Here is a 115,343-nt window from a genome sequence, read left to right as displayed (position 1 = left end):
AGTTCATCGGCGGGTTCATCGGCGAGTTCATCGAGGAGTTCACCGGAAGTCCTCCTCGCGGTACTCAGCGGCCGACCCCGCGGCCGTGGCCTCGCGCAGCGCGATCCGGCGGATCTTGCCGGAGACGGTCTTGGGCAGGTCCGCGAACTCCAGTCGGCGGATGCGCTTGTACGGGGCGAGGACCCCGCGCGAGTGCTCGAACAGCACCTTCGCGGTGTCGGGTCCCGGCTCCCAGCCCTCCGCGAGCACGACGTACGCCTTCGGCACGGCGAGCCGCAGTTCGTCCGGCGCGGGCACCACCGCGGCCTCGGCCACCGCCTCGTGCTCCAGCAGGGCGCTCTCCAGCTCGAACGGGGAGATCTTGTAGTCGGAGGCCTTGAAGACGTCGTCGGAGCGGCCGACGTAGGTGATGTAGCCGTCCGCGTCCCGGGCGCCGATGTCTCCGGTGCGGTAGTAGCCGCCGGCCATCGCCTCCGCCGTACGGTCCGGGTCGCCGTGGTAACCGGTCATCAGGCCCACCGGACGGTTGGACAGGTCGAGCGCGATCTCGCCCTCGGCGACGCCCGGCGCACCCGACACCGGGTCGAGGAGTTCGACCCGGTAACCCGGACTCGGCCGTCCCATGGAGCCGGTCTTCAGCGGCTGGCCGGGGCTGTTGGAGACCTGGACGGCGGTCTCCGTCTGTCCGAAGCCGTCCCGGATGGTGACGCCCCAGGCCCGCCGGACCTGTTCGATCACCTCGGGATTCAAAGGCTCCCCCGCGGCCAGCGCCTCGCGGGGCGGGGTCCGCAGCTGGGTCAGGTCGGCCTGGATCAGCATCCGCCACACCGTCGGCGGAGCGCAGAACGTCGTCACCCCCGCCCGGTCCATCTCGGCCATCAGCCGCGCCGGGTCGAAGCGCGTGTAGTTGTGGATGAAGACGGTCGCCTCGGCGTTCCAGGGGGCGAAGAGGTTGGACCAGGCGTGCTTGGCCCAGCCGGGCGAGGAGATGTTGAGGTGCACGTCACCGGGCTGGAGACCGATCCAGTACATCGTCGCCAGGTGCCCGATCGGGTACGACGTGTGGGTGTGCTCGACCAGCTTGGGATGCGCGGTCGTACCGGAGGTGAAGTAGAGCATCAGCGGGTCGTCGGCCAGGGTCGGTTCGTCCGCCGTGAACTCGGCGGAGGCCGCGTACGCGTCCTCGTACGTCCGCCAGCCCTCGACCGCGCCGCCGACCGTGATCCGCGTGTAGTCCCCGGGCACCTCGTCGAACTTGTCGGCGTCCCCGGAGCGCACGATCACCTGCCGGACCCGGCCGCGTGCGACGCGGTCGCGCAGGTCGGCGGGGCCGAGCAGCGGGGTGGCGGGGATGACGACGGCGCGCAGTTTCATCGCGGCGAGGGCCGTCTCCCACAGCTCGGTCTGGTTGCCGAGCATGACGAGGATGCGGTCCTCGGCGCCGACGCCCTGGGCGCGCAGCCAGTTGGCGACCCGGTTCGAGCGCGCGGACATCTCGGCGAAGGAGAAGGCGGCCTCGGAGCCGTCCTCCTCCACGATGCGCAGGGCCGTGCCGTCGTTCCCGGCCGCGATGACGTCGAACCAGTCGAGCGCCCAGTTGAAGTGCTCGGGCCGGGGCCAGGAGAAACCCTCGTAGGCCGTGGCATAGTCCTCGCGATGCGCCAACAGGAAATCCCGGGCACCGCGGAACGACTCACTCGCCGTCGTCATCTGTCCTCCTCGTAACCGGACCATTGCCGGGCGGCTCTCTGACATCGTGTAATCCGTGATGTGGGTCTCACTACCCCCGTACGGGGGTGTGTGCAGCGGAACAGCCGCAATGAAGGGGCAAGCGGGTGGCGACGGACGCGGCGGGGACGGTGGAGATTCAGGCGGCGCTGGTACGGCTCCGGCGCGGCACGGGCCTGCCGGTCGCCTTCTGCGGCCTGGTGGAGAGCGGCCGGCAGCAGATGCGCATCAGCGAACTGAGCGGCACGCTGACCCCGTCCCTGCGCGCCCTCGCGGTGACCTCGGGCAACGGTCTCGGCGGCAGGGCGGTCGCCCTCGCCCGCCCGTGCGCCGTCCTCGACTACTCCGCCTCCCGCCAGATCAGCCACGAGTACGACGCCCCGGTCGCCACCGAGGGCCTCCGCTCGATCCTCGCGGTCCCGGTCGTCGTACGCCGCCGCGTGCGCGGTGTCCTCTACGGCGCGCTGCGCACCGCCCAGCCGTTGGGCGACCGGATGCTGAGCGCGGCGATGGAGGCCGCCCGGGACGTCGAACAGGCGCTGGTGGTACGGGAGGAGGTGCGGGACCTGCTGAACGCGGCGCGCCCGGCACCGGCCCCCGACCCGGCGGCGAGCGCGGTGTGGGAGCAGGTGCGGGAGGCGCACGCGGCGCTGCGGGCGCTGGCCCCGCGCATCCCTGACCCGGCACTGCGGGCCGAACTCCTGGACGTCTGCGGCCTGTTGACCGCCGAGGCGGACCCCGGTGACGCGGGGCTCGCGCCCCGGGAGCTGGACGTGCTGGCCTGTGTCGCGGCGGGTGCGACGAACGCGGTGACGGCGGAGCGGCTCGGGCTGCGGCCGGAGACGGTGAAGGGGTATCTGCGCTCGGCGATGCGGAAGCTCGGCGCGCACACCCGCGGGGAGGCCGTGGTGGCCGCGCGGCGGGCGGGGGTGCTGCCGTGACGGCAGCCCTCGTGGCGACCAGCTATTCATTCATCGGAGCTTTGAATTTCTCGATGCTGCACAGTTTGTTATTTCCCTCACGACCCCGTCCATCCGAATTTCAAGGACTGATTGCCTAATATTGGCCCGGACACGACACACGAGGGGAGCGGTGACCGTGCGACGGGACTTCAAGGAGCCTGCCAGAACCCGCCCCGACCTGGTCATCGGCCGGGAGGAGATGTTCTCCGCCGCCCGGGACCAGCTCGCAGGCGGCGGGAGTGTGCTGCTCCACGGCCCCGCCGGAATAGGAAAATCGACCGTCCTGCGGGCGTTGGCCGCGGAATACGGCGACACCGCGCGGACCGTGTTGCGCTGCTCGGCCACCGAGTCGGAATCCCATCTGCCCTTCCTCGCCCTCGCCGACCTCCTCGGTCTGGTCCTCGACGAGGTGTCCGAGCGGCTGCCCGGCGCCCAGCGCACCGCGCTGGAATCCGCGCTCACCGGCCGCGGCGAGTCCTCCCTCCAGCGCGACGGACTCGCCCTGCGCCTCGCCGTCCTGTCCGCGCTGCGCGCCCTCGCCGCCGACGGCCCCGTCCTCGTCGTGGCGGACGATCTGCAGTGGCTGGACCCGGCCAGCGCGGAACTCCTCGGCTTCGCCGCCCGGCGCCTGGGCGACACCCAGGTGCAGATGGTCTTCGCGGTGCGCACGGAGGGCCAGGAGTACGACCGGTATCTGAGCGCCTCCCCGCCGGACACCCTCGCGTTCCGGCTCAGCCCGCTCTCCCGGGCACAGGTGTCGGCGCTGCTCGACGACCGCGGCTACACCGGGCTGCCCCGCTCCACGGTCCGCGAGATCCACCGCACCAGCGGCGGCAACCCGCTGTTCGCGCTCGAACTGGGCCGCGCCCTGGCCGAGAACCCGACCCCGCCGAGACCGGGCGAGCCGCTGCCCGTGCCCACGTCACTACGCGCGTTGGTGCTGAGCCGGCTCGACATGCTGCCCGCCGAGGCGCGCCGCACCCTGCTGGTCGCGAGCGCCGGCGCCCGTCCGACCGTGGCCCTGCTCCAGACGGCGGGCCGGGAGAACGCGGAGGCCGAGACCGCCCAGGCCGCCGAACTCGGCCTGCTGGCAACGGAACCCGAGGGCCCCGCCGTACGGTTCGCGCATCCGCTGATCTCGGCCGCGCTGTACGCGGAGGCCCCCGCGCAGGAACGGCGGGCCGCGCACGCGGCGCTGTCGACGGCCGCCTCCGACCCCATCGAGCGTGCCCGGCACCTGGCCCTGGCGACCACCGGTACCGATCCGGAGGTCGCCACCCGGCTCGCCGAGGCCGCCACTCTGGCCCGCGACCGCGGGGCGCCCTCGGTGGCCGCCTCGCTGGGACTGCTGGCCGCCCGGCACACCCCGGGCGACAGCGTGCCGGGTTCCGACGAGCGGCGGTTGCAGGCCTCCGAGGACGCGATCACCGCCGGCGAGCTGGACCTCGCCCGGGACATCGCGCGGGAGGTGCTGACCCGGACCTCGGTGCCCGCCGAGCGGGTGCGGGCCTGGATCATCGTGATCGACACGGCCGGCCACTCCATGGCCGATGTCGACGCCGTCTTCCCGCAGGCCCTCGCCGACGCGGGCGACGACCCCCGGCTGCTCGCCCTGGTCCGCTACCAACTGGCCTGGCGCGCCCTGCTCGTGGAGGGCGACTTCGCCGAGGCCCGCGCGGAGACCGCTCGCTCGGCGGAGCTGGCCGCGCTCGCCGGTGACCGGCGCACCGAACTCCTCGCGCTCTCCTTCCAGGCGCAGACCGAGACCCTGATGGGCCATCCGGACGCGCCGCACACCATCAAGCGCGCGCTGAAGGAGCCTCAGGACCCGAGGGTGGCGTGCCATCACAACGGCGCCGGTTCGGCCCGGTTCCGCTGGCTGGTGATGAGCGATCAGCTGCCCGAGGCCCGTGCCACCATCACCGCGCTGCTGCGCGAGGTGCGGCGGCGCGGGTCGGTGGAGAGCGAGGTGCACTTCCTGCGCGGCTTCGCCGAGACCGAACTGCGCTCCGGGCACTGCGGTCGCGCCCTCGACCTGGCCCGGGAGGGGCTGCGGCTGGCCCGGGACTCCGGGATCGGCCAGACGGCGTCCGCGATGCTCACCGCGCTCGCCGAGGCCTCCGGCGGTGACGTCGAGGAGGCACTCGCGCTGGCCCGGGAGGCGGTCGAGCACGCCGAGGAGGACGGCGACCAGATGTATCTGTCCCGTGCCCTCGGCGCCCTGGGGTACGCCCAGTTGGTCGCCGGGGACGCGCACGGCACCGTCCGCTCGCTGCGGCGCGTCCGGGAACTGGAGCAGGCCCTCGGGGTGACCGACCCGGCACGCGGACGCTGGCACGGCGACCTCGCCGAGGCCCTCGTACGCGTCGGTGAGACCGCCGAGGCCCAGGACGTCATCGACGTGACCCGCGAACGCGCCCTGCGCCTCGGCCGCGAGAGCGTCCTCGCCGTACTCGACCGCGCCGAAGCACTGGTGCGGGCGGCGCGCGGCGAACACGACGAGGCCGTGGCGCAGCTGACGTCCGTTCAGGACCGGCTCGCCAAGCTGGGCTACGGCCTGGAGGAGGCCCGCGCCGCCTTCGCGCTGGCGTCGCTGCGCACGGGGCAGCCCGGCCCCACGTCGTACGACGAGGCGACCCGGTTGTTCCGCCGCTGCCGGGCGCTGCCCTGGCTGCGCCAGGTGGACGAGGCCGCCGTGGTCCGGCCGCCGGAGCCCGCGCCCGCGGCCCCGCCCGCGCCGGCCCTGGACGGGCTCGACGGGCTGGCCTCGATGGAGCGTCAGGTCGCCGCGCTCGTCATGGAGGGCGCCACCAACCGGGAGATCGCCGCCCGGCTGTTCATCAGCGTCAAGACGGTGGAGGCGACCCTGACCCGCGTCTACCGCAAGCTGGGCATCCGCTCGCGGGTGGATATCGTCCGACTGGCGGCGGGGCGCCGTCCGAACTGAGGACCCTACGGGTTAACTGTGCGGCGACCGAGGGTTTTCCCTGCCCAACTCCCCTAGGGGGTTCCCTCATTGGGAGCAGGGTGTGCCGGGTTCTAGCTTATGGGTGTGCCGCTCGCCCGGGCATACGGGGGTCGGTCCCGCGACCCCCGTTGCACACCCCCACACCCGCGCGACCCCCCACCGGCAACCCAATGAGGAGACTCATGTTCGGGCTCAACCGCGCAAAGAGAACGACCGCAGTCGTCGCAGCAGCAGCCGCTGCCGCAGCGACCGCACTGCTCAGCGCCCCCACCGCTGTGGCAGCCCCCCAGCCCATCGTCGGCGGTTCCACGACCACGACGACGTCGTACCCGTTCGTCATGCAGATCACGGACGCCTCGCAGAACCAGTTCTGCGGCGGCACGCTCGTCTCCGCGACCAAGGTGGTCACCGCCGCCCACTGTATGGTCGGCGAGACCACCAGCAGCGTGCGTGTGGTCGGCGGCCGTACGTACCTCAACGGTACGAACGGCACCGTCAGCAAGGTCAGCAAGATCTGGATCAACCCCAGCTACACGGACGCCACCAACGGCGACGACGTGGCCGTCCTCACGCTGTCGACGTCGATGCCGTACACGACGGCGTCGTACGTCTCCTCCTCGCAGACCAGCGTGTACGCGGCCGGCACCACCGCCCGCATCCTCGGCTGGGGCACCACCTCGGAGAACGGCAGCTCCTCCAACCAGCTGCGGACGGCGACCGTCCCGATCGTGTCCGACAGCAGCTGCAAGAGCTCCTACGGTTCGGACTTCATCGCGTCCGACATGGTTTGCGCCGGATACACATCCGGCGGCGTAGACACCTGCCAGGGCGACAGCGGCGGTCCCCTGCTCATCGGGGGCGTCCTGGCAGGGATCACTTCTTGGGGCGAGGGCTGTGCCGAGGCGGGTTACCCGGGTGTCTACACCCGGCTGACCACGTTCTCCAGCCTGGTGACCACGCAGGTCAACTCGTAACCCGGAAGAACTCCTGAGCACCCCTCAGGGAAATACCAGGGTGCGTTGCGGGCTTCCACGAGCAGCGCGCAACGCACCCTATCCATATGTCCGGTGGACCTTTCGCGGCCTGCTACTTGTCGGCGGTGAGCTTTCCCGCCGCTCCCCAGCTGTCGGCCGGCACCTCGTGGATCCACACCTGCACGCTCTCGGCGGGGATCCGGTACGCGTCGACGAACGCGTCGGTGATCCGCTTGACGAGGTCCCGCTTCAGCTCGACGTCACGCGGACCCTGCTGGACGGTCACGATGGGCATGCTGAACTCCCTTGAACGGCTTGTCCTTCTCGGTGAGTCCAGTCCATCGCGTCAGCCGTGCCCGACCAAGAAGCAGCCCGCGACCGCAGCGATCAGTTCTCGTGATCGCCGCAGGCCAGCAGCAGCGTGTCCAGGTGCGGAGGCTGCTGCGTGGCATGCACGGCAAGCCCCGTCGACAGCGTGAGGCCGGGCGCCGCGAACGGCACGAAGGCCACGCGCGGGCTGTGCAGCACACGCGCGTGGGAGGCGTAGACGACCGTCCACAGCGGGCGCGTGCCGATGCTGGCGAGGGTGTCCTGGAGGGCCCGCTCACCGGTCCGGGCAGCGGCTCGAAGCCTGCCTGGTGACAGGCGCCGGCGACGAGATCGACCAGCGCCGGGTTGTTCCGGCGCTCGGTGAGCGCGAGCGGCAGCGCGGCCAGTTCCTCGACGCGGATCTCCGGCCGCCCGGCCAGCGGATGCGCGGCGGGCAGCGCCGCCACCAGCGGATCGGCCCACAACGGCAGCACCCGTACGCCCGGCACCGGCTCGACCGTGCGGACGAACGCCGCGTCCAGCTGCCCGCCGGCGACCCGGGCGAGCCGCTCGCCGACGGGCAGCGAGAACAGCTCGACGGGAACGTCCGGTGCCCGCGCGGCGAACGCGCCGAGGACCCGGTCCAGATGCGCGCCGAGCCCGGTACTCGTCCCGATCCGCAGCCCCGGCGGCGGGGCGACGGCGGCACGGGCCCGCTCGGCGGCGGCCAGCGCCGCCCGCGCCTCGGGGAGTAGCCGCTCCCCCGCCCCCGTGAGCCGCACCCGCCGGGGCGACCGGTCGAACAGCTCGGCGCCCAACTCCCGCTCCAGCCGCTGGATCTGCTGACTGACCGCCGACTGCACGATGTGCAGCTCTTCGGCGACCGCGACGAAATAGGTGAGCTGCCGCAGTTCCATGGGCCCGACTCTAGAGGGGACTCCTTGACGCCTGTTTCAATGAGCGCCGGATGGGAGTGATGGCCATGGTGTCCACGGACCGTTTCCTCGCCTTCGCGGCGATGTCGCTGCTGGTGATCGTGATCCCGGGACCGAGTGTCCTGTTCGTCATCGGCCGCGCGCTCGCCCACGGCCGCCGCACGGCGGTGGCGACGGCGCTCGGCAACGTCTTCGGCTCGTACGTCCTGGTGACGGCGGTGGCGTTCGGCATCGGCGCGCTGGTGGAGCGGTCGGTCACGATCTACCTGACGGTGAAACTGGCGGGCGCGGCGTACTTGATCTACCTGGGCGTCCAGGCGTTCCGCCACCGCAAGGACCTGAAGGCCTCGGCGATGCGGACGGCCGCCCCGACGGAACCGCGCGGCGACCTCCGCACGATCCTGGACGGTGCCCTCGTCGGCGTCACCAACCCCAAGGGCGTGGTGTTCTTCGCCGCCGTACTCCCCCAGTTCGTGAACCACTCGGCGGGCAGTGTCCCGCTCCAGATGCTCCTGCTGGGCCTGATACCCATCTCCATCGGCCTGGTCACGGACACCCTGTGGGGCCTGACCGCCTCGGCCGCCCGCACCTGGTTCGCCCGCGACGACCGCCGCCTGTCGTTGATCGGCGGCGCGGGCGGCTGCACGATGATCGGCCTGGGCGTGACGGTCGCGGTGACGGGCCGCGCGGACTGACCGGGTCTACGGCAGCACGGCGCCGAACCGGATGTCGTACGACGTCCCCTTGTGCATGGTGTCGAGCATCCGCGCCCCCTCGGCGCTCACCTCGTCCCGCTGGTCCTTGGTCAGCTTGCCGAAGGGTTCGATGACGAGGACCTGGCCATGCCCGTGGCTGTCCAGCTTCCAGACCCCGGCGAGGAACCCGTCGACGAGGAATGTCCGGTGGGCGACATTTCCCTGCCAGGCACGACCCCAGTACGCGGCCGGTACGACCCGGGTGCGGTCGGCGTGCGAGAGGAGCAGGTTGTCGAACTCGGGCAGGAAGCGCGGCGGGGCCGGGGTGTCGGCGGCGGGCCGGGGCGCGTCCGGGAGGTCGAAGAGTTCGACGCCGTTCGGGTCGGAGAAGGTGACGAGCCGCGAACGCAGTCGCTCGAAGGCCTCGCGCAGCCGGGTCAGGCCCGCCCAGGTCTGCATGTCCTTGACGGAGGCCGGACCGAAGGCGGCGAGATAGCGCAGGACGGTCTCGTCCGGGTCGGGCGCGGGTTCGGCGGGCCGACCCAGCCAGTGCTCGGCGGTGGTGAGCGCGACCTGCCCACTCCTTCCCCACAGCCCGCGCGGGGTGACCTGGACGAGGGGCAGTTTGCACCGGGCGGCGATCGCGAGGGCCTGCGGATCGGCGTCCGGCCACTCCACGAGCAGCGCCTCACGCAACTCCTTCATGGTGCGCGGCTCCGCCTCGACGAGGTGACGGGCGAGCGCGGCGAGGCGATCGAGATCAACCCCCACGAGCCCCTTGCGGAAGTTGCCGAGTTCACGATCGCGGGCGGCCTGCACCAACGGGCGCAGGGTGAGGCAGTCGGCGGCGGTGTGGGTGTGGATCGTGGACCGCATGGTGACGATGCGGACGACGGCGCGCTCGGCCATCAGCCCGGAGAGTTCCTCGGGCGTGAAGCCGTCGAGACGGGCGGCGAGGGCGTAGTACGGCGGTTTGACGTTCTGGGCCTGGAGACCGAGGAGATGCTCGACACCGGCGCGGGCGGAGAGGGGCGAGCGGCGCAGGAGGAGCTGCCGGGCGAGGGTGGCGCGGTTGAGGGCGCGGGTGTCGAGTACGGGGGCGTGGGAGGGGCCCGCCTTGGTCGTCATGCTCCGCACGCTAACGCCGATTGCGGACAGGTCCCGTCCGCAACTCTCACCGAATCCGGGACCTGCCGCACACCCCTAGTCTGTTTGCCCCGTATATCCTGCTCATGCTCTGTGATCACGTAGGCGCAGACACAGATGCATACCTAGATGCATACCTGGATGCAGACACAGATACAGGCTCGATCGAGAGGCACCGTGATGCCCCAGCGACGCGCCCGCCCCACCTCGAAGAACGGCAGTACCGGCAGGACGTCCGGCTGGCGCCGCACACCGGCGCCGCCCCCGGCACCCGCGCCGAAGCCTCCGGCGTCCGCCGCCGACACACCGCCCTCCGAACCGTCCGACACGGGCAGCGTCGTCCAGGCCGCCCTGTACCGGGACGGCGTGCGGGTCTCGGCGCCGGACACCCTGGCCGACACCTTCCGCGAACTGCGCGAACAGCCTTCGGGCATGGCCTGGATCGGCCTCGCCCGCCCCACGGAGAGCGAACTCCTCTCCCTGGCAGCGGAGTTCGACCTCCACCCGCTGGCGGTCGAGGACGCGATGGAGGCACACCAGCGCCCGAAACTGGAGCGCTACGGCGACACCCTCTTCGTGGTCCTCAGCGCCGCCCGCTACTTGGACACGACGGAGGAGGTCGACTTCGGCGAACTGCACGTCTTCGTCGGCCCGGACTTCGTGATCACGGTCCGCCACGGCGCGGCCCCCGACCTGTCGGCGGTCCGCCAACGCATGGAGGAATCACCGGAGTTGCTGAAGCTGGGCCCCGAGGCGGTGCTGTACGCCATCCTCGACGCGGTCGTCGACGGCTACGCGCCCGTGGTCACCGGCGTCCAGATCGACATCGACGAGATCGAGACGGAGGTCTTCCGCGGCGACCCGGAGGTCTCCCGCCGGATCTACGAACTCTCCCGGGAAATGGTCGAGTTCCAGCGCGCCACCCGTCCCCTGGTGGGCATGCTGCACAGCCTGATGGCCGGCTTCGCCAAGTACGGCACGGACGAGGAACTCCAGCGCTACCTCCGCGACGTAGCCGACCACGTCACCCACACCAGCGAACGAGTCGACGGCTTCCGCCAGGCCCTCACGGACATCCTCACGGTGAACGCGACCCTGGTCACCCAGCAACAGAACGCGGAGATGCGGGCGTTGGCGGAGGCGGGGTTCGAGCAGAACGAGGAGATCAAGAAGATCTCGTCGTGGGCGGCGATTCTGTTCGCGCCGACGCTGGTCGGCACGATCTACGGGATGAACTTCGATCGGATGCCGGAGTTGCACTGGGTGCTCGGGTATCCGTTCGCCATTGTCCTGATGGCGGTTGTCTGCACCAGTTTGTACATCATCTTCAAGCGGAAAGACTGGCTCTGAGTAATCGCCCGAGGAGGCGCTTCTGCGCGGCAGTGCGGCCCAGATCGCAGGCTCCGACGATGCCTTCGAGGTCGCTGGGGAGAATCTGGGGAGAATGAGCCGCGTTCCGATTCCTGCGATCGCGGGTGTTGACCTGCGGAAGCCTCACCGCTGAGGCGCAGGCGCGAAGCACTGACCAGCACGGAGAGTAGCGAACTTCCCTCATGGAACGCCGAAACGGGTGGGCACAGCAGATCGCTGTGCCCACCCGTTTCGTGGGTCGTGTGGAGCGGACGGCTACGCGGCCAATACAGGCTGGCCGAGCAGAGCGTCGATGGCGCCGCGCCCCTTGCCGCCGGCCTCCGGCATGAAGTGGGCGTAGTAGTCCAAGGTGATCGTCGGGCTCGAATGACCGAGCCAACGGGCCAGGGTCACAACGGACTCGCCCGCTTCGAGGATGACCGAGGCGTACGTGTGCCGGAGCACGTGGAAGCCGTCCTTGCGAGACGCCTTCCACCGCTCGCCCTTCTTCCGCATGGGGATGACGCCGGCGGCTGCCAGAGCCGGCTTCCACACCTCGACGTTGAAGATGTTCGCGCGCAGGGCGTTGCCGTACGTCGTCGTGATGACGAGCGGGAAGTTCTTCGTCTCCCGTTCGGGCTCCGGGCCTCCCCACGGCAGCTCCACCTCGACCGCCGGGTACTCCATGAAGTACTGGGCCAGGGCCGCCGCGACCGACGGAGGCATGTCGACAACGCGGGTCTTGCCGCCCTTCGGCAAGGTGAAGTACAGCCGCCCGCCGAGGAGTTGAACCTGCCGACGGATGCGGAGAACTCCGCGGGCGAAGTCGACGTCTTCTGGCGACAAGCCGAAGACCTCGCCCTGCCGCAGCCCACAGCCCAGCGCGAGCACGACGGCGATGCGGTACCGAGCGTTGATCGCCTCCCGTACGCGCTGCTGCGCGGTCTCCAGCGGCCAGGCTTCCCTCTGGTCCTCCGGCGCCTTGGGCCACCGCACGGACTTGGCCCGCATCGGATTGCGCACCAGGCGCTTGTCGTCGATGGCGGTCTCGAAGATGTTCGAGAGCGTGCCAAGGATCTGCCGGGCGTATCGCGGTGAGAGCTCGCCCTCCAGCGTGGCGATGTATCCGCGCAGTACCGCCGGACTGATGTCCCGCAGGGCGACGGTGCCCAACTGAGGCTGAACGTGGAGGCGGACTCGTTCGTCGATGCGCTTGACCGTGCCGGGCGCACCGCGAACTCCCGTCTGCCAGAAGCGTGTTACGTAGTCGTCCAGCGTGATGGAGCCGTCGCGGGGATCGACGAACTCGCCGCGTTCGCTGTCGGTGCCGGCCCTGCGCAGCCACGCCTTGGCGTCTTCGAGCACGTCGAACGACTTGTCCCGTACGCCGGGGATACCGGCGACCCGGTACCGGGAGCCCTTGCCGTAGCGGGCGGTGCGTTCCCGCTTGCCGGTGTCGGGGTCTTTCTTCTTCTTGATCCAACGGTCTTCTATGTAGCCGGCCAAATACTTCCCTCAATGGCAGGTTGCGTTCGGTGGGAGTCGGCCGGGGATCAGGCGCCCGTGGCGTAGTCCGAGCGTCTCTGCGGTGCCGCGTCCAATGGGCTCAGGGTCGTATTGGAACGCGAGTCGGCCTGCTCCTGTTCGCGGATCCAGGCGTCGAGCGCTTCTATCCGATACATGACGCGACCACGCGGTCCCATCCGGAAACTGGGCGGGCCGTTTCGGCGATGCCGCCAGACATAGAGGGTGTGCGGGGACAGGCCGATGTATTCGGCGGCGTCTTTCACGCTCAGGAATGCCTGGCGCGTTGCAGGGGTGGCGTCCGGCACTGGAATGGCGCTCGGGTTCGGAGCAGAAGGCGGACGTGCGAGCATAGTTGGCCTCCGTGGGCGTGGCGCGAGGGTGGGTGTGGTCTGCCGGGCGGCGTGACATTGGAAAGGGGCGCTCTCCGCCGAGCGCGATCGGCGAACACCATCAATGGTGTGGAGGATCCCCGGTTTCGGTAACCGGGGATCCCGTGCTACATGCCCCAGCGAGTACGAGCCGTATGACCCTGGGCAAGCACTCGCCGGCGGCCCCAGGACTGTGAATCCGGCTCCGGAGGCAGGTCAGACGAGGCTGGGGATCCGAGAAGCACTGGAGGTGCGACGCGCAGCGCCTCGGCGAGAGCCACAAGGTCGTCGATGTCGCACCGCCGCTGAACGCGTTCGATGCGAGACAACATGGTGTTGGACATCGGGTGGCCAAGTGCAGTGACGCGGCGGACGAGTTGACGCTGCGACAAGCCGCGTTCGGTGCGGATGATTTCGATGGCGCGGGCCGTCCGCATTCCTGCGGGACCGATTTCCAATGAGCGTGCGGGCATGGCTCCAGTTGTAGCGTCCATTCGCCGGTTTGGTTAACCGGCGATCGTGGTCTATGTTCCCCCCCCGCCCACATAGGGAGCGGTTCCCCGCGCTGACACGACCCGAGAGCCGTCGCGCCGATCGCCGCTCAGCAACTGCTGCGACATGGGGTGTTGTGTTGTAGCTTGCCCGTCGGCGGCACGTCAACGGCTTCCCGATGTGATGCCTCTGGCTCGGAAACCGGCACAACTATTTGGTCAACGGCCGATCGTGCCCTACCGTTTTGCCACCGCCCCCTACCGCCTGCTTTTGCGGCTGCCTTTCTGCCGTAAGAGATTGCGCGGGATGGGGCTGGACTTGTGCGACCTGGGTGTGGCTATGTTGACGACACCCCCGGAAAGCGCGAGCGGCCATCAGCGCGCCCCGTGCCGCCGACAGGCCAACTCCCCCACCCCGTACGCCCGTACCGCCGATCGACGGTGAGCCGTGGGCTCCTGCCCACCTGCAACCGAGTGAGGACCCGCCCCTCTTGGCACGAATCCGCACCATCAAGCCCGAAGCCTTCGTCTCCGAATCCCTGGCCGCCGTCTCGCTGACCGCCGAGCGCACCTTCTTCGGTCTGCTCACCCAGGCCGACGACCAGGGCCGCCACCGCGACCACGCCGCGATCATCGCGGGACAGCTGTGGGTCCTGCGCCCCGAGCACACCCCGTCCGCCGTCGAGACGGATCTCGCCCAGCTCTCCGACGCCGGTCTGATCTGCCGCTACACGGGCCCGGACGACAAGCGGTACCTCCACGTCGTCACATGGCACCAGCATCAGAAGATCAACCGGCCGAGCCTGAGCCGTCTGCCCGACTGCCCTCGCCACAACAGCCCGTCCGGCACCCGACCGATCGCCGCCGCACCAGTGGCGGAGGCGAGCGTCACGGAGCCCGCACCGTCGCCTCACGCAACCCTCCGTGACACCTCCCGCGAAGCGCGCGAGCCTGCACCGCACTCAGCCCCTGATAGCGAAGCCGCAGGTCAGACGGATTTCACGGAGCCCTCCGTGAACGATTCGGGAGCCCTCCCTGCATCGGCGGTGACGCCTCACCGTCCGGATCTAGGACCTTGGATCTAGGAAGTACCCCTTCGGGGGCCGCAAGCGCCCCCGCGCCCGACACCGTCTCGGCCAAGGATCTCCTTGGCGAGTATGTGGCCGGGTGCAACCATCGCCCGCCGAGAGTCTTCCTGAGCCAGCTCGGCGAACAGGTGCGCAAGCTGCTCGAAGAGGACATCGCCCCGGCCCACCTCCGGGCCGCTCTGGCGCGCCATCGAGCCAAGGGCCTGTCCCCGAGGCTCCTGCCGAGTCTCGTCCACGAGGTCATGAACGCCACGCCTGCGCCCGCCACCCACAGGGCATGGACGAACCCCACCGACATCGACGCCGCCTACGGAGGTGACCTCTGACCGCCACCCTCACCCGCGAGCCCCACCGGGTCGGCCCGATCGTCGACCGGCTCAACGGCATCCTCGCCACTCGCGGCATCGACCCAGCGGTCACAGCCCAGGAACCACCGGCCGAGCCGATCACCGCCCTTGAGCTTGCGGACGCCCGCATCCCCGCCCGTTACCGCCGCGCCCTGGCCGACCACCCGCAGATCACCGCCTGGGCCGAGCGGATCGCGCGTGCCGGACGCCCTGGTCCCGGCGGACCGGGTATCGCCGAGGGACCGTCGCTGCTGATCGCCGGCCCCACCGGAACCGGCAAGACCCATCAGGGATACGGCGCCGTCCGCGCTCTCCTCTCGCGAGGGGTGCGCCTGCGCTGGGAAGCCACCACCAGCGCCGACCTGCACGCACGGCTCCGCCCTCGCGCCGGCCACGACGGCGAACGGGAACTCCAGACGCTGGCCCGCTGCCCGCTGCTGCTCCTGGACGACCTCGGCGCGGCCAAAACCAGCGAGTGGACCGAGGAGTTGACCTACCGGCTCATCAACCACCGGTACGAGCACATGCTCCCCACCCTCATCACCACCAACCTCCCCACCGCCGAGCTCCGCACAGCGCTCGGCGACCGCGTCGCCTCCCGCCTCGCCGAGATGACGGAACGCGTCATCCTCACCGGGCCCGACCGACGCCGTACCGCGCCCGCCGCCTGACGGCAGCCGCGTGTCTCCCTCCTCGTCCTCACCTCACCCCGCCCACTCAAGAAGCCTGCCCTCGATCGCGTGGGCCATTGGAGAGCCTCTGCATGACCCCTGGCACCACCGCACTCATCAGCGCCAACGGCACCGGCATACCCGCCTGGCCGCACTGGATCCCTGCGCCTGTGGCCGTCGCGGTCCTGGTTGCCGTCGCCCTGTCCGTCACATGGTTCCTACGGCAGCGCCTACAGAAGCGGGACTCCGAGCAGCGCCGTAGCACCGCCGCGGTCCGGGTCGCCGCCATCGCCGCGATCGGCTGCACCGCCTACAGCGCGGACACCAGCTGGCGGTTCGCCGCCGACTATCTCGACATGGGCAGCAGCATCGAACGGGCGGCGATGTTCGCCGCCGCCGAACTCGCCCTGTTCTCCACCGCCCTGCTCGCCCGGGCAAACCTCAACGGCCCGAAGCAAGCACCCGGTATGCCCGGCACCCTCACCTGGGTGATCACCGGCGTGCAGATCGTGCCCGCCTACGCCGAGTCCGGGCTGGTCGGCGGAACCGTGCGGGCCTTCGTCGGCCCCGTCCTAGCGGCCCTACTGTGGCACCTGGCCATGGGCATCGAACTGCGCCACCGCACCCCTGACGCCGACTCCCGCAGCCTGGCCGCAGTCCTCGCCCGACAGGCACGCGAACGACTGCTGGCCCGCCTCGGGATCACCGACCAGGACGCCAACTTTGCTCGGATCATCCGCGACCGCGCCCTCGACCAAGCTGTCACCTTGATCCTCCGGGCAGGGACCATGACACCCGACAAGCGCACCAAGTGGCGAGGCCGGCGCCTCACCCGCTGCCTGCACCAAGCCCTGGAACAGGCCGACGTCGACCGCGACGAGCGCCAGGACGAGCTGCTGCTCCGCAAGCTCGCAACCCGCCAACAAGCCGTCAGCCTGGCATCCGTCCCACTGCCCGCCCGTTGGCCCGGCCCGCCCGTGGGCTCGACGGGCGGTTCAGCAACCGCCCGCCCGCGCGCCGCGGCAACGAGGCGGGCAAAGAACGCGAGCCGCCCGCCCGAGAGCGACCCGGGCGATGACGCCACCGACCCGGTCGCCCGCCCCGAGTCCGAAACCCGCCCGCGCCAGTCCGCCCGCACCACGACAAGCACGGAGTCGCTTCCGGGCAAAAAGTCACCGGATGCCGATCCGGGCAAGATCGCGCGGGCGAAGCTGGACCCGTCGAACCCAAGGCCACGCGCGACCCTCGACGTCCTCACCGAATACGCCCATCGCATGCTCGGCGAGACCGGACGTCTCTCCCGCGACCTGCTGGAAGACACCGTGCGCAAGGACGGCTACAGCGTCGCCAGCGACACGGCCGGAGAGGTCGTCCGGACCGTCAAGGCCGAGCTGAAGGCCGCGCGCGCCGACCATTCCCACTGAAACCGCTCCGACCACAGCACCCAAGGAAGACCGCTCAATGCCCGACTCGAACCACGAACTCCCCACCAGCCAAAGGGAGATGACCACCTCAGCTCCATCGGGAGCAAGTTGGGGCGGAAGCGTAGCTTCCGCCAACCCCGTCCCCAAGGGGGACGGGGAGGACCTGCACCGGGGGGCGCAGGTCCATCAGGCTTGGACCGAGGGCGGATCGAAGCCGGGACAGGAGGAGAAGCCGACCGAGCGCCACAGCCGCCGCGAGCACGCCGACCGTGTCCGTCAGCGTCCGCGTCAGCCGCACGCCACGAAGCGCCTGCACCAGCCCAACACCCGTTTCGACGAAGAAGAGTTCGCGCTGATAACGTCCGCCGCCGCCGCCCGGTGCAACCTGTCCGTCGCCCGGTTCCTCGCCCGCGCCGCGCTCGCCGCAGCCCGTGACCTCGACCGCACGAGCGCCGAGATCGCCGGTGAACGCGAAGTGATCACCGCGCTGTTCGACAGCCGCCGCAAGCTCAGCTGGGCCGGCAGCAACCTCAACCAGGCCGTGCAGGCCCTCAACTCCGGTGCGCAAGGACCCCAGTTGGAAGCAACCATCGACGCGGTCCACCGCGCGGCCGAGAGCGTCCGCGACGCCTCCGCCCGCCTGATCGACAAGCGTGCCGCGTGATCCCCAGCGTCAACAACACCGGATCGAAGACCTTCGGTCTCCTCAAATACCTCTACGACACCGGCAAGTACGAGGACCACACCGACCCCCGTCTCGTCGCTCCTTCGACGGCATGTCCCCCGACCCCGGCCGCCACCCAAACGCCACCCTCAAAGACCTCCAGCAACTCCTGGACCAGCCCGTGATGGCCCTGCCGAAGCCCGCCCGCCCGGCCAAGCACGTCTGGCACACCTCCATCCGCGCGACAGCGGACGACCGGATCCTGTCCGACGAGGAATGGGGTGAGATCGCCCGGCGGATCGTGGCCGTCACCGGCATCGACCCCGGCAACGGGCAGCCAGGCTGCCGCTGGGCCGCCGTACGCCACGCCGACGACCACATCCACATCGTCGCCACCCTGGTGTGCGAGGACGGCTCCCGCCCCGACGACTATCGCTCCGGCAAACGCGCCCAGGCCGAGTGCCACCTCATAGAGAAGGAACTCGGCCTCCACCAGGTGAATGCGGGTGACGGCACCGCCGCCCAGCGGCCCACCAGCGCCGAACGCCACAAGGCCGAGCGCCAGGGCCGGGCGCGCACCGCGCGCGAAGAACTGCGCGAGACCGTACGGCGGGCGGTGGCCGGCGCGACAAGTGAGGAGGAGTTCTTCGACCGGCTGACCGCCGCCGGCCTCCTGATTCACAAACGGTTCGCCCCCTCCGGGGACCTGCTCGGCTACAAGGTCGCGCTGCCCGACGACCGCAACAAGGACGGCGAACCCGTCTTCTACCCCGGCGCGCGCCTCACACCCGACCTGTCCCTGCCCCGGATTAGGGAGCGTTGGTCCGCCGACCACCACGCCCAGGGCGTCGTACCCGCCGGTCCGGCGGAGCGTACGGCGCCGGGCGGACCGTCTGCGGCGCGTCGGTGTACGGCCGCAGCGGCGTGGCAGGCCGTGCTCGTCATCGAGTACGGCGACGACGCGGTCGCCTCCGCCGGCAAGGTCCTGGACGCCCTGGCCAAGACGTCCGCCGCCCACACCAGGGCCCAACTGCGCGACGCCGCAGTCGCGTTCGAGCGCACCACCCGCTCCCACGTCCGGGCCGAGCGCGGGCACAACCGGGCACTACGGCAAGCCGCCCGCGACCTCGTCCACGGCGGCCCCGCCCTCGGCCGGGGCGAGGACGGCGCCACGACCGCGATGGCGATCGACATGCTGCTCTTCGTCATCACCGCCGCGGCCCACTGGCACGCGAAAAAGGGCCACGCCCAACAGGCCGCCGCCCGCCGGGCCGCTGAACATCTGCGCAGCGCCTACCAGTTGGCCGCCGCCCAGCCGCTCGGCGCCCTCTACCAACGCGGCCGGTACCTCGGGCGCCCCCTCCTCCAGCGGCAGTCGGCGCTCCTGCGCGAGGCACTGCCGGAGCTGGCGGAGCAGATCCTCGCCGAGCCCGGCTGGTACGCGCTCGCCGCCACCCTCACCGACGCCGAAACCGTCGGCCACGATCCCGCCACTCTCCTGGCCCCGACGCCTCCGCACGGCGGGAACTGGGCACGGCCGAGTCCGTCAGCAACGTCCTGGTCTGGCGCCTGCGCCGGGCCGCCGCAACGGTGCCGTGTGGCTGCGCGCTTCCCGACTGGCTCTGTTCCACCTCGTGCGATTGCGCACGCAGGGTGACTATTGATCTTGGCGTGATTGTGGTTGAGGTCGCCCGAAAATCGCCCAGCTGACTGGCCGTCATCACGCAAGCATCCGAAGATGCCCGAGATGGCAGCTCTTGATCCTTTTTGACGTCTCGACCTGTCGATGCAATGACCACGAGAACCACCCAGACCTGTCCAGGTTCTTCACATTTGGCAGCATCTACCTTCATCTCTTGGGCAAGTTATGGAGTTCGACAGGCAAGTCTCTTGCCGCCCCCTTACCCGAACGCAACACCAGACGAGTCGCCACACAGAGGGTGAAAGCCTCATTAGGTAGCTCGCTCCGAGCCGTCCAATTGGACACTCCATGACGCACACTTGACCCGTTCTTGACTTTTATCGGCCACTGCGGGTTCGACACAAAAGCTCCTTCCGGAAGATCAACTCCCCTGTTGATCTCGAACCAGGAAGGAGTTGATCATGCGTCACAGACCCGTGCCCCAGGATGGATCACGTGCCAGACGTGCACGTCAGTCGCTTCGACTGCGGTACATGGCTGTCGGCCTAGTGATGGCAATGGCTGCGGAGACTGCGCTGATCGTGGGAGGCGGCAGTATGGCGGTCGCCGCGGGGGCGGCCACCGCAGCTTCCGACTCCGCGACCACGGTCGCGGCATCTGCGAAGGCCGAAACTTCTGCGGAAGCACAGGACGAGGCGTCTGCCGTGCTGATGGCCCGATTGCAAAACCGGAACATCGAGGTGCTGTCGGACCGGACGACGGATTCGACGACGTACGCGTTGCCCAGTGGGGAGCTGCGGACGGAGGCATACGCCGGTCCGGTCCGGGTGAAGCAGGACGGCGACTGGAAGGACATCGATACCTCGCTGTCCGACACGGGCTCTGACCTCACGCCGGCCGTGGCAGCGGCTGACGTCGCTGTCTCCGACGGCGGGGACACGCAGTTGGCGTCAGTGGCAAAGGGTAAGGAGTCCTTCGGACTGGGCTGGGAGGACAAACTTCCCGCCCCGACCGTCAAGGACAGCACCGCTTCCTACGACTTGGGCAGTGGCCAGACCCTGTCCGTCACCGCACTCGCGCAAGGCTTCTCGGAGAACCTGAAACTCACTCAGCAGCCGGACAGCGATTCCGTGTCATACCGGATCCCGTTGGATCTGGACGGGCTGAAACTGTCGCAGGCCGACTCCGGGCACCTGCTGCTGAAGAACAACGCCGGCGATCTGGTCGCAGAGGCGCCGGCGCCGGCGATGTGGGACGCCTCCAAGGACCCGGCCTCCGGCGAGTCTGCCCATCAGGAGCGGGTCGCGACGAAGATCGAGACCTCTGACGACGGTTCGCAGACCCTGGTGCTCACCCCGGACGCCGACTTCCTGGCGACGGCCACGTATCCGGTGACGGTGGATCCCACCACCACCCTGGCGGTGACCACCGACACCTGGATACAGACCCCGGACTACCCCGACTCGCAGGTCTCCTCGCAGGAGCTGAAGTCGGGCACCTACGACTCCGGCACGGATCTGGCGCGCTCGTTCCTGAAGTTCGACGTGTCGAAGTTCGTCGGCAAGCACATCACCGACACCAACTTCGCCCTGTACAACTACTACTCCTCGACCTGTTCGACCACCGGTTCCGGCACCACGGTGCGCCGGATCACCTCCACCTGGTCGTCTTCGACGCTGACCTGGGCGACCCGGCCCTCTTCGTCCGGCACCGGTGCCGTCGTCAACCTCGTGCCGCACGGCTACAACTCGAGCTGTCCGGCTGCCTGGTCCAACTGGGACATCGACACCATCGTGCAAGCCTGGGCCGACGGCAGCCCCAACTACGGCCTCATGGTCTACGGCACCAGCGAGACCGACTCCCTCACCTGGCGGCGCTGGCGCTCGGCAAACTACACGACCTCCGGGTACGCGCCGAAGCTGACGGTCACCTACAATTCGTACCCGTCCGCGCCGAGTTCGACGGCGATATCGCCGTCGCAGCTCAATGCCTACAACGGCAAGCGGTACGTCACCTCGCTCACGCCGACGCTGTCGGCGAACGTGTCGGACCCGGACGGCTCCAGCACCAAGGCGCAGTTCGAGGTCACGGCGGACCCGGCGTACGCCGACACCACGTACACGTACACCGCCACGTCGGCCTCGGTCGCCTCCGGCGCGACCGCGAAACTCGCGATCCCGTCGGCCTCCGCCTTCCCGGCCGGTGTGCACCTGCGGTACCGGGTGCGGGCCTACGACGGTACGGACTACGGCAGTTGGACCGGCTACACCACGTTCGTGATGAACACGGGCAAGCCGAACGCACCGACGGTCTCCTGTGACACGTACGAGCAGAGCGGCTGGACGGCAAAGGCCGACGCCGCGGTGTCCTGCACCCTCGACACGGACTCGAGCGACGGGGCCGGCTACTACTGGGGCCTGGACGACGGCAGTGTGCCCAACCGCAAGCTGGATACGACCAACGGAACCGGTGGAGACGCTCTCGCTGTCTCCATCGATCCGGACGAGGGCTGGCACACGCTGTACGTCAAGACCGTCGACTCCGGAGGAAACCTTTCTTCAAGTGCCACGGCGTACTCCTTCGGTGTCGGCGAGGACGGCGCCGCAATCACCGCGCCCAAGGATGGTGTGACCACCGCCCGTCGTGTCCCGCTGGAGGCGAGGGGACTGACGACCTACTCCAGTATCCAGTGGTACTACCGTCTCGGCGACGGCGACGACTGGACGCTCATCCCGGCTTCCGATGTCGTCACGGCTTCGGGCGGGAACGCGGTCACGTGGCCTGCCGCCATGAGCGGCGGTGTGGCGACCAAGCTCGTGTGGAACGTCGCGAACACTCTCGGAGCCGACACTGATCTGCAGATCCGCGCACTCGTCTCGGACGGCACCACCAACGCGTACACGGCGAGCCGGAGCATCGGGCTGGACCGGGCCGGCGGCTACGGCCCCACCCGGGACATCGGCCCGGGTTCGGTCAATCTGCTGACCGGCAGCTACAGCATCGTCGAGACCGACGCCGATCTCTTCGACATGCAGGTCCTCCGCCGAGCGGTGTCCCGTACCTCAGAGCGCGAGGTCGAGGACGACGCGGCCACCGTGTCGGCATTCGGTCCCGGCTGGACAGCCGGTACCGGAGCAGACATACAGGCGGCCGGCTTCAGAACCATCACCAAGAGCTCGGACTCGGCCGTCACACTGACCGGTCTCGACCAGGAGACCAACGTCTCCTTCACTCTCAGCAACGGCAAGTGGACGTCCACGGACGCCGACTGGCTGACTCTGACTGGCACCACCAGTGGCACGTCCTTCACCCTTGCCGACGGCTCCGGAATCGTCTCGACGTTCCAGCTCTCCAGCACCGCAGGCACCTGGAAGCTCGACACTGTGGCGGACACCAGCACGGACGACACCATCACCGTCTCGCAAGCCGTCTTCTCCGGTGACGACGTGCTGGCCCGCCCGAAGTACTCCGTCACCGCGGCGAACGGGACCGATCCGGCGGACTGTGTCACGGACCTGACCAAGGTCGGCTGCCGTGCGCTGGAGTACGTGTACGCGGACTCCACCACCGCCACCACGAGTTCGCTCGGTGGCTACACGGGTCGTGTCAGCGAAGTCCGGCTGTGGGCCGCCGATCCCGGCGCGAGCAAGACGACGTCGACGGCCGTGGCCGCGTACACCTACGACAGCTCCGGATACCTGCGCCAGGCATGGGACCCCCGGGTCAGCACAGCTCTGAAGACCACCTACACCTACGACAGCACCGACCGAATCGCCACTTACACCGAACCGGGCCGGCGGGCCTGGACCTTCACCTATGGGTCGGTCGGATCCAGCGCCACTGCGGGCGCCGGCATGCTGCTGACCGCCACCCGAGCCGGCGCCACGTTGGACGACCCCGACACCACGACCACGATCGTCTACGACGTGCCGCTCAGCGGTGACACGGCTCCCCACCAGATGACTGGTACGAACGTGGCGGCCTGGGGGCAGGACATCGCTCCCACGGACGCCACGGCGGTATTCACTTCCGGCACGGTGTCGAGCAATCTGGCATCCGACCTCGCACAGGACGCCTACACCGCCGCCTCCGTCTCCTACTCGGATGCCTACGGCCATGCCGTGAACGAGGCGACTCCCGGCGGGCACATCAGCACGGAGGAGTACAACGGCGACGGCAACGCCACCTACGAACTCACCGCAGCCAACCGGGAACTGGCCCTCGGCACAGCGAAGAACTCGGATGACGCACTCGCACGCCTCGGCCTGCAGGACGAAAGCGACACAGCCCTGCGCGCCCAGCTGCTCGCCACCGTCCACACCTACGACACCGACTCGAACGCCCCTCTCACCGAGACCGGGCCCCTGCACATGGTCACTCTCCAGTCGGCCCTGACCGCCGACGCGAGTGCAGCGTCCCTGAGCGCGGGCGATGTCCGGGCCGCGCGCCAACGCATCACCTACACCTACGACGAATCCCGACCCTCAGGAGCTGAAGCCAGCGGTCTGGTCACCACCAAGACCGAAGGCGCACTGATCGACGGCTACGGCACCCTGGCCGACAGCGTCGTCGTGACGTACTCCTACGACTGGGACACCGGCAACCTTCTGAAGGAGACCACGAACCCCTCCGGACTCGCCCTCGCCACGGGCCACACCTACACGTCCGACGGCGAAGTCAGCTCGACCACACGTCCCGGCTCCGACGCGGCAGGCACAACCGTCACCACCACCGCACGGTGGACCGGCAGCGGCTCGGGAACCTGCGCCGGACACCCGGAATGGGCCGGCCTGACGTGCACGGAGACCACGGCCCCCGCCTCCGACAGCAGCGCGTCGACCGTCACGACGTACACCTACGACCGCTGGGGCAGCCAGGCCAAAGTCACGGTGGCTGCCGGCGGCAAGACGCGTACCACCAGCCACACCTACGACGACGCCGGACGCCTGACCAAGACGACGGTCACCGCGGACACAGGCACGGCCCTGCCCGACGAGACCATCACCTACGACACGACCACCGGCCTCAAGAAGACCCTCACGTCCAACGGAGGCACCGCTGCCTACGGCTACGACGCACGAGGGCGGCTGACCAGCTACAACGACGGAAACGGCAACAGCACGACGACGTCCTACGACAGCCAGGACCGCGTCACGAAGACCGCCGACTCCACCGGCGCCACGACCACGTTCGTCTACAGCGCCGACAGCAAAGGCGATCGCGTGGTCACCGAGACGGACTCCGTGGCCGGAAAGTTCACCCTCACCTACGGCGCCTCGGACCGGCTGGAGAGCGAAACCCTGCCCGGCGGCAGCACCCTGGCCATCGAGTACGACGAGACCGGGGCTCCGATCGAGCGGCTCTACAGCGCCTCGGGCGGCACCGTCGAACTGTCGGACAACATCGCGTACACCATCGCCGGCGCCTACGCGACCGACAGCCAGACGGCAGGCACCACCACCAACACCGCCTACACCTACGACGCCGCCAACCGCCTGACCAAGGCGAAGAGCACGGACGGCGACACAGTGTGCAAGAGCCGCGCCTACACCCTCGACAAGGCGGGCGAGAGGACCGCCCTCACCACAAGCGCGGACTGCTCCAGCACGACCACGACCAACTACACCTACAACGCGCAGAACCGCATCAGCAACAGCGGCTACACCTACGACGCTTTCGGCAACGCCACCGCCACGGCGGACGGATCCGCGTACACCTACTACACCGACGGCACGCCGCTGCAGGTCGTCAACGGAACCGACCGGGAGACCTGGAACCTGGACGCGGAACAGCGTCTGAGCACGGCGACGGTGGCCACGAACACCAGCGGTGCCTGGGCCACGTCCTCCACCCTGACCAGTCACTACAACGGGCTCCGCACCACGCCCAGTTGGAACACAGACGGCACCAGCACAACCCGGTACGTCACCGACCCGGACGGGAACCTCCTCGCGCTGACCGACACCGGCAGCACCGCCAAACTCCAACTGAGCGACGTCCAGGGCAATATCGCCGTGGAACTCAACGTCGGCACCGGCGCGGCCGAGATCCACGCGTACGACGAGTTCGGCAACACGGACAGCACCAACCGATTCGGCTGGCGGGGCATCACGGAGTCAGCCGACCGGCGTCTCAATGGAATCGTTCTCCTATACGGCCGCATATACCTGCCCACCCTGGGCCGGTATATGAGCCAGCAGTCCACCGACAACACCAATTCCGAGGAGCAGGGCACCACCTCCACGGATTCCTTCACCCTGCCCTTCGGAACGGAGTACTGATGACTCGGCTGAGACGACTGAGACGGCGCCTCACCGTGGTGCTGCCGATGCTGGCAGCCATGCTTCTGATCTCCACACAGTCAGCCCATGCTGATACGGACATCCAGTACCTCTGGGCGTGGACGAAGAAGACAAACGTGGTCACGCACGAATGGGACTATGTCAACACCACCGGGGAGAGCGTCAAGTTGACCATCACGAAGGAGCACATCACCACGGTGGAGGGAGCAATCGACGCGACTGGCGGGGCAACCGGCAATCTGGCCACCAAGTTCTTCGGCGCTCTGGGGATCGAGGTCGGGCTCACACTGCACGGCAGTGGGTCGAAGACGGTTACCCACTCGATCGTGAAGGAGGTCACCATCCCCAAGGCGGATGGCAAGTACATCTACTACAACGGGACACGGAAGGCCAGCGGACGGTATGAGCGCTGGGCGTGTGGTTCCCACAGTTGCGCGCGGATGGGCTACAAGAGTGGCCACAGTTGGAACAGCGACTCCGCCGGGAGTATCAGCTGCAAGAAGCCGGCCCAGGACGGGCTGTCGGCGTTGGTGAAGAAGAGGTACTGCTAATGACACGGCCTGGCCGAGAAACAGGAAAGAAAGCCAGCCGGATCGCGGCCGGATTGCGGCCGGCAGCCGTGCTGGCCGCAACGGTCCTGATGGCGACAGCGTGTTCCTCGTCCTCGCAGGACAAGGATGCGAAAGCGACGGCGTCCCCCAAGTCAACCGCGATTTCGGTGGCGGAGTGGATTTGCAAGAACGACCAATTCCACTGGGGAAAAATCAGCACCCAAGGGAAACTGGTCGCCGTGTCGCAGTTGGTTCGCGTCAAAAAAGGTGAGCAGGCTGCGAACGTCACGTTCCACGCGATTCCAGTACGCAAGGTGACAGCCAGCGTCGAGGCCAGCGGGAAGGTGTCCGAGGCATCGGTGTTCGCCTCCCTGGAACGGCACATGAATCTCGGAGGGAAGTCGGTTGCACAGAACGGGGAGTCGGTACCGCTGCCCGGCGCCGCGGGCCTCGGAACTGTGGACATGACTGGAAAGACCGGCGACTACCTCTCGGTCATAGGCGTGCAGGTGGTTGAGGCGAGCTTCGTCCAGGGGTGTGTCGGCGACAAGAAGACTCCGGTCTACGGCACCGTCACCACGTGGTACGGGAAGACCCAGGGCATGATCAAGTGCGGCCGGAACACGGGAACCTACCCGGGTTTCCGGGAAGCACATGACCTGGTGTGCGGGCAGGAACCCCAGACCTGACCGTGCTTTGTGGTCCAGTTAACTACCCAGGTCCCGCCGCCATCCAGGCGGCGGGACCTCTCCCGGTCAGAAATCCCGTGTCCCGACTCGATGCACCGGTGCATTACCAACCCGGCGGCGACAAACTCCGCCAACCTCGCATGCCGCTTCGGGCGGCTGCGCGGGTGCCGGCGATGCTCGGCCACCAGGCCGCTCGATCTCCTCCGGGGCGTGGCCCTCGCCGAACAGAGCGCTCTGGCGACCGGTGGCCGCCGTCAGCTCCTCCGGGCGCAGCACCAGCCGGACGGTGCCCTCCTCTCCGCCGGCGTCGAGCAGGCCGGCGTCGGTCCACACGTGCAGGACGCCGCGCACCCGCTCGGCCACCGCCAGCGAGGACAGCCGTCCTTCGTGCCGGAAGGTCCTCGACAGGCTTCGGCCGTCGGCCAGTTCCACGACGGCCTCCAGCCGGGTGCGCACCACTCCAGCGGCGGCCAGGCGCTCGTGGAGTTGCTCGGCCGACGCCTTCGCGGCGAACACCACCGGTTCAAGAAGGTGCGCGGCTGGCTCGAAGACGTACGACACGGTGTGCTCACCGGCATCGGTTCGTACGGAGAGAGGACGCTCGTACTGCCTGCGGGCGGTGCGGTGGGCGGCGATGCCCTCGGCGCCGAACCGGGCCAGCACCTTGCGCTCGGGGAGCGCCGCGAGCGCGCCGACCGTGCGGACGCCCAGCCGCTCCAGCAGATCCGCCAGTCGGGGGACGCCCAGAACGCCCAACGGATAGGGGGCCAGCCGGGCCGCGTCGCCCCACGCGCAGGACCGACCGCTCCCTGCGTCCAGCACCAGGCCCAGTCGTGGGAGCATCGGTTGCGGAAGTATCCGCGGGTAGCGAAGCGACCGTGCCGTCGGGGCCAGGCAGCCACAGGTCCGCTTAGCGCGGTACCGCGGACGCGCCGCGCCCGACGGCCGCCACCCGTACCCGCCGACCGCGCAGCAGGCCGTGGCCCTCGCGGCTCCCCTCCCATGCTGCGGGTACCACGTTCATCCGGACCTCGGCGCCCTCCCACGCCCCGGCCTCCAGCAGCACCGATCCGCTGCCCCGCAGCACGGCAGCCAGCCGGCGGGCGATCTGGCCAGGCACCGTACCGAGGGACGACCGGGACCACCTCGGCCAGGGTGGCGACCACCTGCGCCCATTGGCGTCCGGGCTCATCGACCCGGAGGACATCGAGCGCCTCAGGCAGATGAAGATCCCCCGGCCATGAGTCGGTGGTGGAGATCCCCCGGCGCATGGTGCAGTTCTTCCTGGAGGTGAAGAAGGTTGACGAGGACCCCGACGTTTGAGGAACTGTTCCGTGACTGCCAGCGGACGGCCGTCCATCTGGAGATGCGCGACGCCTACATGAAGTCGGACCCGGCCTGAATCGACTGGAAGGCCGGCATCGCACTCGACCCGGCCGAGCGCTGGGGCGACTGGCACGCCATCGTCACGGACGCGACCTCGCGAACCGTCAAGGTCCGCCGGGCCCGCATCGTCTCGACTCCCGTCAGCGAGTACATCCGCTTCGAGTACGACGTGACGGGCGGCCTCAACATCGCAGCCGGCGAGAACGTCCGCTGGCTCTCCCGGCGACACGCCACGGACCTCGCGCTCCCGGGCAACGACTTCTGGCTCTTCGACTCCAACCTCGTCCTCGTCAACCACTTCGACGGCGAAGGCGAAAACATGCAGGTGGAACTCACCGACGATCCTGCGGTCGCCAAGCTCTGCGAGTCGGCCTTCGAAGCCGTATGCGCGCGGGCAACACCCCACGCAGAGTTCCAGTTGGCCTGACAGCACCAACAACGCCTGCAGCGCCGCCGATCACGTCCGTGCCGACGGCTTAGGGGCCAAGAGGTCCAACGCCTCCTCCCATTGGAAGCGGTCGGCGCCACCGCCCGCTTTCGGCTTGTGTGGTTCGTACGATCCGACCAGCACTCCCATCCCCCGCAGCCGTGCCAGGCTCTGCTGGTACGCGGGGTGGGCGGCCTGTGCCGCGTTCAGGTACGGCAGTACGGCGGTGGGGATACCCATGCCGTATGCCTCGCACAGGATGCCCAGGGCAAGGGTGTCGGAGATGCCTGCGGCCCATTTGTTGACCGTGTTGAAGGTGGCCGGCGCGACGACGATCGCGTCCGCAGGCGGCAGGGGGCGGGCTTCGCCGGGCGTGCGCCAGGCGGAGCGGATCGGATAGCCGGTCTGGGTCTCGATCGCCTCGGTGTCGAGGAAGCCCAAGCCCTGTGGGGTGGCGACGACACCGACGTCCCAATGCCGTTCCTGCGCTGCGGTGATCAGCTTGCCGACATCGCCGGCGATACCGCATGCGCACACGACGATGTACAGGAAGGGCTTCTTGTCCGGGGCGTTCGGCTCGCTCACGCGGGGACTCCCAGTTGTCGGCTGAAGTGGTGCAGTTCGGGCAGCGTACGACGGCGGTCGCGGGCGGCCATGTCGGCGACCAGGTCGCGCACGGCGGGGCGGCGGACGTCCTGGGCGGCGCAGGTCTCGGCGATCCGCAGTGCCTGGTAGCCGTCGGAGAGGCGGCCCTGCTGGCTGTAGGCGCGGGCCGTTTCCACCCACAGGGCCGCTCGGCGTTCGGGGACGGGGATGTGCCGGCGCATGAGGGGCCGGGCCGCTTGCAGGGCGAGGCCCGCGTCGCCGAAGGCCACCAGGGAGCTGAGCTCGTGGAGGGCGACGTTGGTGGGGCTGAAGTTGGCCCAGGCGTCGGGACGGTCAAGGGAGACGTACCGGGCCACTTCTTTGGCCTCGGCGAGAAACTCCTCGGTTGCCGCGCGGTCGCCTCCGCCGCTGGCCGCGGTCACCCCGCGCAGCAACAGCAGCCCGACTGCGGCAAGGTATTTCGGGGAGCGACGGTCGTAGGAGCCGACGAGTTGGTCGGCCGTGTGCCGGACGAGGGTGACGGCCTGGGCAGTGTGCTTCTCGCGGGCCAGGACGTGGGCCTGCACGCGGACACTGGAGGCGAGGACCACCGGGTCGCCGGAGCGTTCGGCCTCGGCCATCGCGCGGCCGACCGCCAGCCAGGCGTTGCCCTGGTCGTGCTGTTTGAGCAGCAGGCTGGTCGAAGTCTGGTACGCGGTGGCCAGAAGCGCGGACAACGTGTCGCTGTCCGTCGCGGCACTGGAGGCGAGCCGCAGGTTGGCGATCAACCCGGGCAGAGTGCGTTCGAGTTCCGTGTAGTCGCACGTGTAGAAGAGCCTGCGGGCCGCGCCGACCTGCTCACGGAGGACTGCCGTGGCCAAGGGGGCGCCGGTGCTCGCCGGGTACAGGCCCGGCAGGAGCGCTTGTACGAGGTCGTCGTGGGCGGCGGCCGAAGTGGCCGGGGTCGCGAGTGCGGCGATGCTCGCGGCAAGGAAAGTACGGCGGTGCATGTCTTCGGTTTCGGGGTCGGCGGTAGAGGGATCAGGGGCCGCAGCAAGACCCAACTGCTGGGGCGGAATCTTGAGTTCCTGAGCAACAGCGCGCAGGACGCGGATGTCCTCCGTGCCTCGTCCGCTCTCCAGGCGGCTCACCTTGGACTGGTGGTAGCCCAGCACGGCGGCGACGTCCTTCTGCGAGCGCCGCTGTAACACCCGTGCCTGACGGATCACTTCGCCGATCCGTCTCGCTTCGCCATGTCCTTCGGGCATCTGCCACGGCCCCTTCCGCCGTCGCCGATCCTGCCTGCCCAACCGAGCGTAGATCAGGCGCACTTCACCGTCATGCAGCTCCTGCATAACCGATGCAGCGCCGGCACCTGGGCTAACCACCCACCGCCACGGGCTGGTTGCGTGATGTGGCCGCACCTACCCCGGGAGGCCGCTCATGGCAGCGCACCAGCTCACCCTGTCCGTACCCACCACACCAACTGCGGTCACCGACGCCCGGCACCAGGCGATGAACGCGATAACAGGCTGGGAGGCGGAGCTGGACGACGAGCTGATGCACACCGTCGAGCTGCTGATCAGCGAGCTGGTCACCAACGCGGTCCGCCACGCCGGTCCCGGCCAGATCTCGATGACCGTGCGGCTCGTAGAAGCCGTCCTACGCGTCGAGGTCAGCGACTCCAGCCCCGCACTGCCCCAGCTCACTTTCCCGGACGAGTGCAGCGAGAACGGCCGGGGTCTGTTCCTCGTCGCAGCTCTGGCCGACCGGTACGGCGCCGAGCCGACGCCCACGGGCAAACGGTGCTGGGCCGAGATCGACCTGTCCACCGGCTCGAACCAGAAAGACGCCATCTCCCTTCCCCTACAGAGGAGTTGACCGTGACAACCACCGCCTCCACCCCGACCCGGGCCGCAGAGGTGATCGCTGTACGCCCCGGACCTCCGCTCGCCGGCACCGTCACCGTCGACGGCTCCAAGAACGCCGCCCTGCCGTTGCTGGCCGCCGCGGCAGCGCTCGGTCGCCCGGTGCGGCTGACCAACGTCCCGGCCAACACAGACGTGCAGATCATGCTCGCGCTGCTGCAGCAGGCGGGTTGGCACGTGGCGCAGCCTGTAGGGGAGCCGACCTCTACGGTGATCCTGCCGACCGAGAGCCGACGCACGCACGCCGAGCTTCCCCAAGCCGCCCACATCCGTGCCTCCTACTACCTGGTACCCGCCCTACTCGCCCGCCACGGGGAGGCCCGGCTGCCGTGGCCGGGAGGCTGTCGAATCGGCGCACGTGGGATGGACCTGCACTTCACGGTGTACGAGGCGTTCGGCGACTGCACAGCAGTCGACGACTCCGGCTACCGTGTCGAAGCCGTCACACCGCGCACCGGCACCGTCTCACTGGTGTTGCCGTTCCGCTCGCGCGGGGCGACCGTGGCCGCCGTACTCCGGGCAGTCACGACCAGCCGCCCGTTACGGCTGGGCGAGCCCAACCTCTCCCCGGAGGTCCTGTGCGTGCTCGACGCCCTGGAGACGGTGGGCTGGGAGACCCGGACGAGCGAGCGCCTCCTCACCCTCACGCCACCATCCTCGGGCCTGATCGACGGCATCGCCTGGGAAGTTCCCGGCGACAAGATCGAGGCAGGCACACTGGCGTGCGCGATCGCGGCAACCCGCGGTACAGCCCGCATCCAGGGCGTGCACGGCAGGGACGTAAACCCGCTCATCGCTGCCCTCCGACGGCTGGGCATCCCTGCCGGCGCCGATGCCGGCGTTCTCTCCGTCCGTGCCCGAGACGCGCGACCGACGAGTCGTGGTCTCCAGGCCATCGCGTCCCTCAGCCCCGGCGGGCTGGACGCCGACTTCGAACCACCCCTGATGGCACTCGCCCTCAGCCTTCCCGGCACCCACCTGTTCGCCGACGCCATAAACCCCGGCCGCCACAGCAACCTGCTACCCCAACTGGCCCGCCTCGGAGCCGACTTCGAGGAGCTCTCCCCCACCGAGTGCCGCCTGGCCGGACCCCAACAGCTCACTGGGACAGGCGTGGAGGCCACCGACATCCGTACCGGCTCCGCTCTCATGGTCGCCGGCCTCACCGCCCAAGGCGTCACCACCGTCGGCGGCCTCGACCAGCTCCGCCGCGGTCACGCTGACCTTCCCGGCAAGCTGCGCGCCCTCGGTGCCGACATCTGCGAGGTCACCCCATGACCCGTCATCGCACCGTACGACAGATCGTGGCCACCACGGACGTGCACTCCTCCTTCGACAACACCGCCCCCTTCCTGACTCACCTCCACGCCCTCCGCCCCACGTCACTCATCGTGGACTGCGGGGACTTCTTCGAGGGCAGTGGCTACTACCGCCTCGCCCACGGCACCGTCGAACGCGACATCCTGCTCAAGCTCTACGACGTACTCGCACCCGGAAACCACGGCTGGCCCCACCACTTCGAACCCGACCTGCACCGACTCACCGTCTGCGCCAACGCCGTCGACGCCACCGGCCAAGGGCTCTTCCGCCGCCTGCACACCACCCGCATCGCAGGGCGACGGGTCGCGATCACAGCCGTGATCGGGCAGCAGGCGTTCAACGCCATCCCTGCCGAGCATCGAGCCGACCACCGCGTGACCGACCCCGTCCAAGCCCTGCGCGAGGTAATGCTCACCCACCACCACGAAGTCGACGACTGGATCCTGCTCAGCCACTCCGGCTTCGACGAGGACCTCAAGCTGGCAGCCGCCTGCCCCTTCCTCGACGTGATCTTCGCCGGGCACTGCCACAGCGCCCAGTACGGCCCGGTCCGCGTCGGCGACACCCTCATCGTCAAGGGCCGCGAACTCGCCGACGGGTACGCCATCGCCACACCTGTCGGACAAGGCTGGGGCGCCGGCACCACTCGCTTCCCGGACCGGGCAGCGGCCCGTGTCCCGGCCGAACTGGCGCCGCTGGAAGCAAAAATCGGCGGACTCAGGCAGCAACTGACCGCCGTCCTCGGCCCCGTGACCAAGGCATATCGGCACCGGACTCCCGATCGCCACGACCTGCTCGTCGACCTCGCAGCACGCCTGCGCACAGGACTCGGCATCGACGCGGTCATCCTCAACGAAACGGTGCTGCGTCCCTTCCCGCTCGGCAACACCCTCACCCTGGGCGACCTGCTCGCTATCGAGCCCTTCGACAACCAACTGGTCCACGCGAACATCCCGGCGGACTTCCGCAAGAACCTTGATGGCCTGCTGGCCCATCTCACCGAACAGGCCGGCCCGCTCGTCACCGCGCCGGATCCCCTGCCGGACGGCATCACCAGCGTATTGACCACCGACTACCTCGTCGGCACCTGCCTCGCCGGCCGCGCCCACGCCGCAGGGCTGCTGCTCAGCCAAGCCGTCAAGCACGTCCTCACCGCGCCGGCCCAGGGAGGCACTCGATGATTCTCACGGGCCCCGAGATCACCGCCGCCGCCCAGGACGGCCGCCTTCGCATCACCCCCTTCGCCCCCGACCAGGTCAACCCGAACAGCTACAACGTCCGCCTCGGCCCCACTCTGCTCACCTACACCGCCGACGTCCTGGACGCCCATCAGCCCAACCCCACCCGTGAGTTCACGATCGGCCCGGACGGATACGTCCTCCAGCCCGGCGAGTTGTACCTGGGTCACACCCTCGAAGAGGTCGGCTCCGACACTCTCCGCTGCTGTTCGGCCGTTCCTCGGTCGGACGACTCGGCCTGTTCGTCGAGATCACCGCCCCCATCGGAGACATCGGCTTCCACGGCCAGTGGACCCTGATGCTCACACCGATCCGCCCCCTGCGCGTCTACGCGGGCATGAGGATCGGACAGATCATGTTCTTCGCCTCCGTCGGCCCGATCGCCCTGTACAGCGGCAAATACCAGGCGGCAGACGGTCCGCAGCCCTCCCGCTACTGGCGCGACGTGACAAAACTTCGGGCGGTGGCCTCGTGATCCTTACCGGACCCGGCATCGCCGCCGCCCGAGCCTCGGGCGAGATCACCATCGAGCCGTACGACCCAGCCCGCCTCTCCCCCAACGCCTACGACTGGCGCCTCGGCGACACCCTGCGCATCTGCGACGCCAACCTGGACGCGGCGACCCCCACCCCGTACTCCGAGACCACAATCCCCACGTCCGGGCTGGTACTTCAACCCGGAGTGCTCTACCTCGGCGTCACCCACGAACGAACCGGATCAGAGACGTACGCCCAGTTCCTCAACGGCGACCGCACCATCGGCGCGCTCGGCATCTGGGTCCACGTCTCCGCCCCACTCGGTCACCAAGGCCACGCCATCCACTGGACCTTGGAGATCCGCGCCGCCAGACCCGTCCGGGTCCATCCCCGGATGACCTTCGGCAAGCTCGTCTTCCTCCACTGCCTCGGCACACCGGCCAGCTACCAACTACACGGCCTCAAATACACCGCGACCGCAGGCATCGACATCTCCCGCCTCTACGAAGAACTCGCCGGAGGTACGACATGAGCCCGCTGATCGCGACCGCCCTCGACCTGCCCTTCGGCAGCGCCGGCGGAAGTGTCGAGCTCTTCCTCGACCTCTATACCGGCGAGCACCCTCTCCTCCCTGCCCGCGCTTTCATGCTCGCCCCGCAGCCTCGTCCACCACGTCTGCCTGCGGGACTGGAGTTGCTGGACGTGCCGGGCAAGTGCCTGTCCGGGCCACCGTTCGCCCTGTACGTCAACGCACTGCGCAGGGCTTTGTCCCAGCTCATCGACCCGGCGGACATCGATGTGCTCCACCTCCAGCACCTCACCTTCGGTGGCACACCGGCCCTGATCCGCGCGCTGCCCACCCGCCCACGCATCGCACTCGTCCACGGCACCGATCTGCTCTTCGCCGAAGCCCGCAACGACCAACTCCGAATCCTGCGAGAGAGCACCCGCGCCGCCGACGCCATCGTCGTCCCCACCGGCGCCATGGCCGACCGACTGCTGAAGCTCGTACCGACCACCAATCGCCGGAAGATCACGAACATCCCGTGGGGCATCCCCGACCACCTGCTCACCGACCCGCCACCACGTCCCGGGAGGCGTCCAGCCGGACATTTACGCTTGCTCTACGCCGGACGCCTCACCTCCGAGAAGGGCATGGAGACCCTCCTGCGCGCATTGCCCGCGATCGAGGCAGTCGAACTGAGCATCGCCGCACCGCCCCACCAGTTCCGCACCTTGACCCCGCTCCTGCGTCTGCTCAAGGTCCACGTCCGATATCTCGGCTGGCTGAACCGCCCGCAACTGTGGAACACCTTCGCCGACCACGACGCCCTCGTCATGCCGTCGACCACGCTCGAAGCCATGGGGCTCGTCGCCCTCGAAGCTCAAGCCTGCGGACTGCCGGTCATCTACCAGCCCGTCCCCGGACTGAGCGACGTCCTTGCCGCGAGTGGCCACAGCACCGACTTCACCAACCCGGCGGTCCTTGCTCATGACCTCACCCGGCTCCGCACCACACCTGGCCTGCTCCCGGCACTCCAGGCCGCAGGCCACGCTAACGCGGCCCGCTTTCCCCTCACCGCTACCGCAGCCGCCCTCACCGACCTGGGCAAACAGCTCATCTGACTTGCCCGCGCCGCAGTCAGATCCGTACCAGCGCCTCACTACGCTGACCCACGGGACATCACACGGCCCACGATCGATCGGGAGACCATGGCGCTCGACCTCGACACTGACCGCATCCACCAGCTCCTCCATGACGGGGTCCGCGACAGGGTCTACCCCGGTGCTGTCTGGGCGATGGGCAACAGCCTCGGGATCCTGGCCAGCGGCACCGCAGGCGTCCTGGATCCCGATCAGCCGGACGAACCGATGCGGCACGACACGGTCTTCGACGTCGCCAGCCTCACCAAGATCCTCGCTGTGTGGTCGACCATCGGCTGTCTCGTCGAGGACGGAAAGCTCCAACTCGACACACCGCTGGGCGACTTCTGGTCCGAGGTGAGTGGACGCCCTCTGGGGCAAGTGACCGCACGTCACCTGCTCACGCACACGGCCGGCGCCCCCCTCCGGGCCAACCTCAAGAACCTCTACGGCACCGATCCCCAGGACGTCCGCGACGGCGTCCTGCGCGAAGCCCTGCACCGGCCGCCCGGCGAGGCCGTGGAGTACACCGACCGCGCCGCCCTCATCCTGGGCTATCTCGCCGAACACCTCTCCGGCCAGAGCCTTGACGCACTCGCAGCCGACCGCGTGTGGCAACCCCTTGGCATGACACAGACCCGCTTCGGTCCGTTGCCGGCTGGTGTCGCTGCCCGCTGTGCACCAACCGAACTCGACGACAACACGAAGACCCATCTCAAGGGATCTGCACACGACTTCTCCGCGCGCTTGCTGGGCGGAGTGTGCGGTATCGCGGGCACGTTCTCCGTCCTCGACGACCTTGCCGCATTCTTGCGCTACCTCTTGGCCCCGGCCCGAGTGAGCCAGTCACCCGGATTCGGCCCGGACTGGGTCAAAGAATCCCTGCAGCTCCACACAGGTGAACTCACCCCGCCCCGTGGCCTGTTCTGGCACCCGGCCCTGGGCACCACACCCAAGACCGACGATGTATGGGTCCACTACGGCTTCACGGGCACGGGCATGTGGATCTCCCCAGGTAAGGACCGTTGGGCGGCTCTACTCACCAACAAGCTCTACTTCACCCGTGACCGCGAGCCACTCACACAGGTACGCAACGCCTTCCGCTCACACGCCTTCACCTGAGCCGGGCCTGTTAATGGAGCTCCTTCGGCGAGTTGAGCAAGCACTACTACGGGCAACCCATCGCCAACGCCACGACCATGAAGGTGATCGGGGCCTACGGCAAGGGCACTGCGGCACGACCTCCGCGTGACATCGACATGTTGTTCGTGATGCCGGCCGAGGGCACCGCCTGCTCCACGGACGTGATCAGCGACGGCTTCACGCACCGCTGTAGCAACAACTGCAACAGGGTGTAGCCCCTCGGCTGTCCCAGATCGCGGATGGGCCGGGTGGCACTGACGAACCATCTTTCTTCACCGGCGTGGCACGTCCGATCGATCTCCTAAATGACAGACCGTGAGCGAGCGAAGCAAGCGCCGGACAGAACGGTCACAACGTATCGGGACCAGAGAGCGTCTGAATAGCTGAACCACTGGTGGCCACTGGGGCCGCCCAGTCGTATCTCGGAAGTCGTGTAGGGATCTCCGGCTCGGGGAAGACACCGGCCAACGGAGACAACGCATAGGGGGATGCACATGCCAGGGGCGACGCCAACGGCGTCACCGGCATGCCGAACCCGGTGACCAACCGCCCCACCTGGGCTGAGTCGAGCGACCTCCCAACAGCACGGACGACCACCGCTCGACCAGCGCCAGGCTCCTCGGCACGACCCTGGCGGGTTCGTCGCGGACCTCGCCATCGCGCCTCCGGAAGGCCCTCATCCCGTGCTGCCCGACCTCTCAGCGGTTCCATCCTGGGCCGCCGCCTGCCTCGTCGCCCTGACCACCGTCACCACCACGCTCGTCACGCTGGCGCGCACCCTCGTCCGCGCCCTCCCCCAGACCGCCCCGGCGCGGCTGGAGTGGTGGCGTGAGCTGCTCCGCTACCGCCTCACGGTTCGCGAACTCAAGGAAGCCCGCCGAGCGAACCGACGCCGCACCCACAACACCCGGATATCCAACGGTGATACGGACAGTGTCCGTGCAGGGGACGGCCAGCGCGAGAGCGCCGACCCGTGAGGGAAGGTGCGGCGGGCCTCAGTTGGCGACTGGGATGTCCGTTCGACGGACGCCCTGGTCGTCTTCAACCCCGGCCGGCAGGGTCAGCCACCGAACCGCACCCGCGGCACCTCCGGCACGTCCACCTCGTATGGGACCGTCCACGGGTCGAAACCCTCTCGACGGCAGGAGAGGACCAGGCGCATCGGCAGATTGAGCCACTTGTCGCGCCATCGTTCCTCCCGGTCGTCGCCCTCCCACCAGAACGGTGAGCGCGTGCGCTCCAACGCGAACGGCCGCCCCCTGCCCACGGCGAGAGCGAACGGGACGACCGTATGCCCGTTCCGGTCCGCGCCGTCGGAGCCAGGCACGAACCGCAGCGGCCCCCACACCTGGGCGGCCACCTGCTCCTCGGTCGGTCCCCCAGCGAGTCGGGGCGTGTAGTCCATGTCATCGCTCTGCGCGACCTCGACTCGGATCTCGTCGAGATGGCAGAGCGGAAGCGGGCCGACGAGCCGCACGCTGAGCGTCGCCCGGTCGCCCTCGCCCATCTCGATCCGCACGCTGAACTGCGGCAGCAGGTCAGCGTGCCAACGGTCCCGTTCGATGCGCGCGACCGCGTCCGCGGTGGCGTTCGCACGGCGCGCCGCCAGCCACGCTCCCCCGGTAGCGATCGCGCTGAAGACGGCCGTTGACCCGGCGATGATGGAAGCCCAGGGTGTTCCCATGAGGCGGGAGCGTAGCGGGAGTTGCCGAAACCGGATGCCGTGACTTCGGCAAGCGCATCGTTTGACGAGCTCAGGAATGCTTCGTCGGGCGGAGCGGTCGGCCACTCGCCAGTAGTGCTTTAGATGGCCTCACGGAGGAGATCCGCGTGGCGGGCGTACTCCTCGATCACGTGCACAAGGACGAACCGCACATCGGTGTCACCGAATTCCGGTTCGGAACGATGCACTCGAAGTCGACAGTCACCCTGGCAAACACCTGACGAGACTCCGCCCAACTCGGGACAGTCCGGAGCCTCCGCCGATCCCGGATCGCTGCATCCGGCAGTTGTTCTAGGCCATCGGCCCGGCCAACGTGGAACACAAACGTGCGGCAAAGGCATCCTGGTAACAACCTCCTGATTCGGCCGGGCGAGTGAGGCGTCGCGAGCGACCATGGAAGGCTGGAGTTCCTCGACGGCGCCAATCTGGTCCACCCGTTCAAGGAGCACTGGAACCTTGACGTCATGCCCGGACCGGTACCGCCGAAGCGGCACCCGCGTTAGGCGTCGTGGCTGTCGATAGAGACATCGGCGCGGGTCAAGTACGGACATAGAGCTCGTGCCGTTCACTACCTGACCTCGAACAATCGATGACCCCACATCGCAGTACGCGTGGTCATATCCGCCTCTTTTGGTCCCGCGCGATGTCAGACTCCTCGGTGGGGAAAGGGGTATGCCATGGGGTTCGGGTTCCGAGTCGGGGTTCCTGGGATGAGCGTGCGCGTTTCGACACGTGGGGTACGTACCTCCATCGGCCCGCGGGCGGCGAGGCTCAGCGTGGGCACAGGCGGGGCCCGGATGTCGTCGGGGCTCGGGCCCTTCTACGCCTCAAGTTCCCTGAGCGGAAACCGACGGCGAACGACCACGCGGCGATCTTCACGTCCTCGAACCGTCGTGCCTTCCGCTGCCCAACTCCACCGAGCCCGCCGCCAGGCGGAACGAGCACGGCAGGACGCCGAGCGAAATGCGGCCATCGCTCAACTACGTGCGCTGCGGGAGCAGATGACCAGCGTCCATTTGCAGTCGTTCCCCGCGGCTCACGCACCAGCGATCCCTGAGGTACCTCAGCTGGGTCTGCCCTGGGCGCTGGCCGAGGCCCAGACGTTCCATCTACAGGGGGTGGGGCGGCTGGCCCGCGCCGAGCGGGCCGCGGCCAAGCAGCGCGCCCAACAGGATGCGCCCACGTATCTGGCCGCAGAGTCGGCACGTCTGGCGGCGGTATGCGGCCAACTGGCCGGCGAGGCCCAGCAGTGGTGGCAGGCCCTGGTCGCCAACGACGAGGAAACGGTCTGCGAGGCGGTGAACGCGGCCTTTTCCGACAACCCGGCCGCGGGCTGCGCCGTCGGCGTGGACGGTTCGGTGCTGTCGGTGGTGATGCGTCAGCAGGACCTCGACTCCCTGCCCACCCAGACAGCCGGTCTGACGCCCGGCGGGCGCCCGACCCTCAAGAACCTCACCAAGCGCGACCGGTTGCTGTGGTGGCTCACGGCCATGGGCTCCAACATCGTCGCCACGCTCAAGGAGGGCTTCGCCACCGCGCCCGGCATCACGGCCATCGACCTCGCCGTCCTGACTCGCCTCCCGGATACGCAGCGCCTCGGATTCGTGGCGTACGGCCGCTGGACGCGCCAGGCGATCGAATCCACGCCCTGGCGGAACGCCGAGGACGCCCTGCGCTTCCTGGACATCGGCCAAGACGTCGCCTGCTCGGTCACGACCACCGCGTCGGGCAACCTGTCCAGCGCGATCAAGCCGCTGGACACCACTCGTCTGACCGGTCTCCAGGAACTGCTGGACCATGCCCAGGACGAACCCGACGCGGGCGAGCCCTCGCTCGCCGACCTCGACATCAGCCTCGGCGCCAACTCCCGCCCCGACGGCGGGAACCCGGTCGTCGACCCGTATCGGATCAGGTCCTTCGCCGAGTGGAGGCAGGAGACGTGTTCAGCACCGCCTCCGATGCCGTCCGCACCGCCGGCTGTCCCGACCGCGCTGATCCCCGGCCAGACCCTCGCGCTGCCCGAAGAAGCCTGGGACGGACTCCACATCGCCTTCGGATTCGCGGGGGCGGATGCCGATCTCACTCTCTTCCTCACCAGGGACGACGGCCGTGTCGCCGGCGACGAGGACTTCGTCTTCTACAACCAGCCATCCGCCGCCGACTGCGCCGCGCGCCTGCTCGGCAAGGGGCCCGAGGGACCACACACCGTCGAACGCGCCACCGTCCACCTGTCGGCTCTGCCCGAATCGGTCCGGCGCGTGGCGATCGCCGTCAACATGGACGTCGACACAGGACTCACCTGCGGCTCCCTCACCTACGCCGCCTTGCACATGACCTGCACGACAGGAGCGACCTGGACCTTCCAGCCGCCCTCCGACCCAAACATCCGGGCCATGGTCGTCGCCGAGCTGTACCGCCACACCGTCGACGGCCGCCCCGCCTGGAAACTACGCGCCGTCGGCCAGGGCTGGGCAGACGGCCTCAACGGCCTCGCCCGCGCCCACGGAGTCGACGTCGACTGACCATCAGGGTCCAGAGTTACACCTCGGGCGCCTCAGTCCGCCTAGCGGACGCGACCGATGACAGACCACAGCTCGCGAACGTGAGAGTGACGTGACCGGTAGTCCGGTATCTCCAAAACCAGCGGCCAGGGCAGGCGCCTTCTAACCTCGATCTTTCGTGACGGTCTGCCGACGGAGTCGGCAGACCGTTTCGCGTTCCGTGGCTGCTTGAGGGCGGGCCGGCGGCCCGACCGTCGTGTCGGGTGGGCTCCGGGTTCCACTGCTCCGGAGACGGATGGTCCTGCTTGTAGGGACGGGAAAGCTACTGGTCAGACTGGGTTGGGCAGTTGGTCGAGCCGTTCGAGGGCGTCGGTGACGATATGGGTCCAGGGCCAGTGGCGGGCGAGGCGGAGGATCCGGCGGCGGCCGGTGGTGACGAGCTGGCCGGCCGGGCTGAACAGGCGGAGTCGCAGGCGGCGGGGTTCCCAGAGCCGGGTCTTGCCGTTCAGTGCAAGCATCGGCATCCAGGCCAGCAGGTCGAGTGCGATCTGCACGATCTCCAGCCAGACCCTGTTCTGCGCGGTGTCGTGCAGGGGCAGGTTCCGCAGGCCGGTCGCACGGGCGGCCCGGATGCGGTCCTCGGCCCGTGCCCGCAGGCGGTGGCGGAGTTCGAGCCCGGCGATGGGCCGGCCGGTGGTGTTGGTGGCGAAACAGGTGATCCGCATGCCGTCGGCGTCCGTGATCCTCAACTGGGCACCGGGGTGCGGTCGTTCCTTCCGGACGATCAGCCGCATGCCCTTCGGCCAGCCGTCGAGCATGTTGCCGGTGAGTTCGGCGACCCAGGCCCCGTCACGGATCTCTCCGTCGGGCTCGACGGCCGGGGTCCATGCCGCAGGCGGCACCTTGAGAACGGCCTGGTGGATTGCGTCGGTGATGGTCATGCCGACCGAATACGACAGCCACCGGCCGCGTTTGGTGAGCCAGGCCACGAACTCGTGAGTGCCGCCCGCGGAGTCGGTGCGGATCAGGGTCCGGCGCCCACGTCGATAGGACTTGGGCAGCTGGGCCAGGGCCAGTTGGGTGGTGGTGATGTGATCGGCGGCGGTGTTGCTGCCCGCGTTCCCGGGCCTGAGCAGAGCGGCAACCGGCTCGCCGGACCCGCCCGTGCCGTGGTCGACGAAGGCCATCAGCGGGTGGTGGCCGAAGGTCTTCTTCCAGGTCGCAGCCGTGTCTTCCTTGTCGGAGTGCGCGATCACCAGGACGCCGTCCAGGTCCACGGTCACAGAACCGGTCGCATCCGGCGCCGTCTGCCCGGCCACCTTCCACACATGCTGACGCACTTGGGACCGGGCACTGCGGATCGCGTTCAAGGCGCGTTGGCCGCCCGCTGCGAGCGTGTCGATCAGCCGGGAGACCGTCGGGTCCGAGGCTACCGGCCCGAACACGGCCGGCTCGGCCCGCAGCATGCCGACATCGGCCAGGCAGTCGCCGCCCAGGGCGACCGCGAGCGCCACATCCAGCAGGATCTTGCCGGGATCGTGCACCGCCCGCAGCTTGCGCCAGGGTGCCAGAGCCCCCGATATCGCAGTATCCAGGCCCGTCTTGCGGACCGTCTCCACCAGCAGCACGGCCCCGGCCTGCGAGACCACTCCACGACCACTGCCCTCAACGCCGACACGCGGGTACGACCCGATACGCTTCTTCACCTGAGAAGTGCTTCTTTCCACGGCACGATCTGGACCCTCGACAAGTCCTATCGTTCCAGGTCAGGAGCACTTCTCGCGTTTCTGATCAAGCCTCGGACAGACCACCTTGTGTAGGGTCGGGGGCTGGCGCGGTGGCGTAGTACGTACGCTCCGTTTCCAGCCCCCGCCGCATCGAACCGTGCGTGCGGTTCTCCCGCACACGGCTCACCGACGCCGTTCACCACCGGCATTCGGCCTGCCCCGCCAGTCCCGGAAGGGTCTGGGTGCAACAACGGTTCCGTGCAGGGCGATCAGTCCCAGGGAGTCTTGGGCGGCGAAGGCAACCACCGCCCAGCCGAACTTCCTGGTGCGCCGGTGCTTCTTGGCGAGGAACCCGCCGATCCGCATCCGCGCGTACGAGCCGATCTGGTCAAAGACATGGGCCGAGTTCCCGAACCGGAAATACGCGGCCCATCCGTGCAGGAACGCGTTCACGTCCTCCACGATCACCTTGACCGGCCGCAACAGCCTGCGTCGGTCCGTGAGTTCACGGATCCGGTCGCGGGCGTGCTGCATCGCCCTTGTCGAGGGCCAGCGGGCGAGGAAGGCAACCGGACGCCGATTGCCGCGCGGCCGGGACTCCACCCACCGATGGTGGAAACCGAGGAAGTCGAACCCCTCGCCGTCCACCCGCAGGTGCACAATCCTGGTCTTGGCCGCCTTCGGCTCCAGGCCGAGTTCGGCCAGCAGGCCCTTCAGCCGCTCCAGAGCGGCTTCGGCCTGCGCGCGGCTGGCGCACATCACCACCACATCGTCGGCATAACGCACCAGCACCCCGTGATCCCGTGTCGTCCACGCCCGGTCCAGCCGGTGCAGATAGACATTGGCCAGCAGCGGGGAGATCACGCCCCCAACGCAATGGGCAACTTCTGCTTCGAGGTGACGCTCGGCTACCGGCGCTTGGAACTCCTCCCTCGCGCGGAGGGTAAGGAGCGTCGCAATGGGTAGTAGGTTTGTGACATGGTGCGTGGTGATCGTGTCGATAGCGTCGAGTACGCCCGGCGGGTCAACGCCGCCGCGGATCTGGTCGGGGCGGGTGTGCCCGTGGCCGCAGCCGCCCGCACGTTGGCGAGCAGGTACGGGGTGTCGGTGCGTCAGGCACGCCGGTATCTGGAGCAGGCCATGGCTGCTGGACGGGTCGAAGTCCCCGAGTCGAGCGTGGTGTTCACCGTCAAGCTGCCCGGCTCGCTGGCCGGGCAGATCCGTGCTTGTGCTCACGCGAGTGACCGGGCCATCTCCGCGGTGGTGGCCCAGGCCCTGGCCGAGTTCCTGGAGCGGGGTACCCCGGAGGGCCGGCCTCGCAGGTGAGCGGCCGGCTGGTGGAGACGGAGGCGGTCTTCGACCGTCATGCGGCGGCGGACTTGTCCGCGGCCTACGCGGTGTTGGTGCCGCAGCGCCGGGCCCGGGTGCGGGCCGGCCCCGATCAGGCAGGAGGAGCCGGTGACCAGCGCGGCGATCTACGCCCGGGTGTCGTCCGCCCGGCAGAAGAAGGACCAGACGATCGGCTCGCAGACCGCGGCCCTGCGGGCACACGCCGCCGGACAGCGGCTTGAGCTGCCCGAGGAGTGGGTGTTCGAGGACGAGGGGCACTCCGGGGCGACGTTGGTGCGGCCCGCGCTGGAGCGGCTGCGGGACCTGGTCGCCCAGGTCGGCGTGGATGTGGTGCTGTGTTACGCACCCGACCGCCTGGCCCGCAAGTTCGCCTACCAGGCCCTGCTGATCGAGGAGTTCGCTCGGGCGGGCACCCGGGTGGAGTTCGTACGGGGCCCGCGCGGCGACACTCCCGAGGACCAGCTGATGGTCCAGTTCCAGGGCATGTTCGCCGAGTACGAGAAGGCCCAGCTGATGGAACGCTACCGGCGGGGGAAGACCTACCGGGCACGCTCGGGGTCCATCAACGTGCTGGGCGGCGCCCCGTTCGGCTACCGATACCTGCGCAAGACCCCTGATTGCGGGGCCACTTACGAGATCGTCGAGTCCGAGGCGGCGCTGGTGGTGGAGCTGTTCCGCCGCTACACCGACGACGGAGCCTCCATCGCGGACCTGACCCGCTGGCTCACCAGCAGCAGCACCCCCACCCGCACCGGGAAGACCCGCTGGGACCGCAGCGTGGTCTGGGGCATGCTCCGCAACCCCGTCTACCAAGGTCAGGCCGCCTTCGGCAAGACCCGGACCGTCCACGAGTCCCCGGGGCTGAACCGCCGAGCGAGGCTGGAGGGCCGCACCACCCCACGCGCCGTCAAGTACGAGGACCGGCCCCGCGAGGAGTGGATCACCATCCCCGTCCCCGCGCTCGTCAGCCCGGCCACCTTCGAACGGGCCGCCCAGCGGCTCGCCGACAACAAGCGCTTCGCCTCGCGCAACAGCAAGGTCCCCTCCCTGCTCCAGGGACTGTCGGCCTGCGTGAACTGCGGATACGGCTACTACCGCACCTCGACCACCACCTCCTCAGGCAAGAAGATCTACTACTACCGGTGCCTGGGCTCCGACGACTACCGCTACGAGGGAGGCCGGGTCTGCACCAACAAGCCCGTCCGCGCCGACTACCTCGACACCGTCGTCTGGGACCACATCATCGGCCTGATCGCCGACCCGCACCTGATCCGGTCCGAGATCGACAAGCGGCTCGACCGCGCCCGCACTTCCGACCCCGCCACCCGCCAGCGCAGCCGTCTCGAACTGGCCCTGGCCAAGGCCACGGCAGCGATCACCCGCATGATCGAAGCGTTCCAGGAACAGCTGGTCACCATTGATGAACTGCGGGCCCGGATGCCCGGCCTGCGGGCCCGGGAAGGCAACCTGCGCGGCCAACTCGACGCGCTGGACGCCCAGCTCGCCGACCGTGATGCCTACCTCAAGCTCGCCGACGACCTCGAAGGCTTCCTCGCCCAGCTCCGTGACAACGCCCAGACAGCCGAGATCCCCGAGCGCCAGCGCGTCCTGCGGCTCCTCGTCAAGGACGTCCTCGTCGGCCCCGAGAAGATCACCATCCGGCACCGCATCCCCGTCCGTGAGCATGCCGCCGACGACGAGCATCAAGATCGAGACGCTACGGAGGGTGACTCATGCCCGAGTTACCTATTGCGTTGGGGGCGTGATGACCCCGCCCTGGGGAGTGCCGGACACCGGCCGACGGACCTGCCCGTCCTCCATGACCCCGGCCGGCAACATCGCGCGCAGGAGCTTGAGGACCGACCGATCGCAGACGCGTTCCTCGACCGCCTGCATCAACTTCTCATGACCAATCGCCTCAAAGCAGTTGGCGATATCCGTCTCCACCACCCAACGCCTGCCCCGCCACGCCTCATCCACGAGGACCTGGAGGGCATCGTGTGCTCCGCGCTTCGGCCGGAACCCGAACGAGCACGAAAGCATGTCGGCCTCGAAGACCGGCTCGAGCACGATCTTCAACGCGGCCTGCACGATCCGGTCGCGAACCGAAGGAATCGACAACGGCCTCTGCTCCGCCACGCCGGGCTTCGGAATGAACACCCGGCGCGCGGGCAACGGCCGCCAGCGGCCTTCCCGCAGTTCCGCGGCCAGCTCACCAAGGAGACGGTCAACGCCGTACTCCTCAACTTCAGCCAGAGTGGTGGCGTCAATGCCCGGCGCGCCGCTATTACGACGCACCGTCACCCACGCGCGCCTCAGGACGTCCCTGCGGTGGACCTTGTCCCCCAGCGCGTGGAACCGCCGTCCGGGACCGGCCTTGGCCGCCCGGTAGAGCGCATGCTGCAAGGCTCGGACCGGATCCAGCTTCAGGGATCCCGACGTGGTGGAACCAGCCGAAACGGCACTCACCAAGTCCCTCCAGACAACCTGCACATCGACGAAGCAGCGGCCCTTCCCTGGCCGGCGGTTGTGTTGTCCGCCGGCTCGTCGCGGTACTACGGCCGCCTCCGACGCCCACCCGGCCCGCGCCCACTTCCCGGGGATCACCCGGTTATAGGACGCGCAGCTTCCGGCAGCACCTGTCCGCAGGCCGCCGGGCCGGGGAGGGCCTCCCCAGTTCCCGCTGTCACCGTCGCAACGTTCCATGCCCCATACGCCGGAGAGTCCCTCACGGCTGCATCTCCAGGATCTTCGCCGCTTCCATGGCCTTCGCCCTGATTTCGGGGGCTCGGCACTCCCTGTCCCCGCCCCGAGAGGCGGGCCTCTAACGACGCCGCAGGCTTCGCGTGATGCTACGGACCGCTGCTTTGCTCCCCCTTACAGGGCTTTCGACACTGGGCTTCGACGCCGGGCGTTTCCCCCCGACGCCGCCAGTCTGCTACCGGGCCTCCTGGCAGCTACCCGGACCGGACTTCCACCGGCAGGCGACAACGAGCTTACGACTCAAGATCCGCTACATCACGAAGACCTCCGAGTCTGCTGGGCGCGCGAAATGCCGAGGCTAGGGGCAGTCCGCGACCTCAACGCCAGCGCTGGGAAGTCGAAAAACGGGCCACCCGCGACCGCAGCACTTCCCGCTAGCCCTCAGTGACTCATAACAGCGGGATCTTCCGACGAGGAAGGCGAACGGTAGATCGCCCCAGCTCAGCGTCCGATTGTGCGGCATCTCTGCAGGTCAGCGCCACCGAGTAGACGACTTCAAGACCAACTGGTGCCCGTGTCTTCGCGTGGCGCGAGAAGCCCTCGAAGACGTTCCAAGGCGCGATCATCGGGACGGGCGTCCTCCAAGGCCGTGAGCAAAGCCCGCCGGGCTGCCGGACCGCCCCCGCCATAGAGGTACCGGGCGATCTCCCGTAGGTGGTCGCGTGCCACGTTGAGGTCCGCGATGGGGAGCAGACCGACCGAACCCATACGGCGACGCATGTCTTGCAGGATCCCCTCGCGGAAACCATGGCTGCCCATGTCCTGTAGGGCTTCCAACGCCTCGGTCAGTTCTAGCTCCGCCTCGACGAGGGCGGGATCGGACGTCACAACGTCCCCGGCAAGGATGCCGACGACCTCATCGAGATTGGCCGGCGTCCACGTCGCGGCAAGGCACTGGGCGCGAGCCGCAATCAGTGCGGATCGAAGATTCAAACGGGTGGGGAAATCGGCTGCCAGGATCTTAAGTTGGGCGACCGCCTCCGGAGTACCCCGCCGACTCAACGTCGCGGGCAGTGACTCGCGCCAGTCCAGAGCCTCCATCTCAGGAGTCATCGTGTACACACCGAGCGGACGGCTGCTCCCTTCCTGGGAGAAGACTGTGCTGAGCCACCGGTACAGCGTGCTCAGTCCTGCTTCGTCCGCGCAGACCTCGACATGCCCGCGCTCAGAGCGCCCGGCGCATTTCAGCGCGAGGGCTCGGCTGAAACGATCGGATGCATCGATCAGCCACTTCAGTCTTGGCCATGCCTCGAAACCATCGGCCTCCAGGAGCAACACGGCGGCAAGCGCGGGAAGATCGAGGTCCATGTCGACGCCGCTCTGCTCCACGGCTGACAGGGCCGACTCGGCAACCAACCGTGCGAGGGCGTTGTCCACGGTGAGTAGGCGGGTGAGGAGGCTGGACCATGTCTGGACCAACGCCGATCGACCGTTCTCCTTCTCAAACGCCTCCGCCGAAACGGACCACGCATCCGCAGCAGGGGCCGAGCCGAAGTCGGGAATCAATGCCGCGGAGAGCGCAGCCAAAGAGTTCTCCCACATTTCGGTGACGACCGAGGACCAGTTCGCCTCCACACACTCCAGCACTAGCGGCTGACAGCCTTCGTTCAGTTGCGCTCTCGCAGCCACAGCTATCGAACGAGTAATTCCCTGCGCGTCGTTGACCAGCGCTCGCTGCAGCAGCAGACCCCACATTGTGGACGCGGTCAAATGCCGGGGGTCGGCGATCGCGCCGGACCAAGCGCTCCAGCGATCGGCCTCGAGGTCGTCCAACCGGCCCTCGCGGTCGAGCAGAAGCAGCGCAAGCACACCAGCCCAGGCACGCATGTCCTGCTTGCCCAGACCGAGCCACTCATCGGCATGATCGTGCTCACGGCGCAGGAACTCCAGAGCGCAATCGGGGAGCTGGGCGAGTTCATCCGCCGTGAATACGGAATACCCGGGCCAGTCGCTGATTTCGCCGTCGAAGCGGTACTTCCCTTTGCCCGTATTCGGATCGAACTGCATGTTCCAGAGCAGTAACCAGAAACTGTCAGTGTCGTGCTGGCGGACCCGGTCCAGACGCTTCCGCTGCTCCGCGATTAGCTTGGCCTTGTCGGGCCAGGGCTCCGGAGAGGCGGCCCGGTGGTTCATGCGCCATGCCTTGGCCAGATCGCTGTCGATCTCGATCGGCTCGTAGAACCAGCTCAGGTACGGCCAAGCCGGGTTGTCCTGGTTCTCATAGGCGAGTTCGAAGTTCTCTCCGCTCTGCGGAGAGAACAGGACCCCCGTAAGCCGGGCGTACGCGTCCGCGAGTCCAGGAATCTCGGCGAAGTCGGCCGCACTCTTCAACGCCCAGGGAAAGTCACCTGCGTCGAGCAGCATTTGACGATCACCGTGAGGGTCGTGCTCCTCTCCGAACCCCCTGCGGCGGGGCTCCCATTCACGCACGACGAGCCACGCGAAATAGTTCATGGCCTGTCCCTCGCTCAGGCCGTGGACGAGCAATGCGTGGGAAAGCGCGCGTCGCAGCTTCCGAACCGCGATCGGCTCCAGCCCGTCCGATGTCACCGGGTTGAGAGCGTGTGGAAACTCCACCTTCTCGTGACTCAGCATGTGTTCGGTGATGATCCGGGCCAGGTAAGGAAGCATCGACTCGGCGTCGGGAACGCTCAGCGCCCGGTCGACTGTGTCCGATACGAGCCTGCCCTCCGCGAACCCATTCATCTGGCTGCGGGTCCCGGCTGCGTCCTCCTGCACAACCCGCGCCAACCAGGTCACGAGTCGGTGCACTTCCGCCTCGGGACAAACTGCAGGCAGGGCCGCGACGAAGTGCTCGTACGTCCCGTACCGGTCGCCGCTCGGTGGCTCGATCAGCGTGTCGAGCATTGCCGCCGTATCGAGGTATCGAGGCCAGAGCAGGGTCAACAGAACGCCTCTGAGGCCAAGGCCCGGGTCCATCCCGCTTCCCGGTTCGAGCGCTGTCAGCACTTCGTTCAAGGCTGGTGCGGTCAAGGTCTCGTCACATACGAAGGCGGCCTTGGCGGCGTGCGCGCGATTGCTGGCAGGCCACCGAGGGTCTGCCGCCACCTTCAGCAGCAGCGGTGCCAGGTCCGGTGAGGGACACTGCTCCGCGAGCCTCAGCGCCACCTCGACCTTCGCCCGGGTCTCCCAGTCCTCGAAATCCGCAGGATCCAGCGTGAGCACCGGAGCGAGCTGACGGCCCAGACCAGGGTGTCCGAGCACCCAGCGGGTCAGCTGCCACCGGGCCTCACCGAATTCGACATCGGCGGCCCTCTCCAGCAAGCGACGGACGATCAGTTCCCTGATGCTGTCGGCATCGACAAGTCCGCTGTGCATCGTCAGGCTCTCCGGGTCCGCCGAGGCGAGCCACTGAGTGCGGTCGGGAGCCAGAGCAACCAGCCAAGCGGCTGTTTCCCGGAGCGACACGGGGATGCCCGCCGTTTCCTGGTCCGGCGCTCCGACCAGGAACAGACGGCGAAGTGCGGCGTCGGGGACGGAGCGGGAGATGAGGTGCTGAGCGGCGAGGAAGGCAGCGAGCGACGAATGCCTGAAAGCGGATCTATGGTTTCCGCTCGCCGTGAATAGCCCCGTGGAAAGCACTTCTTCGACGACGGTCGCAGTCACTTCGAAAGGCTGACAGCCCGAGGTCCGTTCGGTGCCTCCGGCGAGGGTTCCGACGTCCAGGTCGGTCGTGCTCGGTCGCCCTGTTCTCAGATTCCCCCGCCACAGGGTGCGTCGGCCTGACAACACGAGTCTTGCGGCGATGCGGCCCGCGACTTCCAGACGCTGCTGCCATGTCGTTGCCTGCACAGGCATGGGGAGACGGTAGAGGTCGTACTCCTGGGACAGCAGCCGGACGCTGTCCTCGAACAGCTCCTTGGTGCTGCCCTTGAGGCTGCCGCTGACCCGGTACTCGCGCACAATGAGTTCCAAAGTCAGAGGCACACTCGCAAGGGCTCCGGCACGCCGGGCGACAAGCTCGGAGATCAGTTGCTCCCCGTGGACGCCGGCGCTGTCGACCAGCGCCATCGCGTCGGCTTGCGATAGCGGAGCGAGGTCAACCAGAGAGCACTTACGGAAGGCGTCGTTCAGGACACGAGTCAGATCAGGTGGGTAGTCACCCGTACGACAGGCGACCAGCAGTTTCAGTTTCCCGACGTCCTTGTTCCTCAGGCCCAGCTTGAGGTAGGTAGGCAGATTGCGGCAGATCTCGCTCTCATCGGCCTGGTCGATCACCACCGTCACACTTCCAGTGCTTGGCGATGGGTTCTGCCCCACGGTCACGCTCGGCAGCCGGGCGAGGTGCTGGCCCAGGACCATGTCCCAGGTGGCCGCTGTCAGGTCCGGGCCATCGACCCACACACAACAGTCCGCGCCTTCAACAAGAGTCGGGGCGTCCCACATCGGCAGCCCCTGCACCAGAGACCTGAACACCGTGCTCTTTCCTGCACCGGGCTCGCCCAGCAGTACCGTCGCTCCTTCACGCGACACGTCGCTCGGGACGACGAGCGCCCCTGGCACGGCATCGGTCCCAGGGGGTGCCACCATGTGCTCGCCGCTCAGGAATCCATCGCTATCGAGCGGAAACAGGTCCCCGTCGAGGGAGGTGTCAGCTCGTACGCGGCACAGGCGCGGGACTTGTACCGTGAAAACCTCGTTCGTCATGGCACCAACCGGCCCAACCGCTCCAGGGCCGCGTCGTCGGGACGGGCGAACTCAAGAGCGGTGTATACAGCCATGTGCGCGGCCAAAGGATCCCGGTAGTCGTTCATCCGTCGGACGATCTCGCGCACATGATCACGGGCCATGGGTAGTTCCGCGGCCATGAACGCATGCGGCAGGCCGAGTACTTGCCCCATGTCGGAGAGAAGGGCCTGCCGAAAATCAGCCTTGGACATGTCTCCGAAGGCCATCAGAGCGTTCACCCACTCGGTGTCCGTGGATGATGGCTTGTCCGTATCAGTCGCGGGTCCAATGGCCCGGCTCGAACGTGAATCGGCACGTCCATCGGTGTCCGGCAGCAGTTCACAAATCAGGGCCGCCGCCGCGGCGGCGGCATGTGCAGACGCACGGTGCTGTGAACCGGACGCGTCGTCACTTCTCTTGTCCGGGTCAGCGTGGTCGCTGATGCCACGGAGCGTGAGGATCTGGAGTCCCTCGGACAGAGCCGCAGCTCGGGCGACACCAGCCGATTCCATCTCGATGGCCAAGGAGTCCTCGTAGTTGGACATGATCTGGGTACGCAAGGGTGTATCCGAGGAGTTCAAAACCACCTCGCCGGCGATGACGGGTTCGAAGTGGACACGCGGGCCGGCTCCCTTCCAGGTCTCACGCACATCGTCAGGAACCCACGTGTGCCAGGTCTCCGTGCAAAGCGCCGTACCGGCCGCCTGTTCCAGTCTGTGCGACACGGCGCCCGGCGCCGGGCGCGCGCGGAAACCTCCGGGCGCTTCTTTCCCCGGGTGGAGATGGTGGACCTTCGTCGGCACGATTACGTCTCCGAGCGCGACTGACGGTTTCAGACCGCCCGCGACGCCGACGAAGAGCAATGCCTGCGGATTCAGCCACTGGCGGACCCGCTCGCTGAGGGCAGCGGCGCCCAGGTTGCCAGCACCGATTCGGGCGACGGCGATGGTTCCGCTTGCCCCCGGTAAAGTCCCCGCCACACAACGAGTGCCCTCCGGATGAACCAGCGTCGATCGGTCGTGGAGCAACGCCAACACCGCCTGGAACTCGACCGGCAGAGCAGTCAGGATCACTACGTCTGCGCTCGGACCCATGTCCCCCACCTCGGCCACGGTGAACAGTTCTCGGCAACACTAGCTTGGCCTGGGCATGTGGCACTGCTCAGACGGATGGCAGCGACGCGGCCGGTGGGCTCGGAATTTAATTCTCGGGACGAGGCGTCAAGAGGCACGGAATCCCGAGGGCTGAGGGCGCGACCGTGTGACCTGCCGAGGCGGGTACCGCCTGCGCAGGGCCTGGCGCGCAGCTCGGCATGTAATTCCTACCAACGTGGGGCTTCGGCAACCTGGACGAACGGCTCCGCGACGAGGCATGACCCCAAGGCATGCCCACACCGGCGGTGATAAGAGGGCGCCCAGAAAACCCCGTGTTCACGTCGCCCCGGAAACACGCCGGATGGTTTCAGCAAGTCCTCGCACGTACTGCCGCCGCAGGGCTCACCGCCTTCGCTGACGCCTCACCACTCCGTACCTCACCATACCGCCAGAGAAGCCCTCGCTTCTCCGCTGTATCCCCCACGCAGCCATCGGCAGCGCCCAGGACGCTGCGTACACAATGCACGGCTTCCCGTCGTCGGCAGCGACCACGCCTTCCGCCTCGGCGGAACATGCGCAGATGCATTCTCCAGCGTCCAGACCGGCCTCTCCACCCACCTGAGTCGCAGCCGCCTGGAGCGATACCACCGCGCCGTCCACGATCTGCGCATCGCCGCGGTCTCCGGACACCTGGGAATAGGTTTGGAACGGCCCGTCTCGATACATCAGGGTGGCTCGGTCAGACCTCCGTCCATCCACCTGCTGCCTTGACCACTCTTCGTGACCATGGAAAGTCATTGAGTGGGCCTTCCCACCATGCCTCATCGCCCCTAGCAGAGACGGCTTCTGGGGAGAATCTGGGGAGTGCAGACGGCTCTGGGGAGCCCGTGGGGAGAATCGACTGCGTAATCGGGCATGCATCTGAAAGATTCAGAAAGACGGATCAGCCCAGGGCAGAGACCGATTCAGCAGCATCACCACAGGTCAGCGCCCCCAGGTAGACAACTTCAAGAAGATTTCCTCTTGGGCGGCGATTTTGTTCGCGCCGACGCTGGTGGGGACGATCTACGGGATGAACTTCGATCGGATGCCGGAGTTGCACTGGGTGCTCGGGTATCCCTTCGCGATCATCCTGATGGCGGTCGTATGCACCAGTCTGTACGTGATCTTCAAGCGGAAGGACTGGCTCTGAGCAATCGCCTCGGGAGACGCTCCCGTGAGCGGACGCAGCCATCAGGACACCCCGGACCTCGACGACCTGGCTCCCGCGTCCCCGCAGGTCTCTCCGCGATCGATGTGCGACGCGGAACCGAACCACCCCGGGGACCTGCCCTTCCGACTCCTGGACTTTCGCACGGCGGCCCTCGATCGGGCCGCGGCAGAGACCAACGGGGGGACCGATCCGCTGGAAGACGCGGCGACCCTCTGGGACGGGGACAACTGGGTCACCGGCACCAGCGACTTCACTTCTTGACCTGTGATGGGCTCACGTTGGCGTACCGTCCGGCATCCCACCGGTCAGGCGTTCCGCAAGGTCGGATAATCTCGCCACGGACTTCCCCCACGTCGGGTTCCACCAGTGCGACACCCCACCACACACAGGAGCCGTCGTGGCACCGAGCACCTCTCGCATACGTCGACCGAGAGCCACCGCCCTGGCGCTCACCGCCGCGGTCACCGCCGTCACCTCTCTGGTCTCCGCGGTCCCCGCGACCGCCACCGGATACCCGACGGCGGCCGGTCCCTGGAGCGCCGTCACCGCGCTGACCGGCGCCGACGGGCAGCAGACCCTGATCGACGTCGAGACCGCCGGCGACGGCACCACGTTCGCACTGTGGCGCGACCGGGCCGCCGACGGCACGCACTGGAACTACGACGTCGCCGTCAAGTCCGCCGGAAGCGGCACCTTTGGCGCCGTCCACACCCTGGCCACCGGCCGCGAGAGCACCTCCCCCGCGGTCCTGACCGTGACGCCCACCGGGCGGGCCGTCGTGGCCTGGGTGGAGGGCAGGGACGCCGACGCCGACCTTGCCGCCGTCGCCGCCATCTGGACCCCGGCGGAGGGCGGTTGGTCGGATCCGGTCCCGATCGCCTCGTACCCGGGCGGCACCTACCTCGGCCTGCCCCGGATCGCCTCGGCGGCCGACGGCACCCTCACCGCCGTATGGGACCAGGGCGAGTTCGACGACTACAAGGTCATGACGGCAGGCCTCGCCCCGGGCGCCACCGCCTGGTCGACGGCGCAGCCGCTCGCGTCGGTCACCACCGGTTCCGTCTACGACCTCGCGCTCGCGGTCGCCCCCGACGGCTCGGCCACCGCGGTGTGGGACGTCTACGACCAGGCCGCCGACGGCATCCAGCACACCGTCCTCACCGCCACCCGTGCCACGGCGGACGGCAGTTGGAGCGACGGGGCCGTGCTGCCCGGCGTGGGCCACACGGACGGTGTCGTACAGGTGACGTCGGACGCCAAGGGCGCCACCACCGTGCTGTGGCGCGGCGCCAACGCCGCCGGGACGAGCACCGACCTGAACGCGGTGACCCGGACCTCGCCCTCCGCAAGTTGGGGCGCTGTGCAGACCGTGGTCGCGGGCTTCAACTACAGCGACGGCAGCGACCCGTTGACCGCGCCCAACGGCGACCTCACCTATGTGTGGGCGGGATGGAGCAGCGCCGACGGCGAGCCGGTCGTAAGGGCCGTCACCCGTTCCGCGAGCACCGGCGCCTGGTCCGCCCCGAAGACGCTGTCCACCGGGTACGTCACCTTCGACGTGGACGCCTCCATCGGCGCCGACGGCACCGTGCAGGTCGTCTGGCCGCAGGTGCCGAGCATCGACAACGGCGACGACCACTACCTGGAGTGGGCGGTCCGCGCCGACGGCACCTGGAGCAGGGCGACCGCCCTCAACGGCGCGCCCGTCCCCGATGTCTCCAGCACGGAGGCGCTGTACGGCGAGGTCGCCGCCGGTCCCGACGGCCGGGCCACCGTCCTGTCGCGCGAAGCGGTGGGCAGCGGCGACTTCACGAGCCAGGTCTCGGCCCGGTGGCAGACCCTGCTGGCCAAGCCGGTGATCACCTCGAAGGCCACGCTGAGCGGGACCGTCCGTACCGGCTCCCAGGTGACCTGCAACGCCGCCTGGACCGGCACCGGCGCCAAGGTCGCCTGGTCCTGGCTGCGCGACGGCGCGGTCGTCTCCGGTGCCACCGGCAGGACCCGCACCCCGACCGCCTCCGACTACAAGCACAAGGTGTCCTGCCGGGCCACGGTCACCAACAGCGCCGGTTCGACGCCCTCCACCTCCGCCGCCGCCACGGTCGCGGTCGGCTCCGCCCTCAAAGCCACCAAGGCGCCCGCGGTCACCGGCACGGCAAAGACCGGCCACAGGCTCACCGCCGCCCACGGCACCTGGTCGCCGACGGCCACCACGTACACGTACGTCTGGAAGCGCGACGGCAAGACCCTCCGTGGAGCCACCAAGTCGACGTACGTGCTGGTGAAGGCCGACAAGGGGCACAGGATCACGGCGACGGTGACGGCCAAGCGGTACGGCTGGACGAACGGTTCGGCGACGACGTCCGCGGTCGTCGTGCGCTGAGGCCGAGGGCCGGGGCCGCGGGACGGGAGGCATCCGGGCCGTCGGGATGCGGCGGGCGGGGCGTTGTCAGTGGTGGGTGGCAGCATCGGGCGTATGACGGATTCCACGGCATTCGACTGGCGGTCCTTCCTGCTCGGGTGGAGCGGGGAGTGGGCGGACTCCTTACTGGACGGCGAGACGCGGGGCGAGGGTGACGAGGCCGCGCGGCGGGCGCGCTGGCTGGGGTTCCCTCCCGCCTCCGAGGAGCGGATCGCCGTCATGGAGGAGCGTCTCGGCCGGCGGATGCCCCCGTCGTACCGCGAGTTCCTCCAGGTCAGCGACGGGTGGCGGCACGCGGGCGGGTTCGTGTGGCTGCTGGCGGGGACCGAGGACGCGCGCTGGCACGACAACGAGTCGGGGCTCGCGGACATGTTCGAGGAGTACCTGGACGAGGACGCCTCGCCCGAGGAGCGACGGGAGGCGGACCTCTGGCGGCGCGGGCTGCAGCTCGACGTCGAGTCCGACGTCGTCCACGTCCTCATGGATCCCGAGGACGTGGACGAGGACGGCGAGTGGGCCGTGTACACCTGGGCGAGCTGGCGGGCCGAGTCGCCCGAACGGCACGCGAACTTCCGTGAGTTCATGCGCGACATGCACCGCGAGTTCCACAGTGTGCGGGCGCGCCGGAGCGACGGGGAGCCGGTGTTCGCCAACGACACGACGCGAAGGCTGGACGCCCTGGTGGAGGAGGCCCGGCTGGAGGCGCTGCGCGGCGGCTGGGAGCGGGCCGCGAAGGGGCTGGACGAGGCCAAGGGGTACGGCAGAGCGCGGGCCGCCGGGCTGGGTGACCAGATACGGCGACTGCTCGGACAGACCTACATGGTGTACTTCGACGGCCTGGTGACGGACCCGCGGTACGCACCCGAACTGCTGCCACCGCTGGTCGCCGAGCACGCGGCGCACTCGTACCGGGACGACTCCACCGTGTCGTTCCCTCTGCGGGGCGCCGACGACGACCTGATGTCGCTGGCCTACGCGACGCTGGATCAGGTGCGGAACGGCACGTACCGGTACACGGCGGCCGGACCGTTCGGGGAAGCGGTCGAGCGGGCGCGGGAGTCGGCGCGGTGGGGAGACACCGACGGGGCATGGCGGACGCTGCTGGATGCCCTGCCCCTGTGGGAACCGCTGGGACCGGACCACTTGGCGCCGCTGGGGTGGGTGGCCGACCCGCTGCTCGGGCCGCTGCTGACCCCGGAGCGTGGCCGTGAGCTGCTGTCCACTCCGAGAGGCGGTCAGGCCGGCGAGGCACCGAGGCCGACGGCCGGTCTCGACCCGGGCGACCTCGCCTGGCTCGCGGAGCCGGACCGGGGCAACCACCGCACGTCCTACCGGTTCGTCCTGGTGGAAGGCGCGGAGCCCGAGGAGCTGCCCGCACGTCTCGGGGACGGGAACGCGGACAGCTCCGTGCTGAGCGAACCGATGACCTTCTGGGAGGCGCGCCACGGATCGCCGCACAGCACAAGGGAGTTCTCGTCCTACGACGACAGGGCTCTCATGGCGGTCGGCCGGGCCGGCACCGGCTGGAGCTTCGCCTTCGACGGCGATCCCGCCGGGTTCAACAGGCAGCGCTTCGTCTCCCCGGCCTCGGCCACCGGCGTGGGCACCCGCGCGGTGGTGGTGTGGAGCGGGCTGCGGGCACGGCACGGGGACCCGTTCTTCCACCTCTCGGTGGCGCGGGACGGTGTCGAGCAGTACGCGTTCACGTACGCGGACGGAGAGGTCCGGCAGAGCGGGGAGATACCAGGGGCGCTGCCCCCGAGCCGGTTCTTCGGTGACCTGGAGGACGGGGCCGAGGTGGAACGGTCGCTGCTGGAAGCGGTGGCCGGGGAGTTCGGTGCGTCTCTGCCGCGTCATGCCCTGGTGCACGGACGGCTGCACACTTTCACCACCCGCTCCTGGACCCGGCCGCCGAAGCACGGCGAGACGTACATGGTGGTGCGGATACAGCCGGGAGGACATCCCGGAGCCGCGCGCCCGGCGGACGGCTCCCCCGGAGGCGACACGGTCAAGCATCCGTAATGATTTTCATTTGACTCTACCGGTCTTCTAGTAGTGACAATCGTTTCCATCTACGGTCGAGGGTGTTCCGCTCCACCGGGCCCCGCCCTGTGTGCGAATCCCCTCAGCCCGTCAAGGAGACCCCGTCGTGCGCACTGCCGGCATTCCGATATCCCGCCCCGCCCGCCTGATCGCCGGCGCCCTGACCGCCGTAGCCGCACTCGCCGCCACCAGCGGCTGCTCCACCGCCTCCTCGGACAACACCGCCGACGCCGCCGACGCCGGATCGACGACGGCGGGCAGGACCATCAAGGTCGTGGCGGCGGAGAACTTCTGGGGCAGCATCGCCGCGCAGCTCGGCGGAGCTCACGCGCAGGTCAAGAGCATCATCAACAACCCCAACGCCGATCCGCACGACTACGAGCCGACCGCAGCCGACGGCCGGCTGGTGGCGGGCGCCCAGTACACGATCGTCAACGGAGTCGGCTACGACGCCTGGGCGGACAAGCTGCTGTCCGCCAACCCCGAGAGCGGGCGTACCGATCTGAAGGTCGGCGACCTGGTCGGCGTCAAGCCGGGCGGCAACCCGCACCGCTGGTACTCTCCGGACAACGTCCACCAGGTCATCGAGAAGATCACCGCCGACTACAAGAAGCTGGACCCGGCGGACGCCGCGTACTTCGACGCCCGGAAGGCGACCTTCGAGACCAGGACCCTCGCGCCGTACACCAAGCTGATCGGCGTCATCAAGGCCAAGTACGCGAACACCCCGATCGGTGCCTCGGAGTCCATCGTGACCCCGCTCGCCGAGGGGCTGGGCCTGAAGATGCTCACGCCCGAGTCGTTCCTGGACGCCATCAGCGAGGGCACCGACCCGACGGCCAAGGACAAGCAGACGATCGACCGGCAGATCGGCCAGAAGCTGATCAAGGTCTACGTCTACAACAGCCAGAACGCCACCCCGGACGTACAGGCCCAGGTCAAGGCGGCCAAGGCCGAGGGCATCCCGGTCGCGACCGTGACCGAGACCCTCACCCCGGCCGGGGCCTCCTTCCAGGCGTGGCAGGTACGGCAGTTGGAGGGCATCGAGAAGGTCCTGGGGCAGGCGACGGCCAGGTGAGCACCGTGAATCCGGCCACCCGGCCCGGCGACACGGCCGCCCGGCACCGAGTCTCCGCACAGCCCAGCGCGTCACAGCAACCGCGCTCCCCCGTCGTGTCGTTGCGCGGTGCCGGCGTGCGCGTGGGTGGCCGCACCCTGTGGTCCGGTGTCGAACTCGACGTCGGTGCCGGGGAGTTCGTGGCCGTCCTCGGCCCGAACGGGGTCGGCAAGTCGACCCTGGTCAAGATGCTGCTCGGCATCCTGCCGCCGGCCGCCGGCGAGGTCGTCGTGCTGGGCGAGGCGCCCGGCAGGGCCGGTCACCGCATCGGCTATCTGCCGCAGCGCCGCAGCTTCGACGCCAGCCTGCGCATCCGCGGCACCGACATCGTGCGGCTCGGCCTGGACGGCGACCGCTGGGGCGTACCGCTGCCGGTGCCGGCCCGGTTCAGTGCCCGGCGCCGGGCCGCCCGGGACCGTATCGCCGAGGTCGTCGAACTGGTCGGGGCGAGCGCGTACGCGCACCGGCCGATCGGCGAGTGCTCGGGCGGTGAGCAGCAGCGGCTGCTGATCGCGCAGGCGCTGGTCCGCGACCCCGAACTACTGCTGCTGGACGAGCCGTTGGACAGTCTCGACCTGTCGCATCAGGGTGCGGTCGCCGCGCTGATCGGGCGGATCTGCCGGGAGGCCGGCGTCAGCGTCGTCATGGTCGCGCACGACGTCAACCCGATCCTGCCGTGGCTGGACCGGGTGGTGTACATCGCCGAGGGCGGTGCGGTCGCGGGCCGCCCGGAGGAGGTGATCACCACCGAGACGCTGTCGCGGCTCTACGGCGTACCGGTGGAGGTGCTGCGGACCAGTGACGGGCGGCTGGTGGTGGTCGGCCAGCCCGAGGCGCCCGCCGTCCACGCCGACCGGCACGCCGAGGGGGGCAGGCCGTGAACTGGGCGGACGCGAGCGCCGGTTGGTCGTGGAATCCGGTGACCGACCTGCGGCAGATCTGGGCGTTCGCCTTCATGGTCAACGCCTTCCGGGCCGGCACGGTCGTGGCCGTACTGGCCGCCGTGATGGGCTGGTTCATGGTGCTGCGGCGGCAGAGCTTCGCCGGGCACACCCTCGCGGTGGTCAGCTTTCCCGGCGCGGCCTGCGCGACGCTGCTGGGCATCGGCGCCGGGTTCGGCTACTTCGCGTTCTGCGTCGGCGGCGCCCTGGTGATCGCCGCGATCCCGCGTGCCGGGCCGGGCGGCAGCGGTCAGGAGTCGGCGCTGACCGGCACGGTCCAGGCGTTCCTGCTGGCCTGCGGATTCCTGTTCGTCGCCCTGTACAAAGGGTTTCTCGGCGGGGTCAACTCCCTTCTGTTCGGCAGCTTTCTGGGCATCACCACCGTCCAGGTGACCGTGCTGACGATCGTGGCGGCCCTCGCGCTCGGCGTACTGGCGGTCGTCGGACGGCCGCTGCTGTTCGCCTCCGTCGACGAGGACGTCGCCACCGGACGCGGGGTGCCGGTGCGGGCCCTGTCCGTGGTCTTCCTCGTCCTCCTCGGGACGGCGACCGCCGAGGCCAGCCAGATCACCGGCACCCTGCTGGTGTTCGCCCTGCTGGTGATGCCTGCCGCGGCGGCGCAACAGCTCACCGCGCGGCCCGCCGCGAGCCTGGCACTGTCGGTGCTCATCGCGGTCGCGGTGACCTGGAGCGGGCTGATCGCCGCCTACTACTCGCCGTACCCGATCGGCTTCTACGTGACGACCTTCGCCTTCGCGGTGTACGTCCTGTCCCGCGCGGCCCGCACACTTTCCACGGCCGTCGGCGGGCACCGTACGGCGGGAGCGGGTGCTGTCGCATGAGCGCCTTCGCCCACCCCTATTTCGTGCACGCGATGCTGGCCGGCACCGCGATCGCCCTGGCGGCCGGTCTCGTGGGGTACTTCCTGGTGCTGCGCGCCCAGGTGTTCACCGGCGACGCGCTCAGCCACGTCGCGTTCACCGGAGCGCTCGCGGCCCTCGCGCTCGGCTACGACCTGCGGCTGGGACTGTTCGCGGCCACCGTGCTGTTCGCCGTGATCCTCGGCACGCTGGGCCGCCGCAGCCGCGCCGACGACGTCGCCATCGGCAGCCTCTTCTCGTGGATCCTGGGTCTGGGCGTCTTCTTCCTCACCCTCTACACCACGTCCCGCAACACCGGAAACGGCACCGCCGGGGTGAACGTCCTCTTCGGCTCGGTCTTCGGCCTCTCCGCCGGTCAGGCCGAACTGGCCGCCGTCGTCGGGGGTTTCCTCTGCCTCGCCGTGCTCGCGGTCGCCCGTCCCCTCCTCTTCGCCTCCGTCGACGAGGCGGTGGCGGCGGCCCGCCGGGTACCCGTACGCCTGTTGGGCCTCGGCTTCCTGATCCTGGTCGGCGCCTGCGCGGCCGAGGCCACCCAGGCGGTCGGCTCACTGCTGCTGCTCGGTCTGCTCGCCGCCCCCGCCGGCGCGGCCCAACGGCTCACCGACCGGCCGTACCACGCCCTCGCGCTGGCCGCGGGACTCGCGGTGGCGGAGATGTGGGCGGGCCTGGCCCTGAGCTACTACGTCCCCCAACTCCCGCCCAGTTTCGCCATCATGGCCGTCGCCACCGCCGTCTACGCGGTCGCACTCCTCGCCGTTCGCCGGCCCCACGCCCGCGCCGGTCTCGCGGGGGCGTGATGAGCGCACCGGCCGACGACCTGGACCTCATCGGCCGCCGCACCGCCCAACGCACCAGCGTCGTACGGGCGTTGATCGACCACGGCGGCTTCGTCGGCGCCCGCGCCCTGCACGACACACTGAAGGCGCACGGCGCGCGCGTGGGCCTCAACACCGTGTACCGCACCCTGGCCGCCCTCGTGGAGGCCGGTCGCGCCGACGTCGTACGCGACCGGGGTGGTGAACGCCTGTTCCGTCACCGCCCGTTCCCGGAGCACCAGCACTATCTGCTGTGCCGCGCCTGCGGGTTGAGCGTCGCGGTCGACTCGGAGGCGGTCGAGACCTGGGCCGGGCGGGTGGCCGACATCTCCGGTTTCGCGGAGGTCGAGCACACCGTCGAACTCACCGGCAGGTGCCCGCGATGCCAGGCAATTTCATAATGGGATTCATTTTCATGTAGCGTTGCCGCAGCTCACCGATAGCCATCGCAGTCGTCCAGGAGGACCCCATGGCCGTTCCCAAGCGGAAGATGTCCCGCAGCAACACCCGCCACCGCCGCGCCCAGTGGAAGGCGACCACGCCGCCGCTCGTACCGATCACCGTCGACGGCGTCGCGTACCTGGTGCCCCAACGGCTGGCGAAGGCGTACGAACGCGGCCTGCTGCGCCCCGAGGGCTGACCGTCCATGTCCGACGACTCCTGCGACCGGCTTCCCGTCACCGTCCTGTCCGGCTTCCTCGGCGCGGGCAAGACCACTCTCCTCAACCATGTCCTCGGCAACCGCGAGGGCCTGCGCGTCGCCGTCATCGTCAACGACATGAGCGAGGTGAACATCGACGCCGCCCTGGTGCGCGGCGGCGAGGCGGCCCTGTCCCGTACCGAGGAACGCCTGGTCGAGATGACCAACGGGTGCATCTGCTGCACCCTGCGCGACGATCTGCTGGAGGAGATCGACCGGCTGGCCCGCGAGGGCCGCTTCGACTACCTGCTCATCGAGTCGTCCGGCATCTCCGAACCCATGCCGGTGGCCGCGACCTTCGCCTTCGCCCGCGACGACGGCGCCACCCTCGGGGAGATCGCCCGCCTGGACACCATGGTCACGGTCGTCGACGCCGCGAACTTCCTGCCCGAACTGGCCGGCGGCGACGAACTCGTCGAGCGCGGCCTGGACCAGTACGAGGACGACGAACGCACCGTCAGCGACCTGCTCATGGACCAGATCGAGTTCGCCGACGTCATCGTCCTCAACAAACTCGACCTGGTCGACGAGGAGTCGGCCGACCAGTTGCGGGCGACCCTCACCCGGCTCAATCCGGCGGCGCGCGTCGTCCCGGCCGTCCACGGCCGCGTGAAGGTCGGCGACGTACTGGGCACCCGGCTCTTCGACCTGGAACGCGCCCAACAGGCCCCCGGCTGGGTGCGGGAACTCAACGGCGACCACGTCCCCGAGACGGAGGAGTACGGCATCTCCTCGATCGTCTTCCGCTCCGAACTGCCGTTCCACCCGGGCCGGTTGTGGACGTTCGTGACCGAGGGACTCGACAGCGGCGCGTACGGGCGGATCCTGCGCTCCAAGGGGTTCTTCACCCTGGCCGGCCGTCCACGGGTGACGGGGCTGTGGTCCCAGGCAGGGTCCGTCGCCCGCTTCGAACCGTCCGCCGCGAGCAACCCCGACAGCCCCGACAGCCAGGAACTGGTCTTCATCGGCACACATCTGCACCCGGAAGCACTGCGCGCCGCCCTGTCCGACTGCCTCATGGCCGACGGCGAGGACCTCCCGCCCGTCGACCCGTTCCCCGCCTGGGACACCTACGGCATCGACGACACCTGCGCGCACGAACACCCCGAACTCGTGGCGGGCGCCTGAGAACCCCGGGCCCGGTTCATGTGAGGAAACGGAGTCCCGTGAGCGCCTCCGCGTCCGACCACATCGCGGACGCCCGTGCGAGCGATTCGCGGTGCAGGCCACGGGTGATCGGACGCGGGACGCGCTCCCTGGGCACCCAGCGAGATCCGTACAGGGTCCCGCCCACGAGGTCCGGGGCGAGAAGAGCCCGGGTGACCGCGGAGGAACGCTCCAGCGCGGGCAGTGTCCCCCGGCTCCCCCACCGTCCCCGGCCACGGCTCCACAGGACGTCCAGCGCGCCGGGCACGTATGCGGCCACCACGGACACGCGATGCCCCGCCAGCCGCACGCGCCGGTCGAGTTCGGCCGCGAAGAGCACCTTCAGCAGTTCGTCATCGGCACGCCCGACCGGCCGGCCGGAGTCCCCGGGACGCGCCGACTTGCCGGTCCGCGCGAGTCGATGGGCGGGATGGCACACGGACAGCACCACGCTGTCCTGGCTCCGCAGCAGCAGGGGGTACAGCGCACCTGTGAGCGCGAACAGGCCCGGATAGCACGGTACTTGCCCCGGTGCTCGGGAGGCGTCGTCGGCCGTGTGCAGGACCAGTCGGTCCACGCGCCCCGCGCCGAGATCGGCCGCGTACGACGCGACGCGATGTACGGATTCAGGCGCTACCGGATCCACCGCCAGGGCCGTCACCTCGCCCGCGCCGGGCTCCCGCCGCAGCCTGCGGCCCAACGCGTCGGCCGCGTCCGCGTCTCGGGAGCACAGCAGCACGTCGGCGCCCCGGCGAGCCAGCGACCACGCCGCCAGGTGGCCGGCCCCCGATTCGGCACCGGTGACCACCGCGACCTGTCGGCCTCCACGCTGACTCATACAGCCGTCAACGACCTTGGACCGGGCAGGTTGCGGTCGCGGTCAGCGCGGCACGGACCACGTGGAGCAGCAGGCGGACGCACACGGTTCGTGCCGCCCTCCGCCGGCGCCGGGGAGCCACCAGTTGGCCCGGCCCGCGAGGCACATCGCGGCGGGCACCAGGACGCCTCGGACCAGGGTGGCGTCCACCAGGACGGCGAGGGACAGGCCGAAGCCGAGGATCTTGAGCGAGGTGATGTGGGACAGCACCAGGGTGCCCATGCTGACGGCGACGACCAGCGCGGAGGCGGTGACCAGGCGTCCGGTGCGGGCGAGGCCGAAGACCACGGCCGCGCGGTTGTCGCCGTGGGCGGTGTAGTGCTCCTTGACCCGGGAGAGCAGGAAGAGTTCGTAGTCGACGGAGAGCCCGAAGGCGATGCAGAACAGCAGGGGAGGAATGCTGGTCTCCAGGGTGCCGGTGGGGGTGAAGTCGCCGACCAGCCAGGCCGCGTGGTGGTCCTGGAAGACCAGCACGATCGCGCCGAAGCTCGCCGTCAGGCTCAACAGCCCGACCAGGATCGCCTTCACCGGCAGCAGCAGCGACCGGGTGAAGAGCAGCAGCAGGACGAACGTACTGATCAACATGGCGAGTCCGGCCCGCGGGAGAGCGCCCGCCATCGCGTGTGTCGTGTCCGCCGAGAGCGCGGCCGGGCCGCCGACCAGTACGGATCCCGGGGCGGGCAGTGCCCGGACGGCGGCGACCAGGCGTTCGGCGGCCGGACTTCCGGGTGCCTGGGGCGCGGCGAGGGTCAGCAGGGTCGCGTTCCGGCCCCGGTACGCGGGCGTCGGGGGGCCGGTGCGCCGCCCGTCGCGGTAGCTGCCGGAGGGCGAGCGTACGGCGGTGACACCGGGCAGCCGGGAGAGCCGGAGCGCGTAGTCGGCCACGGCGGCATCCGCTGCGTGCCCGCCGGGGGCGGGCGGGGTCAGTACGAGGTTCAGGACCCGGTCGGGCGAGGAGGCGAAGTCGGCGGAGACGCGGTCGGCCGTGGCGTGGGAGGAGGCCGACGCGGGCAGGGTCCGTTCGTCCACCAGGCCGAACCCGGCATGGCCGAAGGGCAGTGCCATCGCGGCGAGGAGCAGGCAGCACCCGCCGCCGAACAGCACGGGCCTGCGCGCCACGGCCAGTCCGACGCGCCGCCATCCTGGGCTCTCGGCGGACGCTCCACCGGCCCGGCGCCGGAATCGCCGCAACAGGTCACCGCGGTCCAAGTGCGGGCCCAGCACGGCGAGAAGGGCCGGCACCACACCCAGCGCGGCACCCGCGGACAGGGCCACCACGGCGATCCCCGCGCATGCCAGGGACTTCAGGAACGGCATCGGCAGAAGCAGCAGGGCCGAGAGGGCCAGCGCCACGGTGAGGGCGGAGAAGAGGACGGTGCGGCCCGCCGTCCGAACGGTCTCGTTGATGGCCGACCGCTCGGGCAGTCCGGCGGCGACGGTCTCGCGGTAGCGCGCCACGAGGAACAGCCCGTAGTCGACGGCCAGTCCGAAGCCCAGCGCGGTGGTGATGTTGGCGGCGAACGCCGAGACCTCCATGAACTGGCTGAGCAGCCGCAGCAGGGCGAGCCCGCCGGCCACCGACAGGAGGCCGATGACCACCGGCACGAGGGTGGCCGCGAGGGAGCCGTAGGCCGCCACGAGTACCAGCGACACCAGGGGGGTCGCGAACAGTTCGGAGCGCGTCAGGTCCGACTGGCTCTCGACGACGGCTTCGTGCCTGCCCCACGCCGGGCCGGTGGCCGAGACGTCCAACAGCCCTTGGGCGCCGGTGAGTCGGGGCACGACCCGGCCCGCCGTGCGGACGCGGTCCGACTCGCCGCCCCGCAACTCGGCGACGACGAGGGCCGCCCGGCCGTCGCGTGAGCGCAGCGCGGGGTCGCCCGTGGTCCAGTACGACGCGGCCCGGCGTACGCCGTCCAGGTGGGCGACACGCTCGGTGAAGGCCGCTCCCGCCGTGCGGGTACGGGGATCGTCGGCGGACCCGCGGGTCCGGACGAGGAGGACCACGTCGTCGGCGGGCACGGTGAATTGACGGGCCACGGCCCGGTCGGCCCGCTCGGCCTCGGTGGTCCCCGGGGTGTAACCGCCCTGCGACAGCCGGTCGAAGGCGCCGCCGGCGAAGAACGCGCAGACCACCGCGAACAGGGCGGCGACGCACAACACCCGCCAGGGGGACGACGAAGAGCGGTCCTCCCGCGGGCCGTTCGGTCCCGCCGCCCCTTGTTCTCCTCGCGCGTCCGGTTCCTTCTGTGTTCCGAGCATGCTGTGCGCACTCATCCGGGCTCTCTCCGCATCGGCACCGACGAACGACCGAAAGTAGCTAACAGTAGTTAGTTGACTACTTACAGTAGAGTCTCGGACGTTCGCCGCCGTGCTGACGCAAGGAAGGAACGCCGTGCCTCTTGACCCACCGCTCGCGGAACCACCGCCGCCCTCCCCTGCGGACCAGTTTCTGTACCGGGCCGCGCGACAGGCCCGCAACCAGGCCGAATACCACGGGTATCTGCTTGTCTTCCGCGGCGCCCCACCGCCCGTGGAGCGGGTCCGCGACCATGTGGTGGCCACCGCGTCCCGGGTCCCCGCGTGGTCGTACCGCGTCACCGAGCGGCGCGGCCGTCTCGCCTGGGAGGCCGCCGCCGACGCCGAACCCGGCCGCCACGTCCACGAAGTGCGCCTCGCGCCGGGCCCGGACCCCGTCGGACGGGCGGCGGACGCGCTGCTCCGGCTGCCCTTTCCCGCGACCGCGCCGGACTGGGGACTCTGGCTGCTCCACGGCTGGGCACCGGACGAGTACGTGCTGTGCTACCGGGTCCATCACGCGCTGCAGGACGGCATGGGCGGCGCTGCGACCGTCGGCGCGCTGTTCGGCCCCGGCGACCACCGGCTGCCGCTGACCGTACCGAAGGACGCCGAACCACCCCTGAAAGCAAGGGAGTTGGTGACCATGCTCGCGGCCGACATCCCCGCCGCCGTCCGCCACACCGCCCGCTGGACGCCGGGTCTGCGTCCGCCCGGCGCCCAGCGCACCGTGCACCACACCCAGGTCGAGGTGGAGCGGCTGCGCCGACTCGGGAAGGCGGCCGGCGCGACCCTCAACCAGGTCTACCTCGCCGCCACCGCCGGCGCCCTCCGGGCCTGGAGCCCCGCCGACTGGAACACGGAACACCGGTCCGGGCAACGGCGTTTGCACGCCTTCATGCCGTTGGACACCCGTCCCGCCGGACTTCCACCCGCCTCCCTCGGCAACCACATGGCGATGCTCCGCATCCCCCTGCCCTGCGCGGAGCCCGACCCCCGCCGCCGCCTGGAATCGCTGGTCCGCGACGCCCGCGCGACGCCCGCGCGGCGGGCGGCCACCCGGGCCGGGCTACGGGTCCTGCCCCGCACCGGTGCCGCGCTGATCAGGTACTTCTTCGGCCCCCGGCGCACCGCCCTGACGGTCACCAACATCCGTGTCCCCGACGGACTGTGCTTCGGTACCGACCCGGTCGTCGCCTCCATCGGGCTGCCCGTCCTGCTGCTCGACCACGCCCTGATGGTGGGTCTGTCCAGCTACGGCCCCGACGCCGGCGTGTTCTTCATCTCCGACCGCGGCGATCCCGACCCGGCGGCCCTGCCCGGGCTGTGGCTCGCCGCGCTCACCGAACTCGAGGAGGCCCACGGATGCTGACCCTGCTGACCGGCGCCACCGGATTCCTCGGCTCCCATCTGCTGGCCCAACTCCTGCGCCGCCCCGGCCAGGTGACCGCACTCGTACGACAGGACGGCGAGGGCGGCTGGCAGCGGCTGGAGCGTGCCCTGCGCGCCACCGGTGAAGCGGTGCCCGACGACCTGCGCGCGAGGGTGCGCCTGGAGCGCGCCGACATCGCCGAACCACTCCTCGGCCTCACCCCCGAGCGCCACCGCGAACTGGCCGGACAGGCGGACGCGGTGTGGCACAGCGCCGCCGCCATCGACCTCGTCGCCCCCGACCACCGCCTCGCGCGGGTCAACGTCGACGGCACCCGGCACGTCCTCGACCTGGCCGCCGCCGCCCCGGGCCACCGCCCCCGGGTCGTCCTCGTCAGCACGGCCTACGTCGCCGGCGGACGTCTCGACGGCACCGTGCGCGAGAGTGAACTCGACGACAGCCACGGCTTCCTCACCCCGTACGAGGCGTCCAAGTACGCGGCCGAGCAGGTGGCCCGCGCCTGGGCCCGCACACATCGGCGCCCGGTGACGGTGCTGCGGCCGGGCATCCTGGTGAGCGACCGGCCGCTGCCCGCCGGGGCACCGCGGCACCCGCTCGCGGAGGCGGGCGCCCGGCTGTCGATGCTGGCCCGGCGCGATCCGTCCCGGCTGGTACCGGAGGCAACTCCCGGCCGTCCCCTGCCCGTTCGGATTCCCGGCCGGGAGGACGCCGTACTGAACGTCCTCCCGGTCGAGTACGCGGCCCGGGCGGCGGCCCGTCTCGCGCTGCGCGAACCGGCCGCACCGGTCGAGACCTTCCACCTCACCCACCCGCACGACACACCGGTGCGGGAGTGCCTGGACCTGATGCGTGACGTCTGCCCCTGGCTGGACGTGCGGATCGACCCGCAGGCCGTACCCGGCCCCCTCGATCCGGCCGTGCGGCGGCTCGCCGGACTGATGGGCGGCATCCACGCCTATACGTCCGTACGCCGCCGCTACGACCGCGGCGGCCTGCTGGAGGCGCTCGCCGGCGCCGTACCGGACCCGATTCCCCTGGATGCCCGGTATCTGAGCGCCGCCCTGGCGGCAGCCGTGTCCTCCCCTCAACCCGTCAGCGCGTAAGGGAGTTCAGCATGTCCGCAACCTACGAGCAGATCGTCGGCATCCTCGCCAAAGAGCTCGGGCAGTCCCGTGAGGAGATGGGCCCCGACACCACCTTCGAGGAGCTGGAACTCGACTCGCTGTCCCTCCTGGAGCTGGGCGTCATCGTGCAGGAGCGCACCGGTGTCACGCTGGAGGGCGTCACCGCCGGTTCCACGCTCGCGCGGACCGCCGCCCTGCTCGACGACGCCCTCGCGTCGGCGCCCGCGGAGTCCGGCCGGTGAGGCGCGAGGACGTCGTCGTCACCGGTGTCGGGCTGGTCACCCCGGCCGGTATCGGTGCCGACGCCACCTGGCGGGGGATGCTTGACGGGCGGCCGACGGCGGCCACGGATCCCGAACTCGCCGATCTGAAGGTCGACTTCACCTGCCGGGTCCCCGGCTTCGACGCGGGCCGGCTGCTCGGGCGCTCGCGCGCCTGGCGGCTGGACCGTGTCACACAGCTCGCCCTCGTGGGCGCGCGGGAGGCGGTCGCCGACGCCGGGCTCGACACCGGTGACCGGGATCCGACGCGGGTGGCCGTCGTCCTCGGCGTCGGCAGCAACAGCCTGGAACGCTATCCGCAGGAGTTCGGGCGGCTCAACGCGCGGCGGGCGGAACGGATCTCACCGCTCGCCATCGTCCGCAGCGTCCCCAGCATGGTCCCGGCCGAGGTCGCGCTCGACCTCGGCGCCCGCGGTCCGAGCCTGTCCGTGGCCACCGCCTGCGCCTCCGGGACGACCGCGCTGGGCATCGCCCGGGATCTGCTGCGCGGCGGCTCCTGCGACATCGTCGTCACCGGCGGCGCCGAATCCGGCTGCGCGCCCGGAGTGGTCGCCTGCTTCCAGCAGATGCAGGCACTGTCCGCCCGCACACACGACCCCGCCGGCGCCTCCCGGCCCTTCGACCGGGACCGGCACGGCTTCGTCCTCGGTGAGGGCGCGGGCATCCTCGTACTGGAGCGCGCCGGGCATGCGGCGGCGCGCGGTGCCCGGCCCCGGGCCGTGCTGGCCGGCTACGGCGCGTCCAGTGACGCCCACGACATCGCGGCTCCGCACCCCGAGGGCCGGGGCGCGGCCGAGGCCATGCGCGCGGCGCTGCGCGACGCCGGGCTGGCTCCTGCCGACATCGGCCACGTCAACGCGCACGGGACGTCGACCCCGCTCAACGACATCGCCGAATTCCGCGCGCTGCGCGAGGTGTTCGGGCAGCCCCCGGTGGTGACCGCGAACAAGAGCGTCCTCGGGCACGCGTTGGGCGGGGCCGGCGGCATCGAGGCGGCGCTGACCGTGCTCACCCTCCAGCAGCAGACCGTCCCGCCCACCGCCAACCTCGACACCCTCGATCCCGGCATCGACCTGGACGTCGTACGCAAGTCCCCGCGCCCGGCCCGGATCCGGGCCGCCCTGAGCAACTCCTTCGGTTTCGGCGGCCAGAACGCCGTCGCCCTGTTCACCACCCTGACCTGACGGGCCGTCATCACCATGCTCCTGAGCGCACCGCCGTCCCCCGCCTCCACCGCCGCCCTGACCCTCCCGGCCCAACTCACCCCCGACGACCTCGAGTTGGCCGCCGCTCCCCTGCCCATCCGCATCACCCCCGAGGCCCGGGAGCGCGCCGCGGCCTGCCAGGCCTTCCTCGCCGGGCGACTCGACTCCGGTACGACGGTCTACGGCGCCAGCACCGGCTTCGGGCCGCTGGTGGGATACGCCGGCCGGGCGGACGCCGCCGAGCAGTGCGACAACGTGCTGGCCCACCTGAGCTGCGGACAGGGCGAGGACCTGCCGGTGCCGGTGGTGCGCGCCACGCTGCTGGTACGGCTGGCCTCGCTCGCCCGCGGCCACTCCGCCGTCGGACCGCAGGTCCTCGACGCCCTCGCCGCGGCCCTGGGCACCGGCTTCACCCCCGCCGTACCCCGTCTCGGGTCGGTCGGGGCCAGCGGCGACCTGATCCCGCTGGCCCACGCCGTCCAGGCACTGCGCGGACGCGGGCGCGCCTACGTGGGGGATATGGCGATGCCCGCCGCCGAGGCGTTGGACCGCGCCGGGCTACGGCCGCTGGTCCTCGACGGCCGTGACGCCCTGGCCCTCGTCAACGGCACGTCCCTCACCGCAGCTGCGGCGGGCCTCGCCCTGGCCCGGCTGCGGCGCGCCCACGCCACGGCGCTCCGGCTCACCGCTCTCCTCGCCGATCTCCTGGGCAGCGCCCCCGGGTTCGCCTCGGCGGCACTGCTCGACGCCTTCGGCCATCCCGACGCCGTTCGCGCGGGAGCCGCGCTGCGCGCACTGCTCGCGGGAACCGTGCCGACCGGGCGGCGCCCGCTCCAGGAGCCGTACAGCATCCGCTGCGCGCCGCAGTTGCTCGGCGCCGTCGGATCGAGTCTCCGGCACGCCGGGGAGGTCGTCGGCCATGATCTCGGCGGCATCAGCGACAACCCGCTGTGTTTTCCCGAGCTGGACGAGATCGCCCACGGCGGCAACTTCTTCGGGCAGCCCGTCGCCTTCGCCGCCGATCTCCTCACCCTGGCCGCCGTACAGACCGGCAACCTCGCGGAACGCCAGCTCGACCTGCTGGTCGACCCGCACCGCAACGGCGGGCTGCACCCCATGCTCGCCCGCGAACCGGGCCGGCAGCACGCCGTACAGGGTGTGCAGATCGCCGCCACCGCGATCCTCGCCCAGATGCGGCGCACCGCGACCCCGGCCTCCGTGCAGAGCCTGCCGACCAACGGCCACAACCAGGACGTCGTCCCCTTCGGCACCCAGGCCGCTCTGAACGCCCTGGACCAGGCCGACTCGCTGCGCCTGCTGCACGGTTCACTGGCCCTCGCGCTGCGCCAGGCCGCCCATGTCGGTGCCCGCCGCCCCATCGCGCCGGCCTGCGCCGACCTCCTCGACCGGCTCTGCGACGCGATCCCGCCCGTCGACCCGGACCGGCCGCTCGACGCCGACGTGCGCGCGGCGGCCGACCTGCTCGACGGTCTGCCGCGGGAGCTGCCGGGCTGTCCTACGAAGTGATGAGGTCGGGGGCGGTCCAGCCGTCGAGGTCGTAGTCGGACATGCAGCGGTCGACGAGTGCGCCCAGTTCGTCCCCTTCGTCGCCGAGGCCGCCCTTCACGGCGTGCCGGTAGGTGTCGACGCGCACCTGCTCCGCGCTGCCGCCGTAGCGGCGTTCGTAGAGTTCGTGCCGGCCTGCGAACTCGCTGCCGATGCTGTCCCAGAGCAGCTTCATCAGCTTGACGCGTTCCTCGGCGGTGGTGCCGTGGGAGCCGCGCAGGTATGTGTCGAGGTAGGGGCGGAGCTGGGGGTTGCGGAAGTCGTGCCCCCCGGCGACGATTCGCCACCCTTCGGGCGGAACTCCGGTGTGTGCCTGGGTGGTTGGCCGGCGACTTCCGGCCGTGCCCGTCGGAGTGGGCGGGGATCAGCCGGAAGTCCCCCCAGGATTACCGGGATTACCGGGATTACTTGCCGTGGCCGTCGGAGCGCTTGCGGTGGAGGGTGAAGTTCTCGAACACCGACAGGTCGCCGTTCGGCTTGTTCACGTTGTAGTAGGTCACGTGCATGCGGGTCGTGTCGCCGGCGTGCCGGCCGGGGTCGACGGTGAACGCGGCGAAGCCGTAGGGGTGTTCGGTGTCCCGGACGCCTATCCAGACCGCCTCCTCCTTGGTGTAGGTGGAGGTGCGCTTGCCGTTGGAGCCCGGGGTCGCCGACACGGACGTGATCACCTTGCCGGTGCCGTCGGTGAAGAACTTCTGGTTCGTGGTCCCCGAGACGCCACCGCCGCCGAGGATCATGTGCACGGTGCCGAGACCGGTGTCGATGTCGTCGGTGGCCGTCGTGACCGGGTTGGGGGTCAGCGTCTCGGTGCCGCTGACGACTCCGCGAACGGCCAGCGAGCGCTCGTAGTTGTGCTCGTGGCCGCACAGCACCAGGTCCACGCCATAGCGGTCGAACAGGGGGCCGTACCGCTGGCGCAGGCCCAGGTCGGCGCCGTTCGCGTCCGAGGAACTGACCATGACCTGGTGCATGGCGACAACCACCCAGTCGACCTCACGGGAGGCGCGGGCCGCCTTCAACTCCTTCTCCAGGAAGGAGAGTTGACGTCCGCCGGAGTAGCCGCTGATGTAGACGTCGCCGCCGTCCTGGAGGCAGTTGTCGTCGTTCTGCAGCACGATCACCCGGACGGAGCCGGCCGTGAACGCGTAGTAGAGGCCAGCGAGTTCGGCGTCGGTCTCGGTGGACGGGAGGGCGAAGTAGGCCTGGTAGGCACCGAGTCCGATCGGGCCGTTGGCCTTCTCGATCTCGTGGTTTCCGGCCGCCGGCATCCAGGGGCGGAAGCGGGCCGAACGGGTGTTGTTGGTGAAGAAGTTGTTCCAGGTGCGGACCCGGTCGACGTCCAGGTTGGCGTAGCACAGGTCGCCGTTGAGCAGGTGGAAGAGCGGGGCGACCTGCTCGATGCCCGTGACGATGTCCTTCGTCGCGGGAGTGGAGTTCGCGTCGAGCCCCACCGTGCCGTCGGCCGCCCAGGTCACCTGCGGGGCGGACTGGTCGCCGAAGCTGGTGAAGGTGAGCGGCTTCCGGCCGCGCGGAGCGGTGCGGAACGTGCCGCTGTCGGGGGTCGCGCCCTCGTGGGTGGCGAGGTAGAGGTAGTCGGTGTCCGGGGTGAGCTTGTTCAGCGCGGCGTGGTGGACGTGGACGGTACGGCCGGAGGTGCCGTCGACGTAGGTGACGGTACGGGCCTCGGCGCGGGAGCCGAAGCCGTGCTCCAGCGTGCCGTAGCGCACGACGGGTCTGGTCACCGGTCTGTCGGTGATCCACGAGACGGTCATCTGGGTGCGCGGGTCCGCGCCGAAGGTGAGGTGCAGGCCCTGGACCGGGGACGCGCCGGAGGAGTCCGCGGTGAGGTGGAGGGCCGGGGCGGCGAACGGGGCGGCCTGCGCCGTGCCCGCTCCCAGCAAGGGGGTGACGGCGGCCCCGGCTCCGGCCGTGCCGAGGAGACCCAGCGCGTGGCGCCGGCTGACCCCCTCGGACGACTGCGCCGACCCGTCCGGCGTCTCGGTCTGTGTGGTCATGGTGCCCTCCCTGGCGAGCAGTTGAGCTGACGACGTCCGCACCCTGGCGCTTCCCGGCGGCCCCTGAGTGAACAGTGCGTTGCCAGACGGGATGCGCGACCGGAGGGGCGGGCCGCGGGGGCGATTCTTGCCACGGGCTTTGCCAGGGGACGCCATTTCGTTGACACGGGCGGGCGGGAGTTGGGGAATCGTTTCCGGCCACCCGCCACCGGTCGCCCGCGACGCGGCGTCACGGCCTGGCGGCGCCGCACCGGGCCGCGCGGGAGGCGCGCCCCACTGACGCCGAGCTGCCGGCCGTCCTCTGCACGGCCTTCGGCGACACGGGTCCCGGGGCCCTCGCGGTCGTCGCCGTCGACAACGGCATCGCACGCGTCCTCGTCCGCCGCGAGGTAACCCGTCCGGGGCCCCAGGTCCTTCTTCGCCACGGCGTACGCGCCACCGCCGTCCGGGTGAACCGCGATGACCTGCCCGTACGACCCGACGAGCACCGCCGGCAGACCGGCACAGCGCGGCCGGCCCTTCGAGGCTGGTGAGATGGCTGCGGTCGCCCTCCCCCGGCCGCAGCGGAACCCTGGGCCGCGGTTCGCGGCGGGCCAGACCGAACGCCATGGATGACCTCGCGACACAGAGGGTGGGGGGCTGTTTCGAGGTCAGTGTGGCCGTCCCCCGGCGCACGGGACGCGAAGGACGCGCCCACGTCTCCCGCACCCACCAGAGCCCCGCCGCAGTGGTCTAGACCGCCCGGGGAGGCCAAGGTCACAGCCGCGTCCTCTGCTGCTCACCTGCACGTTTGCCCTAGCATCCGAGCATGACGGTCCTGCCTGACGACGGGCTCTCGCTGGCCGCCGAGTTCCCTGACGCGACCCATGAGCAGTGGCAACGCCTGGTGGCAGGCGTACTGCGCAAGTCGGGCAAGGAAGTCTCGGACGCGGCAGCGGAAGACGCCCTTTCCACCTCGCTGGAGGACGGGCTCCGCGCCCGCCCCCTGTACACCGCGGACGACTCCGCACCCGAGCCCGGCCTCCCCGGTTTCGCCCCCTTCGTACGGGGTGGCCGCGCCGAGGGCAACACCCTCGGCGGCTGGGACGTACGCCAGCGGCACACGACCGCCGACGCCGCCGCGGTCCTCGCCGACCTGGAGAACGGCGTCACCTCACTGTGGCTGCTCGTGGGCGAGCAGGGCATCCCCGTCGCCGCGCTCGACCGGGTCCTCGACGGCGTCTATCTCGACCTGGCGCCCGTCGTCCTCGACGCGGGCCCCGAAGTCGCCTCCGCCGCGGACGAGTTGCTACGGCTGTACGCGGCGCGCGGAGTCGACAGGCAGGCGGCGCGCGGCAACCTGGGCGCCGACCCGCTGGGCTTCGCGGCCCGTACCGGAGCCGAGGGCTTCGCCTTCGCGCCCGTCGCCGCGCTCGCCCGGCGCTGCGCCGAGGAGTACCCCGGGCTGCGCGCGCTGACCGTGGACGCGCTGCCGTACCACGAGGCCGGCGGTTCGGCGGCACAGGAGCTGGGCGCCTCGCTGGCGACCGGTGTCGCCTATCTGCGCGAGCTGACCGAGGCGGGACTCACCGTCGAACAGGCCGTCGGCCAGGTGGAGTTCAGGTACACGGCGACCGCCGACCAGTTCCTCACCATCGCCAAGCTCCGCGCGGCGCGCAGGCTCTGGGCGCGGGTCGCCGAGGTGTGCGGGACGCCGGGCGGGCAGGTGCAGCACGCGGTGACCTCGCCGGTGATGATGTCCCGCCGTGACCCGTGGGTGAACATGCTGCGCACGACGGTCGCGACGCTGGCCGCCGGGGTGGGCGGCGCCGAGTCCGTCACCGTGCTGCCCTTCGACCACGCGCTCGGCCTGCCGGACGCGTTCGCGCGCCGGATCGCCCGCAACACCTCGACGATCCTGGTCGAGGAGTCGCATCTGTCCCGGGTGATCGACCCGGCGGGCGGCTCCTGGTACGTGGAGCGCCTCACGGACGAACTCGCCCACGCGGGCTGGGAGTTCTTCCAGCACATCGAGCAACAGGGCGGCCAGGCAGCCGTGTTGCGTTCCGGCAGCCTCCGCGAGGACCTCGCCACCACCTGGGCGGCCCGCAGCGCGAAGCTCGCCGAGCGCCGCGAACCCATCACCGGCGTCAGCGAGTTCCCCAACCTCGCCGAACGCCTCCCCGAGCGCGCGCCCGCCCCTTCGGAACCCTCCGGCGGTCTGCCGCGCGTGCGCCGAGACGAGGCCTACGAGGCACTGCGCGCCCGCTCCGACGCACACCTCGCGGCGACCGGCTCCCGGCCGCGGATCTTCCTGGCCGCGCTCGGCCCGGCCGCCGCACACACCGCCCGGCTCGCCTTCGCCGCGAACCTGTTCCAGGCGGGCGGCATCGAGCCCGTCACCGCGGGCGAGTTCGCGGACAGCGGTGCCACCGTGGCCTGCCTGTGCTCCAGCGACGCGCTGTACGAGGAGCAAGCCCCTTCGATCGCCGGGGAGTTGAGGTCGGCCGGTGCCGGGCACGTGTTCCTCGCGGGCCGTCCCGGGCAGTACCCCGGGGTCGACGCCTATGTCTTCGCGGGCTGCGACGCCGTAGCCGTACTGTCCGCCACCCTCGACCGCATGGGAGTGTCCTGATGGCAGCGATGGGGCGCATCCCCGACTTCTCCGGGATCGAGCTGGGGGCCCCGGCCGCCGAAGCCGGCCCCGACGAGTGGCGTGACGCCGTCAAGAAGGCGGCGGGCGGCGACGACCTGCTCTGGGAGACCCCGGAGGGCATCGCGGTCAAGCCGCTGTACACCGGGCAGGACCTGGAGGGCCTGGACTTCCTGGCCACCTACCCGGGCATCGCGCCGTATCTGCGCGGCCCGTACCCGACGATGTACGTCAACCAGCCCTGGACGATCCGTCAGTACGCGGGCTTCTCCACGGCCGAGGAGTCCAACGCGTTCTACCGCCGCAATCTCGCGGCCGGCCAGAAGGGCCTGTCGGTCGCCTTCGACCTGCCCACGCACCGGGGTTACGACAGCGACCACCCGCGCGTGACCGGTGACGTCGGTATGGCGGGCGTGGCGATCGACTCGATCTACGACATGCGCCAGCTCTTCGACGGCATCCCCCTCGACAAGATGACCGTGTCGATGACGATGAACGGCGCGGTACTGCCAGTACTGGCGTTGTACATCGTGGCGGCGGAGGAACAGGGCGTACCGCCCGAGAAGTTGGCCGGGACCATCCAGAACGACATCCTCAAGGAGTTCATGGTCCGCAACACCTACATCTATCCGCCGAAGCCGTCGATGCGGATCATCTCCGACATCTTCGCCTTCACCTCGCAGCGGATGCCCCGCTACAACTCGATCTCCATCTCCGGATACCACATCCAAGAGGCGGGCGCGACGGCCGACTTGGAGCTGGCGTACACCCTGGCCGACGGCGTGGAGTACATCCGGGCGGGCCGGGAGGCGGGGATGGACGTGGACACGTTCGCACCCCGGCTGTCCTTCTTCTGGGCGATCGGCATGAACTTCTTCATGGAGATCGCCAAGATGCGCGCGGCCCGTCTGCTCTGGGCCAAGCTGGTCAGGCAGTTCGACCCGCAGAACGCCAAGTCCCTCTCCCTGCGCACCCATTCGCAGACCTCGGGCTGGTCGCTGACCGCGCAGGACGTCTTCAACAACGTCACCCGCACCTGCGTTGAGGCGATGGCGGCGACGCAGGGCCACACCCAGTCACTCCACACCAACGCCCTGGACGAGGCACTGGCCCTCCCCACCGACTTCTCGGCACGCATCGCCCGCAACACCCAACTCCTCATCCAGCAGGAGTCCGGCACGACCCGGGTCATCGACCCCTGGGGCGGCAGCGCGTACGTCGAGAAGCTCACCTACGACCTCGCCCGCCGGGCCTGGCAGCACATCGAGGAGGTCGAGGCGGCGGGCGGTATGGCCAAGGCCATCGACGCGGGCATCCCCAAGCTGCGCATCGAGGAGGCCGCGGCCCGCACCCAGGCCCGCATCGACTCCGGACGCCAGCCGGTCATCGGCGTCAACAAGTACCGCGTGGAGACCGACGAGCAGATCGACGTCCTCAAGGTCGACAACTCCTCCGTACGCACCCAACAGATCGAGAAGCTCCGACGGTTGCGCGCCGAGCGCGACGAACAGGCCACCCAGGACGCGCTGCACGCGCTGACCCGCGCGGCCGAAGGAACGGGAAATCTCCTGGAGTTGGCGGTGAACGCGGCCCGCGCGAAGGCGACGGTCGGCGAGATCTCCGATGCGCTGGAGAAGGTGTACGGGCGGCACGCGAGCCAGATCCGTACCATCTCCGGTGTGTACCGCACCGAAGCCGGCGAGTCCCCGTCCGTCGAGCGCACCCGCGCCCTCGTGGCCGACTTCGAGGAGTCCGAGGGCCGCCGGCCCCGCATCCTGGTCGCCAAGATGGGCCAGGACGGCCACGACCGGGGCCAGAAGGTGATCGCCACCGCCTTCGCCGACCTGGGCTTCGACGTCGACGTCGGCCCGCTCTTCCAAACCCCCGGCGAGGTGGCCCGCCAGGCCGTAGAGGCGGACGTGCACATCGTCGGGGTGTCCTCGCTGGCCGCCGGACACCTCACCCTCGTACCGGCGTTGAAGGAGTCCCTCGCCGAGGAGGGCCGCGAGGACATCATGATCGTGGTAGGCGGCGTCATCCCGCCACAGGACGTACCGACACTCCTGGAAATGGGTGCGGCGGCCGTCTTCCCGCCCGGGACGGTGATCCCGGACGCGGCCCACGACCTGGTACAGCGGCTGGCCGCCGACCTCGGGCACACCCCGTGATCGATGTCGACACCTATGTGAAGGGCGTACTCGACGGAAAGCGGGCCCTGGTGGCCCGCGCCATCACCCTCGTCGAGTCGACGAAACCCCAACACCGTGCCATGGCACAGGAGTTGCTGACCGAGCTGCTCCCGCACAGCGGCCGGGCCCGGCGGATCGGCATCAGCGGTGTGCCGGGCGTCGGCAAGTCGACGTTCATCGACGCGTTCGGCAACCTGCTCACCTCGCTCGGATTCCGGGTCGCGGTGCTCGCCGTGGACCCGTCGTCGACCCGGACCGGCGGTTCGATCCTCGGCGACAAAACCCGCATGGAGCGCCTGGCCGTGGACCCCGCGGCCTTCGTACGCCCCTCTCCCACCGCCGGCACACTCGGCGGCGTCGCGAAGGCGACCCGGGAGTCGATCGTGGTGATGGAGGCGGCGGGCTACGACGTCGTACTCGTCGAGACGGTTGGCGTCGGCCAGTCGGAGACGGCGGTCGCCAACATGGTCGACTCCTTCCTGTTGTTGACCCTCGCCCGCACGGGCGACCAGTTGCAGGGCATCAAGAAGGGTGTCCTGGAACTGGCGGACGTCATCGCCGTCAACAAGGCGGACGGCCCGCACGAGCGGGACGCGAAGAGCGCGGCGCGCGAACTGGCGGGCGCGCTACGCCTGATGCACCCCGTCGACGCGGCCTGGACACCGCCGGTGCTGAGTTGCAGCGCACGCGAGGGCACGGGCCTGGACACGGTCTGGGAACGCCTGGAACAGCATCGTTCACTGCTTGACTCCACCGGCCGCCTGGCTGCCAAACGCAGCGAGCAGCAGGTGGATTGGACGTGGACGATGGTCCGCGAGGAGCTTCTGGGCCGCCTGCACTCGGACCCGACCGTACGCGCGCTGGCCCCGGGCCTCGAACGGCAGGTGCGGGAGGGCGAGTTGACGGCGACCCTGGCGGCAGAGGAAATCCTGCGAGCCTTCGAATCCCGGCTCAGCTAACTCTTTTAGGGGCACGGGCTGTATCGATTTGCGGCTCCGCCGCGTGGGCGCGCCCAGCCCCCACCGGCCGAAAGCCAAAACTCGCCCATCCCGGCGGAGCGGCTGTGGGTCAATCCGGACTGCGGTCTGAAGACCCGCGGCCGGCCCGAGACCCGGGCGTCCCTGGAGCACCTGGTCGCCGCGACCCGCACGGTCCGCGAGGAGCTGACGGGTTCCCGATCCGACCGGCGGGGCGGCCGGGAGGACGCCCTCCCCGCCCCGCCGTGAGGTGCCCGCGAGACGATGTCCCCCACCGCCCGGAGAACTGGAGCACCCACGTGACCAGCCGCATCACCTTGATCTCGCCGGCGATGAACCGGTCCCTGCGGGAGACCCGGTTCGACGACGACGGCCCGCTCGACGCGAGCGGTACGGCCCGCGCCGAGTCCGCCGCCGGCTCGCTCCGCGCGGCCGACCGGGTGCTGGTCTCCCCCACCGCGCGCTGCCGGGACACGGCGTCCGCCCTCGGCCTGACGGCCGTACCGGAACCGGAGTTGGCGGGCCTGGACATGGGCCGCTGGCGGGGCCTGACGCTCGACGAGGTGATGGGCCGGGAGCCGGACGCGGTGACGGTCTGGCTGACCGACCCGGGCGCGGCGCCCCACGGGGGCGAGTCGGTGCGGGCGTTGTGCGCGCGGGCGGCCCGGTGGCTGGACGCGGCGGCGGAGTTCGAGGGCCGGATCCTCGCAGTGGTCGAGCAGGAGATGGTACGGGCGCTGGCGGTCACGGTCCTCGACGCGGCCGGACCCGCCTTCTGGCGGCTCGACGTACCGCCGCTGACCGCGACCGACCTCAGCGGACGGTCCGGGCGATGGAATCTGCGGCTCGGGCGGGAACTGGGCGCGGCGGGCTGCTAGTTCGGGACGGGAACCGCCGTGCTCACCAGTTCAGGTGCAGGGCGTACGGCGAACGGTGGATCATCGTCGGCCGCATGGTGACCGGGCGGTGCTCCGCCAGCCGTAGGCCGGGCAGGCGGCGGGTCAACTCCTCCAGAGTCACGCGGAGTTGCTCGCGGGCGAGCTGGGAGCCCGGGCAGCTGTGCACGCCGAAGCCGAAGGCGAGGTGGCGGCCGGGAGTGCGGGTGATGTCGAACGTGTCGGCGCGCGCGTACCGCGTCTCGTCACGGTTGGCCGCGCCGAAGGCGACGAACAGCGTCGCCCCGGCGGGGAGTTCGGTGCCGGCAAGGGTGACCGGCCGGGTGGTGATCCTGCGGAAGCCCTGCAGCGCGGTGTCGTAGCGGGCCGCCTCCTCGATCGCCGCGGGGATGCGGTCGGGCTCGGCGCACAGCAGTTCCCACTGGCGCGGGTGACGGAGGAGATGCAGGACGGTCGTGCCGATGAGCGCGGTGGTGGTGAGGTGTCCGGCGATGAGCAGGTTCTGGAGGTGGGCGACGAGTTGGTGCCGATGCTCCAGGGTCGGCGGCCCGTCCGTGACGGAGGCGATCAGCTCGGAGCAGAGGTCTTCGCGAGGCTGGTCGTACCGCGCCCGTACGTACCGGTCGAGGGTCCGCTGCATCGCGACGACGTCCTCGGCCGCGGCGATCTGCTCGTCCTCCTCCAGGGGGCGGAACAGCAACTCCTCGGCGCGGAGGCCGCCGTGGACGACCCCGGGCAGGTCGGCGGGGTCCAGGCCGACGATCCTGCCGATGACCTCTCCGGGGAGCCGCTTGGCGTACGCCGACATCAGCTCGACGTGCCCGTCCTTGACGAACGTGTCGACGAGGGCGGCGGCGCGCTCGGCCGCGTAGGGCAGGACGGCCGTGACGCGGGCCGGTGAGAGGCCGCGGACGATGGGCGCGCGCAGTTGCTGGTGCTGTGCGCCGTCCGCGGTGACGACCACGGGCCGCCCGCCGAAGCCGCCGCCGAGGACGGCGAGCGCGGCGGGCGACGGCATCACGTCGGGCAGCAGGGCCACCGCCGAGGAGAACTCCTCGGGGCGGCGCAGGACTTCGCGTACGTCGGCGTCCCGGGCGACGAGCCAGGCGTCGAGTTCGGCGAGGCGGGTGAGACCCTCGGTCTGTCGCGCCCGGGTGTAGTGCGGGTACGGGTCCCGCTGCAACTCGTCGAGCCTGGCGTGCGGTTCGCGGTCCACGGGACGCCCTTCGGCCGGTGGTGCGGTGCGGGTCGGGCTCATGGTGCCGTACGCGCGTGCGGTACGGAAGGGAAGTTCCGGGCAGGGTCAGAACACCACGGTCCAGCCCTCCCGCGCGGCCTGTTCGGCGGTGTACGAGACGCCGTGCACCTTCAGGCCGTTGGCGTCGAGGAGGGTGATCTCGCCGCCCTGGTTGCCGAGTTGGACGCCGTCGGTGAGCGGGACGAGCAGGGTGGCGCCCGGGGCGAGGGTGCCGGGCGGTACCGCGCAGGAGTGGCCCAGCCGGTCCCGGACGCGCCAGCCGGTGGGGTCGAGCGGATCGGGCGAGGCGTTGAGGAGGGTGACGTTCTCCGCCTCGGGCGCCGGGCCGCGCGGGTTGACCAGGGCGGCGACGACGCGGACGGGCTGCCCGCCGGGCTCGTTGCGCGAACCGTCGGTGCCCTCCAGGGTGTGGCCGGTCGTGTCGTCGGTGTGCCACGACTGGCTCTGGAAGGCGAGGAAGATGCCGACCCAGCGCGACTGCGCCGGGAAGTGGATCAGGATGCCGCCGTCCTGCCAGACCCCGTCGTCACCGCTGAAGCGGCGGCTGTTGCCCTGGTTCATGTGGATGTCGTGGACGCCGTTGCCGGGCAGGAACCCGAACACCTTGTCCTTGACGGTGGGTTCGGGGCCGAAGCGCTCACCGAAGACGTACAGCCGGGCGTCCGGGTCGTCGACCGCGCGCCGGACGTAGTGGTCGAGGAGGTCGGCGAGGTCGTTGTCGGGACCGCTCGCGTCCGGCGGCAGCGTGCGCAGCTGCGCCGGGTCGAAGAGGTTGCCGCGCACGAAGTCGAGGTTGGGGCCGCCGGGTCCGGGCAGCAGGGTGTTCCAGCCGCTCGGGAGGCTCTCCAGACGTGCGGTGACCGGGTGTTGGAAGTCCTCGCTGACGAGGTAGAGCAGCTCGGAGGGCTTCTCCTGGGACAGGACGTTGACGGCGGCCCGAAAGTGTGTGCCCGAGTCGTCCGTGAGATGGATCTGGTAGTGCGGTGTACCGGCGGCGCCCTCGCGCCTCGTGTCGACCGCCCGTGTGATCAGTACGCCGTAGGCCTTCAGTGGCATGACGACCAACTCCCCCTGCGGGCAGGCGGGATGCCCGCCCATGGGACACAGCGTAGGGGGGAGGCGCCCGCTCCGGCCGGGGCGCGGGGAAACTCGGGGCGGCTGTCCGGTGTACGTCTGCGTGCCTATGAACCGCTAGGCCATGGGTGTGAGCCGCCGGTGAACGTATCGCCGATCACCACAGGTTCTCTACGATCCCTACATGGTCAACTTCCGTCTTGAACGCACGGCACCGCTTCCCCTGGAGGAGGCGTGGCGCCGGTTGACGGAGTGGCCGCGCCACGCCGATGTGGTCCCGCTGACCCGGGTCACCGTGGTCACTCCCCCGCCGACCGGCGAGGGCACGGTCTTCGTGGCCCGCACCGGCCTCGGCCCCTTCACCTTCGACGACCGCATGGAGGTCACCGTGTGGCGCCCGCCGTCGGACGACGAGCCGGGCCTCGTCCGGTTGGAGAAGCGGGGGCGGGTCGTCCTGGGCTGGGCGGAGATCGAGGTCCGGCCGGGGCCGGGGGGCCGTAGCCGCGTGGTCTGGGAGGAGGAGCTGCGGGTCCGCTTCCTGCCGCGCCTCCTCGACGGGCCGTTGCGGTGGGCGGCGCGGTCGATGTTCGGACGGGCGGTGAACGGGCTGCTGAGACGGTCGTCGTAGCGGACACGGTCCGCACAGCGTCTCTACGGAGTCAGTCCTTGCGGCCGGTCACCGCGACCGTCACGCCCAGGCCGATCATCGTGAGCCCGCCCGCCCCGCCGACCGCGGAGAGCCGGCGCGGGGAACGCGCGAACCAGTCCCGTGCGGTGGCGGCGACCAGCCCCCACACGCTGTCGGAGATCACGGCGATGAGGTTGAAGACCAGGCCGAGCAGCAGCATCTGCGCCGTCACACGGCCCTGGTCGCGGTCCACGAACTGGGGCAGTACGGCGGCGAAGAACACGATCGTCTTGGGGTTGGCCACCCCGACGGCGAACCCCTCCCACAGGGTGCGCAGACCGCTGTGCGGGGCCGTGTCCTCGCCGGTGAACGCGGCGCGCAGCGACCCGCGTTGACGCCACGCCTTGATCCCGAGGTGGACGAGGTAGGCGGCGCCGGCGAGCTTCAGTGTCGTGAAGACGAGCACCGAGCGCTCCACCAGCGAGCCGACGCCGAGCGCGACGGCCACGACGAGCAGGTAGGCGCCGAGCGTGTTGCCCACCACGGTGGTCAGCGCGGCCCGGCGGCCGTGGGCCAGCGCCCGCCCGATCACGAACAGCACGCTGGGTCCGGGGACGATGATCAGCAGGAAGGACAGGGCCGCGAAGGCGACGAGTCGGTCGGTGGACACCATGGGGCCATGCAAGACGGGAGCGCCCTGCGCCGCAACCCATTTCCCGGCCCCACGAGATCGATGTGACCGAGGAGGTCGACGAGGTGGCTGTGGCCGACGAGGTCGATGTCCGGTGGCGGGAACAAACGCTCTAGTGTGAGGGCCCTGAACGGCCCTTCCGGGCACGGGAGATCAGGAAAGGTGACCGGCGGATGTCGCTTCGTCCCGGGGACACGGAGTCGATCGGCGGATACACACTGGTCGACCGGCTGGGCAGCGGCGGGATGGGCGTCGTGTATCTCGCGCGGTCGGCCTCGGGCCGCCAGGTCGCGGTCAAGGTCGTGCACGCGCAGTACGCGCTGGACGAGGAGTTCCGGGCCCGCTTCCGGCAGGAGATCGCGGCCGTCCGCCGGGTGAGCGGAGCGTTCACCGCGCCCGTCGTGGACGCCGACCCGGACGCCGATATCCCCTGGATGGCCACGCTGTACGTGCCGGGCCGCACGCTCGCCGAAGTCGTCGAGAAAGACGGCCCGTTGGGCGGACAGGCGCTGCGCACGTTGGCGCTGGGGCTCGTCGAGGCACTGCGGGACATCCACCAAGCCGGTGTCGTCCACCGGGACTTGAAGCCCAGCAACGTCCTGCTCGCCGAGGACGGACCCCGCGTCATCGACTTCGGCATCTCCCGCGCCGCCGACAACGAGACGCTCACCGTGACCGGGCGGCTGATCGGCACGCCGCCCTTCATGTCCCCGGAGCAGTTCGCCGCGCCCCGGGACGTCACCGCCGCCTCCGACGTGTTCTCGCTGGGCTCCCTCCTCGTGTACGCGGCCACCGGAAACCGCCCCTTCGACGGCGCCAGCCCGTACTTGACGGGCTATCAAGTCATGTACGAGCAGCCGCAGTTGGACGGCGTGCCGGAACCGCTGCGCGGCATCGCCGAACGCTGTCTGGACAAGGACGCGGCGGCCCGGCCCCAACTGACCGAACTGCACGGCCTGTTGCTGGCCCTGTCCGACTTCACCGCGGCGGACCTTCCGGGAACGGAACGCCCCCGGCCGGGCACCTCCACGACCGTCCCGGACGCCGGACGGCGCCCGCGCCGGGGCCGGCGGCTCGTCATCGCCCTCGCCACCACCCTGGCCGTCACCACGCTCGGCCTCACGACCCTGCACTGGATGTCGGACCGCGCCCCGTCCCCGGGCCCCTACGACGCGCTGTCGCCCTCGCCGTCGGCCTCCACCGCCGTATCCCTGCCCACCGGCTGGCAGCCGTGGCGGACGAGCCTGCTCACCGCCAAGAAGGGCGATCCCCTCGACTACGGCGAGTCCGGCTGCGTGGCGGGCGGCGGCAGCACCGTGTACTGCGCCGGTACCGGCTTCACGGTCACCGCGCTCGACGCCGCCTCCGGGAAGGTCCGCTGGCGGTCGGGCACCAGCCCGGAGACCTCGCGCCCCGTCGGTGTCCGGGACGGCCGCGTCTACACCTACGTCAAGCCGGACTCGACCGCGACCTACATCACCCGGCGCCTGGTGGCCCTGGACGCGAAGACCGGCGGCCGGCTGTGGGAACACCCGGTCAGCGAGGACCGGAACGCCGTCCTGTTCGACGGCGGAATCCTCGCGATGGACGAGAACGCCACGAAGTTCGTCGCCTACGACGATGCGGGCCGCGCGCTGTGGACCGCGCCCGCCAAGTCGACGGTCGGAAACGCCTGCACTCCGGCCGTGCTGGGCGGCGCCCCCTACGGCCTGTGCACTCCGGCGGACGATCCCGCCAAGGACGATGTCGGTCTGCTGCGCCTGGACCCGGCGGACGGCACGTCCAAGGAGATCACCCAACTGCCCACGGGGGCCGAACCGTTGGGCGTGAGCGGCAAACTGCTGGTGTTCGCGGTGCCGAAGCTGGCGGACGGCTCCTTCGGCAGCGGAGAGGACCAGGCGTACACCGTCCTGGAAGAGGTGGACCCCGCCGGCGGGGGCGTGCGGGTCCTGCTGCCGGCCGGCACGCGCGGCACGCCCACCTTCGTCAAGGGCGTCCTCTACTTCGTCCGCCCCAACGGAACGGTCACCGCCGTACGGGCGAGCGACGGCAAGCGCCTGTGGCAGCGCGGGACGGACATCGAGAACCTGTCGGCGCCGGTGTTGTCCGCGAAGTCCGACACCCTGTATTTCTCCAACCGGTTCGGCCGTCTGCTGGCCCTGAACGTCAGCACGGGCGCGGTGCGCCGGCGCACCTCCGCCCTCCGGAACCCCGGCGACTCGGCCTACGAGACCGTCCCGTACGTCCTGCTCGTCAAGGACGCGCTCGTGGCGGTGGCGGGCGACACGGCCTTCTCCGTACGACCGGACCGGCCGAGTCTCCCTCGCTGACGGCCGGTTCTCAGGCCACCGACCCGATCCGCCCCACCCTCGCCGGCGTCCCGTCGTGATGGATCGGCGTGTGCGCGCCGGTGAGGGAGACCCCGCTGCCGCCACGCCTGTTGGCGACGATCTCCGAGGCGATCGACAGGGCCGTCTCCTCGGGCGTACGGGCGCCCAGGTCGAGACCGATCGGGGACCTCAGCCGCGCCAACTCCAGCTCTGTGACGCCGACTTCGCGCAGCCGCTCGTTACGGTCGAGGTGGGTGCGGCGGGAGCCCATCGCGCCGACGTACGCCACCGGGAGGCGGAGGGCCAGCCGCAGGAGCGGTACGTCGAACTTGACGTCGTGGGTGAGGACGCACAGGACCGTGCGGGCGTCGACGTCCGTGCGCTCCAGATACGTGTGCGGCCACTCGACGACGATCTCGTCGGCGTCGGGGAAGCGGGTCCGGGTGGCGAAGACGGGGCGGGCGTCGCACACCGTCACGTGGTAGCCCAGGAACCTGCCGATGCGGACCAGTGCGGAGGCGAAGTCGATCGCGCCGAACACGATCATCCGGGGCGGCGGCACCGAGGACTCGACCAGGACCGTGAGCGGCGCCCCGCAGCGGGAGCCCTGCTCGCCGATCTCGACCGTGCCGGTGCGGCCCGCGTCCAGGTGGGCACCGGCCTCGGCCGCGACCGTACGGTCCAGTTCGGGGTGGGCGCCGAACCCGCCGTCGTAGGAGCCGTCGGGGCGTACGACGAGTGCGCGGCCGAGGAGTTCGGCCGGGCCGGAGACGATGCGGGCCAGTGCCGCCGCCTCGCCGCGGGTGGCGGCGGACAGCGCGGTGGTGACCACCGGGCGGGCGGGGTCGGCCGCCCGTACCGGGGTGACGAGGATGTCGATGACTCCGCCGCAGGTGAGGCCGACGGCGAAGGCGTCCTCGTCGCTGTAGCCGAAGCGTTCGAGGACGGGTTCGCCGTCCGCGAGGGCCTGTTGGCACAGGTCGTAGACCGCGCCTTCCACGCAGCCCCCGGAGACCGAGCCGATCGCCGTGCCGTCGGTGTCCACCGCGAGGGCGGCGCCGGGCTGGCGGGGTGCGCTGCCGCCGACGGCCACGACGGTGGCTACGGCGAAGTCGCGTCCGTCGACGACCCACCGGTTCAGCTCCTCGGCGATGTCCAGCATGTCTCGGTCTCCTTAAACGAGGTCAGGGACAGGCGCCCCGAAGGGGCGCGGGGAACTGCGCGACCAGCCACGACGGACCTGCGGCGGACCACCGGCCCATCGCGGCTCTCCCAGCGGAGCGCTACCGCACGCCCAGCCAGCTCTCCACGGGGTGGAGGGCGAAGTAGACGAGGAAGACGACCGTCAGGCCCCACATGAAGGGGCCGATCTCCCGTGCCTTGCCCTGGGCGGTCTTGATGGCGACGTACGAGATGACTCCCGCGGAGACGCCCGCGGTGATGCTGTACGTGAACGGCATCACCACTACCGTCAGGAACACGGGGATCGCGGTGGCGCGGTCGGCCCAGTCCACGTGCCGGGCGTTCATCAGCATCATCGAGCCGATGACGACCAGGGCGGCGGACGCGACCTCCTGCGGGACGATCGCGGTGAGCGGGGTGAAGAAGAGACAGGCGGCGAAGAAGAGACCGGTGACGACCGAGGCGAGGCCCGTTCGCGCGCCCTCCCCGACGCCCGTCGCCGACTCGATGAAGACGGTCTGGCCGGAGCCGCCCGCCACGCCGCCGATCGCGCCGCCCGCGCCGTCGATGAACAGCGCCTTCGACAGGCCGGGCATCCGGCCCTTGGCGTCGGCGAGTTGGGCTTCGGTGCCGACGCCGATGATGGTCGCCATGGCGTCGAAGAAACCGGCCAGGACGAGCGTGAACACGATCATGCCGACCGTCATCGCGCCGACCCTGCCCCAACCGCCGAACTCCACCTGGCCGAAGAGCGAGAAGTCCGGCATGGACACCGCGCTGCCGTGCAGTTCGGGGGCGGCGCCGCTCGCCCACTGCTTGGGGTCGATGACCCCGGCGGCGTTCAGGACCGCGGCGACGGCCGTGCCGCTGATGATGCCGATGAGGATCGCGCCGGGCATGTCGCGGGCCTGGAGCATGAAGATGAGGAGGAGGGTGCCGGCGAACAACAGGACGGGCCAGCCCGCGAGTTCGCCCGCCGGGCCGAGGGTCACCGGGGTGGCCTTGCCCTGGTGCACGAACCCGGACTTGTAGAAGCCGATGAGGGCGATGAACAGGCCGATGCCCATCGTGATGCCGTGCTTCAGCGCGAGCGGAATCGCGTTCATGATCATCTCGCGCAGGCCGGTGACGACGAGCAGCATGATGACCACGCCGTACATCACGCACATGCCCATCGCCTGCGGCCAGGTCATCTGCGGGGCGACCTGCGAGGAGAGCACCCCTGAGACGGACAGGCCGGCGGCGAGGGCCAGCGGCACCTTGCCGACGAAGCCCATCAGGAGCGTGGTGAGGGCCGCCGCGAACGCGGTCGCGGTGATCAGGCCCTGCTGGCCGAGCGTGTCCCCCGCGACGTCCTTGCCGGACAGGATCAGGGGGTTGAGCAGCAGGATGTACGCCATCGCCATGAAGGTGGTGACTCCGCCGCGCACCTCACGCGCGACGGTCGATCCCCTTTTCGAGATGTGGAAATAACGGTCGAGCCAGGACCGGCCGGCCGGGACGCGGGTTCCTTCACCCGCGTCCTCGGCGGCGGTCCTGGGTTCCACTGACTGCTGGGTCATGGGGCCATCTCCCAAGGTTCACAGGGGCACTCGCGGACCGCCGTCGGCGGTGCGCGGGATTTGGGATGGACGACCCGGGGGACGGCCCGAGACGAACAAGGGGACTCGGAGGCTCACATACCGGTGAGGTGCTCCGGGCGTACCGGTGTCCTGTTCAGTTCCAGCCCGGTCGCGTTCCGAACAGCCGCCAGTACGGCCGGAGTCGACGACAGGGTGGGTGCCTCGCCGATGCCGCGCAGCCCGTACGGGGCGTGCTCGTCGGCGAGTTCGAGCACATCGACCGGAATGGTCGGGGTGTCGAGGATGGTGGGGATCAGGTAGTCCGTGAAGGACGGGTTCCTGACCTTGGCGGTCTTCGGGTCGACGATGATCTCCTCCATGACCGCGATGCCGAGACCCTGGGTCGTGCCGCCCTGGATCTGGCCGATCACGGACAGCGGGTTGAGCGCCTTGCCGACGTCCTGCGCGCAGGCCAGCTCGATCACCTTGACCAGGCCGAGTTCGGTGTCGACCTCGACGACGGCGCGGTGCGCGGCGAAGGTGTACTGGACGTGCCCGAAGCCCTGTCCGGTACGGAGGTCGAAGGCCTCGGTCGGCCGGTGCCGCCACTCGGCCTCGATCTCGACGGCCTCGCCTTCGAGGACGTCGACCAGATCGGCGAGGACCTCGCCGGCGTCGGTGACGACCTTGCCGCCCTCCAGGAGGAGTTCGGCGGTGGCCCACGCCGGGTGGTAGGTGCCGAGCTTGCGGCGGCCCATCTCCAGGACCTTCTCGCGGACCAGCTCGCAGGAGTTCTTCACGGCGCCACCGGTGACGTACGTCTGCCGGGAGGCCGAGGTCGATCCCGCCGAACCCACCTGTGTGTCGGCCGGGTTGATCGTCACCTGGGTGACGCCCAGCTCGGTACGGGCGATCTGCGCGTGGACGGTGACCCCGCCCTGGCCGACCTCCGCCATCGCGGTGTGTACGGTGGCCACCGCCTCGCCGCCGACAACCTCCATACGGACCTTGGCCGTTGAGTAGTCGTCGAAGCCCTCGGAGAAGCCGACGTTCTTGATGCCGACCGCGTAGCCCACCCCGCGTACGACGCCTTCGCCGTGCGTGGTGTTGGACAGGCCGCCCGGCAACTGCCGTACGTCGGCGGCCTCTCCGGCGGCGAGCCACTGCTGCTCGGGCGGCATGGGCATCGCCTTGACGCGGCGCAGGAGTTCGGCGACCGGGGCCGGTGAGTCGACGACCTGCCCTGTCGGCATGACGGTGCCCTGTTCCATCGCGTTGAGCTGACGGAACGCGACCCGGTCCATGCCCACCTTGTCGGCGAGCCTGTCCATCTGGGCCTCGTAGGCGAAGCACGCCTGGACCGCGCCGAAGCCGCGCATCGCGCCGCAGGGCGGGTTGTTGGTGTAGAGGGCGATGGCCTCGATGTCGACGTTGTCGATGACGTACGGTCCGGCACCGAGCGAGGAGGCGTTGCCGACGACCGCCGGGGAGGCCGACGCGTAGGCGCCGCCGTCCAGGACGATCCGGGCCTTCAGGTGGGTGAGCTTGCCGTCCTTCGTGGCGCCGTGCTCGTAGTAGAGCTTGGCGGGGTGGCGGTGGACGTGGCCGAAGAAGGACTCGAAGCGGTTGTAGACGATCTTCACCGGTTTGCCGGTGCGCAGGGCCAGCAGGCAGGCGTGGATCTGCATCGACAGGTCCTCGCGACCGCCGAACGCGCCCCCGACCCCGGAGAGTGTCATGCGGACCTTGTCCTCGGGCAGGCCGAGCACGGGCGCGATCTGGCGCAGGTCGGAGTGCAGCCACTGGGTGGCGATGTAGAGGTCGACGCCCCCGTCCTCGGCGGGGACCGCGAGGCCCGACTCCGGGCCGAGGAACGCCTGGTCCTGCATGCCGAAGGTGTACTCGCCCTCGACGATGAAGTCGGCGCGTTCGCGGGCGGCTGCCACGTCGCCGCGCACGATCGGCTGGCGGTGGACGATGTTCGGGTGCGGGACATGGCCGATGTGGTGGTCGGTACGCCCCTCGTGGACGAGGATCGCGTCCGGCGCCGTGGCGGACAACTCGTCGGTGATGACCGGGAGTTCGCGGTACTCGACCTTGATCTTCGCGGCTGCGCGACGCGCGGTCTCCGGGTGGTCGGCGGCAACGATCGCGACCGGCTCGCCGTGGTGGCGGACCTTGCCGTGCGCGAGGACCGGGGTGTCCTGGATCTCCAGGCCGTAGTTCTTCACGTCGGTCGGGAGGTCGTCGTAGGTCATGACGGCGTAGACGCCCGGCGTCTTCAGCGCCTCGACCGTGTCGATGGAGACGATCTCGGCGTGGGCGACCGGGGAGCGCAGGATCTGGCCCCAGAGCATGTCCTCGTGCCACATGTCGGAGGAGTACGCGAACTCGCCGGTGACCTTGAGGGTGCCGTCCGGGCGGAGCGTGGACTCGCCGATGCCGCCCTTGGTCTTGGAGCCCTGGGTGACCTTGGTGGGAGTGCCGATGGGGGCGCCTTTTACGGAGATGTCAGACATGTCAGACCGCCTCTCCCTGCCGGGCCGCCGCCAGGCGCACCGCGTCCATGATCTTCTCGTAGCCGGTGCAGCGGCACAGGTTGCCCGAGAGCGCCTCGCGGATGTCCGCGTCGGTCGGGTTCGGGTTGTGCTCCAGCATCTCGTCGGCGGCGACGAGGAGACCGGGGGTGCAGAAGCCGCACTGGACGGCGCCGGCGTCGATGAACGCCTGCTGGATGGGGGCGAGTCGGGTGCCCTCGCCGGTCTGGGAGTCGGTCGGCTTGGCCTGCCGGGCAGGAGACCCATCCTGAAGAAATGTGACACTCGGCGCCGAAGTGTCACATTTCTCGGGACCACATGCCCGCTGCCGCGCGTACTCCGCGAGCCCCTCGACCGTGACGACCTCGCGGCCCTCGACCTGGCCGGCCGCGACCAGGCACGAACACACCGGAACGCCGTCGAGCCGGACCGTGCAGGAACCGCACTCTCCCTGCTCGCACGCGTTCTTCGAACCCGGAAGGCCCATCCGCTCCCGCAGCACGTACAGCAGGGACTCGCCCTCCCACACGTCGTCCGCTTCCTGCGGGCGGCCGTTGACCGTGAAATTGACGCGCATCAGGCGACTCCCTCCGAGTGGGCGGCGGAGCCGCGGTAGGACTCCCAGGTCCAGGTCAGGGTGCGGCGGGCCATGATGCCGACCGCGTGGCGGCGGTAGCTCGCGGTGCCCCGGACGTCGTCGATGGGGTTGCAGGCGGCGGCGCACAGGTCCGCGAACTGCTTGGCGACCGACGGGGTGATGATCCGGCCGTTGTCCCAGAAGCCGCCCTCGTCGAGCGCGGCGTTCAGGAATTCCTCGGCGGCCTTCGCCCGGACGGGTGTCGGCGCGGCCGAGCCGATGCCGGTGCGGACCGTGCGTGTGGCGGGGTGCAGGGCGAGTCCGAAGGCGCAGACCGCGATCACCATGGCGTTGCGGGTACCGACCTTGGAGTACTGCTGGGGGCCGTCCGCCTTCTTGATGTGGACGGCGCGGATCAGCTCGTCGGGCGCGAGCGCGTTGCGCTTCACGCCGGTGTAGAACTCGTCGATCGGGATGAGCCGGGTGCCGCGCACCGACTCGGCCTCGACCTCGGCGCCGGCCGCGAGGAGCGCGGGGTGGGCGTCGCCGGCCGGGGAGGCGGTGCCGAGGTTGCCGCCGACGCCGCCGCGGTTGCGGATCTGCGGGGAGGCCACCGTGTGCGAGGCGAGGGAGAGGCCCGGCAACTCGCCGCGCAGGTTCTCCATGATCCGGGTGTACGGGACCGAGGCCCCGAGCCGCACGCTGTCGGCGCCGACCTCCCACTCGTAGAGATCGCCGATACGGTTCAGGTCGAGCAGGTACTCGGGCCGGCGGTGGTCGAAGTTGATCTCGACCATCACATCGGTGCCGCCCGCGATGGGCACAGCGGTGGGGTGCTCGGCCTTCGCGGCGAGCGCCTCCTCCCAGCTGGCGGGGCGAAGGAAGTCCATGACCGGCTCTCTTCTTCGTCTCGTGGGTCGTACGGATCAAGCCAGTTCGTGTGCGGCGGGCCCGGCTCGTTCATGCGCTGTTCATGCAGCGTGAGGTCAGTACACAGCGCCGTGCGCGGAGCGGGTCAGTCACGGAAACCATGAAGGAGTTGGCTGGCCAGCGCGGGCATCTTGTAGATTCATATGAACGGAGGTCATCAGTAACCCCTCCGATTCCCTGTGGAAACGTGGGAAACAGCCCCGCACGGCCCCGCACCCACAGAACCTCTTGGTTCATCGTAGTTTTCTAGACAAAGAACGGCGGCGACGGCGATGCGGCTGCGCGCACTTCTGGACACCGATGCGCTGGGGCTGCGGCTGCTCGGCGGCGAGGACGAGCTGGACCGCACGGTACGCGGGGTGATGACCACCGACCTGCGGGACCCCAGCCGCTACCTCTCGGGCGGCGAGCTGGTCCTGACCGGTCTTGCCTGGCGCCGCGACGCCTCCGACTCCGAGCCGTTCGTACGCATCCTGGTGTCCGCCGGGGTGGCCGCGCTGGCCGCCGGCGAGGCCGAACTGGGGGCGGTTCCGGACGACCTCATCGCCGTCTGCGCCCGGCACCGGCTGCCGCTGTTCGCGGTCCACGAGTCGGTGGCGTTCGCGACGATCACCGAGCATGTCGTACGACAGGTGTCCGGCGAGCGGGCCGGCGATCTGGCGGCCGTGGTGGACCGGCACCGCCGGATGATGACCTCGGGCCCGGCCGGCGGCGGCCCGGACGTGGTCCTGGACCTGCTCGGTTCCGACCTGGATCTGCGGGCGTGGGTGCTGTCGCCGACCGGGCGGCTGATCGCGGGCTCGAAGGTGTCGGGGCCCGCGCTGCCCGCCGACGTCTGCGCGAAGCTGGCCGCCGAGCAGCTGGCCGCCGCCCGCACGGGCCGCCGGGGACCGCACCGGCTGGCGCTGGGCGGCTCGACGTACTCGCTCTTCCCGATCCGCGGCGGCGGGCGCCCCGCGCAGGGTTCCCGGGACGTGCGCGAGACGGTGCTGTCGGACTGGCTGCTCGCGGTCGAGGCGGACGCCGGGGACTGGCCCGACGAGCGCCTGGACCTGCTCCAGGGCGTCACACAGCTGATCGCGGTCGAGCGGGACCGGCGGGACGCGGCGCGCACAGTACGCAGACGGCTCGCACAGGAGGTCCTGGAGCTGGTCCAGACGGGTGCCGCGCCGGCCGAGATCGCCGCACGGCTGCGGGTCGCCGCCCCCGTACTGCTGCCCGGTCTCGGGGCGGCCCCGCACTGGCAGGTGGTCGTGGCCCGGGTCGAGTGGGACGGCGCCGCCATCGAGGCGGGCCCGGTCGCCCAGGCGCTCCTGGAGGAGATCCTGGTCGACCCGCTGACGACGGGCCCCGAGCCCGCCGACCGGATCGCCGTGGCCCACTCGGGCGAGGAGGCGATCGCGCTCGTACCGCTGCCGGCGGTGTCGGCGGAGCACGACGGCTCCGAGTCCGGGATCCACGCGGACGCGCTCCTGGCGACCGTACGGGATCCGCTGTCGGCCGGGCTCGACGGCGACGGGCGGGTGACGCTCGGGGTGAGCGCGGCCGTGCACTCGGCGGAGGGGCTGCGCGGGGCGCTGGAGGAGGCGCGGCACGCACGGCGGGTGGCGGCGGCGCGTCCGGGGCGCGTGTGCGCCGCCGGGCACCAGGAGCTGGCTTCGCACGTGCTCCTCCTCCCCTTCGTGCCGGACGACGTGCGGCGGGCGTTCACCGCGCGCCTGCTCGACCCGCTGCGCGACTACGACCGCCGGCACCGCGCGGAGCTGATTCCGACGCTGGAGGCGTTCCTGGAGTGCGACGGTTCGTGGACGCGCTGTGCGACCCGGCTGCATCTGCACGTCAACACGCTGCGCTACCGGGTCGGCAGGATCGAGCAGTTGACGAGTCGGGACCTCTCGCGCCTTGAGGACAAGCTGGATTTCTTCCTGGCGCTGCGGATGAGCTGACCCGGCGATCCCACGACTTTGTGAATTCTTTCACCCACCCTCTTGGCCGGGCCGTGCGATCCGTGCTGAGATGCCAGCACTCAACAGCTCAATGGTGTGCTCGGGGAGGGCAACGTGGCGCATTCCGCCATGTCTGGACACGGAACGACCGAAGGTGACGATCCCCTCCAGACCGCGGTGTGGCGGCTGCGCTCGCGGGCCTGCTGGGCCGACGCGGCGGCGCTGCTGCGGCCCGACACCGCGGCGCCGGCCCTCCAGCGGACCGCGCTGCTCGTGGAACGGTGTCTGTACACCGAGCGGGGCTGGGAGGAGGCCGAGGACGCGCTGCGCACGGCCGAAGCGCTGGCCCACAGCGACGACGAACGCGGCGCGGCGGCCTGCGAACGCGGTCAACTCGCCTACGCGGCAACGCTGCACGGGGTCCGCGACCGGGCCGACGAGGCGCGGGCCGCGCTCGGGCGGGCGGCGGCGCTGATCCCGCCGGGCGGTTCGGGGCGGGCACTGCTGGACTTCCGGCGCGGGCTGCTCGCGGAGAACCTGGCCCGTTCGCCGCAGGCCGCGCGGGCCGCGTACCGGCGTGCACACGCGGGGGCCGCCGACCAGGCCGACCCGCTGCTGCTGTCGTTCACCTGGCGCCATCTGGCCGGACTCGCCCTGCGGGACGGGGAGTTGGCGGAGGCCCGGCACGGCTTCGCCGAATCGCTGCGGATCCGGGAGGAGTTGGGCTACCTCGTCGGTACGGCGCCGGCCCTCGCGTCGCTCGCGGACGCGGAGGTCGAGCCGGAGGCGTCCCGGTTGCGCGAGGAGGCCCGGCGGCTGTTCAAGCTGCTCGGCGGTGTACCGACGTGGCTGGCACGGCAGTTGGCGGTGCCCGCGCCGGGGGCGGCCACGGCGTAGGTCAGGAACCCTCGGTCCGGTTCTGGACGACGTTCACGATGTGGTGCACGAACCGCAGGACGGACGCCCGGAGTTCGGGGTCGCGCGCGACCAGCACCACGACGGCGACGAGCAGGAGGAAGGACAGGAGGCCGCCGCCGCGGCCCGAGCGGGAGTGGCCGCGGCGGGCGCCCATCTGCGCGGCGCGCATCCCGTCCTGCGCCGCCTGTCGCGCCGACTGCTCGGCGCCCCGCTGCGCGGCCCGCTGTGCGGCTTGTTGGCCCGGATTCGGAAACATCGGCGCTCTCCCCCACGGAACCACGGAACGGTCGTCCCTTTCCGTGGGGCACGTCACCACCGGCCGACCGGGTTCCCGGTGCGGCCCTCGGTGGCCGGACCCGGACCCGCTCGTGACCGGAGTCACATATTCGGATTCACGCGGCTCCCGCGAAGTGCTCCCGCACCAGTGGCTGCACCACGTCCCACTCCCCCGCGACCAACGCCTCCAGGAGCGCGAGGTGTTCGGCCGCGTCCGCCAGGAGGTCGGCCCGCCCGCGCGTCACGGCACCGCCGGCCGGCGGCCACTGGGCGCGCCGGTGCAGGTCCTCCGCGATCTGGACCAGCTGCGCGTTCCCGGAGAGGGAGAGGAGGGCGCAGTGGAAGGCCCGGTCGGACTCGGCGTACACAGCCCGGCTCCCGGAGGACGCGGCGCGGACGGTCCCCTCGGCGAGGGGGCGCAGGTCCGCCCAGCGCGCGGCGGGCACCGTACGGGCCAGCCGGAGCAGCACGGGGACCTCGATGAGGGCACGGATCTCCGCGAGTTCGGCGAGTTCCCGGGCGCCGCGCTCGATCACGCGGAAACCCCGGTTCGGTACGACCTCGACGGCGCCCTCGGCGGCGAGCTGCTGCATGGCCTCGCGGACGGGGGTGGCGGAGACGCCGAACCGGTCGCCGAGCGCGGGCGCGGAGTAGACCTCGCCGGGGGTCAGTTCGCCGCCGACGAGCGCGGTGCGCAGCGCGTCCAGTATCTGACCGCGCACGGAGGAACGCTGGACGACCGCACGCGGGCGCGGGAACGGCGTCTCGCTGTGCGTGTGCTCACCGCGCACCGCACCGGCGCCGTCCGCGAGACCCCGGTCCCGGTCCACATCGGCGGCGCGCTGCTGCGGCGGCACCCGGGAGCCACGGGCAGGCGCATCCGGAATTCCGGTCCCGGCGGAGCCCTGCGTGCCCTGCTTCACGGGTCCTCCTCCGGACGTGTCGGTACTTGGGGTCATTACGGCGTCTTGTTACTCGTCCGTCAAGCACCTTAGGCGCAGATCGGACTAGTTCAAATTACGGGAGGGGTTGGTAAGGTAAGCCTTACCTCTAAACCAACGGCGAATCGGTGGTCCCGGCATGCCCCTGCCCCCTTCGGCCACAGCGGACGCGTACGCCCGCCTCACCGAGGTAGTCCCCGGGCTCGCGATCACCGAACTCACCCCCGGACAACCCACCCCGACCGGCGGCGGCTGGGCACACGCCGCCGCACTCGCGGAGGGCGGAGCCGACCTGGAGGCATTCCTGGCCCGGGACGACGCCCAGGTCCTGCGCGACCACGGCCGAAGGGGCCGCCCGGACGTGATAGCGAGCTTCGGCCTGCACCGCTACGCCTGGCCGGTCTGCCTCCTGTTCACCGTCCCGTGGTTCCTCCACCGCCGCGTCCCCCGCCTCCCCGTGACCCACGTCTCCTACGACCGCACGGCCGCCGGTCTCGACATGGGCCACCTGGCCGTCCGTACCGGCCCCTTCGCCTGCCTGCCCGGCGATCCGGCGGCGGCGCTGCCCGGCGCGCGGGTGGTCGCGGACGAGGAGGCGCTGCGGGCGGAGGTGCGGGCCGCGGTCGCCGAACACATGGAGCCGGTACTGGCCGGCTTCGGCCCGCGGATGCGACGGCGCGGTCGCGCCCTATGGGGCATGGCGACCGACGAGGTCGTGGAGGGGATCTGGTACGTCGCCGACCTCTTCGGCGAACAGCCGCGGGCCGTACGGGAGTTGGAGCGGCTGCTGCCGGGCGCGACCAGGCCGTACGTCGGGTCCGCCGCGTTCCGCGAGGTGGCCGGACCGAACGGCGAGTCGCTGTCCACCCGGGACCGGGCGAGCTGCTGCATGTACTACACGCTGGACGCGGACGACGCCTGCGCCACCTGTCCGCGCACCGGTGAGGCGGAGCGGGTCACCAAGCTGCTGGCCGCCGCAGCCAGTTGAGGCACCCTCAGTCACACACTCCACTCGGGGCCCGCTAGGATCGGCCGCGAACGAGACACCCACCCGGTAACAGGTGCTTCACAACTTCCTCACTTTTCGCAGGAACTTTCCGTGGAACCACCCGTACGGGTAGTCTTATTCGAACTCAACTCCCGCCCCTCAAGCGGCAGTTCGAGCAGAAAGCCGCCCTGGGCATCCCCTTGCACCTCCTTGGCGGCCTCTTGCCCCGAAAACGCCTGAGGGCCGTTGGGATTGGGCCACTATGGCGGGCGTTACGCCCTATCCCAATGCAAGGGACCCCAGATGAGACTGACCGACATATCGCTGAACTGGCTGCTTCCCGGCGCCGTACTGCTCCTGGGCATGCTGGCGGCGGTGGCGGTGCTCGCGCGGAGCAAGCGGTCCGGCGGGGAGCACGCGAAAGACGACTCGTGGGAGCGCACGGAGGAGCGCCGCAGGCGCAAGGAGGCCATATACGGCATCGCCTCCTATGTCCTTCTGTTCTGCTGTGCGGCGGTCGCCGCGGCACTCTCCTTCCACGGACTGGTCGGCTTCGGCCAGGAGAACCTCGGCCTCACCGACGGCTGGGAGTACCTGGTCCCGTTCGGCCTCGACGGCGCGGCCATGTTCTGCTCCGTCCTCGCGGTCCGCGAGGCCAGCCACGGTGACGCGGCCCTCGGCTCCCGGATACTCGTGTGGACGTTCGCGGCAGCCGCCGCCTGGTTCAACTGGGTGCACGCGCCCAGGGGTGTCGACCACGCGGGCGCCCCGCAGTTCTTCTCCGGCATGTCGCTGTCGGCCGCGGTCCTGTTCGACCGCGCGCTGAAGCAGACCCGACGGGCCGCGCTGCGCGAGCAGGGTCTGGTGCCGCGTCCGCTGCCGCAGATCCGTATCGTCCGCTGGCTGCGGGCCCCCCGCGAGACCTACAGCGCCTGGTCGCTGATGCTCCTGGAGAACGTGCGCAGCCTGGACGAGGCGGTCGACGAGGTGCGCGAGGACAAGGCGAAGAAGGAGGAGACCCGACTGCGCCGGCGCGACCAGCAGCGGATCGAGCGGGCCCAGCTCAAGGCCATAAGCCGGGGCCAGCGCGGCCTCATCGGCCGGGGCCGGACGCCGGAACCGCAGGCCCTGGAGCGCGGCTCCTCGCAGCCCTCCGCGGAGCCTGCTCTATCGACGCCGGAACAACTGCCGGTTCGCACGCGTCCCTCACTCCAGCCAGTCCGCGGGGCATCTGACCCGATAACCGTCGACCTCACCGCCGAGGACGACACCATGGCCCTGCCGCGACTCGACTCCCTGGAGCGCAAGCTCAAGGACCTGGAGCAGCAGTTCGGCTGAGCCCGAGCCGGAAAGCAGGATCCGGGACCGGGCGACATCGGGACGGGGGCGGAGTCCAACGGGACGCCGCCCCCGTCCCGTTGCTCATGCCGTCTCGGAATCGAGCTCGAACCAGACGGACTTGCCCACCCCGTGGGCCGACACTCCCCAGGCGTCCGCGAGGGACTGCACCAGGACCAGGCCCCGCCCGTGCGTACCGTCGTCGGCGTTCGGTACGTGCAGTCTGGGCCTGCGGGCCACGAAGTCCCGTACCTCCACGCGCAGTCCACGGGGTCCGACGGTCGCCGTCAGCACGGCGTCGTGGTCGGTGTGGATCAGCGCGTTGGTGACGAGTTCACTCGTGAGCAGCTCCGCTATCTCCGATCGTCCCGGCCTCCCCCAGTGCCGTAACAGTTCACGCAACGCCCTCCGGGCTTCGGGCACCGCCCGCAGGTCCGCGCGTCCGAGTCTGCGCCTCAGTTGAGGCGGCTGCGCCGGTTCCGTGGCGCTGTCGGCCTTGTCCTCCACCGCTTTCGCCGAGGAGGCCCCGATCGCCATGGGACCGCCCCCTCGTGCTTGCCTCTTCATGACCCCCGCCTGCACGCCGGTTTCCGGTTCCCTCCTGCTCGAACACCTTCACGGGGATCCATGCCCTCGTCGGGAACAGGGCAGTCATGTCGAATCATCAACGACCAGGTGTTCGGCCACAGTTGCGCCGAACCCGGCGGGGCGGAGGATTCGGGGGCGACGCCGTCCGTACGGTCGAACGGCCACCGTACGGAGCATGCGTCCCGGGTGGGGCGGCCGGGGCGTTCCCCTCCGGGGTGCCATGGCTCCCGGCGCGGGGACCAGACACCCCGTGCCGTCCTGACCACCGGCGATCGAACCGACTGCCGATGCGGGGCTGCCGATCCGGCCGTAGTCCGCGAAGCCGTGGGGCGGTTGGTCCCCCGGACCTCCCCCGAGGCCCGACCTCCGCGAAACTGGCCGGAATCAGTCGTTCAGGAACCGCGAACGGCTCCTCTACGGGGCCTACTTGCCGCCGATCCCCTTCGTGCCGATGTGGAAGATCTTGTGGGTCGTGCGGGTCATGTCGACGATCAGTTTGGTGGTGTCCCCGCCGCCCCAGGTGAGGGTGATGGCGGCCTCGGTGTAGTCGGCGGTGCCGTTGTCCGTCACCTTCCACCTCATGGGGGTGTTCTGCGCCTGGAGGACGCCGTCCGCGTGGTTCTTGTCCTCCCAGGCCCTCAGCTTCTTCAGGTAGGCGGGGGTGAGGTAGTACGCGCGCAGTTGCTGGGCCAGCTTGCCGCCGCCGCTGTCGAGGTCGCTCTCGGCGTCGACGTAGGCGCCGTAGAAGTCGGCGATGCGGGTGATGTTGTCGTCCGGCGAGCCGCTCACGGTGCGCGGGGCGCCGGCGGATGCCTGGGCCGCCACGCCCAGCCCGAGGGCGAGGGCGAGGCCGGCGGCGAGGGCGGTGCGGCGCGTGGCCTTCTTGCTGTTCACGTGTGGTCCCCGTTTCGGGTCGATGCGGTGCTGTGGTCGAAACGAGCTTCGGCGCCCGGCGGCGGCGACCGCAACGACCGACACCGACCTCGCGACGGTGGAACCGTCCCACCCCCGCTGACCTCCTCATATGGGGAGTGCCTGGGATGCCGTCCCGGGACGCGACACGCACGGGGGAACGGTGTCGGGCGAGGGCAACGACAAGGACGTCGAGGAGTTCGCGGCACTGCTGCGCCGCCTGAAGGCACGCACGGACCGCAGCTACAGCCAGTTGGCCCGCCGCCTGAACATGAACGCGTCGACCCTGCACCGCTACTGCGTGGGCGAGGCGGTGCCCCTCGACTTCGCCCCCGTGGAACGCTTCGCGGCGCTGTGCGGGGCGACGGCGGAGGAGCGGCTGGAGCTGCACCGGTACTGGATCCTGGCGGTGGCGGCACGACAGCGGCCCCGGGTCGCCGCGCCGCCGGCGGAGAGCCCGGTTCCGGTACCGGTACCGGAACCGGACGAGGTCCCCGAGGCGACGCCCGGCCCCTGGTACCGCCGACGCCTGACGCTCACCGCCGCCGTAGTGTGCGCGACGCTCGCCCTGTGGGGCACCCTGTCGGCGGTGTCCACCCACGGCACGGCCAGGCCGAAAGCCTCACCGTCCGCCCTCCCTGCTCCCCTCGCCTGGACCGCCGACTCCCAGGTGTGGACGATCCACTGCAGCCACGACTACGTCGTGGACGAGTCACCCACGCAGGTTCCGCCGCCACCGGCCCCGGAGGACGCCGGAGCCTGGGCGGCGAAACAGCACGCGGTGCACGGGCACGACACGAACATCGAGATCTCGGTGCAGGGGCGGACGTCCACGGCGGTCGTCCTGGAGGCGCTGCGGGTACGGGTCGCGGGACGTGCCGCGCCCGCGCACGGCACCGCCTACGCGATGGACCAGGGCTGCGGCGGAGGTCTGGTCCCCCGCTACTTCGGGGTGAACCTGGACGCCCGGCACCCCCTCGCCCGCCCGGTCGCCGGAAGCGACGACCTGGGCAACCGGACCCCGGCACTGCGTCTGCCGTACCGGGTCTCGGCACAGGACCCGGAAGTACTGATGGTCACCGCCCGCACCACGACCTGCGACTGCCGCTGGTACCTCGAACTCGACTGGTCCTCCCAGGGCCGCACGGGCACGCTCCGCATCGACGACCACGGCAAGCCGTTCCGCACGACGAGCATCAAGGGCCTGCCGCACTACTGGTACTCGGCGAAGGGCTGGGCGCCTTACGACGGTTAGGGCCGCGGCAGGTTCCGGATGTTGGAGCGGGCCATGTGCAGCATCCGCCCGACTCCGCCGTCCAGCACGATCTTTGACGCCGACAGCGCGAAGCCCGTCACCATCTCCGCGCTGATCTTCGGCGGGATGGACAGGGCGTTGGGGTCGGTGACGACGTCGACGAGGGCCGGCCCGTTGTGCTTGAAGGCGGCTTTCAGGGCGCCTTCGAGGTCCTTGGGCTTCTCGACCCGCACTCCGTACGCACCGCACGCCCGCGCCACGGCCCCGAAGTCGGGGTTCTTGTTGGTGGTGCCGTACGACGGGAGGCCGGCGACCAGCATCTCCAACTCGACCATTCCCAAAGAGGAGTTGTTGAACAGGACGACCTTCACCGGCAGGTCGTACTGGACGAGGGTGAGGAAGTCGCCCATCAGCATGGAGAATCCGCCGTCGCCGGACATCGACACGACCTGCCGCTCCCTGTCCGTGAACTGGGCGCCGATCGCCATCGGCAACGCGTTCGCCATCGACCCGTGGGAGAACGAACCGATGACCCGGCGTCGCCCGTTGGGCGTGATGTAACGCGCGGCCCACACATTGCACATCCCCGTGTCGACGGTGAACACGGCGTCCTCGTCGGCCAGTTCGTCGAGGACGGAGGCCACGTACTCGGGGTGGATCGGGACGTGCTTCTCGACCTTCCGTGTGTAGGCCTTGACGACGCCCTCCAGCGCGTCGGCGTGCTTCTTGAGCATCCGGTCGAGGAACCGCCGGTCCCCCTTCGGCTTCACCCGCGGGATGAGACAGCTCAGCGTCTCCTTCGCGTCGCCCCATACCGCGAGGTCCAACTTCGAGCGCCGGCCGAGGTGTTCGGGCCGTACGTCGATCTGGGCGATCTTCACGTCGTCGGGGAGGAACGCGTTGTACGGGAAGTCGGTGCCGATGAGGATCAGCAGATCGCACTCGTGGGTGGCCTCGTAGGCGGCGCCGTAGCCGAGGAGACCACTCATCCCCACATCGAAGGGGTTGTCGTATTGAACCCATTCCTTGCCGCGCAGGGCGTGTCCGATCGGGGACTTGATCTTCCCGGCGAACTCCATGATCTCGGCGTGCGCGCCGGCCGTGCCGCTGCCGCAGAACAGGGTGACCCGGTCCGCCTCGTCGATCATCTCGACGAGCTTGTCGATCTCGGTGTCGCCGGGGCGGACGGAGGGGCGGGAGGTGACGAGGGCGGTTTCGACGGCCTTGTCGGGGGCGGGCTCGGAGGCGATGTCGCCCGGGAGGGCGACGACGCTGACCCCGCTCTGCCCGATCGCGTGCTGGATGGCGGTCTGGAGGAGCCGGGGCATCTGCCTGGGACTGGAGATCAGTTCGCTGTAGTGACTGCACTCCTGGAAGAGCCGTTCCGGGTGGGTCTCCTGGAAGTAGCCGAGGCCGATCTCGCTGGACGGGATCTGCGAGGCGAGGGCGAGGACCGGGGCCATGGAGCGGTGGGCGTCGTAGAGGCCGTTGATGAGGTGGAGGTTGCCGGGGCCGCAGGAGCCGGCGCAGGCGGCGAGCTTCCCGGTTATCTGCGCTTCGGCGCCGGCGGCGAAGGCGGCGGTCTCTTCGTGGCGGACGTGGATCCAGTCGATGGCGGAGTTGCGGCGGATCGCGTCGACGACCGGGTTGAGGCTGTCGCCGACGACGCCGTAGAGGCGCTCGACTCCGGCGCGGACGAGGATGTCGACGAACTGTCCGGCGACGTTCTGCTTGGCCATGGCTCTCAGGTGCCCTTCGGTTTCCGGTGTCCTGCGGATCCCTCTGGGTTCCATGAATTCACAGCACAGGCCGTCACGCCTCCCAAACGGCGGCGGCCGTGCGGTCGTCGGCATAACCCTTGACCCGCACTTGGGTGTCGGCGAGGAACGCGGCGAGACCGGGCGGGGTGGGTCCGGACCACCGCCCCGACAGATGGGCGGACAGCTCGGGCTCGCCGCGCAGCGGTTCGGCGAGGCCGCCGGTGCACATGAGGAGGGTGTCGCCGGGGCGGGCGACGGAGGCGCGGAAGCGGAAGGGTTCGCGGGGCGGTTCGGGGGCGGGTTCGTACGGGCTCGGCGGGGTCGGGATGCCGAGGTCCATGGTGAGCCGGTCGCCCTCGGGCGTCTCGGCGGGCTGCGACCCGAAGCCGACGACTGCCTCGCCTGCCGTGTCGCCGACGGCGGGCTCGATGTCCTGCCACTCGCCGTCCCGCAGCCGGAACAGTCCGCCGGGGCCGACGCCGAAGAAGACGCGGGTACGGCACTCGGGGTGGGCGGGGAGGAGGAGGCAGCGCAGGGTGGCCGAGTACTCCTCCGGTTCGACGCCCTGTTCGGCGGCGCTGGCCCGGAGTTTGCCGAGGCTGCGGTCGGTGAGGCGGTGGAGCCCGGACTTGAGATCACCGCGCCGGGCAGCGCGGATGTCCTCGGCGAGCCGCGCGTGACTCCGCCCCACGGCCCGCCCGATCCAGTGACAGGCCTCGGCGGCGGCCCGGTGCGCCCCCGGCGTGGCCCGCGCCCCGGTCGCCATCGCCACCAGCACCAACGCCTGCTCCCCGACCCCGAACCGCGCGGTCAGCAACGAGTCCCGCCGCGGCTCCCCCCGGAACCTCGCGGAGTCCCCCCGCACGGACACGGCCCTGATCGTGCTCGTCCCGTACCGCGCCCCGTCCAGCACGGTGTCCGCGACCAGGTCGTCGAGGTCGTCCGGGTCGGCGGGGGGCAGGGCGGTGGGTTCGGCGTCGTAGGTGGGCGGACCGGAGCCCACGTAGTCGAGGGTGAGGGACGCGGGTGGGGGTGGGAGGGCGGGAAGGTTGGGAGGTGGGACGACAGGGAGGGGCTGTGGGGTGGGGGCGGACGCGGCCGGTGGCTGGGGATAGGGGCGCGGGTCGAACGGACGGTCCGGGCGGGGGGATGGCGGGGCGAGGGCGGGGTTGTCGGTGGGGGGCGCGGAGAGGGGCTGCGGGGAGGTGGGCTGAGGGGAGGGGCTCCGGGCGGACAGCCCCTCCGGACGGAGGTCCCCCGGAACTCCGGCTGGACTGTCGGCAGGGGGTGCGGGAATGGCCGGTGACTGCGGATAAGCGGGCGGGGAGGACGAGCCATCCGGACGGAGAGACTCCGAAGCCCCGGCGGGATCGTCCACAGGACGCGCGGGAACCACCGATGACTGCGGATAAGCGGGCGGGGAGGACGGACCATCCGGACGGAAAGGCTCCGGAGCCCCGACGGGATCACCCACAGGACGCGCGGGAACCACCGATGACTGAGAGCCGGAGAGCCCGTCCGGACGGCGGCCCGCCGGAGCGACGGCCGGGTTGTCCGCAGAAGGCGCGGGATCCGCCGGACGCCGCGGGTACGCGGGCGGGAACTCGGCACCGGCGGGCCGCTGAGGGTCGGCCGGCGAGAGGTCGGGCTGTGTGTCCGTGCCGCCGGGGGCTGCGGTCGGGAGGTCGCCCGGAGCCGCCGGGTCTGCCATGTCACCCCGGAGGGGAACGGACCCATCACTACCCCCCGCCGAACCGCCCCCGGCACCACCCGCCCCCGCAACACCGGACGAGCCACCCCCATCGCCGTCCCGAACCGCCCGGGGCGGCGCCCCATCCACCGGAACCCGTGACTCGGCAGCAGCGGTGCCCGGTGCCCCCGTCACCTCATGGAGCGGAGGTCCAGGCGGGAACGGCGGCGCACTGGACGGCGGTTCCCAGGAAGCACCCGGCGCGGCCGAACCCGTAGCCGCAGAAGGTCCGGAGTCGGGTTCGGCGCCCGCGCGGGGCCCCGGGACACCCGGGCCCCCCGGACGCGCCCGCTCATCCGCCGGAGGCACCCCCACCGTCCCCGCCGCCGAGGCGAACCGGTCGTCCACGGAGTCGGCCGCGGCCGTGGGTCCCGTGTCGGCCGCGGTGTCGTCGTACAGCTGGCCCCACCAGTCGTCCTCGTGACCGGTCGGCGTTCCCCCCTGCTGGCTCATGCCCCTAATTGTCCACCGCGCGGGCCGGATGAAAACGGGGCGTCGGGAAAATCCGGTGCGCGCCCCTCCTCGAACGGCGTGTCGGATGACGGACCGAACACCCGTCCGACACAGAGCCCCACAGGGCCGCCGGGCGATTCCACCCCCCACGGGAGAACCGCCCGGCGACAACCGGGTGACCCGGCCCCAGATCCCCTACATGCCTGCGCACGTCATGGAGCCGGGTCACGTTCCAAGTGACCGAATCCCGTCGCGGGTTCGGCCCGTCCGGTCCCGAGTGTGACCTGTCTTCCTGAGGATCCGCTGTGCTGCGCGGACCGTCCCCCGCGCGATCCGCCGTCTGCGAATCCGCAGGCCAATAAGGCTCAATACGACCATTTCGGGCGGCAGTTGATGCCCTGGTGGCGCAACCTTGGCAGAGGGGCGGGCGGTACGGCGATGATGTGCCGAGGCGGGTTCGCGCCGTGGCTGTTTTCCGCCACGGCGCGCGCGACGCGACGGGGTCTTCGGGGAGGGGCGGCAGCCGATGCTGGGAGCGATAGGTCTGGACGAGGCCCACGAGTCGGCGTACCGGGCACTGGTGTCCGTCGGCGCCGCGGACGTGCCCGATCTCGCCCGACGGCTGACGCTCGGGGAGTACGACACCGAGCGCGCCCTGCGCCGCCTGGAGCGGCACGGACTCGCGGCCCAGTCGTCGGCCCGCCCCGGCCGCTGGGTCGCCGCCCCGCCCGGGGTCGCCCTCGGCGCCCTGCTCACCCGGCGACGGCACGAACTGGAGCAGGCCGAACTGGCCGCCGCGCTGCTCGCCGAGGAGTACCGGGCGTCGGCCGCCGAGACCGCCGTACACGATCTGGTGGAGGTGGTGAGCGGCGCCGCGGCCGTCACCCAGCGGTTCCTCCAGCTCCAGCTCGGCGCGAGCGAGGAGGTGTGCGCGCTGGTCACCGGGAACCCGGTCGCCGTCACCGGCATGGAGAACGACGCGGAGGAGCAGGCCGTCGGCCGCGGGGTCCGCTACCGCGTCGTCCTCGAACGCGCGGTGCTCGACCTGCCGGACGGCATCACCGAACTGACCGCCGCGGTCGGCCGGGGCGAGCAGGTGCGGGTGGTGGACAGGGTGCCGACCAAACTGGTGGTCGCCGACCGGACCCTCGCGATGGTGCCGCTGACCTCGCACACCGCGGAGCCCGCCGCGCTCGTCGTGCACGCGAGCGGCCTGCTGGAACTGCTCTGCGGCCTCTTCGAGTCGGTGTGGCGGAACGCCCTCCCGCTGCGCCTGAGTCCGCCCGGCGCCACCGAGCAGGAGCCGGACGGCCCCGACGGCACGGACCTGGAGGTGCTGTCCCTGCTGCTGGCCGGGCTGACCGACGCCAGCGTCGCGAAACAGCTCGGCCTGGGCCTGCGGACGGTCCAGCGCCGGGTGAAGCGGCTGATGGAGCTGACCGGCGCGACGACCCGGCTGCAACTGGGCTGGCACGCCTACGACCGGGGCTGGGTGGCCCGGGGCTGACCTGCGGTCTCACCCGGGATCCCGCAGGCTGGGCAGATGGGAGTGGGTGAACTCCTGCTGGTCGGCGTCGTCATCCTGTTCGGCCTGTGCGGAGTCTTGGTGCCCGGAGTGCCGGGGTCGTGGCTGGTGTGGGCCGCGGTCCTGTGGTGGGCGCTGAAGGACCCGCGACCGGTCACCTGGGGCGTCCTCGTGGGCGCCACGGCCGTCCTCCTCCTCTCCCAGGTGGTGCGCTGGGTCCTGCCGCCCCGCCGGCTGCGCGCGAGCGGCGCGACCCCCCGGATGGGCGTGTACGCCGGAGTCGGCGCGCTCCTCGGCTTCGTGCTGATCCCCGTGCTCGGCGCGGTCCCCGGCTTCATGGCCGGGATCTACGTCCACGAGCGCCTGCGGCTGGGCCGGCACGGCGAGGCCATGGCCTCGCTCCGTACGGCGATGCGCTCGGGCGGCTCCAGCGTGCTGACGGAACTGTTCACCTGCCTGCTGATCGCGGGGGCATGGCTGGGCGCCACCATCTGGGGCTGACCCCATCCGGGCCCGCCCACGCCGGGTTAACACATCGGATCTCTCCCGTTCTATTGACGAGCAGACGCCCCTTCTCTACGTTCCCTCCCGGGATAGCTCCGATGAATCTGCTCAGTCCGCTGGAATCGCCGAGCCGCCGGGAGACACCGTGTCCAGCCCGTCCAGACGTACCGTCCTCGCCACCGGCTCCGCCCTGGGCGGTGCGCTCCTCGCCGGGGGCGTGCCCGCGCAGGCGGAGGCCACGACCGATCACACAAGCGCGGCCGACCCGTGGCGCGCCGTCCTCGACGACGCCGACCTCGTCTGGCAGCGGATGCCGACGACCTGGTACGAGGGCCCGTTCCTCGGCAACGGCTTCCTCGGCTCCGGCATCTACGCCGAGCCCGGCGCCGAGACGAGCGCCGTCCGCTTCAACGTCCAGCACTCCGAGGTCCAGGACCACCGCCCCGAGTACGGCTCCCTGTTCGGCCTGGCCCGGCTGCCGATCGGCCACTTCACCCTGGAACCGGTCGGCACGATCACCGGCCTGGACTGGCGCCTCGGCCTGCGCGACGCCGAACTCACCGGCACCCTCACCACCGACCGGGGCACCCTCGCCCTCCGCGCCCTCGTCCACAACGACCGCTCGGTCCTCGCCGTCGAGGTCACGCCCAGCGCGGGCGAGCGCGACTTCCGCTGGGTGTTCCACCCCGCCGACGCGATCAGCCCCCGCGCCGCCTTCAAGCCCCTCCCGGACGGCTACACCGGCAACCCGCCCGCCGAGGTCGCCGACCACGACGGCGTCTCGGCCGCCGTACAGCCACTGCTGTCCGGCGGACAGCATGTGACGGCGTGGCGGGAGCGGAGGGACCGGCGGGCCCGGACGCTGTACGTCCATGTCGCGCACTCGTATCCGAGGACGACGGCCCTGGACCGGGCACTCAAAGAAGTGCGCCGCGCCTCCCAACTCCCCTACTCCACGCTGGCGTTGACGCACCGCGCCTGGTGGCACGCCTACTACCGCAAGAGCTTCCTCTCCCTCCCCGACGCCCGGATCCAGCGCTTCTACTGGATCCAGCTGTACAAGGTCGCCTCGGCGGCCCGCCGGGACGCGCCGGTGATGGCGACGAGCGGGCCCTGGCTGGAGCCGACGCCGTGGCCGAACACCTGGTGGAACCTGAACGTGCAGTTGGAGTACTGGCTCATCCACGGCTCCAACCATCTCGAACTCGACGCGGTGACACGGGCGTTGAGCGAGTTCCGGGACAACCTCGCCAAGGAGGTCGCGGCGCCCTACCGCGCCGACTCGCTCGGCATCCCGCGCACCACCGACCCCCAGCTGGTCAACGGCGCCGCGGGCACGCTCACCGGCTACGGCGTCGGCATCCCGGGCCAGGACTCGCCGACACCCGAGGTCGGTGACCTCACCTGGGCCCTGCACAACGTCTGGCTCAGCTACCGCCACACCATGGACGAGTCGATCCTGCGGGACGTCCTCTTCCCGCTCCTGCGCAAGGCCGTCAACTACTACCTGCACTTCCTGGAGCCGGGCACGGACGGCAAGTTGCACCTCCCTGCCACCTTCTCCCCCGAGTACGGCGGCAACTCACGGGACTGCAACTACGACCTCATGCTGCTGACCTGGGGCTGCCGCACCCTCCTCGAATCCGCCGAACTCCTGGGCATCGACGACGAGTCGGCGCCGCGCTGGCGCGAGGTGCTGGCCAAGCGGGTGGCGTATCCGACCGACGCCAACGGCTTCATGATCGGCGCGGACATCCCCTTCGCGAAGTCCCACCGCCACTACTCGCACCTCCTCGCGGTCTACCCGCTGTACGAGGTGACCGGCCGCACCCCCGACGAACTCGCCCTGATCGAGCGGTCGTTGGCACACTGGGTCGGCTTCGAGGGCGCCCTCCAGGGCTACACCTTCACCGGCGCCGCCTCGATGTCCGCACTGCTCGGCAAGGGCGAGGACGCCCTCGGCTACCTCGGCCAACTGATGACCCGCTTCATCCAGGCCAACACCATGTACAAGGAGTCCGGCCCGGTCATCGAGACCCCGCTGTCGGCGTCCCAGTCGCTGCACGACATGGTCTGCCAGTCCTGGGGCGGGATCGTCCGCGTCTTCCCGGCCGTGCCGGCCGCGTGGGCGGACCTCACCGTGCACGACTTCCGTACACAGGGCGCCTTTTCGCTCAGCGCGGTCCGCAGGAACGGCGCGACCCGCTGGGTACGGCTCGTCAGCGGGGCGGGCGCGCCCTGTGTCGTACGGCACGGGATCGCGGGCCCGGTGGACGTGCGGGACGACCGCGGACGGCCGCTGCGGTACACGTCCGTGGCCGAGGGGACCCTCCAAGTCGCCCTGAGGAAGGGCGAGTCGGCGCTGATCACCGCCAGGGGCGACCGTCCCGACCTGACGATCGCCCCGGTGCGGCCGAACGCGGACGCCCCGCGCTGGGGGCTGCCCCTCAGCTGAGCGTGCCGAGACCGACCGTGTCGGCCAGCGCCCGCATGCCCGCGTCGTTGAAGTGGAGGTGGTCGCCGCTGTCGTAGGCGGGCAGGATCCGGTCCGGCTGCTCCGGGTCGCGGACGGCGGCGTCGAAGTCGACGACCGCGTCGAAGGGGCCGCCGGCACGGAGGGCGACGTTGATCCGCTGCCGCACGGCTTCGCGGGCCGCCGTGTACCCGCTGTTGCCGCCGTAGGGGGTGAGGGTCGCGCCGATGACGCGGATGCCGTGGGCGTGGGCGCGGGTCACGAGGGTGCGGTAGGCCTCCGCGAAGGCGTCGGGGTCGGTGGCGTTCGGGGTGCCCTTGATGTCGTTGACGCCCTCCAGGACGATCACCACCCGCACGCCCGACCGCGACAGGGCGTCGGCGTCGAGGCGGGACAGGGCGCTCGGTCCGACGTCCTCGCGCAGCAGGCGGTTGCCGGAGATGCCGGCGTTGAGGACGCCGAGGCGACGGGACGGGGGCAGGGTGTTGAGGCGCTCGGCGAGCCGGTCGGGCCAGCGGTGGTTGGCGTCGCGGGTGGAGCCGTTGCCGTCGGTGAGGGAGTCGCCGAAGGCGACGACGCTGCCGGCCGCCGGGGCGTCGAGGACGTCGACGCCGGTGACGTAGTACCAGGAGGTGGTGGTCGTCGTGTACGCGGAGCCGTCGCTGTCGGCCGCCCAATTGCCGCTCGGGGCAAGGTAGTTGGTCTGTCCGGCCGCGCGATGGTAGGTCGCCGGGCCGGAGTCGTCGGGTGTGTGGACCGTGATCAGGAGGTCCGCTCCGGCGGGTACGGCGAGCGGGACGGGGTCGGTGACCAGGTCCTCACCCGCCGGGATCGTGACCGTCCGGGCGCCGTCGAAGGTCGCGGTGCGCATCGAGCCGGGCACGGCGTCCGGACCCGACCCGCGCAGGGCGACGGTCACCGCGTCGAGGCGGAGGGGGGCGGTGCCGAGCCGGTTGGTGAGCCGGACGCGGGTCGCGTCGCCGCCGACGCTGAGGTGGACGACGTTGCGGAAGGAGGCGCCGGAATGGGCGGTGGTGGTGCCGGAGGGAGCGGCCTCCCAGGTGCCGGTCCAGGTGTCGAAGGGTTCGGGAGCCGGGGCTTCGGCGGTCGCCGTGCCCTGCCCGACTCCCGCGCCCAGTACGACCACCAGCATTGCCACGACGATCCGTCCGGCCCCGACCATGAGCGCTCCGCCTCTCCCCGCCGACCACTAGGAGGCGACCGTGGCACGCGGGGACGGGCGGACGGCGGAGCATCACCGGTGGCCGCCGCCGTATCCGCCTGTCCGGAGTAGGGCGGAGGACGTAGATCCCGAAGCCGATGCGCCGGGCGGGCAGGCGTGTTTGGCTGCGGGCATGACCGAATTCACCGACGCCGAGCGCGTGTACCTCAGATCGCAGCGGCTGGGACGACTGGCCACCGTCGACCCCAAGGGGCAGCCGCAGGCGAATCCCGTCGGCTTCTTCCCGCAGGACGACGGGACGATCCTGGTCGGCGGCTACGCGATGGGCACGACGAAGAAGTGGCGCAACCTGAAGGCCAACCCGAAGGTCGCGCTGGTCGTGGACGACATCGTCAGTGTCAGGCCCTGGAAGGTACGGGGCATCGACATCCGCGGCGAGGCCGAACTCCTCGTCGGACCGCACGAGTTGGGGCCGCACATGAGCGAGGAGGTCATCCGTATCCATCCGCGGCGGATCCACAGCTGGGGACTGGACGCCGAGTAGGGGGTTTCGTCCGGATCGGCGTTTCGGCGCGCCGGGCGCCAAAGATCGGCGATTCTTGCCCAGTTGGGGGATGCCTGGTAGGACTGTGGCGCGCCGTCACCGTCACATGTTCGATTCTGCGGGGGTTCATGTGGTCGCCACGGCCTTCACGTCTTCGCCGCGACGCCCGGATGTCCCGCCTCCTGCTCGGCGGCGGCTTCCCGCCGTCGCCCGGCGGGCCACCCGGCACGGGCTGGTGCTGTCCGCCGTCGCGGTGACCGTACTGCTGTGCGCGACGGCACTGGCCGCGCTCGCGGCGCTGGCCGGGAGTTCGGTGCAGGCCGGGGCCGTAGGACGGCTGGCCGGCGACCCCGGCGCGCAGGTGAACGTCAACGCGTCCTTCCGGGCCGGGGGGATGGCCGCCGCCGACCGGGATGTACGGGCCGCCGGCGAGCGGGTGTTCGCCGGGGTGCCGCAGCGGACGTATGTCGGACTGCTGGGCACCTCGCCGGTCTCGGTGACGGGGATCGACGGGGTGGCGGGCCCGCCGCGCGGTCCCGGGGGCAGCGGGCTGCACCCGGTCGCGGTGCAGGACGGGGGCCGGTTCGGGCGGTTGACCGCCGGGCGGTGGCCCGCCGGTACGGCCGACGCCCCGGCCGGCGCGTTCACCTCGCTGCCCGATGTCCCGGTCGCCACCGGGTCCACCGCCCCGGCCGACACGGCGGTGCCCGAGGCGCTGGCCAAGCGCCTGGACGTGACGGCCGGTTCCCGTCTCCGGGTGCAGGACGCCTTCGGCCGCGCCATGACGCTGCGGATCACCGGCGTCTTCCGGGCGACCGGTGCCGTCGGGTTCTGGCCCGCGATGGCCGGTGACCTGACCCGGGGCGAGACCGCGGACCAGGACCTGCTCGTGGTGTCGGCGTCGGCGCTCAACGGCAGCGCCGTCCTCAACGGGCATCTGACGGCCCACTGGAGCATGCAGCCCGACCTCTCCGGGCTCGACGCGGACGGCCTCGCCGGGCTGCGCGACCGGCTGCGCGCGTTCTCCGGCAGCCAGGGCCGCGTGTCGGTGTTCGGCGGCCGGGAGCCGTCACTGGACGACCTGACGGTGGCCTCCGGTCTGCCGGGCGCGATCGACGACCTGACGGTGCCGACGGTGGCGGCCCGTTCCTCGCTGTACCTGCCGAGCGTGATGCTGGCGGTCCTCGCCCTCGCCACCCTCGTACTGGCCGCCCGCCAGCTGACCGTGCGGCGGCGCGACGAACTGGCCCTGCAACAGGCCAGGGGCGCCGGCACCCTGCGGTTGCTGCGCGGCGCTGCGGCCGAGTGGGCGCTCACCGGCGTCCCCGCCGCCGCCGCCGCGCCCTTCCTCGCCGGGCTGCTGCACCCCGGCAGCCGGGGCGCCGACGCGTGGGCGGCCGTAGGCCTGACCCTGCTGGTGCACGCGGCGGCGGTGCTGCTTCCCGTGCTGCCGTCGGCGCGCGCACGGCCGGCGCGCGGTGCGCGGGCCGCCGCCGCGCAACGGCTGGGCGCCGACCTCGCGCTGCTGGCCGCGGCGACCCTCGGTTACCTGGAACTGCGGCGGCACCATTCCCTGATCGCCGACGTCGGCACCGGCAGCGCCTCCGCCGACCCGGTGCTCGTCCTGGTGCCGACCCTGGTGGCCGGCGCCGCCGCACTCCTGC

86 protein-coding genes and 10 pseudogenes (2 of these 96 cut by a window edge) are annotated in these 115,343 nt (G+C 70.4%); 59 read left to right on the top strand and 37 right to left on the bottom strand.

What is annotated here, in order from left to right; all coding sequences use genetic code 11:
• Positions 1 to 7 carry the 5' end (the start) of an AMP-binding protein gene (locus tag ACIQBL_RS08535; protein WP_401938942.1) on the bottom strand. Its footprint begins 1,589 nt before the window's first position, so the window shows 7 of its 1,596 coding nt (coding positions 1–7); the start codon lies at positions 5 to 7; the stop codon falls past the left edge of the window.
• A 32-nt stretch (positions 8 to 39) separates the two neighbouring features.
• Positions 40 to 1,710 (bottom strand): AMP-binding protein, encoded by a 1,671-nt coding sequence (locus ACIQBL_RS08530; RefSeq protein WP_401938331.1) that lies wholly within the window; start codon positions 1,708 to 1,710, stop codon positions 40 to 42.
• 125 nt (positions 1,711 to 1,835) lie between these two features.
• On the opposite strand from ACIQBL_RS08530, the gene ACIQBL_RS08525 reads away from it, so the two are divergent.
• The 3 genes from ACIQBL_RS08525 (at position 1,836) to ACIQBL_RS08515 (ending at position 6,632) form a co-directional block, all read left to right on the top strand.
• Positions 1,836 to 2,669, top strand: a complete 834-nt coding sequence (locus ACIQBL_RS08525) for a response regulator transcription factor (protein ID WP_401938328.1) — start codon at positions 1,836 to 1,838, stop codon at positions 2,667 to 2,669.
• A 151-nt stretch (positions 2,670 to 2,820) separates the two neighbouring features.
• Positions 2,821 to 5,637, top strand: a complete 2,817-nt coding sequence (locus ACIQBL_RS08520; protein WP_401938325.1) for an AAA family ATPase — start codon at positions 2,821 to 2,823, stop codon at positions 5,635 to 5,637.
• A gap of 203 nt (positions 5,638 to 5,840) precedes the next feature.
• Positions 5,841 to 6,632, top strand: coding sequence for a S1 family peptidase (locus tag ACIQBL_RS08515; RefSeq protein ID WP_401938322.1), 792 nt, complete (start codon positions 5,841 to 5,843; stop codon positions 6,630 to 6,632).
• Positions 6,633 to 6,744: 112 nt separating this feature from the next.
• Here ACIQBL_RS08515 and dmpI read toward each other — a convergent pair whose 3' ends face one another.
• Positions 6,745 to 6,927 carry a 4-oxalocrotonate tautomerase DmpI gene (gene dmpI / locus ACIQBL_RS08510; RefSeq protein ID WP_401938319.1) on the bottom strand — a complete coding sequence of 61 codons (183 nt, stop codon included), beginning with the start codon at positions 6,925 to 6,927 and terminating at the stop codon, positions 6,745 to 6,747.
• 92 nt (positions 6,928 to 7,019) lie between these two features.
• A pseudogene (locus tag ACIQBL_RS08505) lies at positions 7,020 to 7,858 on the bottom strand (LysR substrate-binding domain-containing protein).
• Between the two features lie 65 nt (positions 7,859 to 7,923).
• On the opposite strand from ACIQBL_RS08505, the gene ACIQBL_RS08500 reads away from it, so the two are divergent.
• A complete protein-coding gene (locus ACIQBL_RS08500; RefSeq protein ID WP_401938940.1) occupies positions 7,924 to 8,571 on the top strand; it encodes a LysE family translocator in 648 nt (215 codons plus the stop codon).
• 6 nt (positions 8,572 to 8,577) lie between these two features.
• On the opposite strand, the gene ACIQBL_RS08495 is transcribed toward ACIQBL_RS08500, so the two are convergent.
• Positions 8,578 to 9,699, bottom strand: coding sequence for a winged helix DNA-binding domain-containing protein (locus tag ACIQBL_RS08495; RefSeq protein WP_401938317.1), 1,122 nt, complete (start codon positions 9,697 to 9,699; stop codon positions 8,578 to 8,580).
• Between the two features lie 198 nt (positions 9,700 to 9,897).
• Here ACIQBL_RS08495 and ACIQBL_RS08490 point away from each other — a divergent pair, with 198 nt between their 5' ends.
• On the top strand, positions 9,898 to 11,067 hold the full coding sequence (locus tag ACIQBL_RS08490; protein ID WP_401938315.1) for a magnesium and cobalt transport protein CorA: 1,170 nt from the start codon (positions 9,898 to 9,900) through the stop codon (positions 11,065 to 11,067).
• Between the two features lie 276 nt (positions 11,068 to 11,343).
• Here ACIQBL_RS08490 and ACIQBL_RS08485 read toward each other — a convergent pair whose 3' ends face one another.
• The 3 genes and pseudogenes from ACIQBL_RS08485 to ACIQBL_RS08475 all read right to left on the bottom strand — a co-directional run.
• Positions 11,344 to 12,573, bottom strand: coding sequence for a tyrosine-type recombinase/integrase (locus tag ACIQBL_RS08485; RefSeq protein WP_401938314.1), 1,230 nt, complete (start codon positions 12,571 to 12,573; stop codon positions 11,344 to 11,346).
• A 47-nt stretch (positions 12,574 to 12,620) separates the two neighbouring features.
• Positions 12,621 to 12,944, bottom strand: a complete 324-nt coding sequence (locus ACIQBL_RS08480; RefSeq protein WP_401938311.1) for a helix-turn-helix transcriptional regulator — start codon at positions 12,942 to 12,944, stop codon at positions 12,621 to 12,623.
• Between the two features lie 254 nt (positions 12,945 to 13,198).
• A pseudogene (locus ACIQBL_RS08475) lies at positions 13,199 to 13,435 on the bottom strand (helix-turn-helix domain-containing protein); the annotation flags it as partial.
• A 509-nt stretch (positions 13,436 to 13,944) separates the two neighbouring features.
• Here ACIQBL_RS08475 and ACIQBL_RS08470 point away from each other — a divergent pair.
• From ACIQBL_RS08470 to ACIQBL_RS08435, 8 genes and pseudogenes are all read left to right on the top strand, one after another.
• Positions 13,945 to 14,867 (top strand): annotated as a pseudogene (locus ACIQBL_RS08470) (hypothetical protein).
• Positions 14,864 to 15,559 carry an ATP-binding protein gene (locus tag ACIQBL_RS08465; protein ID WP_401938937.1) on the top strand — a complete coding sequence of 232 codons (696 nt, stop codon included), beginning with the start codon at positions 14,864 to 14,866 and terminating at the stop codon, positions 15,557 to 15,559. The pseudogene ACIQBL_RS08470 and the gene ACIQBL_RS08465 overlap by 4 nt, the downstream one beginning before the upstream one ends.
• A 92-nt stretch (positions 15,560 to 15,651) precedes the next feature.
• Positions 15,652 to 16,983 (top strand): hypothetical protein, encoded by a 1,332-nt coding sequence (locus ACIQBL_RS08460; protein ID WP_401938309.1) that lies wholly within the window; start codon positions 15,652 to 15,654, stop codon positions 16,981 to 16,983.
• A 37-nt stretch (positions 16,984 to 17,020) separates the two neighbouring features.
• The gene (locus tag ACIQBL_RS08455; protein WP_401938308.1) at positions 17,021 to 17,647 is read left to right on the top strand and encodes a hypothetical protein; all 627 of its coding nucleotides are present in this window, start codon (positions 17,021 to 17,023) and stop codon (positions 17,645 to 17,647) included.
• Positions 17,644 to 19,357, top strand: a pseudogene (locus ACIQBL_RS08450) (mobilization protein). Before ACIQBL_RS08455 ends, ACIQBL_RS08450 begins: the two are co-directional and overlap by 4 nt.
• Positions 19,358 to 19,999: 642 nt before the next feature.
• Positions 20,000 to 25,570 (top strand): DNRLRE domain-containing protein, encoded by a 5,571-nt coding sequence (locus tag ACIQBL_RS08445; RefSeq protein WP_401938305.1) that lies wholly within the window; start codon positions 20,000 to 20,002, stop codon positions 25,568 to 25,570.
• Between the two features lie 59 nt (positions 25,571 to 25,629).
• On the top strand, positions 25,630 to 26,142 hold the full coding sequence (locus tag ACIQBL_RS08440) for a hypothetical protein (RefSeq protein ID WP_401938303.1): 513 nt from the start codon (positions 25,630 to 25,632) through the stop codon (positions 26,140 to 26,142).
• Positions 26,142 to 26,831: a hypothetical protein gene (locus tag ACIQBL_RS08435; RefSeq protein WP_401938302.1), complete on the top strand. Its 690-nt coding sequence runs from the start codon at positions 26,142 to 26,144 to the stop codon at positions 26,829 to 26,831. Before ACIQBL_RS08440 ends, ACIQBL_RS08435 begins: the two co-directional genes overlap by 1 nt.
• Before the next feature lie 66 nt (positions 26,832 to 26,897).
• Here ACIQBL_RS08435 and ACIQBL_RS08430 read toward each other — a convergent pair whose 3' ends face one another.
• Positions 26,898 to 27,674, bottom strand: coding sequence for a hypothetical protein (locus ACIQBL_RS08430; RefSeq protein ID WP_401938301.1), 777 nt, complete (start codon positions 27,672 to 27,674; stop codon positions 26,898 to 26,900).
• 67 nt (positions 27,675 to 27,741) lie between these two features.
• Positions 27,742 to 27,951 (bottom strand): hypothetical protein, encoded by a 210-nt coding sequence (locus tag ACIQBL_RS08425; RefSeq protein WP_401938298.1) that lies wholly within the window; start codon positions 27,949 to 27,951, stop codon positions 27,742 to 27,744.
• A gap of 180 nt (positions 27,952 to 28,131) precedes the next feature.
• Between ACIQBL_RS08425 and ACIQBL_RS08420 the strand changes: the two are divergent.
• Positions 28,132 to 28,644: pseudogene (locus ACIQBL_RS08420) on the top strand (DUF6879 family protein).
• Positions 28,645 to 28,674: 30 nt separating this feature from the next.
• Here ACIQBL_RS08420 and ACIQBL_RS08415 read toward each other — a convergent pair.
• Together ACIQBL_RS08415 and ACIQBL_RS08410 are read right to left on the bottom strand one after the other, a co-directional pair.
• Complete coding sequence (locus ACIQBL_RS08415) at positions 28,675 to 29,229, bottom strand: flavoprotein (RefSeq protein WP_401938297.1); 555 nt, start codon at positions 29,227 to 29,229, stop codon at positions 28,675 to 28,677.
• The gene (locus ACIQBL_RS08410; protein ID WP_401938295.1) at positions 29,226 to 30,497 is read right to left on the bottom strand and encodes a helix-turn-helix domain-containing protein; all 1,272 of its coding nucleotides are present in this window, start codon (positions 30,495 to 30,497) and stop codon (positions 29,226 to 29,228) included. The genes ACIQBL_RS08415 and ACIQBL_RS08410 overlap by 4 nt, the downstream gene beginning before the upstream one ends.
• 175 nt (positions 30,498 to 30,672) lie before the next feature.
• Here ACIQBL_RS08410 and ACIQBL_RS08405 point away from each other — a divergent pair, with 175 nt between their 5' ends.
• The 9 genes and pseudogenes from ACIQBL_RS08405 to ACIQBL_RS08365 all read left to right on the top strand — a co-directional run bounded on the left by ACIQBL_RS08405 (position 30,673) and on the right by ACIQBL_RS08365 (position 37,955).
• Positions 30,673 to 31,110, top strand: a complete 438-nt coding sequence (locus ACIQBL_RS08405; RefSeq protein WP_401938294.1) for an ATP-binding protein — start codon at positions 30,673 to 30,675, stop codon at positions 31,108 to 31,110.
• 41 nt (positions 31,111 to 31,151) lie between these two features.
• The gene (locus ACIQBL_RS08400; protein WP_401938934.1) at positions 31,152 to 32,435 is read left to right on the top strand and encodes a UDP-N-acetylglucosamine 1-carboxyvinyltransferase; all 1,284 of its coding nucleotides are present in this window, start codon (positions 31,152 to 31,154) and stop codon (positions 32,433 to 32,435) included.
• The gene (locus ACIQBL_RS08395) at positions 32,432 to 33,658 is read left to right on the top strand and encodes a metallophosphoesterase (RefSeq protein WP_401938292.1); all 1,227 of its coding nucleotides are present in this window, start codon (positions 32,432 to 32,434) and stop codon (positions 33,656 to 33,658) included. Before ACIQBL_RS08400 ends, ACIQBL_RS08395 begins: the two co-directional genes overlap by 4 nt.
• Positions 33,655 to 34,190, top strand: a pseudogene (locus tag ACIQBL_RS08390) (dCTP deaminase domain-containing protein). Before ACIQBL_RS08395 ends, ACIQBL_RS08390 begins: the two are co-directional and overlap by 4 nt.
• Positions 34,187 to 34,723 (top strand): dCTP deaminase domain-containing protein, encoded by a 537-nt coding sequence (locus tag ACIQBL_RS08385; protein WP_401938289.1) that lies wholly within the window; start codon positions 34,187 to 34,189, stop codon positions 34,721 to 34,723. The pseudogene ACIQBL_RS08390 and the gene ACIQBL_RS08385 overlap by 4 nt, the downstream one beginning before the upstream one ends.
• Entirely contained in the window at positions 34,720 to 35,817 is a 1,098-nt protein-coding gene (locus ACIQBL_RS08380) for a glycosyltransferase family 4 protein (protein WP_401938286.1), read from the top strand. The genes ACIQBL_RS08385 and ACIQBL_RS08380 overlap by 4 nt, the downstream gene beginning before the upstream one ends.
• Positions 35,818 to 35,904: 87 nt before the next feature.
• Entirely contained in the window at positions 35,905 to 36,957 is a 1,053-nt protein-coding gene (locus ACIQBL_RS08375; RefSeq protein WP_401938284.1) for a serine hydrolase domain-containing protein, read from the top strand.
• 32 nt (positions 36,958 to 36,989) lie between these two features.
• Positions 36,990 to 37,193 (top strand): hypothetical protein, encoded by a 204-nt coding sequence (locus ACIQBL_RS08370; RefSeq protein ID WP_401938281.1) that lies wholly within the window; start codon positions 36,990 to 36,992, stop codon positions 37,191 to 37,193.
• Between the two features lie 468 nt (positions 37,194 to 37,661).
• Positions 37,662 to 37,955 (top strand): hypothetical protein, encoded by a 294-nt coding sequence (locus ACIQBL_RS08365; RefSeq protein ID WP_401938279.1) that lies wholly within the window; start codon positions 37,662 to 37,664, stop codon positions 37,953 to 37,955.
• A gap of 83 nt (positions 37,956 to 38,038) precedes the next feature.
• On the opposite strand, the gene ACIQBL_RS08360 is transcribed toward ACIQBL_RS08365, so the two are convergent.
• Complete coding sequence (locus ACIQBL_RS08360) at positions 38,039 to 38,662, bottom strand: hypothetical protein (RefSeq protein ID WP_401938277.1); 624 nt, start codon at positions 38,660 to 38,662, stop codon at positions 38,039 to 38,041.
• Between the two features lie 1,040 nt (positions 38,663 to 39,702).
• Here ACIQBL_RS08360 and ACIQBL_RS08355 point away from each other — a divergent pair.
• Positions 39,703 to 41,223 carry a TerD family protein gene (locus ACIQBL_RS08355; RefSeq protein ID WP_401938276.1) on the top strand — a complete coding sequence of 507 codons (1,521 nt, stop codon included), beginning with the start codon at positions 39,703 to 39,705 and terminating at the stop codon, positions 41,221 to 41,223.
• Between the two features lie 308 nt (positions 41,224 to 41,531).
• Here ACIQBL_RS08355 and ACIQBL_RS08350 read toward each other — a convergent pair whose 3' ends face one another.
• Complete coding sequence (locus ACIQBL_RS08350; RefSeq protein ID WP_401938273.1) at positions 41,532 to 42,908, bottom strand: IS1380 family transposase; 1,377 nt, start codon at positions 42,906 to 42,908, stop codon at positions 41,532 to 41,534.
• A 204-nt stretch (positions 42,909 to 43,112) separates the two neighbouring features.
• Complete coding sequence (locus ACIQBL_RS08345; protein WP_401938271.1) at positions 43,113 to 43,793, bottom strand: group II intron maturase-specific domain-containing protein; 681 nt, start codon at positions 43,791 to 43,793, stop codon at positions 43,113 to 43,115.
• A gap of 114 nt (positions 43,794 to 43,907) precedes the next feature.
• Between ACIQBL_RS08345 and ACIQBL_RS08340 the strand changes: the two genes are divergently transcribed.
• Both ACIQBL_RS08340 and ACIQBL_RS08335 read left to right on the top strand, forming a co-directional pair.
• A complete protein-coding gene (locus ACIQBL_RS08340) occupies positions 43,908 to 44,255 on the top strand; it encodes a hypothetical protein (protein ID WP_401938269.1) in 348 nt (115 codons plus the stop codon).
• Between the two features lie 39 nt (positions 44,256 to 44,294).
• A pseudogene (locus ACIQBL_RS08335) lies at positions 44,295 to 45,509 on the top strand (recombinase family protein); the annotation flags it as partial.
• A gap of 516 nt (positions 45,510 to 46,025) precedes the next feature.
• On the opposite strand, the gene ACIQBL_RS08330 reads toward ACIQBL_RS08335, so the two are convergent.
• The 3 genes from ACIQBL_RS08330 to ACIQBL_RS08320 form a co-directional block, all read right to left on the bottom strand.
• Complete coding sequence (locus tag ACIQBL_RS08330) at positions 46,026 to 46,985, bottom strand: reverse transcriptase domain-containing protein (RefSeq protein ID WP_401938931.1); 960 nt, start codon at positions 46,983 to 46,985, stop codon at positions 46,026 to 46,028.
• 552 nt (positions 46,986 to 47,537) lie between these two features.
• Positions 47,538 to 51,710, bottom strand: a complete 4,173-nt coding sequence (locus tag ACIQBL_RS08325; protein WP_401938266.1) for a hypothetical protein — start codon at positions 51,708 to 51,710, stop codon at positions 47,538 to 47,540.
• Positions 51,707 to 52,825, bottom strand: a complete 1,119-nt coding sequence (locus ACIQBL_RS08320; protein ID WP_401938263.1) for a hypothetical protein — start codon at positions 52,823 to 52,825, stop codon at positions 51,707 to 51,709. Before ACIQBL_RS08320 ends, ACIQBL_RS08325 begins: the two co-directional genes overlap by 4 nt.
• A gap of 994 nt (positions 52,826 to 53,819) precedes the next feature.
• Between ACIQBL_RS08320 and ACIQBL_RS08315 the strand changes: the two are divergent.
• The 11 genes and pseudogenes from ACIQBL_RS08315 to ACIQBL_RS08265 form a co-directional block, all read left to right on the top strand.
• Positions 53,820 to 54,017: pseudogene (locus ACIQBL_RS08315) on the top strand (CorA family divalent cation transporter); the annotation flags it as partial.
• A gap of 24 nt (positions 54,018 to 54,041) precedes the next feature.
• Positions 54,042 to 54,299, top strand: a complete 258-nt coding sequence (locus ACIQBL_RS08310; protein ID WP_401938261.1) for a hypothetical protein — start codon at positions 54,042 to 54,044, stop codon at positions 54,297 to 54,299.
• 136 nt (positions 54,300 to 54,435) lie between these two features.
• Positions 54,436 to 56,421, top strand: a complete 1,986-nt coding sequence (locus ACIQBL_RS08305) for a hypothetical protein (RefSeq protein ID WP_401938258.1) — start codon at positions 54,436 to 54,438, stop codon at positions 56,419 to 56,421.
• A 93-nt stretch (positions 56,422 to 56,514) separates the two neighbouring features.
• Entirely contained in the window at positions 56,515 to 58,482 is a 1,968-nt protein-coding gene (locus ACIQBL_RS08300; RefSeq protein ID WP_401938255.1) for an SMI1/KNR4 family protein, read from the top strand.
• Between the two features lie 127 nt (positions 58,483 to 58,609).
• Complete coding sequence (locus ACIQBL_RS08295) at positions 58,610 to 59,581, top strand: metal ABC transporter solute-binding protein, Zn/Mn family (RefSeq protein ID WP_401938254.1); 972 nt, start codon at positions 58,610 to 58,612, stop codon at positions 59,579 to 59,581.
• Positions 59,578 to 60,501: a metal ABC transporter ATP-binding protein gene (locus tag ACIQBL_RS08290; protein ID WP_401938252.1), complete on the top strand. Its 924-nt coding sequence runs from the start codon at positions 59,578 to 59,580 to the stop codon at positions 60,499 to 60,501. The genes ACIQBL_RS08295 and ACIQBL_RS08290 overlap by 4 nt, the downstream gene beginning before the upstream one ends.
• Complete coding sequence (locus ACIQBL_RS08285) at positions 60,498 to 61,403, top strand: metal ABC transporter permease (RefSeq protein WP_401938251.1); 906 nt, start codon at positions 60,498 to 60,500, stop codon at positions 61,401 to 61,403. Before ACIQBL_RS08290 ends, ACIQBL_RS08285 begins: the two co-directional genes overlap by 4 nt.
• The gene (locus ACIQBL_RS08280) at positions 61,400 to 62,239 is read left to right on the top strand and encodes a metal ABC transporter permease (protein ID WP_401938249.1); all 840 of its coding nucleotides are present in this window, start codon (positions 61,400 to 61,402) and stop codon (positions 62,237 to 62,239) included. Before ACIQBL_RS08285 ends, ACIQBL_RS08280 begins: the two co-directional genes overlap by 4 nt.
• On the top strand, positions 62,239 to 62,658 hold the full coding sequence (locus ACIQBL_RS08275) for a Fur family transcriptional regulator (RefSeq protein WP_401938246.1): 420 nt from the start codon (positions 62,239 to 62,241) through the stop codon (positions 62,656 to 62,658). The genes ACIQBL_RS08280 and ACIQBL_RS08275 overlap by 1 nt, the downstream gene beginning before the upstream one ends.
• A 68-nt stretch (positions 62,659 to 62,726) precedes the next feature.
• Positions 62,727 to 62,897: a 50S ribosomal protein L32 gene (gene rpmF, locus ACIQBL_RS08270; RefSeq protein WP_401938243.1), complete on the top strand. Its 171-nt coding sequence runs from the start codon at positions 62,727 to 62,729 to the stop codon at positions 62,895 to 62,897.
• Between the two features lie 6 nt (positions 62,898 to 62,903).
• Positions 62,904 to 64,085 carry a GTP-binding protein gene (locus ACIQBL_RS08265; protein WP_401938241.1) on the top strand — a complete coding sequence of 394 codons (1,182 nt, stop codon included), beginning with the start codon at positions 62,904 to 62,906 and terminating at the stop codon, positions 64,083 to 64,085.
• Between the two features lie 16 nt (positions 64,086 to 64,101).
• Here the strand turns inward: ACIQBL_RS08265 and ACIQBL_RS08260 are convergent, their stop codons facing one another.
• Together ACIQBL_RS08260 and ACIQBL_RS08255 are read right to left on the bottom strand one after the other, a co-directional pair.
• Positions 64,102 to 64,941, bottom strand: coding sequence for an SDR family NAD(P)-dependent oxidoreductase (locus ACIQBL_RS08260; RefSeq protein ID WP_401938239.1), 840 nt, complete (start codon positions 64,939 to 64,941; stop codon positions 64,102 to 64,104).
• Between the two features lie 42 nt (positions 64,942 to 64,983).
• Positions 64,984 to 67,257 carry an MMPL family transporter gene (locus ACIQBL_RS08255; protein WP_401938236.1) on the bottom strand — a complete coding sequence of 758 codons (2,274 nt, stop codon included), beginning with the start codon at positions 67,255 to 67,257 and terminating at the stop codon, positions 64,984 to 64,986.
• A 118-nt stretch (positions 67,258 to 67,375) separates the two neighbouring features.
• On the opposite strand from ACIQBL_RS08255, the gene ACIQBL_RS08250 reads away from it, so the two are divergent.
• The 5 genes from ACIQBL_RS08250 to ACIQBL_RS08230 are packed head-to-tail and all read left to right on the top strand — an operon-like array spanning position 67,376 to position 72,808.
• Entirely contained in the window at positions 67,376 to 68,650 is a 1,275-nt protein-coding gene (locus ACIQBL_RS08250; protein WP_401938233.1) for a wax ester/triacylglycerol synthase domain-containing protein, read from the top strand.
• A complete protein-coding gene (locus tag ACIQBL_RS08245) occupies positions 68,644 to 69,774 on the top strand; it encodes an SDR family oxidoreductase (protein ID WP_401938231.1) in 1,131 nt (376 codons plus the stop codon). The genes ACIQBL_RS08250 and ACIQBL_RS08245 overlap by 7 nt, the downstream gene beginning before the upstream one ends.
• Before the next feature lie 11 nt (positions 69,775 to 69,785).
• Positions 69,786 to 70,037, top strand: a complete 252-nt coding sequence (locus ACIQBL_RS08240) for a phosphopantetheine-binding protein (RefSeq protein WP_401938229.1) — start codon at positions 69,786 to 69,788, stop codon at positions 70,035 to 70,037.
• Complete coding sequence (locus tag ACIQBL_RS08235; RefSeq protein WP_401938227.1) at positions 70,034 to 71,260, top strand: beta-ketoacyl-[acyl-carrier-protein] synthase family protein; 1,227 nt, start codon at positions 70,034 to 70,036, stop codon at positions 71,258 to 71,260. The genes ACIQBL_RS08240 and ACIQBL_RS08235 overlap by 4 nt, the downstream gene beginning before the upstream one ends.
• 15 nt (positions 71,261 to 71,275) lie before the next feature.
• Positions 71,276 to 72,808, top strand: coding sequence for an aromatic amino acid lyase (locus tag ACIQBL_RS08230; protein ID WP_401938224.1), 1,533 nt, complete (start codon positions 71,276 to 71,278; stop codon positions 72,806 to 72,808).
• Positions 72,809 to 72,922: 114 nt separating this feature from the next.
• Here ACIQBL_RS08230 and ACIQBL_RS08225 read toward each other — a convergent pair.
• Positions 72,923 to 73,112: pseudogene (locus ACIQBL_RS08225) on the bottom strand (4-hydroxyphenylacetate 3-hydroxylase C-terminal domain-containing protein); the annotation flags it as partial.
• Between the two features lie 139 nt (positions 73,113 to 73,251).
• On the bottom strand, positions 73,252 to 74,862 hold the full coding sequence (locus ACIQBL_RS08220; protein ID WP_401938221.1) for a purple acid phosphatase family protein: 1,611 nt from the start codon (positions 74,860 to 74,862) through the stop codon (positions 73,252 to 73,254).
• 808 nt (positions 74,863 to 75,670) lie between these two features.
• Here ACIQBL_RS08220 and ACIQBL_RS08215 point away from each other — a divergent pair.
• From ACIQBL_RS08215 to ACIQBL_RS08195, 5 genes and pseudogenes are all read left to right on the top strand, one after another.
• Entirely contained in the window at positions 75,671 to 77,476 is a 1,806-nt protein-coding gene (locus tag ACIQBL_RS08215; RefSeq protein WP_401938219.1) for a methylmalonyl-CoA mutase family protein, read from the top strand.
• Positions 77,476 to 79,662, top strand: coding sequence for a methylmalonyl-CoA mutase (scpA, locus tag ACIQBL_RS08210; RefSeq protein ID WP_401938217.1), 2,187 nt, complete (start codon positions 77,476 to 77,478; stop codon positions 79,660 to 79,662). Before ACIQBL_RS08215 ends, scpA begins: the two co-directional genes overlap by 1 nt.
• A complete protein-coding gene (gene meaB / locus ACIQBL_RS08205; protein WP_401938215.1) occupies positions 79,659 to 80,642 on the top strand; it encodes a methylmalonyl Co-A mutase-associated GTPase MeaB in 984 nt (327 codons plus the stop codon). Before scpA ends, meaB begins: the two co-directional genes overlap by 4 nt.
• Positions 80,643 to 80,726: 84 nt before the next feature.
• Positions 80,727 to 80,909 (top strand): annotated as a pseudogene (locus ACIQBL_RS08200) (hypothetical protein); the annotation flags it as partial.
• A gap of 50 nt (positions 80,910 to 80,959) precedes the next feature.
• Positions 80,960 to 81,538, top strand: a complete 579-nt coding sequence (locus ACIQBL_RS08195; protein ID WP_401938214.1) for a histidine phosphatase family protein — start codon at positions 80,960 to 80,962, stop codon at positions 81,536 to 81,538.
• Positions 81,539 to 81,560: 22 nt separating this feature from the next.
• Here the strand turns inward: ACIQBL_RS08195 and ACIQBL_RS08190 are convergent, their stop codons facing one another.
• On the bottom strand, positions 81,561 to 82,772 hold the full coding sequence (locus tag ACIQBL_RS08190) for a cytochrome P450 (RefSeq protein ID WP_401938929.1): 1,212 nt from the start codon (positions 82,770 to 82,772) through the stop codon (positions 81,561 to 81,563).
• A gap of 87 nt (positions 82,773 to 82,859) precedes the next feature.
• A complete protein-coding gene (locus ACIQBL_RS08185; protein ID WP_401938927.1) occupies positions 82,860 to 83,870 on the bottom strand; it encodes a DUF2278 family protein in 1,011 nt (336 codons plus the stop codon).
• Positions 83,871 to 84,072: 202 nt separating this feature from the next.
• Between ACIQBL_RS08185 and ACIQBL_RS08180 the strand changes: the two genes are divergently transcribed.
• On the top strand, positions 84,073 to 84,516 hold the full coding sequence (locus ACIQBL_RS08180; protein ID WP_401938211.1) for an SRPBCC family protein: 444 nt from the start codon (positions 84,073 to 84,075) through the stop codon (positions 84,514 to 84,516).
• Positions 84,517 to 84,547: 31 nt separating this feature from the next.
• On the opposite strand, the gene ACIQBL_RS08175 is transcribed toward ACIQBL_RS08180, so the two are convergent.
• Positions 84,548 to 85,189, bottom strand: a complete 642-nt coding sequence (locus tag ACIQBL_RS08175) for a LysE family translocator (RefSeq protein ID WP_401938208.1) — start codon at positions 85,187 to 85,189, stop codon at positions 84,548 to 84,550.
• A gap of 191 nt (positions 85,190 to 85,380) precedes the next feature.
• Between ACIQBL_RS08175 and ACIQBL_RS08170 the strand changes: the two genes are divergently transcribed.
• Positions 85,381 to 87,537, top strand: coding sequence for a PQQ-binding-like beta-propeller repeat protein (locus tag ACIQBL_RS08170; RefSeq protein ID WP_401938207.1), 2,157 nt, complete (start codon positions 85,381 to 85,383; stop codon positions 87,535 to 87,537).
• A 10-nt stretch (positions 87,538 to 87,547) separates the two neighbouring features.
• Here ACIQBL_RS08170 and ACIQBL_RS08165 read toward each other — a convergent pair whose 3' ends face one another.
• The 5 genes from ACIQBL_RS08165 to ACIQBL_RS08145 all read right to left on the bottom strand — a co-directional run bounded on the left by ACIQBL_RS08165 (position 87,548) and on the right by ACIQBL_RS08145 (position 94,285).
• Positions 87,548 to 88,699 carry an XdhC family protein gene (locus tag ACIQBL_RS08165; protein WP_401938205.1) on the bottom strand — a complete coding sequence of 384 codons (1,152 nt, stop codon included), beginning with the start codon at positions 88,697 to 88,699 and terminating at the stop codon, positions 87,548 to 87,550.
• 121 nt (positions 88,700 to 88,820) lie between these two features.
• Positions 88,821 to 90,281, bottom strand: a complete 1,461-nt coding sequence (locus ACIQBL_RS08160; RefSeq protein ID WP_401938202.1) for an NCS2 family permease — start codon at positions 90,279 to 90,281, stop codon at positions 88,821 to 88,823.
• Between the two features lie 113 nt (positions 90,282 to 90,394).
• Positions 90,395 to 92,800 (bottom strand): xanthine dehydrogenase family protein molybdopterin-binding subunit, encoded by a 2,406-nt coding sequence (locus tag ACIQBL_RS08155; RefSeq protein WP_401938201.1) that lies wholly within the window; start codon positions 92,798 to 92,800, stop codon positions 90,395 to 90,397.
• Position 92,801: 1 nt separating this feature from the next.
• On the bottom strand, positions 92,802 to 93,395 hold the full coding sequence (locus ACIQBL_RS08150; protein ID WP_401938198.1) for a (2Fe-2S)-binding protein: 594 nt from the start codon (positions 93,393 to 93,395) through the stop codon (positions 92,802 to 92,804).
• A complete protein-coding gene (locus ACIQBL_RS08145; RefSeq protein ID WP_401938196.1) occupies positions 93,395 to 94,285 on the bottom strand; it encodes an FAD binding domain-containing protein in 891 nt (296 codons plus the stop codon). The genes ACIQBL_RS08150 and ACIQBL_RS08145 overlap by 1 nt, the downstream gene beginning before the upstream one ends.
• Before the next feature lie 312 nt (positions 94,286 to 94,597).
• Between ACIQBL_RS08145 and ACIQBL_RS08140 the strand changes: the two genes are divergently transcribed.
• Positions 94,598 to 96,271 carry a PucR family transcriptional regulator gene (locus ACIQBL_RS08140; protein ID WP_401938194.1) on the top strand — a complete coding sequence of 558 codons (1,674 nt, stop codon included), beginning with the start codon at positions 94,598 to 94,600 and terminating at the stop codon, positions 96,269 to 96,271.
• 114 nt (positions 96,272 to 96,385) lie between these two features.
• Positions 96,386 to 97,168, top strand: coding sequence for a hypothetical protein (locus tag ACIQBL_RS08135; protein ID WP_401938192.1), 783 nt, complete (start codon positions 96,386 to 96,388; stop codon positions 97,166 to 97,168).
• 1 nt (position 97,169) lies between these two features.
• On the opposite strand, the gene ACIQBL_RS08130 is transcribed toward ACIQBL_RS08135, so the two are convergent.
• Entirely contained in the window at positions 97,170 to 97,445 is a 276-nt protein-coding gene (locus ACIQBL_RS08130) for a hypothetical protein (RefSeq protein WP_401938191.1), read from the bottom strand.
• A gap of 136 nt (positions 97,446 to 97,581) precedes the next feature.
• Positions 97,582 to 98,388: a GntR family transcriptional regulator gene (locus ACIQBL_RS08125; protein ID WP_401938188.1), complete on the bottom strand. Its 807-nt coding sequence runs from the start codon at positions 98,386 to 98,388 to the stop codon at positions 97,582 to 97,584.
• Positions 98,389 to 98,545: 157 nt separating this feature from the next.
• Here ACIQBL_RS08125 and ACIQBL_RS08120 point away from each other — a divergent pair, with 157 nt between their 5' ends.
• Both ACIQBL_RS08120 and ACIQBL_RS08115 read left to right on the top strand, forming a co-directional pair.
• The gene (locus ACIQBL_RS08120) at positions 98,546 to 99,394 is read left to right on the top strand and encodes a (2Fe-2S)-binding protein (RefSeq protein ID WP_401938187.1); all 849 of its coding nucleotides are present in this window, start codon (positions 98,546 to 98,548) and stop codon (positions 99,392 to 99,394) included.
• 303 nt (positions 99,395 to 99,697) lie between these two features.
• Entirely contained in the window at positions 99,698 to 100,732 is a 1,035-nt protein-coding gene (locus ACIQBL_RS08115) for a DUF2637 domain-containing protein (RefSeq protein WP_043679070.1), read from the top strand.
• Between the two features lie 84 nt (positions 100,733 to 100,816).
• Here ACIQBL_RS08115 and ACIQBL_RS08110 read toward each other — a convergent pair whose 3' ends face one another.
• On the bottom strand, positions 100,817 to 101,269 hold the full coding sequence (locus ACIQBL_RS08110) for an ATP-binding protein (protein ID WP_401938183.1): 453 nt from the start codon (positions 101,267 to 101,269) through the stop codon (positions 100,817 to 100,819).
• A gap of 474 nt (positions 101,270 to 101,743) precedes the next feature.
• A complete protein-coding gene (locus tag ACIQBL_RS08105) occupies positions 101,744 to 102,214 on the bottom strand; it encodes a hypothetical protein (RefSeq protein ID WP_401938180.1) in 471 nt (156 codons plus the stop codon).
• Positions 102,215 to 102,344: 130 nt separating this feature from the next.
• On the opposite strand from ACIQBL_RS08105, the gene ACIQBL_RS08100 reads away from it, so the two are divergent.
• Entirely contained in the window at positions 102,345 to 103,487 is a 1,143-nt protein-coding gene (locus ACIQBL_RS08100; protein ID WP_401938177.1) for a helix-turn-helix domain-containing protein, read from the top strand.
• On the opposite strand, the gene ACIQBL_RS08095 is transcribed toward ACIQBL_RS08100, so the two are convergent.
• On the bottom strand, positions 103,484 to 105,226 hold the full coding sequence (locus tag ACIQBL_RS08095) for a pyruvate dehydrogenase (RefSeq protein ID WP_401938174.1): 1,743 nt from the start codon (positions 105,224 to 105,226) through the stop codon (positions 103,484 to 103,486). The genes ACIQBL_RS08100 and ACIQBL_RS08095 overlap by 4 nt on opposite strands.
• A gap of 73 nt (positions 105,227 to 105,299) precedes the next feature.
• Positions 105,300 to 106,250 carry a protein phosphatase 2C domain-containing protein gene (locus tag ACIQBL_RS08090; protein ID WP_401938171.1) on the bottom strand — a complete coding sequence of 317 codons (951 nt, stop codon included), beginning with the start codon at positions 106,248 to 106,250 and terminating at the stop codon, positions 105,300 to 105,302.
• A 1,726-nt stretch (positions 106,251 to 107,976) separates the two neighbouring features.
• Here ACIQBL_RS08090 and ACIQBL_RS08085 point away from each other — a divergent pair.
• The 3 genes from ACIQBL_RS08085 (at position 107,977) to ACIQBL_RS08075 (ending at position 111,934) form a co-directional block, all read left to right on the top strand.
• A complete protein-coding gene (locus ACIQBL_RS08085) occupies positions 107,977 to 108,957 on the top strand; it encodes a winged helix-turn-helix transcriptional regulator (protein WP_401938169.1) in 981 nt (326 codons plus the stop codon).
• A 36-nt stretch (positions 108,958 to 108,993) separates the two neighbouring features.
• The gene (locus tag ACIQBL_RS08080) at positions 108,994 to 109,476 is read left to right on the top strand and encodes a DUF456 domain-containing protein (RefSeq protein ID WP_401938167.1); all 483 of its coding nucleotides are present in this window, start codon (positions 108,994 to 108,996) and stop codon (positions 109,474 to 109,476) included.
• A gap of 148 nt (positions 109,477 to 109,624) precedes the next feature.
• A complete protein-coding gene (locus tag ACIQBL_RS08075; RefSeq protein ID WP_401938165.1) occupies positions 109,625 to 111,934 on the top strand; it encodes a glycosyl hydrolase family 95 catalytic domain-containing protein in 2,310 nt (769 codons plus the stop codon).
• Here ACIQBL_RS08075 and ACIQBL_RS08070 read toward each other — a convergent pair.
• Positions 111,927 to 113,135 carry an SGNH/GDSL hydrolase family protein gene (locus tag ACIQBL_RS08070; protein WP_401938162.1) on the bottom strand — a complete coding sequence of 403 codons (1,209 nt, stop codon included), beginning with the start codon at positions 113,133 to 113,135 and terminating at the stop codon, positions 111,927 to 111,929. The genes ACIQBL_RS08075 and ACIQBL_RS08070 overlap by 8 nt on opposite strands.
• Before the next feature lie 172 nt (positions 113,136 to 113,307).
• Here ACIQBL_RS08070 and ACIQBL_RS08065 point away from each other — a divergent pair, with 172 nt between their 5' ends.
• Both ACIQBL_RS08065 and ACIQBL_RS08060 read left to right on the top strand, forming a co-directional pair.
• A complete protein-coding gene (locus ACIQBL_RS08065) occupies positions 113,308 to 113,679 on the top strand; it encodes a PPOX class F420-dependent oxidoreductase (RefSeq protein ID WP_401938160.1) in 372 nt (123 codons plus the stop codon).
• Between the two features lie 106 nt (positions 113,680 to 113,785).
• On the top strand, positions 113,786 to 115,343 hold the start of the coding sequence (locus ACIQBL_RS08060; protein WP_401938157.1) for an FtsX-like permease family protein. 1,811 nt of this gene lie beyond the right edge of the window; only the first 1,558 of its 3,369 coding nucleotides appear in the window; the start codon lies at positions 113,786 to 113,788; the stop codon falls past the right edge of the window.

Origin of the sequence: Streptomyces sp. NPDC088350, assembly GCF_044753545.1 — a bacterium.
Lineage (GTDB): Bacteria > Actinomycetota > Actinomycetes > Streptomycetales > Streptomycetaceae > Streptomyces.
This window is presented reverse-complemented; position numbering and strand designations above follow the sequence as displayed.

Bases quoted from the DNA above. Each gene is read 5' to 3' on its own strand.
- ACIQBL_RS08445 (WP_401938305.1), top strand. From the start codon at position 20,000: ATGGCCCGATTGCAAAACCGGAACATCGAGGTGCTGTCGGACCGGACG.
- ACIQBL_RS08085 (WP_401938169.1), top strand. From the start codon at position 107,977: ATGCTGGGAGCGATAGGTCTGGACGAGGCCCACGAGTCGGCGTACCGG.
- ACIQBL_RS08140 (WP_401938194.1), top strand. From the start codon at position 94,598: ATGCGGCTGCGCGCACTTCTGGACACCGATGCGCTGGGGCTGCGGCTG.
- ACIQBL_RS08515 (WP_401938322.1), top strand. From the start codon at position 5,841: ATGTTCGGGCTCAACCGCGCAAAGAGAACGACCGCAGTCGTCGCAGCA.
- ACIQBL_RS08110 (WP_401938183.1), bottom strand. From the start codon at position 101,269: ATGGCGATCGGGGCCTCCTCGGCGAAAGCGGTGGAGGACAAGGCCGAC.
- scpA (WP_401938217.1), top strand. From the start codon at position 77,476: ATGGCAGCGATGGGGCGCATCCCCGACTTCTCCGGGATCGAGCTGGGG.
- rpmF (WP_401938243.1), top strand. From the start codon at position 62,727: ATGGCCGTTCCCAAGCGGAAGATGTCCCGCAGCAACACCCGCCACCGC.
- ACIQBL_RS08375 (WP_401938284.1), top strand. From the start codon at position 35,905: ATGGCGCTCGACCTCGACACTGACCGCATCCACCAGCTCCTCCATGAC.
- ACIQBL_RS08265 (WP_401938241.1), top strand. From the start codon at position 62,904: ATGTCCGACGACTCCTGCGACCGGCTTCCCGTCACCGTCCTGTCCGGC.
- ACIQBL_RS08360 (WP_401938277.1), bottom strand. From the start codon at position 38,662: ATGGGAACACCCTGGGCTTCCATCATCGCCGGGTCAACGGCCGTCTTC.
- ACIQBL_RS08530 (WP_401938331.1), bottom strand. From the start codon at position 1,710: ATGACGACGGCGAGTGAGTCGTTCCGCGGTGCCCGGGATTTCCTGTTG.
- ACIQBL_RS08330 (WP_401938931.1), bottom strand. From the start codon at position 46,985: ATGGAACGTTGCGACGGTGACAGCGGGAACTGGGGAGGCCCTCCCCGG.
- ACIQBL_RS08245 (WP_401938231.1), top strand. From the start codon at position 68,644: ATGCTGACCCTGCTGACCGGCGCCACCGGATTCCTCGGCTCCCATCTG.
- ACIQBL_RS08070 (WP_401938162.1), bottom strand. From the start codon at position 113,135: ATGGTCGGGGCCGGACGGATCGTCGTGGCAATGCTGGTGGTCGTACTG.
- ACIQBL_RS08500 (WP_401938940.1), top strand. From the start codon at position 7,924: ATGGTGTCCACGGACCGTTTCCTCGCCTTCGCGGCGATGTCGCTGCTG.
- dmpI (WP_401938319.1), bottom strand. From the start codon at position 6,927: ATGCCCATCGTGACCGTCCAGCAGGGTCCGCGTGACGTCGAGCTGAAG.
- ACIQBL_RS08275 (WP_401938246.1), top strand. From the start codon at position 62,239: ATGAGCGCACCGGCCGACGACCTGGACCTCATCGGCCGCCGCACCGCC.
- ACIQBL_RS08080 (WP_401938167.1), top strand. From the start codon at position 108,994: ATGGGAGTGGGTGAACTCCTGCTGGTCGGCGTCGTCATCCTGTTCGGC.
- ACIQBL_RS08440 (WP_401938303.1), top strand. From the start codon at position 25,630: ATGCTTCTGATCTCCACACAGTCAGCCCATGCTGATACGGACATCCAG.
- ACIQBL_RS08460 (WP_401938309.1), top strand. From the start codon at position 15,652: ATGACCCCTGGCACCACCGCACTCATCAGCGCCAACGGCACCGGCATA.
- ACIQBL_RS08160 (WP_401938202.1), bottom strand. From the start codon at position 90,281: ATGACCCAGCAGTCAGTGGAACCCAGGACCGCCGCCGAGGACGCGGGT.
- ACIQBL_RS08100 (WP_401938177.1), top strand. From the start codon at position 102,345: ATGGGGAGTGCCTGGGATGCCGTCCCGGGACGCGACACGCACGGGGGA.
- ACIQBL_RS08215 (WP_401938219.1), top strand. From the start codon at position 75,671: ATGACGGTCCTGCCTGACGACGGGCTCTCGCTGGCCGCCGAGTTCCCT.
- ACIQBL_RS08170 (WP_401938207.1), top strand. From the start codon at position 85,381: ATGTCGCTTCGTCCCGGGGACACGGAGTCGATCGGCGGATACACACTG.
- ACIQBL_RS08480 (WP_401938311.1), bottom strand. From the start codon at position 12,944: ATGCTCGCACGTCCGCCTTCTGCTCCGAACCCGAGCGCCATTCCAGTG.
- ACIQBL_RS08380 (WP_401938286.1), top strand. From the start codon at position 34,720: ATGAGCCCGCTGATCGCGACCGCCCTCGACCTGCCCTTCGGCAGCGCC.
- ACIQBL_RS08395 (WP_401938292.1), top strand. From the start codon at position 32,432: ATGACCCGTCATCGCACCGTACGACAGATCGTGGCCACCACGGACGTG.
- ACIQBL_RS08255 (WP_401938236.1), bottom strand. From the start codon at position 67,257: ATGAGTGCGCACAGCATGCTCGGAACACAGAAGGAACCGGACGCGCGA.
- ACIQBL_RS08405 (WP_401938294.1), top strand. From the start codon at position 30,673: ATGGCAGCGCACCAGCTCACCCTGTCCGTACCCACCACACCAACTGCG.
- ACIQBL_RS08065 (WP_401938160.1), top strand. From the start codon at position 113,308: ATGACCGAATTCACCGACGCCGAGCGCGTGTACCTCAGATCGCAGCGG.
- ACIQBL_RS08455 (WP_401938308.1), top strand. From the start codon at position 17,021: ATGCCCGACTCGAACCACGAACTCCCCACCAGCCAAAGGGAGATGACC.
- ACIQBL_RS08280 (WP_401938249.1), top strand. From the start codon at position 61,400: ATGAGCGCCTTCGCCCACCCCTATTTCGTGCACGCGATGCTGGCCGGC.
- ACIQBL_RS08120 (WP_401938187.1), top strand. From the start codon at position 98,546: ATGCCCCTGCCCCCTTCGGCCACAGCGGACGCGTACGCCCGCCTCACC.
- ACIQBL_RS08355 (WP_401938276.1), top strand. From the start codon at position 39,703: ATGACCAGCGTCCATTTGCAGTCGTTCCCCGCGGCTCACGCACCAGCG.
- ACIQBL_RS08145 (WP_401938196.1), bottom strand. From the start codon at position 94,285: ATGGACTTCCTTCGCCCCGCCAGCTGGGAGGAGGCGCTCGCCGCGAAG.
- ACIQBL_RS08130 (WP_401938191.1), bottom strand. From the start codon at position 97,445: ATGTTTCCGAATCCGGGCCAACAAGCCGCACAGCGGGCCGCGCAGCGG.
- ACIQBL_RS08175 (WP_401938208.1), bottom strand. From the start codon at position 85,189: ATGGTGTCCACCGACCGACTCGTCGCCTTCGCGGCCCTGTCCTTCCTG.
- ACIQBL_RS08150 (WP_401938198.1), bottom strand. From the start codon at position 93,395: ATGCGCGTCAATTTCACGGTCAACGGCCGCCCGCAGGAAGCGGACGAC.
- ACIQBL_RS08495 (WP_401938317.1), bottom strand. From the start codon at position 9,699: ATGACGACCAAGGCGGGCCCCTCCCACGCCCCCGTACTCGACACCCGC.
- ACIQBL_RS08115 (WP_043679070.1), top strand. From the start codon at position 99,698: ATGAGACTGACCGACATATCGCTGAACTGGCTGCTTCCCGGCGCCGTA.
- ACIQBL_RS08410 (WP_401938295.1), bottom strand. From the start codon at position 30,497: ATGCCCGAAGGACATGGCGAAGCGAGACGGATCGGCGAAGTGATCCGT.
- ACIQBL_RS08320 (WP_401938263.1), bottom strand. From the start codon at position 52,825: ATGGGTCCGAGCGCAGACGTAGTGATCCTGACTGCTCTGCCGGTCGAG.
- ACIQBL_RS08430 (WP_401938301.1), bottom strand. From the start codon at position 27,674: ATGCTCCCACGACTGGGCCTGGTGCTGGACGCAGGGAGCGGTCGGTCC.
- ACIQBL_RS08490 (WP_401938315.1), top strand. From the start codon at position 9,898: ATGCCCCAGCGACGCGCCCGCCCCACCTCGAAGAACGGCAGTACCGGC.
- ACIQBL_RS08180 (WP_401938211.1), top strand. From the start codon at position 84,073: ATGGTCAACTTCCGTCTTGAACGCACGGCACCGCTTCCCCTGGAGGAG.
- ACIQBL_RS08435 (WP_401938302.1), top strand. From the start codon at position 26,142: ATGACACGGCCTGGCCGAGAAACAGGAAAGAAAGCCAGCCGGATCGCG.
- ACIQBL_RS08220 (WP_401938221.1), bottom strand. From the start codon at position 74,862: ATGACCACACAGACCGAGACGCCGGACGGGTCGGCGCAGTCGTCCGAG.
- ACIQBL_RS08340 (WP_401938269.1), top strand. From the start codon at position 43,908: ATGGTGCGTGGTGATCGTGTCGATAGCGTCGAGTACGCCCGGCGGGTC.
- ACIQBL_RS08260 (WP_401938239.1), bottom strand. From the start codon at position 64,941: ATGAGTCAGCGTGGAGGCCGACAGGTCGCGGTGGTCACCGGTGCCGAA.
- ACIQBL_RS08325 (WP_401938266.1), bottom strand. From the start codon at position 51,710: ATGACGAACGAGGTTTTCACGGTACAAGTCCCGCGCCTGTGCCGCGTA.
- ACIQBL_RS08095 (WP_401938174.1), bottom strand. From the start codon at position 105,226: ATGGCCAAGCAGAACGTCGCCGGACAGTTCGTCGACATCCTCGTCCGC.
- ACIQBL_RS08185 (WP_401938927.1), bottom strand. From the start codon at position 83,870: ATGCCACTGAAGGCCTACGGCGTACTGATCACACGGGCGGTCGACACG.
- ACIQBL_RS08155 (WP_401938201.1), bottom strand. From the start codon at position 92,800: ATGTCTGACATCTCCGTAAAAGGCGCCCCCATCGGCACTCCCACCAAG.
- ACIQBL_RS08230 (WP_401938224.1), top strand. From the start codon at position 71,276: ATGCTCCTGAGCGCACCGCCGTCCCCCGCCTCCACCGCCGCCCTGACC.
- ACIQBL_RS08240 (WP_401938229.1), top strand. From the start codon at position 69,786: ATGTCCGCAACCTACGAGCAGATCGTCGGCATCCTCGCCAAAGAGCTC.
- ACIQBL_RS08300 (WP_401938255.1), top strand. From the start codon at position 56,515: ATGACGGATTCCACGGCATTCGACTGGCGGTCCTTCCTGCTCGGGTGG.
- ACIQBL_RS08165 (WP_401938205.1), bottom strand. From the start codon at position 88,699: ATGCTGGACATCGCCGAGGAGCTGAACCGGTGGGTCGTCGACGGACGC.